The sequence below is a fragment of the Vibrio sp. qd031 genome, assembly GCF_002100145.1.
Lineage (GTDB): Bacteria > Pseudomonadota > Gammaproteobacteria > Enterobacterales > Vibrionaceae > Vibrio.
Map to the genome: position 1 here is coordinate 57,672 of NZ_JXQD01000030.1, position 115,343 is coordinate 173,014.

103 protein-coding genes and 5 pseudogenes (2 of these 108 cut by a window edge) are annotated in these 115,343 nt (G+C 45.3%); 32 read left to right on the forward strand and 76 right to left on the reverse strand.

The features are described from left to right. The 5 genes from ST37_RS16760 to ST37_RS16780 all read left to right on the forward strand — a co-directional run. Window positions 1-1,268, forward strand: partial view of a DASS family sodium-coupled anion symporter gene (locus tag ST37_RS16760; protein ID WP_084888522.1) — the 3' portion only. Its footprint begins 121 nt before the window's first position; the window shows 1,268 of its 1,389 coding nt (coding positions 122-1,389); its start codon lies beyond the left edge, outside the window; it ends in the stop codon at window positions 1,266-1,268. Window positions 1,269-1,402: 134 nt separating this feature from the next. Continuing rightward, on the forward strand, window positions 1,403-2,170 hold the full coding sequence (locus ST37_RS16765; protein WP_084888524.1) for a hypothetical protein: 768 nt from the start codon (window positions 1,403-1,405) through the stop codon (window positions 2,168-2,170). A gap of 169 nt (window positions 2,171-2,339) precedes the next feature. After that, window positions 2,340-3,986, forward strand: coding sequence for a VRR-NUC domain-containing protein (locus ST37_RS16770; RefSeq protein ID WP_084888526.1), 1,647 nt, complete (start codon window positions 2,340-2,342; stop codon window positions 3,984-3,986). Between the two features lie 114 nt (window positions 3,987-4,100). Then, complete coding sequence (locus ST37_RS16775) at window positions 4,101-4,589, forward strand: hypothetical protein (RefSeq protein WP_084888528.1); 489 nt, start codon at window positions 4,101-4,103, stop codon at window positions 4,587-4,589. After that, window positions 4,586-5,140, forward strand: a complete 555-nt coding sequence (locus ST37_RS16780) for a VTT domain-containing protein (RefSeq protein ID WP_084888530.1) — start codon at window positions 4,586-4,588, stop codon at window positions 5,138-5,140. Before ST37_RS16775 ends, ST37_RS16780 begins: the two co-directional genes overlap by 4 nt. 70 nt (window positions 5,141-5,210) lie before the next feature. On the opposite strand, the gene ST37_RS20365 is transcribed toward ST37_RS16780, so the two are convergent. The 10 genes from ST37_RS20365 to malE all read right to left on the reverse strand — a co-directional run bounded on the left by ST37_RS20365 (window position 5,211) and on the right by malE (window position 18,538). Continuing rightward, window positions 5,211-5,345 carry a hypothetical protein gene (locus ST37_RS20365; protein ID WP_277922160.1) on the reverse strand — a complete coding sequence of 45 codons (135 nt, stop codon included), beginning with the start codon at window positions 5,343-5,345 and terminating at the stop codon, window positions 5,211-5,213. 311 nt (window positions 5,346-5,656) lie between these two features. After that, window positions 5,657-6,007 (reverse strand): hypothetical protein, encoded by a 351-nt coding sequence (locus tag ST37_RS16785; protein WP_084888532.1) that lies wholly within the window; start codon window positions 6,005-6,007, stop codon window positions 5,657-5,659. Between the two features lie 11 nt (window positions 6,008-6,018). Beyond that, a complete protein-coding gene (locus tag ST37_RS16790) occupies window positions 6,019-7,344 on the reverse strand; it encodes a peptidoglycan DD-metalloendopeptidase family protein (protein ID WP_242426343.1) in 1,326 nt (441 codons plus the stop codon). A gap of 116 nt (window positions 7,345-7,460) precedes the next feature. Next, the gene (locus ST37_RS16795) at window positions 7,461-7,937 is read right to left on the reverse strand and encodes a hypothetical protein (RefSeq protein ID WP_143698238.1); all 477 of its coding nucleotides are present in this window, start codon (window positions 7,935-7,937) and stop codon (window positions 7,461-7,463) included. A gap of 171 nt (window positions 7,938-8,108) precedes the next feature. After that, window positions 8,109-11,804: an AAA family ATPase gene (locus ST37_RS16800; RefSeq protein ID WP_084888536.1), complete on the reverse strand. Its 3,696-nt coding sequence runs from the start codon at window positions 11,802-11,804 to the stop codon at window positions 8,109-8,111. Further along, a complete protein-coding gene (gene sbcD / locus ST37_RS16805) occupies window positions 11,801-13,075 on the reverse strand; it encodes an exonuclease subunit SbcD (RefSeq protein WP_084888538.1) in 1,275 nt (424 codons plus the stop codon). The genes ST37_RS16800 and sbcD overlap by 4 nt, the downstream gene beginning before the upstream one ends. A gap of 153 nt (window positions 13,076-13,228) precedes the next feature. After that, complete coding sequence (locus ST37_RS16810; protein ID WP_084888540.1) at window positions 13,229-14,422, reverse strand: sugar efflux transporter; 1,194 nt, start codon at window positions 14,420-14,422, stop codon at window positions 13,229-13,231. Window positions 14,423-14,809: 387 nt separating this feature from the next. Further along, the gene (malG, locus tag ST37_RS16815) at window positions 14,810-15,700 is read right to left on the reverse strand and encodes a maltose ABC transporter permease MalG (RefSeq protein ID WP_084888542.1); all 891 of its coding nucleotides are present in this window, start codon (window positions 15,698-15,700) and stop codon (window positions 14,810-14,812) included. A 12-nt stretch (window positions 15,701-15,712) separates the two neighbouring features. Beyond that, complete coding sequence (gene malF / locus ST37_RS16820) at window positions 15,713-17,260, reverse strand: maltose ABC transporter permease MalF (RefSeq protein ID WP_242426349.1); 1,548 nt, start codon at window positions 17,258-17,260, stop codon at window positions 15,713-15,715. A 96-nt stretch (window positions 17,261-17,356) separates the two neighbouring features. After that, window positions 17,357-18,538 (reverse strand): maltose/maltodextrin ABC transporter substrate-binding protein MalE, encoded by a 1,182-nt coding sequence (malE, locus tag ST37_RS16825; RefSeq protein ID WP_084888546.1) that lies wholly within the window; start codon window positions 18,536-18,538, stop codon window positions 17,357-17,359. 618 nt (window positions 18,539-19,156) lie between these two features. On the opposite strand from malE, the gene malK reads away from it, so the two are divergent. Further along, the gene (malK, locus tag ST37_RS16830; protein ID WP_084888548.1) at window positions 19,157-20,266 is read left to right on the forward strand and encodes a maltose/maltodextrin ABC transporter ATP-binding protein MalK; all 1,110 of its coding nucleotides are present in this window, start codon (window positions 19,157-19,159) and stop codon (window positions 20,264-20,266) included. A gap of 132 nt (window positions 20,267-20,398) precedes the next feature. Here the strand turns inward: malK and ST37_RS16835 are convergent, their stop codons facing one another. Together ST37_RS16835 and ST37_RS16840 are read right to left on the reverse strand one after the other, a co-directional pair. Continuing rightward, the gene (locus ST37_RS16835; protein ID WP_206780101.1) at window positions 20,399-21,094 is read right to left on the reverse strand and encodes a LuxR C-terminal-related transcriptional regulator; all 696 of its coding nucleotides are present in this window, start codon (window positions 21,092-21,094) and stop codon (window positions 20,399-20,401) included. 197 nt (window positions 21,095-21,291) lie between these two features. Further along, complete coding sequence (locus tag ST37_RS16840; protein ID WP_084888550.1) at window positions 21,292-21,492, reverse strand: restriction endonuclease subunit S; 201 nt, start codon at window positions 21,490-21,492, stop codon at window positions 21,292-21,294. Between the two features lie 204 nt (window positions 21,493-21,696). Between ST37_RS16840 and ST37_RS16845 the strand changes: the two genes are divergently transcribed. Beyond that, window positions 21,697-22,224: a DUF4381 domain-containing protein gene (locus ST37_RS16845; protein WP_084888552.1), complete on the forward strand. Its 528-nt coding sequence runs from the start codon at window positions 21,697-21,699 to the stop codon at window positions 22,222-22,224. 73 nt (window positions 22,225-22,297) lie between these two features. Here ST37_RS16845 and pstB read toward each other — a convergent pair whose 3' ends face one another. The 7 genes from pstB to ST37_RS16880 form a co-directional block, all read right to left on the reverse strand. After that, a complete protein-coding gene (gene pstB / locus ST37_RS16850; protein ID WP_084888554.1) occupies window positions 22,298-23,047 on the reverse strand; it encodes a phosphate ABC transporter ATP-binding protein PstB in 750 nt (249 codons plus the stop codon). Between the two features lie 98 nt (window positions 23,048-23,145). Beyond that, the gene (gene pstA / locus ST37_RS16855) at window positions 23,146-24,018 is read right to left on the reverse strand and encodes a phosphate ABC transporter permease PstA (RefSeq protein ID WP_084888556.1); all 873 of its coding nucleotides are present in this window, start codon (window positions 24,016-24,018) and stop codon (window positions 23,146-23,148) included. Between the two features lie 3 nt (window positions 24,019-24,021). Next, window positions 24,022-24,939 (reverse strand): phosphate ABC transporter permease subunit PstC, encoded by a 918-nt coding sequence (gene pstC, locus ST37_RS16860; protein ID WP_084888755.1) that lies wholly within the window; start codon window positions 24,937-24,939, stop codon window positions 24,022-24,024. Between the two features lie 125 nt (window positions 24,940-25,064). Continuing rightward, window positions 25,065-25,886 (reverse strand): phosphate ABC transporter substrate-binding protein, encoded by an 822-nt coding sequence (locus tag ST37_RS16865; protein WP_084888558.1) that lies wholly within the window; start codon window positions 25,884-25,886, stop codon window positions 25,065-25,067. Between the two features lie 588 nt (window positions 25,887-26,474). Further along, on the reverse strand, window positions 26,475-27,671 hold the full coding sequence (locus tag ST37_RS16870; protein ID WP_084888560.1) for a carbohydrate porin: 1,197 nt from the start codon (window positions 27,669-27,671) through the stop codon (window positions 26,475-26,477). A 359-nt stretch (window positions 27,672-28,030) separates the two neighbouring features. Then, window positions 28,031-29,266: a carbohydrate porin gene (locus ST37_RS16875; RefSeq protein ID WP_084888562.1), complete on the reverse strand. Its 1,236-nt coding sequence runs from the start codon at window positions 29,264-29,266 to the stop codon at window positions 28,031-28,033. Window positions 29,267-29,761: 495 nt separating this feature from the next. Next, a complete protein-coding gene (locus tag ST37_RS16880) occupies window positions 29,762-31,096 on the reverse strand; it encodes a DEAD/DEAH box helicase (RefSeq protein ID WP_084888564.1) in 1,335 nt (444 codons plus the stop codon). 315 nt (window positions 31,097-31,411) lie between these two features. Between ST37_RS16880 and ST37_RS16885 the strand changes: the two genes are divergently transcribed. Then, the gene (locus ST37_RS16885; protein ID WP_084888566.1) at window positions 31,412-31,687 is read left to right on the forward strand and encodes an Lpp/OprI family alanine-zipper lipoprotein; all 276 of its coding nucleotides are present in this window, start codon (window positions 31,412-31,414) and stop codon (window positions 31,685-31,687) included. Window positions 31,688-31,735: 48 nt separating this feature from the next. Here ST37_RS16885 and ST37_RS16890 read toward each other — a convergent pair whose 3' ends face one another. From ST37_RS16890 to ST37_RS16910, 5 genes are all read right to left on the reverse strand, one after another. Then, window positions 31,736-32,617 (reverse strand): L,D-transpeptidase family protein, encoded by an 882-nt coding sequence (locus tag ST37_RS16890; RefSeq protein WP_084888568.1) that lies wholly within the window; start codon window positions 32,615-32,617, stop codon window positions 31,736-31,738. Between the two features lie 76 nt (window positions 32,618-32,693). After that, entirely contained in the window at window positions 32,694-33,647 is a 954-nt protein-coding gene (locus tag ST37_RS16895) for a 2-thiouracil desulfurase family protein (protein WP_084888570.1), read from the reverse strand. Between the two features lie 533 nt (window positions 33,648-34,180). Continuing rightward, window positions 34,181-36,361: a 1,4-alpha-glucan branching protein GlgB gene (gene glgB, locus ST37_RS16900; protein WP_242426344.1), complete on the reverse strand. Its 2,181-nt coding sequence runs from the start codon at window positions 36,359-36,361 to the stop codon at window positions 34,181-34,183. A 198-nt stretch (window positions 36,362-36,559) separates the two neighbouring features. Beyond that, the gene (malQ, locus tag ST37_RS16905) at window positions 36,560-38,743 is read right to left on the reverse strand and encodes a 4-alpha-glucanotransferase (RefSeq protein WP_084888572.1); all 2,184 of its coding nucleotides are present in this window, start codon (window positions 38,741-38,743) and stop codon (window positions 36,560-36,562) included. A gap of 171 nt (window positions 38,744-38,914) precedes the next feature. After that, window positions 38,915-41,368, reverse strand: a complete 2,454-nt coding sequence (locus tag ST37_RS16910) for a glycogen/starch/alpha-glucan phosphorylase (protein WP_084888574.1) — start codon at window positions 41,366-41,368, stop codon at window positions 38,915-38,917. A 526-nt stretch (window positions 41,369-41,894) separates the two neighbouring features. On the opposite strand from ST37_RS16910, the gene malT reads away from it, so the two are divergent. The 4 genes from malT (at window position 41,895) to ST37_RS16930 (ending at window position 47,831) form a co-directional block, all read left to right on the forward strand. Beyond that, window positions 41,895-44,603, forward strand: a complete 2,709-nt coding sequence (malT, locus tag ST37_RS16915) for an HTH-type transcriptional regulator MalT (protein WP_084888576.1) — start codon at window positions 41,895-41,897, stop codon at window positions 44,601-44,603. Window positions 44,604-44,901: 298 nt separating this feature from the next. After that, a complete protein-coding gene (locus ST37_RS16920) occupies window positions 44,902-45,552 on the forward strand; it encodes a 2OG-Fe dioxygenase family protein (protein ID WP_084888578.1) in 651 nt (216 codons plus the stop codon). Then, window positions 45,536-46,783 carry a cysteine desulfurase-like protein gene (locus ST37_RS16925; protein WP_084888580.1) on the forward strand — a complete coding sequence of 416 codons (1,248 nt, stop codon included), beginning with the start codon at window positions 45,536-45,538 and terminating at the stop codon, window positions 46,781-46,783. The genes ST37_RS16920 and ST37_RS16925 overlap by 17 nt, the downstream gene beginning before the upstream one ends. Window positions 46,784-46,973: 190 nt before the next feature. Then, on the forward strand, window positions 46,974-47,831 hold the full coding sequence (locus tag ST37_RS16930; protein ID WP_084888582.1) for a pirin family protein: 858 nt from the start codon (window positions 46,974-46,976) through the stop codon (window positions 47,829-47,831). Between the two features lie 59 nt (window positions 47,832-47,890). Here the strand turns inward: ST37_RS16930 and ST37_RS16935 are convergent, their stop codons facing one another. Beyond that, a complete protein-coding gene (locus ST37_RS16935; protein WP_084888584.1) occupies window positions 47,891-48,391 on the reverse strand; it encodes a hypothetical protein in 501 nt (166 codons plus the stop codon). Window positions 48,392-48,551: 160 nt separating this feature from the next. Continuing rightward, complete coding sequence (locus tag ST37_RS16940) at window positions 48,552-52,256, reverse strand: alpha-amylase family glycosyl hydrolase (protein ID WP_197687478.1); 3,705 nt, start codon at window positions 52,254-52,256, stop codon at window positions 48,552-48,554. A gap of 564 nt (window positions 52,257-52,820) precedes the next feature. Between ST37_RS16940 and ST37_RS16945 the strand changes: the two genes are divergently transcribed. The 7 genes and pseudogenes from ST37_RS16945 to mobB form a co-directional block, all read left to right on the forward strand. After that, a complete protein-coding gene (locus ST37_RS16945; protein WP_084888588.1) occupies window positions 52,821-55,439 on the forward strand; it encodes an ExeM/NucH family extracellular endonuclease in 2,619 nt (872 codons plus the stop codon). Window positions 55,440-55,632: 193 nt separating this feature from the next. Continuing rightward, complete coding sequence (locus tag ST37_RS16950) at window positions 55,633-56,385, forward strand: hypothetical protein (protein WP_084888590.1); 753 nt, start codon at window positions 55,633-55,635, stop codon at window positions 56,383-56,385. 117 nt (window positions 56,386-56,502) lie between these two features. After that, a complete protein-coding gene (locus tag ST37_RS16955) occupies window positions 56,503-58,203 on the forward strand; it encodes a pseudouridine synthase (RefSeq protein WP_084888592.1) in 1,701 nt (566 codons plus the stop codon). A 150-nt stretch (window positions 58,204-58,353) separates the two neighbouring features. Continuing rightward, entirely contained in the window at window positions 58,354-58,779 is a 426-nt protein-coding gene (locus tag ST37_RS16960; RefSeq protein WP_084888594.1) for a MerR family transcriptional regulator, read from the forward strand. Then, window positions 58,776-61,529, forward strand: a complete 2,754-nt coding sequence (locus tag ST37_RS16965; protein ID WP_084888596.1) for a heavy metal translocating P-type ATPase — start codon at window positions 58,776-58,778, stop codon at window positions 61,527-61,529. The genes ST37_RS16960 and ST37_RS16965 overlap by 4 nt, the downstream gene beginning before the upstream one ends. 110 nt (window positions 61,530-61,639) lie before the next feature. Next, complete coding sequence (mobA, locus tag ST37_RS16970) at window positions 61,640-62,224, forward strand: molybdenum cofactor guanylyltransferase MobA (RefSeq protein ID WP_084888598.1); 585 nt, start codon at window positions 61,640-61,642, stop codon at window positions 62,222-62,224. Then, window positions 62,221-62,730, forward strand: a pseudogene (mobB, locus tag ST37_RS16975) (molybdopterin-guanine dinucleotide biosynthesis protein B); the annotation flags it as partial. The gene mobA and the pseudogene mobB, both read left to right, overlap by 4 nt. 40 nt (window positions 62,731-62,770) lie before the next feature. Here mobB and ST37_RS16980 read toward each other — a convergent pair. The 4 genes and pseudogenes from ST37_RS16980 to ST37_RS16995 form a co-directional block, all read right to left on the reverse strand. Further along, complete coding sequence (locus ST37_RS16980; protein ID WP_143698241.1) at window positions 62,771-63,337, reverse strand: hypothetical protein; 567 nt, start codon at window positions 63,335-63,337, stop codon at window positions 62,771-62,773. A gap of 34 nt (window positions 63,338-63,371) precedes the next feature. Next, the gene (locus ST37_RS16985) at window positions 63,372-64,391 is read right to left on the reverse strand and encodes a metallophosphoesterase (protein WP_084888605.1); all 1,020 of its coding nucleotides are present in this window, start codon (window positions 64,389-64,391) and stop codon (window positions 63,372-63,374) included. 261 nt (window positions 64,392-64,652) lie between these two features. Continuing rightward, window positions 64,653-64,854, reverse strand: a pseudogene (locus ST37_RS16990) (polyphosphate kinase 2); the annotation flags it as partial. Between the two features lie 455 nt (window positions 64,855-65,309). Then, window positions 65,310-65,753, reverse strand: coding sequence for a MarR family transcriptional regulator (locus ST37_RS16995; protein WP_084888607.1), 444 nt, complete (start codon window positions 65,751-65,753; stop codon window positions 65,310-65,312). Window positions 65,754-66,327: 574 nt separating this feature from the next. On the opposite strand from ST37_RS16995, the gene ST37_RS17000 reads away from it, so the two are divergent. Beyond that, the gene (locus ST37_RS17000) at window positions 66,328-67,251 is read left to right on the forward strand and encodes a porin (RefSeq protein ID WP_084888609.1); all 924 of its coding nucleotides are present in this window, start codon (window positions 66,328-66,330) and stop codon (window positions 67,249-67,251) included. Window positions 67,252-68,023: 772 nt separating this feature from the next. On the opposite strand, the gene ppk2 is transcribed toward ST37_RS17000, so the two are convergent. Next, window positions 68,024-68,803, reverse strand: a complete 780-nt coding sequence (gene ppk2, locus ST37_RS17005) for a polyphosphate kinase 2 (RefSeq protein WP_084888611.1) — start codon at window positions 68,801-68,803, stop codon at window positions 68,024-68,026. A 172-nt stretch (window positions 68,804-68,975) separates the two neighbouring features. Here ppk2 and ST37_RS17010 point away from each other — a divergent pair, with 172 nt between their 5' ends. The 3 genes from ST37_RS17010 (at window position 68,976) to ST37_RS17020 (ending at window position 73,622) form a co-directional block, all read left to right on the forward strand. Continuing rightward, window positions 68,976-69,959, forward strand: a complete 984-nt coding sequence (locus tag ST37_RS17010; protein WP_084888614.1) for a GTP-binding protein — start codon at window positions 68,976-68,978, stop codon at window positions 69,957-69,959. Between the two features lie 101 nt (window positions 69,960-70,060). Then, window positions 70,061-71,527, forward strand: coding sequence for a protein adenylyltransferase SelO (locus tag ST37_RS17015; RefSeq protein WP_084888759.1), 1,467 nt, complete (start codon window positions 70,061-70,063; stop codon window positions 71,525-71,527). 358 nt (window positions 71,528-71,885) lie between these two features. Next, window positions 71,886-73,622, forward strand: coding sequence for an ABC-F family ATP-binding cassette domain-containing protein (locus ST37_RS17020; protein WP_084888616.1), 1,737 nt, complete (start codon window positions 71,886-71,888; stop codon window positions 73,620-73,622). 71 nt (window positions 73,623-73,693) lie between these two features. Here the strand turns inward: ST37_RS17020 and ST37_RS17025 are convergent, their stop codons facing one another. Then, window positions 73,694-74,350 (reverse strand): nitroreductase family protein, encoded by a 657-nt coding sequence (locus ST37_RS17025; protein WP_084888618.1) that lies wholly within the window; start codon window positions 74,348-74,350, stop codon window positions 73,694-73,696. 243 nt (window positions 74,351-74,593) lie between these two features. Between ST37_RS17025 and ST37_RS17030 the strand changes: the two genes are divergently transcribed. Beyond that, window positions 74,594-76,054: an AGE family epimerase/isomerase gene (locus tag ST37_RS17030; protein WP_084888620.1), complete on the forward strand. Its 1,461-nt coding sequence runs from the start codon at window positions 74,594-74,596 to the stop codon at window positions 76,052-76,054. A 66-nt stretch (window positions 76,055-76,120) separates the two neighbouring features. Here ST37_RS17030 and ST37_RS17035 read toward each other — a convergent pair whose 3' ends face one another. The 6 genes from ST37_RS17035 to ST37_RS17060 form a co-directional block, all read right to left on the reverse strand. Then, window positions 76,121-76,642 (reverse strand): cytochrome b, encoded by a 522-nt coding sequence (locus ST37_RS17035; RefSeq protein WP_084888622.1) that lies wholly within the window; start codon window positions 76,640-76,642, stop codon window positions 76,121-76,123. Window positions 76,643-76,959: 317 nt separating this feature from the next. Continuing rightward, complete coding sequence (locus ST37_RS17040; RefSeq protein ID WP_084888624.1) at window positions 76,960-77,268, reverse strand: hypothetical protein; 309 nt, start codon at window positions 77,266-77,268, stop codon at window positions 76,960-76,962. Between the two features lie 277 nt (window positions 77,269-77,545). Next, entirely contained in the window at window positions 77,546-79,306 is a 1,761-nt protein-coding gene (locus ST37_RS17045; RefSeq protein ID WP_084888626.1) for a transporter, read from the reverse strand. A gap of 845 nt (window positions 79,307-80,151) precedes the next feature. Further along, complete coding sequence (locus ST37_RS17050) at window positions 80,152-80,775, reverse strand: bifunctional 4-hydroxy-2-oxoglutarate aldolase/2-dehydro-3-deoxy-phosphogluconate aldolase (protein ID WP_084888629.1); 624 nt, start codon at window positions 80,773-80,775, stop codon at window positions 80,152-80,154. 65 nt (window positions 80,776-80,840) lie between these two features. Then, window positions 80,841-81,776, reverse strand: a complete 936-nt coding sequence (locus tag ST37_RS17055) for a sugar kinase (RefSeq protein ID WP_242426347.1) — start codon at window positions 81,774-81,776, stop codon at window positions 80,841-80,843. 27 nt (window positions 81,777-81,803) lie between these two features. Then, window positions 81,804-82,136, reverse strand: coding sequence for a cupin domain-containing protein (locus tag ST37_RS17060; protein WP_084888631.1), 333 nt, complete (start codon window positions 82,134-82,136; stop codon window positions 81,804-81,806). 315 nt (window positions 82,137-82,451) lie between these two features. Between ST37_RS17060 and ST37_RS17065 the strand changes: the two genes are divergently transcribed. From ST37_RS17065 to ST37_RS17080, 4 genes are all read left to right on the forward strand, one after another. Beyond that, the gene (locus ST37_RS17065) at window positions 82,452-84,608 is read left to right on the forward strand and encodes a heparinase II/III family protein (protein WP_084888633.1); all 2,157 of its coding nucleotides are present in this window, start codon (window positions 82,452-82,454) and stop codon (window positions 84,606-84,608) included. Window positions 84,609-84,610: 2 nt separating this feature from the next. Then, entirely contained in the window at window positions 84,611-86,761 is a 2,151-nt protein-coding gene (locus tag ST37_RS17070) for a heparinase II/III family protein (RefSeq protein WP_084888635.1), read from the forward strand. 355 nt (window positions 86,762-87,116) lie between these two features. Further along, a complete protein-coding gene (locus ST37_RS17075; protein WP_084888637.1) occupies window positions 87,117-87,923 on the forward strand; it encodes a fumarylacetoacetate hydrolase family protein in 807 nt (268 codons plus the stop codon). A gap of 156 nt (window positions 87,924-88,079) precedes the next feature. Continuing rightward, window positions 88,080-89,279: an HD-GYP domain-containing protein gene (locus ST37_RS17080; protein ID WP_084888639.1), complete on the forward strand. Its 1,200-nt coding sequence runs from the start codon at window positions 88,080-88,082 to the stop codon at window positions 89,277-89,279. 94 nt (window positions 89,280-89,373) lie between these two features. On the opposite strand, the gene ST37_RS17085 is transcribed toward ST37_RS17080, so the two are convergent. The 23 genes and pseudogenes from ST37_RS17085 to ST37_RS17190 form a co-directional block, all read right to left on the reverse strand. After that, window positions 89,374-89,940, reverse strand: a complete 567-nt coding sequence (locus tag ST37_RS17085; protein ID WP_084888641.1) for a class I SAM-dependent methyltransferase — start codon at window positions 89,938-89,940, stop codon at window positions 89,374-89,376. 37 nt (window positions 89,941-89,977) lie between these two features. Continuing rightward, window positions 89,978-90,277, reverse strand: a complete 300-nt coding sequence (locus tag ST37_RS17090; RefSeq protein WP_084888643.1) for an antibiotic biosynthesis monooxygenase — start codon at window positions 90,275-90,277, stop codon at window positions 89,978-89,980. 2 nt (window positions 90,278-90,279) lie between these two features. Then, window positions 90,280-90,690 (reverse strand): GFA family protein, encoded by a 411-nt coding sequence (locus ST37_RS17095; RefSeq protein WP_084888645.1) that lies wholly within the window; start codon window positions 90,688-90,690, stop codon window positions 90,280-90,282. 21 nt (window positions 90,691-90,711) lie between these two features. Next, window positions 90,712-90,858 carry a hypothetical protein gene (locus ST37_RS20040; RefSeq protein ID WP_172401023.1) on the reverse strand — a complete coding sequence of 49 codons (147 nt, stop codon included), beginning with the start codon at window positions 90,856-90,858 and terminating at the stop codon, window positions 90,712-90,714. Window positions 90,859-90,957: 99 nt separating this feature from the next. Continuing rightward, window positions 90,958-91,275: a DUF6693 family protein gene (locus tag ST37_RS17100; protein WP_084888647.1), complete on the reverse strand. Its 318-nt coding sequence runs from the start codon at window positions 91,273-91,275 to the stop codon at window positions 90,958-90,960. Between the two features lie 79 nt (window positions 91,276-91,354). Continuing rightward, window positions 91,355-91,984, reverse strand: a complete 630-nt coding sequence (locus ST37_RS17105; RefSeq protein WP_084888649.1) for a class I SAM-dependent methyltransferase — start codon at window positions 91,982-91,984, stop codon at window positions 91,355-91,357. Between the two features lie 71 nt (window positions 91,985-92,055). Then, entirely contained in the window at window positions 92,056-92,667 is a 612-nt protein-coding gene (locus ST37_RS17110) for a fumarylacetoacetate hydrolase family protein (RefSeq protein WP_084888651.1), read from the reverse strand. A gap of 44 nt (window positions 92,668-92,711) precedes the next feature. Then, window positions 92,712-92,930: a VF530 family protein gene (locus tag ST37_RS17115; protein WP_084888653.1), complete on the reverse strand. Its 219-nt coding sequence runs from the start codon at window positions 92,928-92,930 to the stop codon at window positions 92,712-92,714. Between the two features lie 79 nt (window positions 92,931-93,009). Further along, on the reverse strand, window positions 93,010-93,780 hold the full coding sequence (locus tag ST37_RS20130; RefSeq protein ID WP_197687479.1) for a GNAT family N-acetyltransferase: 771 nt from the start codon (window positions 93,778-93,780) through the stop codon (window positions 93,010-93,012). Between the two features lie 144 nt (window positions 93,781-93,924). Next, a pseudogene (locus tag ST37_RS17125) lies at window positions 93,925-94,378 on the reverse strand (ASCH domain-containing protein). A 9-nt stretch (window positions 94,379-94,387) separates the two neighbouring features. Next, window positions 94,388-94,837, reverse strand: a complete 450-nt coding sequence (locus ST37_RS17130; protein WP_084888655.1) for a MarR family winged helix-turn-helix transcriptional regulator — start codon at window positions 94,835-94,837, stop codon at window positions 94,388-94,390. A 232-nt stretch (window positions 94,838-95,069) separates the two neighbouring features. Continuing rightward, a complete protein-coding gene (locus ST37_RS17135) occupies window positions 95,070-95,609 on the reverse strand; it encodes a hydrolase (protein WP_084888657.1) in 540 nt (179 codons plus the stop codon). 70 nt (window positions 95,610-95,679) lie between these two features. After that, window positions 95,680-96,186 (reverse strand): GNAT family N-acetyltransferase, encoded by a 507-nt coding sequence (locus tag ST37_RS17140; protein ID WP_084888659.1) that lies wholly within the window; start codon window positions 96,184-96,186, stop codon window positions 95,680-95,682. Between the two features lie 7 nt (window positions 96,187-96,193). Continuing rightward, window positions 96,194-96,769, reverse strand: a complete 576-nt coding sequence (locus tag ST37_RS17145) for a DJ-1/PfpI family protein (RefSeq protein ID WP_084888660.1) — start codon at window positions 96,767-96,769, stop codon at window positions 96,194-96,196. A gap of 27 nt (window positions 96,770-96,796) precedes the next feature. Further along, window positions 96,797-97,114: a GNAT family N-acetyltransferase gene (locus ST37_RS17150; protein ID WP_084888662.1), complete on the reverse strand. Its 318-nt coding sequence runs from the start codon at window positions 97,112-97,114 to the stop codon at window positions 96,797-96,799. Window positions 97,115-97,292: 178 nt separating this feature from the next. Beyond that, the gene (locus tag ST37_RS17155) at window positions 97,293-97,829 is read right to left on the reverse strand and encodes a ClbS/DfsB family four-helix bundle protein (RefSeq protein WP_084888665.1); all 537 of its coding nucleotides are present in this window, start codon (window positions 97,827-97,829) and stop codon (window positions 97,293-97,295) included. A 106-nt stretch (window positions 97,830-97,935) separates the two neighbouring features. Next, window positions 97,936-98,208 (reverse strand): hypothetical protein, encoded by a 273-nt coding sequence (locus tag ST37_RS17160; protein ID WP_084888666.1) that lies wholly within the window; start codon window positions 98,206-98,208, stop codon window positions 97,936-97,938. Between the two features lie 23 nt (window positions 98,209-98,231). Then, window positions 98,232-98,693 (reverse strand): AAC(3)-I family aminoglycoside N-acetyltransferase, encoded by a 462-nt coding sequence (locus ST37_RS17165; protein ID WP_084888669.1) that lies wholly within the window; start codon window positions 98,691-98,693, stop codon window positions 98,232-98,234. Window positions 98,694-98,706: 13 nt separating this feature from the next. Next, window positions 98,707-99,312: a class I SAM-dependent methyltransferase gene (locus ST37_RS17170; RefSeq protein WP_084888671.1), complete on the reverse strand. Its 606-nt coding sequence runs from the start codon at window positions 99,310-99,312 to the stop codon at window positions 98,707-98,709. 55 nt (window positions 99,313-99,367) lie between these two features. Beyond that, the gene (locus ST37_RS17175; protein WP_084888673.1) at window positions 99,368-99,886 is read right to left on the reverse strand and encodes a phosphoribosyltransferase family protein; all 519 of its coding nucleotides are present in this window, start codon (window positions 99,884-99,886) and stop codon (window positions 99,368-99,370) included. A 296-nt stretch (window positions 99,887-100,182) separates the two neighbouring features. Then, window positions 100,183-100,585: pseudogene (locus ST37_RS17180) on the reverse strand (VOC family protein). A 52-nt stretch (window positions 100,586-100,637) separates the two neighbouring features. Then, entirely contained in the window at window positions 100,638-100,886 is a 249-nt protein-coding gene (locus ST37_RS17185; protein ID WP_084888675.1) for a DUF3297 family protein, read from the reverse strand. 299 nt (window positions 100,887-101,185) lie between these two features. Beyond that, window positions 101,186-101,686, reverse strand: coding sequence for a GNAT family N-acetyltransferase (locus ST37_RS17190; RefSeq protein ID WP_084888677.1), 501 nt, complete (start codon window positions 101,684-101,686; stop codon window positions 101,186-101,188). Window positions 101,687-101,900: 214 nt separating this feature from the next. Between ST37_RS17190 and ST37_RS17195 the strand changes: the two genes are divergently transcribed. Together ST37_RS17195 and ST37_RS17200 are read left to right on the forward strand one after the other, a co-directional pair. Next, complete coding sequence (locus tag ST37_RS17195) at window positions 101,901-102,293, forward strand: hypothetical protein (RefSeq protein ID WP_084888679.1); 393 nt, start codon at window positions 101,901-101,903, stop codon at window positions 102,291-102,293. A gap of 101 nt (window positions 102,294-102,394) precedes the next feature. Next, window positions 102,395-102,796 carry a YkgJ family cysteine cluster protein gene (locus ST37_RS17200; RefSeq protein ID WP_084888681.1) on the forward strand — a complete coding sequence of 134 codons (402 nt, stop codon included), beginning with the start codon at window positions 102,395-102,397 and terminating at the stop codon, window positions 102,794-102,796. Window positions 102,797-103,056: 260 nt separating this feature from the next. On the opposite strand, the gene ST37_RS17210 is transcribed toward ST37_RS17200, so the two are convergent. The 12 genes from ST37_RS17210 to ST37_RS17265 form a co-directional block, all read right to left on the reverse strand. Further along, the gene (locus tag ST37_RS17210; RefSeq protein ID WP_084888684.1) at window positions 103,057-103,539 is read right to left on the reverse strand and encodes a DUF1456 family protein; all 483 of its coding nucleotides are present in this window, start codon (window positions 103,537-103,539) and stop codon (window positions 103,057-103,059) included. Between the two features lie 122 nt (window positions 103,540-103,661). Beyond that, window positions 103,662-104,318: a Qnr family pentapeptide repeat protein gene (locus ST37_RS17215; RefSeq protein WP_084888686.1), complete on the reverse strand. Its 657-nt coding sequence runs from the start codon at window positions 104,316-104,318 to the stop codon at window positions 103,662-103,664. Window positions 104,319-104,787: 469 nt separating this feature from the next. After that, entirely contained in the window at window positions 104,788-105,000 is a 213-nt protein-coding gene (locus ST37_RS17220; protein ID WP_084888689.1) for a DUF1289 domain-containing protein, read from the reverse strand. A gap of 95 nt (window positions 105,001-105,095) precedes the next feature. Continuing rightward, complete coding sequence (locus ST37_RS17225) at window positions 105,096-105,512, reverse strand: SRPBCC family protein (RefSeq protein ID WP_084888691.1); 417 nt, start codon at window positions 105,510-105,512, stop codon at window positions 105,096-105,098. A 122-nt stretch (window positions 105,513-105,634) separates the two neighbouring features. Then, entirely contained in the window at window positions 105,635-106,231 is a 597-nt protein-coding gene (locus tag ST37_RS17230) for a glutathione S-transferase family protein (RefSeq protein WP_084888693.1), read from the reverse strand. A gap of 158 nt (window positions 106,232-106,389) precedes the next feature. Beyond that, on the reverse strand, window positions 106,390-106,728 hold the full coding sequence (locus ST37_RS17235; protein ID WP_084888695.1) for a hypothetical protein: 339 nt from the start codon (window positions 106,726-106,728) through the stop codon (window positions 106,390-106,392). A 101-nt stretch (window positions 106,729-106,829) separates the two neighbouring features. Beyond that, on the reverse strand, window positions 106,830-107,333 hold the full coding sequence (locus ST37_RS17240; protein WP_084888697.1) for a GNAT family N-acetyltransferase: 504 nt from the start codon (window positions 107,331-107,333) through the stop codon (window positions 106,830-106,832). A gap of 140 nt (window positions 107,334-107,473) precedes the next feature. Further along, window positions 107,474-109,333 carry an amidohydrolase gene (locus ST37_RS17245; protein WP_084888699.1) on the reverse strand — a complete coding sequence of 620 codons (1,860 nt, stop codon included), beginning with the start codon at window positions 109,331-109,333 and terminating at the stop codon, window positions 107,474-107,476. Between the two features lie 319 nt (window positions 109,334-109,652). Beyond that, window positions 109,653-110,129, reverse strand: coding sequence for a GNAT family N-acetyltransferase (locus ST37_RS17250; protein WP_084888702.1), 477 nt, complete (start codon window positions 110,127-110,129; stop codon window positions 109,653-109,655). A gap of 176 nt (window positions 110,130-110,305) precedes the next feature. Next, window positions 110,306-110,587 carry a hypothetical protein gene (locus ST37_RS17255; RefSeq protein ID WP_084888704.1) on the reverse strand — a complete coding sequence of 94 codons (282 nt, stop codon included), beginning with the start codon at window positions 110,585-110,587 and terminating at the stop codon, window positions 110,306-110,308. A 119-nt stretch (window positions 110,588-110,706) separates the two neighbouring features. Beyond that, window positions 110,707-111,414, reverse strand: coding sequence for a polysaccharide deacetylase family protein (locus ST37_RS17260; RefSeq protein ID WP_084888706.1), 708 nt, complete (start codon window positions 111,412-111,414; stop codon window positions 110,707-110,709). 118 nt (window positions 111,415-111,532) lie between these two features. Beyond that, the gene (locus tag ST37_RS17265) at window positions 111,533-111,823 is read right to left on the reverse strand and encodes a hypothetical protein (protein ID WP_084888708.1); all 291 of its coding nucleotides are present in this window, start codon (window positions 111,821-111,823) and stop codon (window positions 111,533-111,535) included. A 289-nt stretch (window positions 111,824-112,112) separates the two neighbouring features. Between ST37_RS17265 and ST37_RS17270 the strand changes: the two genes are divergently transcribed. Continuing rightward, complete coding sequence (locus ST37_RS17270; RefSeq protein ID WP_084888710.1) at window positions 112,113-112,454, forward strand: thiamine-binding protein; 342 nt, start codon at window positions 112,113-112,115, stop codon at window positions 112,452-112,454. 138 nt (window positions 112,455-112,592) lie between these two features. Here ST37_RS17270 and ST37_RS17275 read toward each other — a convergent pair whose 3' ends face one another. From ST37_RS17275 to ST37_RS17285, 3 genes are all read right to left on the reverse strand, one after another. After that, window positions 112,593-113,360, reverse strand: coding sequence for a ribonuclease H family protein (locus ST37_RS17275; protein WP_084888712.1), 768 nt, complete (start codon window positions 113,358-113,360; stop codon window positions 112,593-112,595). 173 nt (window positions 113,361-113,533) lie between these two features. After that, entirely contained in the window at window positions 113,534-113,827 is a 294-nt protein-coding gene (locus ST37_RS17280) for a YkgJ family cysteine cluster protein (RefSeq protein WP_084888714.1), read from the reverse strand. Between the two features lie 310 nt (window positions 113,828-114,137). Continuing rightward, window positions 114,138-114,824 carry a DUF2726 domain-containing protein gene (locus ST37_RS17285; RefSeq protein ID WP_084888716.1) on the reverse strand — a complete coding sequence of 229 codons (687 nt, stop codon included), beginning with the start codon at window positions 114,822-114,824 and terminating at the stop codon, window positions 114,138-114,140. 120 nt (window positions 114,825-114,944) lie between these two features. On the opposite strand from ST37_RS17285, the pseudogene ST37_RS20300 reads away from it, so the two are divergent. Next, window positions 114,945-115,343 (forward strand): annotated as a pseudogene (locus ST37_RS20300) (transposase); its annotated part runs 67 nt beyond the window's last position; the annotation flags it as partial.

The following is a 115,343-nucleotide window of genomic DNA, read 5'->3' on the forward strand; positions in this document are numbered from 1 at the left end:
CATTAGAGCATGACGTCACTGTAGGTCTGGCAATACTGGTGTTTATCGCCATTTTGTGGCTCACCGAAGCATTACACGTTACAGTCACTGCATTGTTGGTGCCAATACTCGCGGTAGTATTCGGCGTATTTGATCTCCAAAATGCCTTACACAGCTTTTCCAATTCGATAATATTTCTCTTCTTAGGAGGCTTCGCGTTAGCGGCGGCATTACACCGTCAGGGGCTGGATAAAATTATCGCAGACCAGGTTCTGGTGCTGGCACGCGGTAAACTGCTAAGCGCAGTTCTGTTACTGTTTGGGACGACCGCATTGTTATCGATGTGGATCAGTAACACCGCGACCACGGCTATGATGCTGCCGCTCGTGTTAGGTATTTTGACCAAGCTTGATCCTAACAAGCAACACAGCGGCTATGTGTTTGTTTTATTAGGCATTGCCTACAGCGCAAGCATTGGTGGTATCGCGACCATTATTGGCAGCCCTCCTAATGCTATCGCCGCCTCAGAAATGGGCCTAACCTTTACCCAATGGATGTCTTTTGGCGTTCCAGCCGTGATCGTTTTGCTGCCAATCGCTATCGCTATACTCTATATGGTCTTGAAACCCGATCTTAGTGGTGAATTTAACTTTGCCACTACAAACATCAAGTTAACTAAGAATCAAAAATTGGTCTTGGGGATCTTTGCGCTAACCGTAGGTGCGTGGATATTTAGCAAACCTCTTAGTGCGCTATTTGGCGGAATAGCCAAGTTTGATACCTTGGTAGCAATCACAGCAATCGTTGCACTTGGACTGGCAAAAGTCGTTCATTGGAATGATATTGAAAGAACCGCAGATTGGGGGGTGTTGTTGCTGTTTGGCGGCGGTATTTGCTTAAGTAACATCCTTAAAGCCACCGGAGCCAGTCTTTATTTGGCGACCACACTCAGCCTATTGATCCAAGATTGGCACACAATATTGATCATCGGCATGCTGGCCATGTTCGTGGTGTTTTTGACCGAATTTGCTAGCAATACCGCCAGTGCAGCATTATTGATTCCAGTGTTTGCCGGCGTTGCTGAAGCGTTTGGGCTGTCGCCCATGATTGTGTCAGTGCTTATTGCAATGTCCGCTTCATGCGCGTTTATGTTGCCCGTCGCAACGCCACCAAACGCTATTGTCTTTGGGTCTGGTCACATACAGCAAAAAGAGATGATGCGTATAGGTCTGGTGCTGAACCTATCCTGCATTGTCATTTTGACTGTTCTTGTGAGTATCTGGTTGTAGCAATTGACTCTAGCGTTGCGGGTAACTAATTTACTTCCGCTTGTAAATACCCTTTTTCGAATAAACGATATTACATGTATTTTTCGGGGGCTCGAATAAAATGGCGTTCCTGTTCCCGATCAGTTCCTCATTCCATGAAAAAATCACTATTACTCCTATTTCCGTTTGCTTTACCTGCATTGGCGGAAACCGACAATAAGCAAGAACTTCAAGACATGTCTGATCCACTAGCGGTTTATACGCAAGCGGGTGCTGGCTATACCGTTAAAGGTGTGAACATGAAAGTAGGCCAGACATTTGATACCGGTAGCGACACCACCGTAGGCATGAATGTATTTGAAATTAAAGGCTTTGCTGGTGAAGCACTAGGCTGGGCCGATACTGCTGATAACAGTATCGATTCACTAAGATATCGTAAATTTGGCGTAGACCTAACTAACGGCCGCGGCTCTCAGGTCGATCTTAATTTGGCATTTACCGATGGTACTGGCGCGCAAGGCAGTGCTTCTTACAGCTTCATTCAGGCATTGCCTAAGATGGGACCAGTAATGCTGTACCCTCTTGCGGGTGCCGGTGTTGCATTTGGTGAGACGTTTGACACTACGCGTGATGATGCACAAGCCCTCGATCGCTGGGATCTGCACGGCACGTTTTACGTGGTTGGTATGTACAGCAAGATTGATGTCACTGACACAATTTGGCTGAACTATAACCCAATGTTCATGGATAGCATTTCAGGGTCAGATATCCATAAGGATATTATCGACGGTGAGCTTCTCCATGAAGTGTCTGCGAGTTACCAAATCAATGGCCGCACCAACATTCGTTATTTCGCTAACTGGAATCAAGACTCAAACTTTGCCGATGGTGACCATCGAGTCGAAGTTAACTACCAGTTTTAAGAACGCCTATCTCAACGCAAAACAGGAGCCAAAGTGCTCCTGTTTCTTAAACTCTAATTTTTTCCCCTGCACTCTTATACTACTTAAGCTCAAAGCGAATGGATAATGAAGTCGACTAAATTCTATTTACTCCATAAAATTAACTTGTTAACTGTAAGGAATAGTAGACATGGCGTCAGAAAAAATTGAATTACCCGTCGGGTACTATTTAGAAAATTTTCGACGCTTGGTGGATCATGCTCAAAATAATTATTCCTCGCTAATAACGAAGCAAGAAACTCGTTGGCTCGCGACGTTTGCCTCTTTGTCCATACAAGGTCAACGATTGACCGTCAGACTGCTGACTCGTAAGGGGGTATGGTTTCGAAGTGATAAGCTGATTTACCGGGAAATCCCCAATACAGAAGAAACGCTCAAAGAGTTGGACAATGCAGAGATAGTACATCTCAATCCTCCCCTGAGTGCTGTCGAGTTGGGCACACAACTATTAACTAAGAACGAAATCATTCAACGGTTTCCAGTCTCGAATAAGCAGTTAAAGAAGCCGCAACTCATCGAAGAGTTATGTGATACCGCGCAGGTACATCACTGTTCATTTACCATCGTTCAATTGATAGACAACGAGATACTAGACACTCTGCTGCTGCTGTTTTTCGCCAACTATCATCAAGATCAGAGCCAGTTTATTCTCGAAGATCTTGGGGTACACAAGTTTGAAAACTATACACTGGACGAGCGCAACCGCTTTTACCAGCATCGGCAGCAACTAGAAAGTCTTCGATTATTCTCTCAACTGACCGATGATTACTACAATCGATATCGCTCGTTACCCAAGGATGATAAGATCGGTGCGTTAGAGCACTGGTACTCGCTCATAGACAACGACCGTAAACAGTACGCGGATCCGTCTGCACATTCATACACCCATACAAAAAGGCAAAGTCTGGTTAACCTCATTGCTCGGGACTTCGAGCGATTAGGTATGCACGATAAAGCATTAGAACTGTTCAATAGTACCGAGCTTCCACCATCACGTGAGCGCCGTGCGCGTATATTACTTCAGCAAGAACATGTTGATGAGGCCTCAATGATCATTAATGAAATGCTCGAACACCCTCTAAGTATCGAGGAACAAGAAGTGGCGCAGCGTTTACTGACTAAACAGTTGAGAGCTCAAGGCGAAAAAGTGCCGCGCACGTCTAAGCCTAAGGTTGCTGAAGATTTTATCCAGTTAGACCTCTCGACACAAAGAGTAGAGCTCGCTGCTGCAGACTACTATCGAGCACAAGGCTTTAAGGTGTACTACGTTGAGAATGCATTCTTATGTGGATTATTTGGTTTGCTGTACTGGGACGCTATATTTGCTGCTGTAGACGGTGCGTTCATCAATGCGTACCAAGCGCAACCTAAAAACCTTTACTCTTCAAAGTTTGCTCTGCTAAGGCAAGTAGAGCTAAATCGCTGTAGAGAACAGTTTGAACAACAGGGTTATGCGTTCTTATCGAACACGCTGCAAAAAAAGCAGGATATATTAAACCCTTTTGTGTACTGGTCTTTGTTTGATCAAGAGTTGCTGTCGCAGGCAGAGCAATGCATACCACCCGATACCCTCCTTCAACTCACCGACATCATTTTGAGTGACCGAAAGGCTTACCGAGCAGGTATGCCCGATTTAGTTGCCTTTAGAGACGGTCAAACCTTCTGGATCGAAGTGAAGGGTCCGGGAGATAAACTGCAAGATAATCAGTGGCGATGGATAAAGCATTTTCAATCATTACAGTTACCGATCAGAGTCTGTTATGTAAATCATCAATAGTATGAGTCTAGCCAAAGATGTTCATGATAAAAGTAAAACCATATTGTAACTAAACGCCCTATCTATCATACTGATTAAGCACGGATTTTGATACGCTACACAAAGAGATGGAACATGAAATCAACCACCCAGCTCCCCAGCAATAAAGCATTGCGTTGGGCAAAAGTATTGCTAAAGGCATTGATTGGACTCGCAATTTCTGTGGGGTTAACCGTTGTAGCGGTCGCGTTTATCCCTAGTGCGTTCAAGTTTGGGTTAAACCTAACCCTAGATTTGCTGTCAGAAAAAAAATTCACCATCTACGATGTCAGCAACCGAGAGCAATTGGTTGAGCATTTCGAATTGTCCAATCCAAATAACGACGATCATCTTTTGTTCAATCAATTATCCGAAAAGTTTGCGGATACGCGACAGCGCGATACTTTTTTTGCGCGGATGTTTGTCGCGCTTGATCACCCAGATATGTGCCAATACACCTTCATAGGAAAGCACCGCTTATACAATATTGCTTGGGTGGTACAAGCGAATGAATGCCGAAAGAAACACATCTGTAAGGATAAAAGTAAGCAAGAGTGTCAACTTATTCTGGAGAAAAGAAGTTGACAAATAAACTGATCAAGTTTGTTTGGTTGGTCATTGCAATCAGCGCTATTACCACCACACAAAACATCGTCTCCAATTATTCACTCGACGAAATGCAAGCATTGGTCGACGAAAATTTCTATCCGCTTATCGCAGCCTATGCACTACTTATTAGCGTTAGAGGGCTGTTGTTCATTCCCACACTCCCAATCATCATAGTCATGGCGAGTTCACTGCCACCACTTATGATGTTTGGGGTAACTTTGTTGGCCTCATGTTGCTCTTGCTACTTAGTGTGTTTGGCTGTGGATCATTTTGACATGAACAAACGGATCGAGAAACTGCCTCAAAAGTCCGTCAAAAAAGCACAACGTTGGATCCAGCGATTAGGTGTACCAGCCATTGCTGGTTGGGCATTCTTCCCTTTTGTGTTTACCGAGCTCATAGTGTATTTATCCCGGATCTCGGGAATGAAACGCAAGCACATTGTTTTTGCCGCTGGGTTGGGCGAAGGTTTGCTTATCGCAGGCATTATTTATGTCACCGACTGGTTTGTCACCTTCACCTTGTAAGCCTAATCAACCATGCCAAAACGCAAAAAGCCAACCCGGAGGTTGGCTTTTTAGTATTCTTTTTTTTCTTTTACTTACTGATGCGCTTTTTAAGCTTTTTCAGTAGAGATGGCTTGCGTGCTGGCTTCTTATAGTTCATGTAATCTTCTTGAACGCGCGCTGCTACAGCTTGACCTAATAGTGTTACACCAAATTCATAACTCATAATGCTTCTCCTAATCTTCTTTTCATCTTGCTCATCGGCTATGTTGTAAATTTACATAACATCGAAACAAAAATCAAGATATGTATCACATTTATTTTTCATTTCGCTCAAATTAGTGTGATATAGGACCGCGATCACGTAATAATAAGTCAAATATGTAATTAAATTACAGTAGAATCTTCAATATAATAGACAACGTCTGTGTTTTTACGGTCAACTAGCACGTTAGATTTGCCTAAGTGAACACTATCTAGGACGCATAAAAAAAGAGCACGACGTGCTCTTAGTTAATAATAGGAATGCGGTGATTATCAGCTACGTTTAGGCTGGCGATAGGTTTTTCCAGCAATCTGATAGATCTCTTTCGCACTATACTCGAATTGAGATTCAAAAAACCACGCAACAAATTGGATTACATCATCACCTTCGTTCATGACATGCTCAAGAAATTGCTCGCTATTGCCTTCGTCATCTGTCTGCTCGGTCACATGGTAAATGCGCAGCTGTCCATCCAATTCGGCAGCACTAAACTGGCCTTTTAGAGATTGGGCGGCATCGCTGATTTCTTTATGCTCACTCTGCGTGAAAAACTCAAGCGCTGGTGCTAATCCTTTGGTTTGAGTGGCTTGCTTTATAATCGCTTCAAATTCGGCGTGTTGCACATCTATTTCCTCTAACTCGATGGTGAGGCGAGATTGTCCTCTTTTCCTTCGCTTTGAGCAAGTGTCGGCAACTGTTTAAGCATAATATCCAACTCATTGCGCTTAGCAATAAATTGTTTGATTTGGTCGCCATCAATACCATCCGCCATCGGGATGTTTGCTCGCATTGCATTAACGGGTCGATTGTTGACCAACAACTCAAAGTGCAAATGTGGCCCCGTCACACGACCGGTTTGGCCACTTAGCCCGATTCGTTGTCCTCGCGACACCTTTTGACCCGTCCTAACTAGGATTCGGCTAAGGTGTAAATAACGGGTTTTGTAGTTGGACCCATGGTCAATCACAATGTATTTGCCCGCATAGGGATGGTCGCGCACCATGACAACGGTACCATCGCCTGTCGAGTTTATTGGCGTACCATTTGGCGTTCCAAAGTCGGTACCATTATGAGGGGTCACTTTGCCCGTCACTGGGTGCTTACGATTAGGGTTGAAGCCCGAGGTAATTCGATAACCGTTGACTGGATTACGAATAAACGCGCGCTGTAAACTTTCGCCGTTGGCATCGTAATATTGACCATCGTCATGCAAATACGCACTGATTTTGTTTCGACGGCTGTTTATTACAATGGCTTCAATTTCTTTGTTTCCAGTGAGTTTTCCATCAATGAACTGAACTCGCTGGATCACGCCAAACTCATCACCTGCTTGTAAATCTCGAGCAAAATTAATCTTATCGCCAAGCAAGTCTGCGATTTGGGCGATTTGATAACTGCCTAATCCTGCATTGTTAGCCGATAAAGAAAAGCTGCCATGCACCTCTCCCTTAATGACTTGCTGCTTCCAGTCACCGTTGAGCTGAATATCCTGATAGCCAAATCCATTGTCACCATCTCGCTCATATCTCACTTTATGCGCCAGTGAAAACTCAATTTCCATCTGATTGAGTAAACCGTTGCCTTCATCAATCCAGAAACGAAGTGTATCGCCAGGCTTTAAGGTATCTAGTGCCAATACATTGAGATCCGCTTCCATAACCGAAAGCAATTGAGAGTGGCCGATGTTAAATTTGTCGAAAATGGTGCTTAGGGTATCCCCTTTTTGAATGGTGGTTTCAAAGCTTGGAGGGGAGAAGGGTAATGTGTCTGATTGCTCAGTCAACTGAGACACCTCAGCTTGTGGCTCTGCGTTCAGACGAGTGAAGCGAGAAGTGATCTGGTCTTCAAGATCCAGCTCTACCTGTTTTCTGTTATTTGCGTCACTAGCCCAAACAAGTGCGGAAGTAATCAGACCAAAAGTCGCGGTCATTACCAATGTATTTTTTAACAAACGAGCCAAAATAAGTCGAACCTAAAACGAAGCTGCGGAATCTAATGAGGCGAAAATATACATAAAAAAGCATTAATTTTCATTACCTATTTATTGTAACTTTTTGTTCGATCAAAGTTGGCGATTCAATTATTTGAGCTAGGCTGCAATTGTGTTTTTGCAATCTCTTGAGAGTTAAGGGAAAAGACTTTTTCTTTGGGCAACGTTACGGGCTCCGAGAATGACTGCTCTTCACCACGATCAAGGAGCAAAACAGTCGCAGTAAAGCCAAGTAATGGAGATTCTTGCAAGGTAATTTGGTTTATTTCGATACGATCGCCCAACCATTGCCCCTCTAGCGGCAGTTGTTGGACTGTTCCCAGTGCCAAATAATGAAAAACGCCACTGCCTTGAGTCGTGACCATAAAAGGAAAGACTGCAACAGGTTGGTTTGAATCCTTGTAGAGCATCACACAGTTTTTAGAATGGACAGTTACATTGCCCCTAACCCACTCATCTTGGTAAGGGAAGTGAGTCATTCCAGGCTTAAACTCTATCGCCAGCACGACATCGGTCTCAGGAACCAACAAGTCGACCTGCATTGCGTCCAAACTGCACGACATACTTGCTCTGTCGGTCTGATTGACCCACGTGACGGTCGGTGAAACAGGCGGGTTTTCAGCAATTACAATGCTCGCGCGGAAAGTCAAAAAAAACGCGAGGGCCAACATTGTTATTCTTCTAAAAGCTGTCATCGTTGCACTCGTCCAAAGCCACTTCGTCACCCCTCAAGTTTAGCTGGCAACACGATATGGATCTGCCAGCACACTGACCCCTAAGCCGCTTTTTTTACTCACCACTAATTGTGTTGGGATCCTCTCTTTCAAAGCATCAATATGGCTGATCACACCAATCATTTTGCCACTGGTTTGCAAGTTGTCTAAGGCATCAAGCGCAATATCCAAGGTTTCGCTATCTAATGTGCCAAAGCCCTCATCTAAGAACAGTGAGTCGATAGAGGTTTTATGACTCACGAGATCCGAAAGGGCTAATGCCAATGCAAGACTGACTAAAAAACTCTCCCCGCCAGATAGCGTTTTGGTATCTCGCTCCACATCGGCTTGCCAGCTATCAATAACATTAAACTGTAGATCCGTGTTCTGATTGCGCTTGAGACGATACCGTCCATGCAATTGCGCTAAACGCTTATTGGCCAAATAAACCAAATTGTCCAAGGTGAGACTCTGAGCAAACTTTCTAAACTTATCGCCGCTACTAGAGCCGATAAGTCCATGTAAGTAAGCAATATCGTCGTAATAGATATCAAATGCCTTCATCTCTTCAACAAGCTCTGCGGCTTTGGACTGATTCTGGTGATCGATATCGATACGGCTGTTAATTTCGCCATTCTGTTGTTGGATTTGTTGGATCGCTTCTTCGGTTGTCGAGACGGCCCGTTTACAGCTTTCCTCATCGGGGAGCTCGCTAGGTTTCTTGTTTAGAATCTCTTGCTGCTGTTTATCTATGGCGCTCCATTCTCCGAGCGCATGCTGCAACGCCTGCTCGGCTAAAGCAATCTGCTTCTTCCATATTGGGGCATTAGCATGTAATTGGAGCGTTTGTTTGAAGGCTTCTTCATTATCAAATGAAGACTCTTCGACAGTATTTAACCATTGTTGGTTTGCTTGCTGCTGTAAAAGGGTCAGTTTTTGGAGATGTGCTTTGACCGAGTTTAGTTCGGTCTTAAGCTGGGTAATGCTGGTTTCACATTCGCGCAGTTTCGCACTCGCAGCCTGTTGCCCACGTTCATTGATAACTAATTTTTGTTTGAATTCTGCTCGTGTGTCGTCAATGGTTTTACGACCAAGGATTGAGAATCGCTTTTCTTGCAACTCGTTTAATTGCTGCTGTTTAGTCGTAAGTTCGCTTTGCATCTCATTGAGATCCGTCGTCCACTGCTCATTAATCGTGTTTTTCTGCGCAAGTGCTTGAGAGATTTCTATACGTGCGTTCTTTGCATTTAGCAGCTCAGACTCATGTTTTTTCCATGCTGCTAATCGCTCACGCAACGCCGTTAGTCCGTCCACGAGCTCTGAAGCATCAACCACAGAATCGATCTCTACGAAGCGATGAATTGACGCTTTTAGGTCTTCTAAAGCCCCCTGCCAAGACTGCTTAGTCTTCGACAACTGCTCACGAGTGTGCTGCTCTCGCTCTTGGCTGGATTTAAGCTCCGACTCAATCGCCCGAATATCGTTATCAAGTCCTTGAATAGCCGTGTTAGCTTGCTGAATAAACGCTTCCATGCGACTGGACTCATGGGTTAACGACTGAATCAACAATGCCAATGCATTGGTTTGCTCAAACTGCGCACGGCAGTGCTCTGCGGCGCTCTGAGAAGTCTGGATCTGTTCGAAGTCCACAACTAAGTTGAACCCAGTCTCTACAAGAGCATTGAGTTGTGTATTCCATTTTTCGCGTGCGACATCGTATTCGGGCTGCAGACTTGAGATAAGGTGCTGCTGATGTTCTATTTTCTGCTTAAGTACCGCTTGTTGCTCTCTTTGCGCCTGACCTTGCTCTGTGATGGCTTTTAGCTGCGCCGCTTTTTGCTGAAGTTGTTGCTTTTCATCAGACAACTCTGTCAATGTGTCATCAATGGCTTGATGCTCGCGAGATCCACACACAACACAAGGCTGATCGTCTTTCAACTCAGTTCTAAGCATCGCAATAGTATCAGCTTGACTGACCAACTTTTCCAACCACTTCACTTGAGTATCGCATTCTCTATAGTCTGCTTTAAGCGTGGCAATACTCTTTAGGCACTGTGCCTCCAGTTCACGGTCTTCGCCAACGCTTCGCGCAGATTGTGCCAATTGACCTTTTAAGTCTAAAGCTGTGTTATGAGTACGCAGCAGCTCGTCTGCCATCTGTTGTTGAATCCGTGCTTTCTCAGTCGCGGCATGTAGCTCTTTTATGTCTCCCTTAAAAGAGGCTAATCCATCTTCTATTTGACGCTTTAGGTCAGTCAGTTTTTTTTGCGAAGGTTCAAGTTCGACAGATTGCGCCTCCCTCGTAGAGACGAGTGAAGCTCGACGTTGTATGCTCTGTTCAATCAGCTTACCGTCTGCGGCTAAGGCAACTTCATGATCTCTAACCTTGGATTGTTCTTGCTGCAATTGCGCCATTTTGTGTTGCCACAAAGGCAAATTTTGCTCGAGCTGATCATCCAAGCTGTACCTTTTTTGGTAAGCCAGCACGCGTTCAATATCCTGCTCAAAACCCAGTTGCTTCTCTATGAGTAGCTTAATCTCTTGCTGCAAGGGAATGTGCTGCTCACTAAGCGTGTCGTGTTTAGCTCTAAGTCGCTGTAATTGTTGGCTTTCTATATCGATCTGTTTATCTAGCGGAGCGATTTGACTCACAATGTGCGCCTCAAAATGCTCCAGCTGCTGACGATCATCTTCCACAGCTTGTGTTGCCGCGGCCACGTCCTTTTCAAATTTCGGCAGCAACTGCTCACTCGCCGTTAAGGACGACAACACTGTACGCTCGTTTAGCGCAGCTTGCTCACGCTCGTTGCTTAATCGCTGATACTCCTCATAAAGAGGTTCCATTCCTTTAGCGAGCTCAACATCCATCAATTGCTGTTTTACTGCATCACACGCGTCTAACTCGCTTTGCGCCTGTAGCTTAGCGCTTGCTGTGAGAGCTAACCGCTCTGCGGTGGCGTTATAATTTTGCCACCAATTCAAATTTGACGAATGGGTAACGAGTTCTTTTTTAAGGTCGCGAATACGGACTTCATTTTCACTCAACGATTGCGCAAAGGCACTTTTTTCATCATCCGACAACAATTCAATACCCTGCGAGCGAGCGCTCAACAGTTCTTTCTTTTGCTTTGCTTCGGTAAAGTGCTGATGAACTTGCTGCGATATCAGACCGTAAATTTCTGTGCCGGTAAGTTCTTCTAAAAGCTCAGCCCGTTCGCCCTCTTCTGCATTTAGAAATGCCGCAAAGTCTCCCTGAGACAGCAACATCGATTTGGTAAAGCGCTCAAAATCTAAGCCTGTTACCGATTCAATGGCGTCCAATTTGGGCTTGATTTGTGACGCGATAATCTTGCCACTTTGGCGTTCAGCTAGACTGACTAACGCGCTTTGCAGCTTTCCATCCGCTTTTCCTCGCGCTCGCTTCATCGACCAACTTGCGATGTACTCGACAGACTTTACCGAGAACACCACTTCTGCACTGCATTCACCCGTCCCGTGGGTCATTAACTCATTAGTGCTGCTGGACACCACCTTGATACGCGGCGTTTTGTGGTAGAGCGCCAAACAGATAGCATCTAATATGGTGGTTTTACCGGCGCCCGTCGGTCCAGTGATTGCAAACAGTGCGTTTTCGCTAAAAGGCGGTTTAGTGAAGTCTATTTTCCACTCACCTTTAAGCGAATTAATGTTGCTAAATTGAACGCTTAATATTTTCACTTATTCGTTCCTTGCTTTGATGCATCTGCAGCGATATTTGACGAGGGATCATCTTGTTGAGAGGTTTCAACCTGATTGAGAATGTCATTAAACTGCTTGGTAACACGTTCGATTCGTTGCATGTACACATCGGTCATGTCGTCAGGTAGTTGTTGATTTAATTTACGCTCAAAAACATCTATAGGCAGCAGCTCGTCAAGAGAGTGTTCAATCACTTCGCTATCCGTTTTAGAGGAACTTGCCTGCCGTTGAATTCTTAAAACATCGGCATTTAAAGGCTCTAACATAGCGTAAATCTTTGCTTGCAGATCCGAGTATTGTTCAACCGAACTCACGCTGATACTTAACCAAGTTGTTAACGAGCTGTCTTCTAGCGAATTAATACTTGATTCAATCTCTGCTAGGTCACCAGATAAAGAAATCAATGGCCGAAATTTGGGTATGTTATGCAAGGTTGCCTGGCACTGTTGATTGCAATCTACTATCACCACCGACTTTTGTGTTGTCGCTTCATCAAAACTGAGCGGGATCGGCGATCCTGAGTAGCGGAAGTTACTGTTTTTGGAGACTCGCTGAGGGCGATGTATATGGCCAAGTGCTAAATAATCGAACGGAGGAAACTCGGTCGACGCAAACCCTTCTAACGTGCCAATATATATGTCTCGAACCGATTCAGACTGTGACATGCCAAGAGTGGTTAGATGCCCTGTCCCAATGATTGGCGCGCTAGGGTTTTGTTTGTCTCGACGTTCTGCAGCATACTGATAAAGAGATAGGTAATGCGCTGAAATCGCCTGAGATAGGTCTAATTGACGCTGCTGGGCGCTGATGCCTTGATTTTGCGATATCACATCTCTTGGGCGTAAAAAAGGGACTGCGCAAACCATGGCTCCAAGCTCACCGTTGCTATCGCGAAGCTCTACCAATTGCTGGTCATAGTCATCACTGGCGTTAGTGATCACCGAAGTATTAAGATACGCCAGTAGTTGCTGACTCTCTTGCAATACTGCTACCGAATCATGATTCCCCGCGAGTATTACTACTTGGCAATCAAGCTTGTGCATACGCACCACAAATTGATTGTACAGTTCGCGGGCGTAACTTGGCGGAGAACCAGTATCAAACACATCACCAGCCACAATAATTGCGTCAACGCGCTGGTTAACGACTGTGTCGCACAACCAATCGATGAACAGCTGATGCTCTTTAAGACGCGATTGTGTGAAGAAGTGCTGACCAAGGTGCCAGTCGGATGTGTGCAATAGTCGCATAACGATCTAATAACCTATGAATTTTTCTTGGTGGTACGTTACCAAAAAAAGACTCAAGGCGATACGTCAAGCTAAAGCAATTCAGCACACTTAAGCACAATGGCGACTATTGTAATGATGGGCTATCAGATAGGCACTTGTACGGTGCTAATACTACCCCTCACCTTCCACTGATTTTGCTTGGATCGCTTCGTAGATAATAAGGCCAATGAACGCCAGTACAATGCTAACCACACTCCCCAACAGAGCAAACTTAAAATCGACCCATTGCGCAAGCAATCCGGCGATACTACCACCAGCCATAGAGGCGATAGTCATTGAGTTACTGTAAAACGCGGAGGCGACTCCAGGTCTATCTGGTAGCGCGTCTTGGAATAGACTGATCGATAACCCAGCAAATACCCCAAAGAATATCCCATTAAAAATAGTCAGCATAAAAATGCTTGGTACGCTTTCGACCCATTGGAGACTTGCGTAGAAAATGAAACCAGAAACAAAGCTCCAACGGAGCAATCTTGACACACCCAATCGAGCACAATAGCGGGCTGCTAAAAGCATAAATGGAATTTCTAAACCTGCGGTAAGACCGAGCAACAACCCGGAAACGCTCACTTCTGCCCCCATCTCCTGAACCAAGTAGAGAGGGATGGCAGTGAAATAAATCGAGTGCGCAGCAAACGCAAAGAAGGTGATAGCACCCAGAAGCCAAAACAGCATTGGGATGGGTTCTGAATCTTCTCGCTGCTGCTTAGTTTTCTTGTTGGAAGTGGTCTCTGGCAAATTGTAGTGCGCAACCAGCATCACCACTACTGCCAGAACAGCAGCGGCTAGAAAGCTGGCTCGAAAACCAAACGCACCTGCAAGTCCAAAGGCAATCGGAGGACCAATGATCCAAACGCCAGATATTGACGAACGCATCTGCGCATTCAATGTGGTGGTGTTGAGTTTGCTGCGCTCCGCATACTTTCGGATCATCGTCATCGACTGACTCATCGACGTTCTCGCAATACTTAATAGCACGACGCCGGCAATAAGTAGCTGCCAAAAGCCATCTAATACCATCAGCGACACTGCGAACAACAACGAGCCAAGCATGGAGATTTGGTATAGGAGTTTGTCGTTTACCCCATTGTCAGAAAGTCGACCCACTAACTGGCTATAAAGCACGCCCGATATGGCTGTCGCAACCATAAACAGGCCAATGTACATTGGCTCCACACCTAACTCCTCCACCATAAAAGTAGGGATCAGGGGCGAGAAAAAGCAAAATACCATTGCACCAAAGGCATTGATGAAAAAGAAACGACCAGTTTGGCCGGACAATGCTGATAACGAAAATCGACTCACAAGACAATCCCAAGAAAGGAGGATAAAACAGAGACCAAGAACGGTCGAGGTGGCGACTATACCGAAGTGACGGATTTTTGTCCTGACTTTACGCAAGAAAAAGTCTGTTTTAATTGTGCCTCCTGGACCACGCTAATACCAACTAAGACCATTAACTGCTTATTTTTCCTTGTTGAAATCACAGGTGGCGAGTGAAATATTTCACTTTAAAAAACAACTTCCTACGGCAATCCCTTTCTTGTTACAAACTATTTTCCAGCGTATTTTTTCTGACCCGTTGATGATTTCGATTGGTATAAGCTGATTATCCGATATCACTGTGCTAAAAACAAAAAAAGACCGAAGGGCTAGCCCTTCGGTCTTAGTCTAAACAAGTATTAGTGCTGGTTACCCTTTCACACCACCGGCAGTCAGGCCACCCACCAACCAGCGCTGAGCCAGTAGGAATACAATGGTTATAGGAAGGGCCGAGAGTACCGCCGCTGCCGCAAAGTCACCCCATAGGTAGTTTTGCGGGTTCAAGTACTGCTGCATGCCTACTGCCAATGTGTAATTGTTCACATCAGTCAAAAGTAGTGAAGCTACAGGCACTTCTGTGACCACACCGATGAATGACAGGATAAATACTACCGCTAGAATTGGCACAGACAATGGCAACAATACTAAGCGGAAGGCTTGCCAAGGTGATGCCCCATCGAGAGCTGCGGCTTCTTCAAGCGAGTTATCAATCGACTCGAAGTACCCTTTTATCGTCCATACATGCAGTGCGATACCGCCTAAGTAGGAGAATATCAAGCCGCCGTGAGTATTTAGCCCTAAGAATGGGATGTATTGACCCAACTTATCAAACAGTGCGTAGAGAGCAACCAGTGCCAGTACCGCTGGGAACATCTGGAAAATCATCATGCCTTTTAGAATCGTTTCTTTGCCTCTAAAGCGCATACGGGCGAACGCATAAGCAGAAGTGGTCGACAGAGCAACGATAAGGACAGAAGTGATCCCTGCAATTTTCACTGAGTTCCATAGCCAAGTTAATACTGGGAATGGAGGTGGCGTAATACTGCCGTCTGAGTTAGTCACTGAAAATCCAAGTGCTAGTTTCCAGTGATCCAGTGTCGGGTTCTTCGGAATGATATCACCCACCGCAAAGTTACCCGTACGGAATGAAATCGCGACGATCATCAATAGTGGGAAGATGATCAGTGCTAGGAAACTCCACATCGCGATGTGAGTTGCCCAAACACGGTATTTTAAGTTTTTACCTTGTACCATTGGCATGGGAATGTCTCCTTAGTCTTGCGTAAGCTTGGTGAAGCGTAGGTTAAGTAGTGCTAGACCACCAACCAATAGGAAAATAAGCGTTGCGATTGCACTGGCTAGACCGAAGTCTTGTGTACCACTACCTTCAAACGCGATGCGATAGGTGTAGCTCACTAGTAGATCGGTATAACCGGCTGGCTCAGACACGCCAATCATGTTCGGTCCACCTTCTGTTAACAGGTAAATCATAACGAAGTTGTTGAAGTTAAAGGCGAAACTTGCGATTAACAGTGGAGTCATTGGCTTCATGATCAGCGGCAATGTGATGTTCTTAAAGTTCTGAAGGAAGTTTGCACCATCTATAGCTGACGCTTCGTACAGATCTTCTGGAATCGCCTTAAGCAAGCCCATTGCAAGAATCATCATATAAGGGAAGCCTAACCAGATATTCACAATGATGACCATGAGTCGAGCCAAAGTTGGATCGGTAAACCATGTTGGCTTGATGCCGAAAATAGCGTCCAAAATCATGTTTATCTCACCAAAGCTGTTATTAAACAGACCTTTGAACACTAAGATAGAGATGAATGATGGAACCGCGTAAGGAAGAATCAACAGAACACGATAGACCGCACGGCCTCGCAATGCTTCCCACTGAACAATACACGCGAGTACTAAGCCGATAATCAGGGTTAGAACAACCGTTGAAACTGCGAAGAAGATTGTCCAAATAAAGATTTCTAAAAATGGTTCTTGGATGCCCTCGTCCTGATAGATACGCTCAAAGTTTGCAATGCCGTTGGCGACAATAAAGCCAGGGGCAAGACCTTCTTCGCTCACAAATTGCTGGGTAGATTCGTCGTATTGTTGGTAGAAGCCGGTCTCGAAGTTGGCTTTAACGATCTCACCCGTACGGTTATTTTTAAGTAGCTCACCGTCTTCATCAAGCTTGGTATATAGTGGTCCAACAGCACCAAAGTTACGAAGGCCACTCATGCGCACTTCTTCTTGGTTTGGTAGCATCAGTTCGATCTGACCAAGTTGGTTTTTCTTAGCGATAATATCTTTTATTTTTAGTGCTTCGCCTTGAGCAGTACCTGGTGTCAAATCTAAGTTAATAACCGAGTCGTTATCCAGTGCAATCACTGGAGTCACTAATTGCTCGCCATCAACTGTAAGAGAAAGCTGGTAGCCGTTATCGGCTTCATGAAGCTTAAATGGGTAGTTATCGCCACTTCTGTAGGTGCGGTCCAAAAAGACGCCTTGAGCACGTTCAAAGGTGAGCTGGTTCTTACCGCTGTAGTTGGTAAACGCAAGGTTGACCGTGTAAAAAAGCGGAAAGAGTACGAATATAATCATGCCCGCAATACCTGGGAAGATATAACGGTGCGCATAGGTCTTTTGGCTTCCGAAGAAGTACAGACCGAGGGAAGTCACAATGACGGTTAGCATAGCGAACGGGAATTCGCCGTTCATATACATAAGGGTAGCTGCGTACCCATTTACAAGACCAATCAAACCCAACACAAACCATTTTAGAAGCTGTTTGTAATTGAGATTCATGCCGTTATTTGGCATTTTTGCGCCGCTAACTGACTGCATAACTTAACCTTAACTTACCTAACTTAAAACAAATAGGGGCCAAATTAGCCCCTATCAAAGACTTACGTATTATTAGCGAATCATTGCTTTATCAGCGTCAGCAAGTGCTGCGTCTACTGTTTGACGACCAGAAGCAATGTTTTCTAGTGCTTTAGTCGCTGCGTCCCAGAACTTAGGCATTTCAGGGATGTTAGGCATAGCCTCACCGTTCAATGCGCTGTTCATCGTTGCTGCAATGCGTGCATCGCCTTCTAGCTCAGCTTGATATTCTTTGTGTGCTACCGCGCCTAGTGGTACGTCAGCGTTCACTTTACCAAGACCTTCAGAAGTTAATAGGTAGCTCTCAAGGAATTCTACCGCTAGATCTTTGTTTGGTGATGCAGTGCTGATTTGCGCCGCTAGTACACCAACCATAGGCTTAGCATCTTGACCGTTGATCTTAGGAATGTACGTTACGCCGTAATCGATGCCCGCTTTGTCTGCGTTACCCCAGCCCCAAGGACCGTTGATGATCATTGCAGTTTCGCCTTTAGCGAACGTAGCATCCATAACACCGTAGTTCATGTCTGGAGAAATAACACCTTTGTCCATTAGATCGCGCATGAACGTTAGAGTGCTGTTTACGCCTTTCTCATCGATACCAGCGTCTTTAAGGTCGTAACCCGCTGCGCCACGCTTGTAGATGTAACCGCCGTCAGCAGCCATCATAGGCCAAGTGAAGTAAGCGTTTTTGAAATCCCACATGATGGCTTTTTTGCCTTCAGCAGAAAGTTTCTTATCGAGTGCTTCGATCTCTTCCCACGTTTTTGGTGGGTTAGGAACAAGAGCTTTGTTGTAGATTAGCGAGATAGCTTCTACAGAGATTGGGTAGCCGTAGTATTTACCTTTAACATCTACCGCATCCCAAGTGAAATCGAACATTGCGTCTTTTACATCAGAAGAAGGGTTAACTTCTGCTAGTAGACCAGATTGAACGTAAGCGCCGATACGATCGTGTGGACCAATGAAAATGTCTGGGCCGTCACCTGTTGCAGCAACTTGAGCAAACTTGTTTTGAATGTCATCTGGGTATTGAACACTTACTTTAATACCCGTGTCTTCTTCAAATTGTTTACCTACTTCTGCTAGGCCGTTGTAACCTTTATCAGGGAAAATCCAAACGGTAAGTTGACCTTCCTCGATCGCAGCGTTTGCGCCAAATGAACCTAGAGCAACCAGTGTACCTAGTGCCACAGAACTTAGGGCTTTTTTCATGTTCATAATCCTTTGTTATTTTGATGTAGGGCTTTCTATACAGATAGCCAGAAGTCAGGGTCTATCATCAGAGATTTTGAAGCATATATCATCCTCCTACCCTCTACGCCCCTGAGGGGTTAACACGATTTCGTGATCTTAGTCCGATCGCGCTCGAGATCTCGCTCACAGATTTTTCAGTAGAGTGACTTTGCTCCCAACTTTTTGGCGGGCAAAGTTGAGCAAGATCAGATTTTGCGGCTCAATAGGCTCTAATACTCCTCCTCCTCTACTCCCCCCCCAACTTTTTTTAACCGGGAGGATGTCATGGGTAGCAAAATCATCAAAACTAAGCTCATCCTAGAGTGGATAGTAAGAACCTTAGCGGTCGTTAGCTCACCGGTTACGATCGCTTTACATTGCGCAGTGCTTGATTTTGATTGATAGACAGTTTCGTTTTGGGGATGTGTATCAAACGGGGGAAGTCAAGTCACCATTGCTGATGGCGGGTGGTGTGATACATTATGCACCACCCTAATTTTCTTGCTAGCTCTAACACAGTTTCTAGTAGTTATCGCACACAACTTCATACAAGTATAAGTGGTCGATAAATTTAAATTAAACTCGAGGACAAGCTTAATGGCGAGTGTCACGTTAAAAAATGTATGTAAAGCCTATGGTGACGTTCTGATCTCAAAGAACGTTGACCTAGAGATCCAAGAAGGTGAATTTGTAGTATTTGTTGGGCCGTCAGGTTGTGGTAAATCTACACTATTGCGTTGTATTGCAGGCCTAGAAGACATCACATCAGGTGATCTTTACATTGGTGAAGAACGCATGAACGATACCGAACCTTCTAAACGTGGCGTAGGTATGGTGTTCCAATCATACGCTCTATACCCTCACCTAAACCTTTACGACAACATGTCTTTTGGTATGAAGCTAGCAAAAGCTGAAAAAGGTGAAATCGATAAGCGTGTTACTCATGCTGCGGACATCCTACAGCTTACTCACCTATTGGATCGTCAACCTAAAGCATTATCTGGCGGTCAACGTCAGCGTGTTGCCATTGGTCGTACTTTAGTATCTCAACCAAACGTATTCCTTCTGGATGAGCCTCTTTCTAACCTGGATGCAGCACTGCGTGTACAAATGCGCAGCGAAATCACTAAGCTACAACGCAAATTGGGTTGTACCATGATTTATGTAACGCACGATCAGGTAGAAGCCATGACTATGGCTGATAAAATCGTGGTACTTGATGCAGGCTTTGTCTCTCAAGTTGGTAAGCCACTTGAGCTTTACCACTACCCACAAAACCGTTTCGTAGCGGGCTTCATTGGCTCACCAAAAATGAACTTCATGAGCGTGCACATATTAGAAGCTGAGCCAGAGCGAGTTAAAGTAGAACTAGCCAATGGCGCGTCTTTCTGGATCCCTGTAGAAGGCAGCACAGTGAATGTTGGCGACCGCATGTCTTTGGGTATTCGTCCTGAGCATTTACGCACCGCAGACGATGGTGATGCATCTATCCAAGGCGAAGTAATGATTGTTGAAAAACTGGGCCAAGAAACTCAAGTTTATCTTAACCTAGACGGTGCAGATGCAGACGTTATCTTCCGTCAACCAGATACTCTTGACGTAGAGCCAGGCGATCACTACTCAATTGGCATCAATGCAGACCGATGTCACCTGTTCCATGCCGACGGCCAAGCTTGTCGTCGTCTATTTAAAGAAAAGGGCGTATAACCCTTTCTTATACCTCAAAAAAAACCTCCTAACACGGAGGTTTTTTTATAGGCATGTTTGCCACTTACACAGTAACACCAAGGACGTACAGTGGAGATTCACTACTTAAACATTACTGCGTCATTTAACAGCTTAAGGTGCCATACCTTGCAAGGGTTCGTCTTCAAGAAGCATGTGCTCGCGAGCCCAGATTAATGCTTGCAAACGGTTCTTCGCATGGATTTTCTTAAACACGTTGTGTAAATGCGTTTTTACCGTGTTTTCACTGACGAATAACTTTTCTGCGATCTCTACATTCGATGCACCACTGCCCAGCAACTTAATGATTTCCTGTTCACGCTTCGTTAAGTTAGCGTCGACACTGTGCGCTTTTGGACGGTGCATGCTTCGGAAATACATAATGTATTCCTGAGCTAATTTTCGGCTAAGCCACATCTCACCCTCAGTGATGCGCTGAATACCTTGAGCAAGCATCGAAATATCATCAGAAAGATAGAACACACCAACCAAATTGGTCCATCCGAGCAAGTCTCCGTAATGAAGGTCTTTATTGCAGTTGATCAAAATTTCATTGGCGTGCGGAAAATCCACAGCTTTGCAATTCACGTAGTACTCTACATAACGCTCTTCAAAGGCAGACATATCAATCATTAGATAATCATCGACATCGATGCTTTGTTCAATCAGTGCATTGAGTGGATAAACCTTTAAGCGAATACCTAAGTTGTGCTCCAAGGACTCTTTCAGCAGCGTGGTTTGCATGCTGGGTTCTGTCAGCAGTACAATCTCTTTTTGATAGAGTACTCCCTGCTGCGGGTCTGTATTCATTGTTCTAGCCTCCTACTGTACGATAGTTAACTTTTAGTCAAAATCTTAGACCAATTCAACCATAGCAAGTGAGACGGGCGAGCGAAAAAAGGAAAATTGAGGAAATCGGTTGCTATTTGTTAGCAATATGGTGTTACATTCTCATTTGTAAGACGGTGTAGAAGTGGCAGGCTTTACGCTCCTACCACTTAAGACTCTTAGTGCACAGGCTTGTCATTCTGAGCGTAATAGTGACCAAAGAACTGCTCTAAAACTTCAGGAGTGAGCTCGCCCTTTTCTTCTAATTCTTTCAGCTTAGCTGCGATCTCTTTTTGCTCTTCCATGCTCGGTAACTTAACCTCTGGTTCATCTGCTACCTGCTTGCTCATCGCCTCTAACTCTTTTTCAAAATCACTCATAAAATACTCGTTGTCTCATTACCAATGGGAAAGGATGCCTATAGGACAGTGTGAAACACATTATTCTACACTTAACTCAAAATTGGATCTTGTATCACATTGATACAAAAGCAAATTCACAGGACACCACAAACCGTATAATATACTATTTATATAAGCCACTCCCGTGGCCCATAGATTATAACAAAAAAGAGTACCTTTGAGATGTTCGATTCACTTTGGGCTGCACTAGAGCGTAAAATCGTCCAGGTTCAGTCCTTTCCTCCTTTTAGCACAATTGATGGTGACTTGGCAGCTCATCCAGTGTCACTGGCGGTTCTCGGGTTAATAACAACCCTATCGTTAGCAGCCACCGCCAAAAGAAGAAGCCATAAGTACAGCCGACCAAAACAAACAGCACTGCGAGTGATAGCACTGGAAAAACAGACCATCTCCCCGTCTGCGGCTATGGAGGTATTACGTCAAGCCGTTCGCTACTACTACCCGCAATCTTACATTGACTCACTGAGTGGTGACGCTTGGTTTGTATTTCTAGACTCTCAAGCAGAAAAGCCCCTGTTTAAAGAACACTCTGCTGAGTGGCAACAAGCGATGCATCCACAATATCAACTGCGTCGTCAACAAATAGATAAGGCTACTCTTGTAGAGCAATGCGAAGCTTTTATTCACCAAGCACTTCCTCCTACGCGTCAACAGAAAGCGGCTGCCAGGATAGCGTCTAAAGCGCAATAGCGGCCACAAAAAAGCCCCTCATATGAGGGGCAAAAGTTCCATCGCTTATTGTTGTAGTTTATACATTTATCAATTAACCAAAGTCACCGTTCACGTAGCCACGTGTACGATCATCTTTAGGGTTTGAGAAAATCACTTTAGTATCATCGTGTTCAACCAGCTCTCCCATGAGGAAAAATGCTGTTCTATCTGAAATACGGCGTGCCTGCTGCATTGAGTGAGTCACGATTACAATGGTGTAGTTCTGCTTGAGGCTCTCCATCAAATCTTCAATTTTTGAGGTCGCTATTGGGTCCAAAGCCGAGGTTGGCTCATCCATTAAGATGACGTCAGGCTCCATAGATATAGTACGCGCAATACATAGACGTTGCTGCTGACCACCGGATAATCCAAACGCATGAGATTTAAGGCGATCTTTCACCTCATCCCAAAGTGCTGCACCGCGCAATGAACGCTCTACCACCGCATCGATATGCTTCTTGTCTTTAATACCTTGAGCTCGTAAGCCATAAGCTACGTTCTCATAAATGCTCATTGGAAATGGGTTTGGCTTCTGGAAAACCATACCGACACGAATACGCAAATCAGCAACGTCGATGTTACCGTAAATGTCTTGATCATCCATCTGTACAAGACCGGTGATCTTAACGCCAGCAATAAGGTCATTCATGCGATTCAAACAGCGTAGCAATGTCGATTTACCACAGCCTGAAGGGCCGATAAGTGCGGTAACTTGCTTTTTAGGCACTGGAAGATTAATGCCTTTAAGTGCTTGGTTTTCACCGTAAAAAAGGTCTAAGTTTTCGATGTTAAATTTGTTCATTGTTCTTTCTCTTCAATTCTTTTTCGTTCGCAGTCGCGGTGAAGACTGAGCCTATTTCGCTATCGCTTAAGGCAGTCTGTCTCGAGTTTTTGCTTAAATTAGTAAGTAGCTTTGCTAATGCGACTTGCGAGTAATTTGGTAAACATATTGATCAGCAGTACAACTACAATCAGTACAGTTGCGGTGCCGTACGCTTGGTTCCATTCATCTATCGTGAATAGCTCCGTAGTCAGTTTATACAGGTGAACGGTTAGGGTACGTCCAGAGTCCAATAAAGAATCAGGAATACGCGCTACCATACCCGCGGTCAAGAATACCGGTGCCGATTCACCGATCACACGACCAATACTGAGGATAACCGAAGTCAAAATGCCAGGGGTTGCACTTGGTAGAATCAAACGCCAAATGGTGTAGATTTTTGAAGAGCCTAATGCGTAAGAACCTTCTCTATAGGTCGATGGCACAGCCATCAGCGCTTCTTCAGTGGTACGGATAATGACTGGAAGTATCAAGATACTCAGCGTTAATGCACCAGAAAGAATAGAGAAACCAAGGCCAAGAATGGCAACGAAGAACGTCATACCAAACAGACCAAAGATAATAGACGGAATACCAGCCAATGATTCAGTACAGAAACGAATCACTTTCACTAAGCGGCTACCCACTTTCGCGTATTCAGTCAAATAGATTGCCGTCATAATACCCAATGGCGCTGCAACCGCTATGGACGCAAATACCATGTAGATGGTTGACACAATCATAGGGAAAATACCAGCTTCATCGCCTGTACGTGTGTAGTCATCGGTCACAAACTTCCAATCGACGAACTGCAGTCCGTTCGACAAGATGTACCAGATGATCCAAAACAAGAACCCTACGGTCAGTGATGCAGCAAACCAGATCATCGCGTTTAAAAAACGGTCTTTATTGACGCGAGCCTGTTTAAGTTTTGATTGAACTTGAATAGACATGTTTTATCTCGCTTTTTCGCGGTTGAGGTAAAGTAAGCTGGCGTTGAGCAGCATAATGAACACTAGAAGCACAACACCCGTTGCGTACAGTGCACTTGCGTGTGTACCACTTGCGTAGGACATCTCAATCGCGATATTAGCTGTTAACGTACGTGCAGAGTCTAAAATGCCTCCAGGCATCGCAGGGGCGTTCCCCATCACCATGATGATTGCCATGGTTTCACCCAATGCACGACCGATACCCAAAATAACCGCTGTCATAATGCCAGAGCGAGCTGCTGGCAACAGTATTTTAAAAATGGTGTATATCTTTGATGCGCCTAGTGCGTACGAGCCTTCTTTGTAAGACGACGGCACGGCGCGAATCGATGTTTCTGAAACAGTAATAACTGTTGGCAGAATCATCACACCAAGCACAATAATTCCCGCCAGAATAGTGTTACCAGCAGGAACATTAAAAATGTCTTGGATGAGTGGAACAATAATCACCAAGCCAAAGAATCCGTAAACCACTGATGGTATACCGGCAAGAAGCTCTACCGCAGGACGGATGATATTAGCGAGGGATTTAGGCGCTACTTCTGCAATAAAAATAGCGGTAAGAACCCCGATTGGAACACCGACAATTACCGCACCTAAGGTTGAAGCAACCGAGGCGACGATCATTGTAGCAACACCATACAGTGCCGGTGGAAGCCAGTTTTGCCCCAAAACGATGCCGGAAACTCCGGCCTCTTGGAATGCAGGGATACTTTCTTTAACAATAAAGTACGCGATGATAGCCAGTGAAACGATACCGATAATGGCACTGGTTAAAAACAGCCCGTGGAAAATTCGTTCTTTCCAGTCGATTCGTTTATTTTGGCGTAGCGCTTTTTTGTCTTGAGGTAAGTTGCTTTGGTTCTCGGCAACGTCACTCATTAGAGACTTAGTATTAGCCATAGAATTTTCACTACTGATTGCGATGGTCATAAAACACTCAAAAAATCATTGAGATAAATAGAAAAGGCTCAGCCCTCACGGGCTGAGCAAGTTAGTCATTAAAATTAGTTAACTGAGATGTAGCCTTTGCCGTCTACCAGTTTCTGAGCTTCGTCAGCAACCATCCAGTCTAGGAACTTTTGAGTTTCAGCTGTTGGTGCGCCTTCTTTGTAAAGCACTAGGAAAGGACGAGCTACTTTGTAAGAACCGTTCTTAACGTTGTCTACTGATGCTGGAATACCGTCGATTTCTAGCGCTGTAACAGAGCCGTCAACAGTACCTAGTGAGATGTAACCGATAGCGTAAGGGTTAGAAGCAACCATAGTTTTTAGAGCGCCGTTACCGTTAGCAACTTGAGCACGTTGAGAAATTGCAGACACTGTTACGTCGTTGATCTTCATTTTCAGGCTCATGATGTCTTCAAATGCGCCACGTGTGCCAGATGCAGTATCACGAGTTACAACAACGATTGGCTTGTCCATACCGCCAACGTCTTTCCAGTTTGTTACTTCACCTTTATAGATTGCAGATACTTGCTCTGCAGTCAGACCTTCAAGGCTGTTTTTAGGGTTTACAACAACTGCGATACCGTCACGAGCAACAACCAACTCTTTTAGAGTAGGCTCTTTTTCAGAATCTTTAAGGTCACGTGAAGACATACCTAGGTCTGCAGAACCGTTTTTCGCCGCTTTTACGCCAGCAGAAGAACCAGGGCCTTGAACTTCGATGAATACGTTTGAGTTAGACTTCATGTAAGTTTCAGAGAAAACTTCCATCAGAGGAGTCACACTGCTCGAACCCACAGCAGAGATAGTTTCTTTTGCTACTACTGGGTTGATCGCTAGAGCGCCTAGAAGTGCCACTGCGCCGATAACTGTCTTTTTCATTACTTTTTCCTTAAGTGGTATTCAAACCGTTTATGTTTTGTGAACGGTGCTCAATGTATCCTTGTTATATGACAGTTATGTTTCACCTGATTGAAAGGTTTATGACAACGCAATATTTATTCTCATACCGTACAGCACCCTAAGTGCTATCTAGCATGCAGCGAGTTTCTTAGCGTTTACAACATTTGACTCGCATTGTTTGCATGCACAAATAGCGCTCTGTGTGACACATTGCTGCAGCCGAATATGACAATGTCTATTGCCGCTGTTCGGGCATTTCACCTACTATTATCTGATCTGTGATAAACACTGGAAGCGCTAAAGTAGTTAGAGTGGTAGAAGCTCTGAGGAACCACAGAGCTAAAAGAAGCCTCGCGTGATATTGGGCATGGTCGAATCTTATACACCCACCATTTGACCGTCTCTGATCAAAAGGCACTACCATTATGGATGAGGTTTTTAAGTTTCTATGGAGATATCAGAAGAGAACAAACACAAAATGCAGGACAAAAAAAAAGCGTGACCTGTGATTTGCTGGCCACGCTTTTAATCGACTAATACCTGTTTAGTAATTGTTTAGCAAAATGTTTACCACCAGGCTTCCCACATTGCACCCAGCGCAAAGGTATCCTCAGCAACATAATCATCGGCAGCTACGTCATTAGAACTATCACCGAACGTCGCGTAAAAGCGTAACATTGGACGATCGCCCCCCTTCGCATTACCGTAACTAATGTTTTGCGACAAAGTGATTTTCCAAGCACTGTTTTCGCCATCGTCTTTATAATCAACAATCGAATAACCAGCCTCAACCCAAGTAGAGTGTATGTCAGTCCAGCTATACATTGGACGAACTATTACGCTGTAGTTATCTCTTGACGCATCAACATCTGTTGTCGGTGAGTCATTGTCTAGAGTGTGGTACGCAGCAATGTAGCCAAACTCAAATTGGTCCGTAAAGTCATACTGGCCCTGCCAATGCGCCAAAATGGTGGTTAGATCGTCATCACGAGTAAACACCGAATTGTCCGCGCCATCACCAAAACGTAAGAAAATTTGATCGTACCCTCGCTCACGCGTGAAATCGTAGACACCCGCAATATGGTAAGAGCTTGCTTTGTTTAACTCTCCTGTAGGGTCACCATCATCGTCGAGTACAGCCCATCCTTTTTCAGACGCAAAGCCATAGTTCACTAGGAATGAGAACCCACCAATACCATGCAGTTTAGAAGTAAATGCGTAGTTGCCATTGTCGGCAACCCCAGTACCCGCGACCTGCGCCACGATAGAGGCATCAAACACTACACCGCCAAGTTGCAAGTCGGTGAAACCACCCCCTTGGCCATCATGGGACATCAAGAAGTAATCGTTAAGTCCTGCTTGTGGTCGTTGATGAAAATCTCGACCTGCCCAGACCGTCATTCCTGGCTGAGACTCAAAGACATTCGTCACTTTCGCGTAGAACTTTTTAAGATTGAGATCATCACTGTAGTGATCGACCATCAAAGCGATGTCCCACTTAGTGCCATTATCAGAAGTTAACCGTTGGCCAATCTGAAACTCGCCGCCGTTCGCTTCGTTACCCAAACGACCAACGTTATGTCCTATGGTTTCCCCCAGAGGTGCAACGTATTCATTGACGCTGTCGCTATAATGCAAACCGTACCGTGCGTATCCAGAAAAATAAAAGCCATCGTCGGCGATAGCAATGCCACTGCTGAGTAGACCACCACCGAACGTTGAAAGACCCATTGCGGTCATGGTAAATAATGTTATGTTTTTCATATAATTACCCTGGACGTGTTACAACATTGGCTGCAACATTCTTCTTTCGCAATTGAAAGTCTAAAAATTATAGTTGGCAATCCGAATTACTAAGGATGAACTTATGGTGTATTTATAGGTGAAACTTGTTTAATTTTAGCTACATGCGAACGATTCTCGTCATGTTGTGCAGGAAAATGAAAGAGAACGATTTTTATAGGTAGATGCCGTTAGGCTTTGCCGCTAATAATCCTCGCACCAAAAGTAAAGTGACGAGTACAGAAAAACCCCAACATTCCAAATAGAACATTGAGGTTTTTAAACTAACCAGCTTTAATTAACGAAAATCGTTAGTTGTGAAAGCTGCTCAACTCATTGACTTACCACCAAGCTTCAAACATTGCACCTACAGACACTGTGTCTAGCTCAGTTTTGTCACCTGTCTCTGTAACTTCGTTGGTTGCATCACCCACTGTTGCGTAAAAACGCAGCATTGGACGGTCGCCACTCTTCGCTTCACCAAAGCTGATGTTTTGAGAAAGCGTTGCTTTCCAAGCACTGTTTGTACCATCGTCTTTGTAGTCAACTACAGAGTAACCTGCTTCTAACCATGTAGAGTGGATGTTATTCCAGCTGTACATCGGACGTACGATTGCGTTGTAGTTGGTACGTGAAGCGTCTGTATCTTTGTAACGGTTATGCACTTTCTCATCGTTAGTTAGGTTCTGGTACGCAGCGACATAACCAAGTTCAAATTTGTCAGTGAAGTCGTGACCACCTTCCCAGTGAACCATAGTGGTAGAGATGTCATCGTTACGCATAAACACTGAGTCTTGTGCGCCATCGGTGTAACGCAGGATAACTTGGTTCCAACCACCTGTGTGATTAAAGTCCATGACAGCGGCAAGCTGGTAAGAAGTCATTCCGTCAAATTCGTCGGTATTACCCACGACGTTTCCATCTGCATCTTCAATATCTCTGCCATTAGCAGCGTCAGAAGCAAAACCGTAGTTAAATAGGAACGATAGAGAACCTACATCACCAAGGCCAATACCGTGTAACTTAGAAGTAAACGCGTAGTTACCGTTATCACCCGTACCGCCGCCGTCTACTTGACCAACAACCGATGCGTCAAATGCGATGCCTCCAATTTGAAGATCAGTGAAACCACCACCTTGACCATCGTGTGTCATCCAGAAGTAGTCGTTCAGACCTGTTTGCGGACGTTGATGGAAGTCACGACCAGCCCAAACCGTCATACCTGGTTGAGATTCGAAAACATTGTCTGCTTTCGCATAGAATTTTTTAAGACCAACTGAATCGCCCCAATGCTCTAGCATCACTGCTAGGTCCCAGTTTGTTCCGTTGTCAGACGTCATTTTGTTGCCGAACTGGAATTCACCGCCGTTGCTTTCGTTACCTAGGCGACCTGCTGATGCACCATTTAATGCGCCATCTGGTGCAACGTATGCTTCGTCACCAGCTGCGTAGTGAGCGCCGTAACGAGCGTAACCTGAGAAATAGAACCCTTCATCTGAGTCGTTCGCAATGGCGATGCCAGAGCCTAGTGTTGCTAAAACCGCAGCGCTAATTGGAAGTAATTTAAGTGCTTTCATTGATTTACCTATGCTGTTTGTACGATCTAATGTGATGTCGTAACTTTTTATATTTTTGACTTACTTATTGTTATTGCCAGTAGCGAGCGCAAATGAAAGTCCAATTCATTTTTGCTACAACAATTGACCGAGCCAATTTAGTGCAATAAGGGATATACAGTTTGAGCACCTGATCACCGTTTATTTTTTATAGAGTTTACATTTAGAATAAAAAAAACTAAATGACACATAAAACAAACAAAAACAAAGACTTATTAAGTGAAATAAATGTATTATTTTATTCTATTGCAATAGCAACTTCTCCAAATGCTGCATTGATCACAACATAATTATTGAAAATCATATGAGTACCGAGTGAAACAGAAAACGGTAAAGATATTACTTGGCGAAAATTAACAAAACTTACCGCTATAATTTAACAACTTAAGCTGCAAACATAAAAAAACCGCTTAAAAAAGCGGCTTTGAATTTCTAATAATCAGGGAGTGTAAAGACTCAATCTGTAGAATCCTCATTCTGAGGACGTTTTTTAGGAACAAATACGTTATCTCCCACCGCCACATGCTGATAAAAACTTTTATCCCGTTTTACAGGTTTGCGTGCCGCTTTCTTAGGTTGTGCCTTGTGCGCCGTCTTGCCTTTGCTTGGTTTGCCTGCAAACTTAGGTTTACGAGGTTTAATGCCTTTAAACTTCCCTATTAAGCCTTCAAGAGTCTCGAATCGAATGTCTTGTTGAAGATAGGTTTCGATACGCTTAAAACTTGCCCAATCCTTGGGACCAACCAACGACAGCGCCTCACCACGATTGCCGGCTCGACCTGTACGGCCTACGCGGTGCACATACTCTTCAGTGTGTTTTGGCATATCAAAGTTAATCACATGAGAAACATTTGGAATGTCGATGCCGCGAGAGGCAATATCGGTGGTCACGAGTATTTTGTGCACGGCACGTTCAAACTGACTCATGATCGCATTACGTTGTGATTGAGAAAGCTCGCCACTTAATGCCACAGCTTTCAACTTGCGTTGATTAAGCAGTTCTGTAAGTCGTTCTGTATCGCTTCGGGTAGCGGTAAAAATCATCACCTGACGATAGTTTGCGTCGTCAAGAATACGATCCAACAAAGCCTGTTTATGATCCAGGTGGTCACACAAGTAAAAGCGTTGGTCGATGTCGGTATGTTGCTGATTGGCCGCACCCACCGCAATACGTTTTGGGTCTTCCAACATCTGCATTGCGATGTCATTCACTTCGGCATGGTCCAACGTAGCCGAAAACATCAAGGTTTGACGACGGCGATGGTTTGCAGCTTTGTGAATACTATGAAGCTCTTTCACAAAACCGAGATCCAACATACGATCGGCTTCATCCAGTACCAGGGTATCCAAACCGTCGAGATAGAGAGAACGATGCTCTAAATGATCGGCAAGTCGACCCGGGGTCGCGACAATAAAGCGAGGGTATTTCCTTAGCGCTTTTACTTGATCATTAAAGTTTTCACCGCCCACTATTAACGTCGCCGTATAAGATAGACCACCTAACATGCCGCGCAGTTCACCGTAGACTTGCTTCGCCAATTCACGCGTCGGTGCTAAGATAACACCTCGCGGGTCTCTAGCAGAGAATGCCTTACTTTTTAACGCCTTATGTAGCATTGGTAATACAAACGCCAATGTTTTACCCGAGCCAGTTTTAGACGAAGCCAGCAGGTCTTTATTTGCCAAAGCAACAGGTATGGCCTGGCGCTGTATATCCGTCGCTTTCTTAAACGCGAAATGATCTAAGTTTTTTAGTAAACGGTTATCAAGACCTAACTCTTTAAATTGCAATGTATTCTCCGAATATAACTGGATGGGTGAAGTGCGTTGTCGACTTCAATTCAAAATCTTATTGACGCCTATAATAGCTCGTTTTGACCAATAATTGATACAAGTCACAAAAAAAAATTAGATTTAACTGGAAATTAACGAAAACCCTTTGTTATTCACATAAAAGGTTTCTACACTGTGTAAGGGAATAAGGGACTAACTGCTCATAATACAGGCAGATGGAACCGCTTCGCGCAATTCTCCAACGGCAATCACACGTTATGTGGCCGTTGTACTACACGTGTAACTAAATAATTTAAAAGGAATGGAGTTATAATGAATTACAAACTTCTTATTGCAGTGGCGGGCACCGTTGCTCTTGCGGGCTGTGCATCAGGACCAGACGAAGCAACTACTGAGCAACTAACTTCAATGAGCTCTCAAATCGAAGCTCTAGAATCAAAAATTGACTCTTTAGAATCTGAACACGCAACTCTAAAATCAGACGCTATGGCAGCTTCAGAAGCGAAGCAAATGGCAATGTCTGCTGAAGACGAAGCAGCTCGTGCAAATGAGCGTCTAGACAATCTAGCTCAGTCTTACACAAAATAATCCATAGCTTCGCTATAGGATTTGCTAATTACCGGTATTTCTCAACATCTATAGTAACTGAGGAATACCGGTTTGCGTTGCAAGCATTCCACTCACCAACGCCGAATCTTTAGGATTCTGCTCAAGCCACATTTCAAGCTCCATTGTTGTTTCCGGGCGCATCTTAATCCCTTCATCGTTCGTCAATGGCTCATGAACTTCCACAAATAAAGAATCGTCACTGTAAGCGACTTTAACCGGATCGTTGACTATCGACACCGGTGTTTTGTATTTGACCTGATTAAACAACCATTCAATATGCGGAGGCTGCATGCGTATGCAACCTGAACTAACGCGCAGCCCAATACCAAACTCTTTGTTTGTTCCATGGATTAAATATTGTCCTGCACCATAAGCAAGTCGCAGCGCGTGGTTGCCCAGCGGATTTTCAGGGCCCGGTGGAACGGTAACAGGAAGGTCGATGCCCTGTGCTGCATACCGTTTCCTGATGGATACGGTTGGTGTCCATGAAGGTCCGTCTATGATCTCGTTGACGTAAGTTGTCATGGTAGGTGTTTCTCGCCCAATGGCGCCGATGCCTACCGGAAAAACATGTACTTCTTTCCCGTTTGGATCGTAGTAATAAAGCCTTAGCTCAGCCAAGTTAACCACAATCCCTTTGCGAGGTGCATTGGGCAATATCATTTTAGTCGGCAAATCTAAGATGACCCCTTCACCAGGTAAGTATGGATCCACACCAGGGTTTGCCGCCAAAAGGGCCAAAAAACCCACATGATGCTTGTCCGCTATTTCGGCAAATGTTTCTTTTGCCTCCACAATGTGAACTTGGTTCTTCCCAATGACATTGGATCCATCTTCTGGCAACGCAAAAGTGGCGGCATGAGACACAAAAGGCAACAGCACTAGCAAACTAAAAACACGGCAAAGCATACAGTTCTCCAACTTCTATGTATGCACTTTAAACAGCTCCCTTAAGAAGTGCAAGTCTCCCACATTGTACCTATGCCTATAATGCATATCGTAGACGCAGCTCATGTGGGTGAGGGTTCAAAAAAGCTTGGCTCGACAAATACTCATTTGGGTAGAGTGTTAAATAATGATTCACCATAGTGATTGCGCTAAGCAAGGGCAAGGTTCCCACGCGGTATTCATCTATCACTTTTCTAAACTGCTGTCTCTCCACTGAGCTCAACAACTTTTTAAAATACCCTTGAGCATGCATAAGTACATTGGCGTTGTTTTTGCGTGATGCTCTTTCTGTCAATGCCGTCATTAATAGGCTTCTATACTCTACATAAAACTCTTCAGCAGGATACTGTTTTACGTTTGCCACCAGCTGTCCAAGTGTTTTATAGGCATCTTGACTGTGGGCCATCAAGGTCAACTTGTAGCGAGAATGGAATGCCACCACTTTGCCCGGTGTAGGCGCTCCTGCCATCGATTCGTAGAAGTCAGAGAGAGCAAATACCCGTGAAATGAAGTTTTCTTTCAAAATAGGATCGTTGAGTCTGCCATCCTCTTCGATAGGTAACCAAGGCATTGTTTTCATCAACTGCTGAGTAAAAAGTCCGACGCCCTCTTTTGAGGCACTATTTTTGCTGTACACTTTGACGCGTTCCATCCCGCAAGTTGGAGACTTTGCGCAGACGATGTAACCACACAAGTCTTGTTTAGCTAGGTGCTCCGATTTTGCCTTCGAATAGTCGACCATTTTTTGCGTGTAATCGATCGTGTCATCTTTGGAATCTACCAACAAGACTCGTTCATCATTACTCACTAATCGGATAGTGGGTCGTGGCACCGGCATACCGATCCCTACTTCTGGACACACCTTCACAAATTCGAAATGTGGTGACAATTCGTTTTCCACAAATCGGCTGGCTTTGTGGCCTCCATCAAAACGAACTTTTTCACCCATAACGCATGCGCTAATGCCAACTTTAATACCTTGTCTTTCCATAGCAGAACTCCTTGTTTAATCTTTCATACGTAGAAGCCACATAAACGGTCCAATTATTTTAAAAATTATTAAAAACATAGTCTTAATTAAAAATACCAGTCTATGCTAAACAGACAAGCGCTGCGATCACTTTGCCCTAGCGGTTCATACTGCCTTTTCTAAGTCTGCTTTTTTTCCACAATACTATTCGCCTCTGAATGTCACATCACCGAGCAAGAAAAAGACTGGCAGATCAAGAATCCTACTCTAAAAGTAGCCTATTCTCGTGCGCACTATCCATTTATCTACTTAGATGCAGTAAAGCTGTCTCTAACGATTGTTGAACAGCTAAAACACACCCACTTTGGTATCGCAATGAGTAATATAGAACTGGCTATCACTACGATGGTGCGACGCAGCGGCTGAACGCACTGTTAAAAGAGGTCCGACAGCGACTCAAGTCATAAAATAGTGGACCCAGACATAAAAAAGAGCTATCGACTGTCATTGTCGGTAGCTCTTATCAGTAGTATTTGTAGGCGTTTACACAGACTTTAGCCGATGTACTTGTAATACAAAGTCGCGAGAGGTGGAATGTCCAGTTGCAGAGATTGCGGTAAACTCTGCGATTCTTTTTCTCGAGTCATAATGTCTGACTTAGTATCGAAATTACTTCCGTTGTACACACTAGCATCGGTGTTTAAGATCAGTTCATAACGACCTGCGTTCGGCACACCAAGATCAAAGCCGGTGTAGGGAACAGGCGTAAAGTTGGTCACAACTAACACACGTTCACCACTGTCTCCGATGCGTTCATGAGCCAAAATGCTGTGGTCAGCATCATCTTGAAGACGCCATTCATACCCTTTAGGCTCACAATCCAAACTGTGCAATGCATCCTCTGACTTATACAGATGATTAAGATCGCGCGTTAGATTTTTTAGCCCTTGGTGACGTTCGTAATCAAGTAAGAACCATTGCAATTGATCGTCGTGGTTCCATTCACCCGTTTGACCAAATTCGGCACCCATAAAATTGAGCTTTTTACCCGGTTGCGCATACATGTAACCGTAGTACGCACGCAAATTAGCCGTTTTCTGCCATTCGTCCCCTGGCATTTTATCGTGCAGTGCACCTTTGCCATACACAACTTCATCGTGTGATAGAGACAAGACATAGTTTTCACTATGGGCATACACCAATGGGAATGTGATGGTATTGTGATGATACTTACGATGAATAGGGTCTTCTTGGATATAGCTGAGGCTATCGTGCATCCAGCCCATATTCCACTTAAACCCAAAGCCAAGACCGCCTAAAAATGTCGGAGCGGAGACGCCAGGGAAAGCGGTAGATTCTTCAGCTATGGTCATCGCATTCGGGAAGTGTCTATACACTTCTTCGTTCATCCACTTTAATGTTGCGATAGCGTCGTAGTTTTCTCGACCACCATCAACATTTGGGATCCATTGGTCGTGACTGCGCGAGTAATCCAGATACAGCATCGAGGCAACAGCGTCGACTCGAATACCATCAATGTGGAACATCTCAAACCAGTACAGGGCGTTGGATACTAAAAATCGACGAACGTGCTCGCGACCTAAGTCATAGATGAATGAACTCCAATCTTGGTGCCATCCGCGACGTGGGTCAGGATCGTGATAAAGCGGAGTGCCATCAAAGTTTGCCAAGCCGTGATCATCGGATGGGAAATGCGCTGGCACCCAATCGAGCACCACACCTAATCCCGCTTGGTGACACTGGTCAACAAAATACTTAAAATCGTCTGGTGTACCAAAACGGCTGGTTGGTGCAAACAAACCAATCGGCTGATATCCCCATGAACCATAGAAAGGGTGTTCGGAGACAGGCATGAGTTCAACATGGGTGTAACCAAGCTCAACTAGATAAGGAATCAGTTGCTCGGCCAGTTGACGATAGTTAAGGAAGTCACCTTTGTCATCACGACGCCAAGAGCCTACGTGCAATTCATAGAACGACAAGGCTTGCTTACGTTTATCGCTAAATGGGCGGCCTTGCCACGCATCATCTTGCCACTCGTAGTTTTCGTGGTTATAGGTGACAGACGCAAACGATGGGTGCTGCTCGGACTGGAATCCCCAAGGATCCGCTTTATGAGGTAAGCCCTCACCTTGCGGTCCCTTCATTTCAAACTTATATTGCGCGCCTTCTTCCAAGTGCGGAATGAACAGCCCCCAGATACCATAATCTAGACGTTGCATAGGATTTCGGCGGCCATCCCACGCATTAAAGCTGCCTACAAGGCTAACTGCTTGCGCATGAGGTGCATACACCAAAAATCGTGTACCTGAAATTAGCTCACCTTCACGCTCCATCTCGACAAATTGTGCCCCCATGTGACGGTACATCTCTTTTGGGGTGTGCAAGTGCTCAAACTCTTCATAAAGAGCGTGATATTGATAAGGGTCATCAATGATTTGCTCATTGTCTCCCCACTGAACGGCCAACTGATAGTGGGTGAAACTTAAATCACGAGGTTCCAATAAAACAAATGCACTGTCCTTATCTCGAGTCAGCGCGAGTCGCTCGTCGCCAATAATCACAGAAACAGCGTCTGCTCCGGGCATCCATACCCGCAATCCTATCTCTTCTTTATGGCATACAAAGGGCCCAAGAAGTGAAAATGGATCAGAATAAGCGGCTTGTTCCAGTAATGGATAATAATCATGTGCAGCTTTGATCTGTTGATTCACGCGGTCTCTCCTGATTTTTTAGAATTAATCGTTTTTAATTTACTCAATACTAGAGCCTTTGGCTCAATGTTGTAATAGGAAAAAGCCCCGTTACAAAAAAAGCCCGCAGATAAGTGCGGGCTTTCATAGTAGCAAAGAAAAAATCAGCATTTGTTGACCAATGCGCCATTTCCCCCTTTGCTACAAGGGCTTTGATGATTATTTAGACGCTTTAGCGCGAACTTCCGTCAGTTTAGCCGCAATACTATTAACTTCTTCTTTCGCAAACACTTCATCAAGGTTAATCGACAGTTTACGACGCCAGTTTGGGTATTCGTCGACAGTACCAGGAATGTTGACTGGTTTATCCATTTCTAACCAATCTTCAAGCTGAGTACTCAACAACGTTGACGAACCTGCTGCTACATGAAGTTGAATCGCTTCGGCAAGGAAACGGTCCATTGGAACGAATTGAGCGTCATATCCAATTCCTTCTGAAAGCCAGTTCTGTGTATGACCACGCATGCTGTCCAAAATACCTTGTTTGCACTCTAGACGGTCTGCAAACAACGTTTCAAGTTGCTCTTGGTTTGGATACAAACCAAGCTCTTTACCCATCTTAAGGTCATCACAATGCCAAAATCCGCGAAGTGTAGGCATATCGTGCGTACAAATAGCCGACATAGATTGAGGTTCGTAATGCCCAGGTGAAATAAAGCCACCGTCTTCCGCAGTTTCGAATGGGAAAACTTTATACGAGTGAATACCCGCTTCTTTTAGAATACCGACAACTTCATCTGGCACAGTTCCTAGATCTTCACCAATAACTGAACACTGGTAGCGATGAGATTCTAGCGCAAGGATAGATATCATATCTTCCACAGGGTAGTACATGTACGCCCCTTGGGTCGCATTTTCACCTTTAGGTATCCACCATAGGCGAAGTAGGCCCAATACGTGGTCGATTCGCAATGCGCCACAATGCTTCATGTTGGCACGAAGAAGCTTAATGTATGCATCGTACGCGGTATCGTGCAGTACTTGTGGGTTCAATGGTGGCAGACCCCAGTTTTGGCCAAGAGGACCAAGAATATCAGGTGGCGCACCAATGCTGGCATCTAAAATCAGGTTGCCTTCATCGGCCCAAGTCTCCGAACCACAGTCCGCAACACCAACCGCTAGATCGCGATACAAACCAACGGTCATACCTTTGTCTTCAGCAAGCGCTTGAACTTCATTGACCTGAGAGTCTGCAAGCCATTGCATGTACATGTATAGCTGTACTTTCTCCTGGTTATCTTTGATGAACTTCTGTGTTGCCGGAGCGTCGAAGCGGCGGTATTTCTCAGGGAATACAGGCCAGCCCCATACGTTCGAATCTTCGTCATGCAACACCTGATGCAGCGCATCAAATGCAGCTTGATGCAATAGACTGTCACTGCCTTGCTCGACGAAATCGAGGAATGCACGACCACGCTCTGTCACTTTAGTTAGGTGACGAGTTTTGAATTCTTCAAACAGAATCGGTAGCACACTCATTTTCAGTGCGGACACTTCACTGTAATTTACCCAGTGTGAATCACGAGCGGCTTGCAATCGTTTTTGGAAATCTGAGCTGCCGACTTTTTGCTGTGCTTCCGCACTCAAAGAAAATTCAGGTACTGAGCTGACATCAATGTACATAATATTCAGCCACTGACGAGAAGATGGGCTGTAAGGGCTGGCGCCTTCTGGATTTGCTGGGAATAGCGAGTGAATTGGGTTTAAGCCCACGAAGTCACCACCACGCTCTGCAATCTCTGCAACCAACTGTTTTAGATCGCCAAAATCACCCAAACCCCAGTTGTGTTGGGTACGCAATGTGTAAAGCTGTACACTTGGTCCCCAAATTTTCTTACCGTCGATAATAGGCTGTTGCTTGTAACACGCGGTCGGTGCAACGATTAGAGTCATCTCGTACGGTGTTTTGCGACGCTTACGAGACACTTCCAATGTGTGGTAGCCCAAATCAATATCCGCTGGAAGAGCAAACACTAAAGCGCCACCTTGTTCACGGTCATCGCGAACAATTTGAGACTGTAGGTAACCTTCTAGGATTTGCCCTTGCTCGGTATTGATTTTCCAAGAAAACTCGCTTTCACGCGCACTGGTGCCAAGGTTTAGCTCAATCTCAATAGATTGGCCTTTCTTAACCACCTTAACCGCTTCTAGCACTGGCTTTTTATGTTTCTTTTCTGCTGATGCGAGTAACGCTTCATCTGAAGAAACGTCGTAACCCATTGAACCTAAAAGGCGACGAATCGTATCGTCGCTCACATATGCTTCATCGCCCCACGCACTGATATAGTTGTCAGCGATGTGTGCTTGTTCCGCAACTTGTTTTAGTACAGATTGATCTTTCATTGCTCTCTCCGAAGGACGAGTCCTTCATCTAATATGTGCTTAAACTTTTGTTTCCATTCCAGGAGTGGCTTTTCTATTGGGCAATAGCCACTTTTGGAATGTTTATTATTAATTAGGTTTTTAGGGGAACAACTTAGGCGCCCAAAAGCTGGGCGCCTAAATTAGTCACTATTAACGGTGAACCGCTTCTAGTTTCCAGATATTGTCCACGTAATCTCGAATCGAACGGTCAGAGGTAAACTTACCCACTAGCGCTGTGTTAAGAATCGCTTTCTTAGCCCAACCCGCTTGGTCTTTGTACTGCTCGCCCATCTCTTCGTGCGCTTTCACGTACGATGCGAAATCAGCAAGACATAGGTAAGGGTCACCGCCGTCAAGTAGGCTATCGAACGTAGCACGCAGTAGACCAGGTTGGCCTGGAGTGAACTCGTCACCCAGTAGAAGGTCCATTGACGCTTTCAGTAGGTGGTCAGCGTTGTAGTAATCAAATGGGTTGTAACCTGCAGCTTTAACACGCTTAACGCCGTCAACATCGAGACCGAAGATGTAGATGTTTTCATCGCCTACTTCTTCACGGATCTCAACGTTTGCACCGTCCATCGTACCGATAGTCAATGCACCGTTAAGGGCCATCTTCATGTTACCAGTACCTGATGCTTCTTTACCCGCTAGCGAAATTTGCTGAGAAACGTCGGCCGCAGGGATGATGATTTCAGCCATGCTTACGCGGTAGTCAGGAATGAAAACTACTTTCAACTTGTCACCAACGCGTGGGTCGTTGTTGATCTTGTCTGCAATCTTGTTCACCGCGAAAATGATTTCTTTCGCTAGGTGGTAGCCTGGTGCCGCTTTCGCTGCAAAGAAACATACGCGTGGCGCACATTCAAAGTTAGGCTCGTTCAGGATGCGATGGTATAGAGAAAGAATGTGCAGCAAATCTAGGTGCTGACGCTTGTACTCGTGCAGACGTTTGATTTGAACATCGAAGATCGCGTTGGTATCCAGCTCGATACCCATGTTGTCTTTAACCCAATCCGCTAGACGCTGTTTGTTTTCTTTCTTAACATCCATAAATTCTTTTTGGAATTTCGCATCAGTTGCGTACTGCGCAATGCCTTCAAGCTGCTCAAGTTTTGCTGGCCACTCATCACCAATCTTATCGGTAATTAGGTTAGAAAGGCCTGGGTTACAGAACTTCAACCAGCGACGAGGAGTAATACCGTTAGTCACGTTGTGTAGACGCGTTGGGTACATCTCGTGGAACTCAGGGAACAGGTCTTTTTTAACCAATTCTGAGTGCAGTGCTGCTACGCCGTTTACTGCGTAAGAACCGATAACGCTTAGGTTCGCCATGCGCACCATGCGGTTGAAACCTTCTTGGATGATAGACAATTTAGCTTGTTTCTCACCGTCACCAGGCCACATCGCACGTACTTCTTGTAGGAAGCGGTGGTTGATTTCAAAGATGATTTCCATATGACGTGGAAGTAGACGCTGCATAAGCGACTCAGGCCAAGATTCTAGTGCTTCTGGCAACAATGTGTGATTGGTGTAAGCAAATGTTTTAGAACTGATTGCCCATGCCGCACTCCACTCAAGACCTTTTTCGTCAACGAGAATGCGCATCAACTCAGGGATCGCGATTGCTGGGTGCGTATCGTTAAGCTGAATGGTTTCTTGCTCTGAAAGTTGTTCCAGAGTGAAACCTGCTGCTTCGTGGCGACGTAGAATATCGCGAACAGACGCTGCTGAGTGGAAGTACTGCTGCATTAGACGCAGAGTTTTACCTTTCTCGTGGTTGTCGTTCGGGTATAGAACTTTAGTGATGTTGCCCGCATCGATAAGTGAGTGCTGAGCTTCAAAGTAATCACCGTTGTTAAAGCTTGCTAGTGAGAATGGTGCAATCGCCTGACATTCCCAAAGACGCAATGGGTAAACAGTGTTTGATTCGTAACCAACAATTGGTAGATCCCATGGCATTGCTTTTACCGTCATGCCCGGAACCCACTTACGTACTTCTTTACCGTCTACGTAAGACACTTCTACGCTACCGTAGAAACCAATTTCTTGTGCGATATCTGGGCGAGCAACTTCCCAAGGGTAGCCTTCAACGCCGCGCCATGCATCAGGTGCTTCTTGTTGGCGACCGTCTTCAAATGATTGCTTAAATAAACCGTATTCGTAGTGTAGACCGTAGCCCACTGTTGGGAACTCTTGAGCTGCACATGAATCCATGAAACATGCGGCAAGACGACCTAGACCACCGTTACCTAGTGAAGGGTCACGTTCTTCTTCTAGAAGGTCAGTTAGGTTGTGACCAAGGCCTTCCATAGCGTCGGTTACTGCTTCGTACAGACCCATGCTAATTAGGTTGTTACCTGTTAGACGACCGATGAGGAATTCAAGCGATAAGTAGTTTACGCTACGTGCGTTTTTGATTTTGTCATCTGACTCCGTAGCCAGAAGATCGAAAGTAGTGATGTCAGCAAGTGCGCGGCCCATTGCTAGGTACCATTGACGTTCAGTAGCGTTCTCTACTGTTGTCGCATAAGTTGCTGAAAGGTGATTTTTAACGCTTTCTTGAAAAGCTTTTTTATCAAATTGCTTCTGTTGAGTAGGTTTCATCTCGAAATCTCACATTTGGGTTAACTTCATCTTGTAGACATCATGGGCCGTTACAGTTTTAAGAGCATCCTCCCGTATCAGGGAGGAGGAGGAGGAGGAATTAGGGCGTAGAGTCGTAGAGATGGTATCTGTGTTGATCTAACTCTCATAGGAGCGAACTACTGCCAAATTTCTCGTGACCACGATCACCAAAAACAGCTCTTTACACAAAAATCGAACCAACTTCACAAAATACCCAGCTCGGTGTATTAACGCGCATTTTGAGAGCTGGATCACGCAATCATTCGATCTTTGACTCGCCAAATACCGCTCTAATTCTCCCTGCGCACCCTTTCAATCACCCACCAATTGAGATAGTCATCACATTAACGGGGCGTAGACAAGCAGTTGTGGACCAAAAATAGCCAAATAGGACTTTGATCAATCTGATGGCTCAATAAATTGACGTACACTAATGGCCGGTGCGCAAGTGGGCACTCAACGAAATCAAAATTGTCATTAAGAACTCTTAGGATCACTTATCACTATGTGGATACCCTCTAAACTTACTCGTCCTGGCCGTTTGCACAACGCAATACTGCGACCAAGAGTGTTGGATCTAGTCAATCAAGCTTCTCACTATAAGCTAGTGCTATTTCGCTCTCCCGCTGGTTACGGTAAAACCACCATGGCAGCACAATGGCTTGCAGACTGCCCTAACCTTGGCTGGTTAAGTTTAGATGACAGTGATAATGACACTGTAAGATTCATGAATTATTTTATTCAAGCGTTAAATAGAGCCACGCACGGCGCTTGTCCAACAGCACAGTCATTGGCAGAAAAACGTCAATTCTCTTCAGTTTTAAGTTTAATGGGCGAGATATTTGGTGAGTTAGGCCAATACCACGAAGAGGCCTTTGTGGTATTGGATGATTACCACATCATTAATAACGAAGAGATACACGAAGGGTTGCGCTTCTTTCTAAAGCACATGCCCGACAACATTACCGTCGTGGTGACCAGTCGTGCCAACCCGCCACTTGGTATCGCCAATTTACGTGTTCGCGATCTAATGATCGAAATAAACGACCAGCTTTTAGCTTTTGACACTGAAGAAACCACTCGATTCTTGAGTTCCCGCACTGGTAACGACATCGACAGCGACACAGCTAACAATTTGCGCGGTTACGTTGAAGGTTGGCCATCGGCACTGCAACTGATTGCAATCCAAGCTCAACAGCAAAACATCAGTTTGGCTCAATCTGCCGAATCGATGGCCGACTTTAATCATGCTCATCTTTGGGAATACTTGGTTGAAGAGGTGTTTGACTTCCTAGATGACAAAACGCAACTTTTCCTTTTGCAGTGCTCTGTACTAGAAACCTTTAATGACGCCCTGGTCTCCCAAGTCACCAATCGTGACGACGCACTGTCGGCATTAGAAAACCTCAATCGATTTGGACTGTTTGTCACCATGATTGAGGGCGAACAAAACTGGTATCGATTCCATCGCCTGTTCAATGATTTCTTGGGTCATGTGCGACTTGCCCGCATTCCACAGCAAGAACAAATGCTGCATCAACGCGCGGCAGAAGCGTGGCTCAATCTCAATAGCCCAAGTCAAGCACTCTATCATGCACAAAAAGCCAAAGATTCGGAGTTGTGCGTCACCATTTTGGTAAAACATGGTTGGACTATGTTCAATATGGCTGAGTTTGCGGTCATGGAGCAGGCTATCCAAGAGCTGAATGACGACGAACTGTATTCAAATCCAAAAATTCCATTGCTAAGAGCCTGGGTTGCTCAGACACAACATCGCTATAATGTGGTCGAAGAACTGCTCACGGAAGCCGCTAGGCAACTCAAAGAGCGCAATATTCCTATATCAGAAAGCGAAATGGGTCAAGTTAATGCACTGCTTGCTCAAGTCGCCATTAACTTTGGCAAGCCAGAAAAAGCCCTGCAACTTGCCGAGCTTGCCCTAAGCCAAATCGACAACAATGATTCACGCAGCCGTATATTTGCCACGTCGGTGATTGGAGAGGTCAACCACGTATTGGGCCGACTCAATCGTGCCCTACCAATGATGCAGCAAACAGAGAAACTTGCGCGCCAATACCGAGTCTTTAATCAGGCTTTGTGGGCGCTTCTTCAACAGAGCGAGATTTTGATTGCCCAAGGCTACGTGCAAGCCGCTTATGAAGTACAAGACAGTGCCTTTAAACTGATTGAAGAGCAACAACTGCATCAACTTCCGCTTCATGAATTCTTATTGCGGATCCGCTCACAAGTACTGTGGTGCTGGAATCGCTTTGATGAAGCCGAAGAGTATGCCTATCGCGGAATTGATGTGTTGGGAGAAAAAGCCGCCAGCAAGCACCTGCACTGTTACTCGATGTTAGCTCGAATTGCCATTGGCCGCGGAGAGTTGGATCGCGCCGGTCGATTTGTTGAGCACATTCAGCAGTTACTGAACGAATCAACCTATCATATTGATTGGAGTGCTAACGCATCGCTTACCCTCATTTTGTTCTGGCAAGCCAAAGAGCAGCACGACGACATGCAAAAGTGGTTAGACAATGCAGAACGACCAGAGATTGCTCCAAATCACTTTATGCAATTGCAGTGGCGTAATATTGCACGCGCACAGATCTATTTAGGCCAACTTGAAGCCGCTAAACAATCAGTAGCGTTTTTGGTAGAGCAGGCCGACTCACACGAGCTACTGACCGATCGCAATCGAAACCTCATTGTGCAAGCGCTGTTAGCCGATGCCCTAGGGCAAGAAGAAGGCGCAATGAACCTGATGCTGCAAGCCATTAAACTGACCAATCAAACTGGCATGGTGGCCAACTTCCTTATTGAAGGTGCTATTGCTGGTCGCTTACTCGAAAAACTGATCCAACGCGGCGACCTTGGCGATCTAGAGAAGCATCGTGCGCAATCACTGATCAAAGAGATATCCAGTAAGCAGCGCAGCCGCTTTGTCCATTTTGATGAAGAGTTTGTTGAACGTTTAGTCAATCATCCGAGCATTCCTGAATTAGTGAGAACCAGTCCGCTTACTCAGCGCGAGTGGCAAGTCCTTGGATTGATCTACTCCGGCTACAGTAATGAACAGATCGCTCATGAGCTTGATGTAGCAGGAACAACCATCAAAACCCACATTCGAAACCTGTATCAAAAGCTCAATATCGCCAACCGTAAAGAGGCTATAGAAACCGCTGAGCGACTGATGAGCCTTATGGGTATGTAAGTCTAATTATCAGTTACACCAAAAATTAAGCCCTGCCTATGCAGGGCTTTTTAATTACTTGTTTTATCTAGAGTTAGTTCGCTTAGCAGTAAAATTATCTAGTTTTCGATGTTGCAAGGCAAAAAAAACAGCGGTAACCACCAACAATAAATTAACAAACAGATATAAATACTATAATTGATAATTTTGGACGAATTTAACTCGATATAAATTGATTTAGATAGAATATTAATAAAGAATAAATGTAAATCAAATGTAAACAATAATTATAAACATGTGTGTTTCTGAGGAGACCGTAATGTTACATGCACATACCCTACACATCACCCAGCTCAGCGAAAAAGCACTTTCTCAGCTTTCGCCTAGCTTTACTCAACTTCCACGCACTCAACATGCCGATGGCCAATATCGTTTAAGACGATATTCAGTGATTCGTGTCGAGCAAGGTAAAGTGGTCAGCACGGGTAAAACCGAGTTTATGCAAACCGATGACATTAATCGTTTTCAAGGCAACGTGGTGCGCGAGTTCGAACCCATCGAAGAGAGCACATTATCCAGTGAAGGCATGAGTGAGATGTGTCAAAAATTCATGGAGACCAATAATCTACCTGATGGCCAAGAAATAGAGATCCATCAAATGCGCATCACTGCCATTTATGACGAAACGCAAGTAGCCCCTGAGGGTGTACACCAAGATGGATTCGACCACATTGCCCTCATTGGAATTGGTCGTCACAACATCGTAGGCGGTGAAATCATGCTCTATGAAGATCAACATCAAGCCCCGTTTTTCCGCAAAGTACTCGAGAACGGTGAAATTGCCATTTTGGCCGATGATGTTCTGTGGCACAACGCTCAGCCAATTCGTTCTATACAGCAAGGTAAAGAAGGCCATATGGACGTGTTTGTATTGACCGCAAAAGAGGCATCCCATGCTCTTCACTCCTGAGAAAGCTCGTGCTCAGTTTTCGGCATTAAGCCAAACGTATCAAGGCGAACCCATCATCTTTGCCGATGGTCCCGGTGGCTCTCAAGTACCTCAGTCGGTGCTGGACGCTATGGTGCAATATCTCGGTCACTTTAACTCCAACCTTGGTGGGCACTACTTTTCCAGCCGGATCACCACCGATCTGGTTACTACGGCTCGCGAACACGCCCAAACCCTGCTGAATGCTGAATCTGCGGGTAATATTGTGTTTGGGGCAAATATGACCAGTCTCACTTTCTCGTTGAGCCGTGCGATTTCTCGCCAGTGGCAAACGGGCGATGAAGTGATCGTAACTGCGCTTGATCATTACTCCAATGTCTCTAGCTGGCAACAAGCCGCGGAAGATAAAGGGGCCACTTTGCATCAGGCTCGCGTCAATACTGAGACCGGCTCGTTAGACGTCGATCACCTGATTAGCTTGTTAAGCCCTAATACAAAACTGGTGGCTCTGACCTACGCGTCGAATACCACAGGCAGTATTGTTGATGTACAACGAGTGATTGAAGCCGCGCACAACGTGGGTGCTCTGGTGTACGTCGATGCTGTCCACTACGCCCCTCACCATCTCATTGACGTGCAACAATTAGGTTGCGATTTTCTTGCCTGCTCTGCGTACAAATTTTTTGGACCACACCTTGGCATTGTCTATGTTGCAGACCATTGGCTTCATAGCTTGTCACCCTACAAAGTGGAACCTGCAACCAACATAGGGCCTGGCCGATTTGAAACAGGCACACAAAATTTTGAAGCATTAGCAGGATTCATTGCAACCGTCGATTATCTGGCTCAATGGGGCAACCCTACCAAGCCTTTGCGTGAGCGACTGCAACAAAGCTTTGAACAAATTAACGCTCATGAGCAGACCTTGAGCGAACGTTTCATAAGCAGAATCACACAGTACTCAGCCATTACGCTGCATGGGTCATCGCAAAGTGCGAGCGCAATACGAACACCAACGTTCGCTCTCACCTTTGATCGTGTATCGCCAAAGCAGGTGGCTACAGCATTAGGTAAACACAATATCTGTGTCTGGAATGGTCATTTTTATGCACTTGGATTGATCAAACAACTCGGACTCGATGAAAACGGCGTGCTTCGTGTTGGTTTTATGCATTACAACACACTGCAAGAAGTCGATGCACTTTGCGATAACCTTTTTGCTCTGCTGCCAGAAACAGAAATCATCTTATAACCCTTTTTGTCATTTTTATCTGTTGTTTAACAGCGCCACCATTCCCTGTGTGGCGTTTTTTTTCTTTTCACCTAGCAACAATGGCCCTTTGTTCAAAACTACATCAAATTTTTTGACCATCTTGATAAATCTTACCGACTACCGACTCATTACCACTCATTTTATACTCACTGCAACTAAGGAGATACACATGACTCTATTTAGAACGGTAAAACAGCTGATTGCAGCCCACCCGACCAGCGATGGTGACGGTGTTAAGATTTCGCGCGTGGCAGGATTTCAAAACAGCCTGTTCTCACCCTTTTTAATGCTAGACGAACTTAAATCCGATCAGTCAAAAGATTATGTCGGTGGATTTCCTCCGCACCCACATCGCGGTATTGAAACGCTCACCTACATGAAGCACGGCCACTTCCAGCATCGCGACCATATGGGCAACGTAGGTGAGCTGCGAGGTGGTGGCGCACAGTGGATGGCGGCGGGACGAGGGGTAATACACAGTGAAATGCCCATTATGACCGATGGTAAACTGCACGGATTCCAGTTATGGATCAATCAGCCTGCTAGCCACAAAATGACGCCGGCAAAGTATAAAGACTTTCAGCCTGAATCCATTGTAGAAGTGCCGCTCCATGAGCAGCAAAATAGTCCGTTACGATTACTTGCAGGCGAAATTAGCGTGGAGGGTAAAACCCACCAAGCTGCATTAACCGATACAGCCGCCGAAGCTACCGTTGCCGATTGGGCACCTCAAACCGAGCAATCGTTACAGTTTGAGGTGCCACAGAGCCACAATACGCTGCTTTTTGTCTACAAAGGCGAGATGAATATGGACAACCACACAATCAAACAAGGTCAGCTGGCGGTGCTATCAGCTGGCGATACAGTGGCTTTGCAATCTGCAGATGCTCCATCAGGGGTATTGATATTAAGTGGCGAGCCCATCAACGAGCCCGTCGTTCATTATGGCCCGTTTGTCATGAACACGATGCAAGAAATCGAACAAACGATTCAGGACTACAACAGTGGCGTATTCGAAACTTACTGAATAGCAACGCACTGATTAGCAACGTCGTAGGAGGCTAAGTGATTTGAGATCACCATTGATTAAATGCGCGTTGAGTCATACGCCCAGTGCAGTAAGGCTTGACGCTGTTTTTTACGACAGTTGTGGTCGAAGGGCTCGCAATTCTTGACCACCGCACTCCAATGACGTCGAAAGCTCTTCCATCGTTTGATTTGTCTTGCATCATCCTCAGTTCTGCGCCCCATATAGTACCGGCAATACCACTGAAACCATCCTCGAGGATCTTGTGGGTGTATCCACCCTTTTCGTTGCCACTCAGCCAACGGTTGGGATGCATCCACACCAAAATAGTTAAGGGAGGTATCTTTAATGTCTGGACTTATGCGCGCCTGCTCAAACCAATCTTTAGGGAACTCATTTTGGCAATCGGTCAAATACTTCCCGCCAAACACGCCCAGAGCTAACATCTGTTTAGGGGTAAGGTGAGGGTCAAAATCTGGTGCAAAATGTTGACCTTTAGGCTCGGTTAAGCAGTATTGATAATCGGTTTGCATTTTGTCTTCAACGACCACTGTAATCATGGTTTTTTCCTAAAATGAATCAGTCACCATGTATACGAAACGCGCCCCTAGTACGATCATCAATGTCGCTGAGAAATCATCACTTTACGAGCGAAAAAAAGCCGCTCATTATCAATGAACGGCCTTATTTGAAGTAACCAACAAAGGTTGAGGGTAGAATTTACGGCGCAGGATCGGCGTAAATGGTGCCATCACCTTCTAGTATCCACACTTCTAGGTCAGTCTCAGGCACGTGGAACAAGTCATCACTGCTGTTTTTCTCATCCCCTTTATGCACAATGAATCCAACTTGCGCAGTGGGATCATCCAACTCAATCAATGCGTATTGGCCGAATGAGTCAACCCCACTAAACGCTATGGGTTGTGTCCATGTAGGAATGCTAGCAGGATTTACCCCATCTCCCCACACATGGAGTCCCCAGCCATCGTAATCAGCGTTTTGACGTTGATAATGTACGATAAGAGCTTGTAACTCATCGACCTTCAAGCTTGGCGCGGAGGTATCTGTCGCATTGAAGGTAACGCGATAGGCTGTAGTACTTGCCGGTGTTGCTAGTGTTAGATTTCCCCCATTATCAACAAGTTCCTGCTGCTCACCTGGGGTTACAGCAGTGCCACCAAAGTTGATTGATGCCCAATCGGCATCCGCCACCTTAAACTCAATGACCCCATCACCATTACCATCCGATTGCGGCCCTAATACCACATCCAGTTGATAGCGATTTTGACCGATATACTTAAGCTCGTCTTGGGTAGACCAACCGTTTAGCTCGCCACGGACAAACACCGGAACATCAAACGTCGGTAAATCCTCGCCTAAGCTTGCACCTTGCTCAACCAGTAACTCTAAGTTGTCGCCAATAGGCGTAAACGTAAAGTCGTAGTACGCGGCAGCGGGTGCATCAAATTGGTCATTTCCAGACTCAGCGCTGGTCAATAATACCGGCTTATCTAACTCAACCAATTCAGACGGTGCCGACAACTGACGACTCCAATCGCTATTGGCTAACTTAAATTGAGTGTTTCCAGCATCCAGTACAATTTGATGACGATAAAGCCCATCACTCCAATAACTTAATGGAGCGTCTGCCGCCCAGCTATTGTGGTCTCCACGCAAGTACATCGCTTCCCCAAGCGGCCCAAAATCTGGACGTATCAACGGCAATAGATAATCTTGCACACCATCCCCATCTTCATCGGCAACCACCAGCACAAACTCAGTCAGTCCACCAACCTCGAGTGTGCTCACCAAATTGCTCGGGTTTGACGACATCAACAAACCATTTTCTGTCACTGGACCACCAATATTAAGCGGGCTCCAGTTACTGTCCGCAAACTTAAACTCCATGTCACCGGCAGACACATCAATGCTGACACGATAATGTCCTTGACCTAGGTACTCCATAGGATCTGCACCCCACCCATTTAGACCGCCGCGCAAGTTAACATCACTGCCAATTGGGAGATCCACCGCACTCAGTAAATCAATGCTTATCGCATGTTGAGCGCTGGAGTTGTCTTCTTTGGCCAATGCGCCTTCATGGTTAAGGAATAAATTGGCGCTAAGCTCCGCCGAATCATTTTCATCAGACAAGCTCACTACCTGATTGCGAGTAATGATTAAAGGTTTGTCCAACTCGTAGAAAGGTTCCGAGTAATCGCCAAAGACCAGTAGTTGAGTTTGATCTGACTGCAGCCATTCCAACTTAAACTGCCCCTGGTTAAGCTCGATAGGACCTTGCATACGTCCACTTTGGTTGATTGCGTACGCAATGGATCGATCATTGCCATTTTGGTAGGTAACACTTAAATCTGTAGGTACTCGAGAGTCCACCAGCGCGTTCACCCACTGCTGGGCAAAGACACCATCAGCATTACTGGTGCTCACTTCTACTTCTAATTGAGTACCATCAGCAAACTCGCTGACATCCCAAAATAGCTGATAAGGGGGGGTCATATCTGTGGCGATAGGCACCAACTCACCACCATTGGCTCGATAGGCGAAGTTAACTTGGTAGATAGGAAGTGGCGTCGAGGCAAGCGCGTCTAAATCGACCGATAGCGCGATGCTACCGCTGGCAATGTCACCATCACTTAACCCTGTGACTGACAAAGAGGATGTTGGCGAAACTTCAGCAGCGCCTTTTGCTTTTAACACCACAAAATCCAACGCGCCAACCTGAAGTTGCAGCTCTCCACTACGAACTTTGCCGGCACGTTTTCCACCGTAGACCACATCGTATTTTTTAAATTGAGTCTCCAGAGTTAAGCTCTGAGCGTCGCTGGCGTTATTCATTGCCACTAGATAAGTTTCACCAGTTTGAGGATCGACACGGTTAATCACATAGAGGCCAGCACCTTCGGTTTCGGCGTAGCGTTCGATCTGGATCCCGGTTCGTAATACAGGATGCTCGCGATAGATTTTGGCAATCTTGCTAAGGTGTTTATAAATAGGGTGCTGCTGATCATAATTGGCATCAGCGGTCGTCGCAGACGTTCCGATGAGCTGATTGTCGTTGTAAGTATCGACTAATGATGGGTCCATATTCTCTCGAGCATCTTGATCGTTACCATCACCGGTAAAGCCCTGCTCATCGCCGTAGTAAACCACGGGTACGCCGCGTAAAAAGTACATCATTGAGTGAGCTAATTTGGTTTTTTCCAAGTTCTCGGCGGTATCCTCGCCACCCAAGAAAAATCCAAAGCGTCCCATATCGTGGTTACCCACGAAATTCATTAAACGACTCGCGTCGCTGTCCGCATCGTTGTAATAGTCATCTGCGATAAACAAATCACGTAGTGCAACGGGGGACTGCTGATCCGCAACCACCGATCGCATAGCGCCTTGAAATCCGAAATCGAGCACTGAGGGCAGTTGACCAACAGTCGTAAACTTGCTTAAATTTTGTGGATTGGCGTCGTACACTTCGCCAAACATAAAGAATTGTGGAATGCCTTCTTGCTGTGCATGCGCTTCAATCGCGGGCGCAAACTCCTGCCAAAACTCAATGTTTACGTGTTTTACGGTATCGATTCTAAAACCGTCTGGTTTAAATTCAGACACAATGTTTTTAAAAATATCGATCATACCTGCGACCACTTCAGGGTCATCGGTGTTGATATCGTCTAATCCAACAAAGTCGCCATAGACCGAGTTTTCACCCGAGAATGTGCTGTCACCTTGATTATGGTAGTACTTAGGATCGTTCAACCATTCTGGCACTTTGTCGTACTCTTCTCCTGCGGGAATAAACGGCGTGTAGGTATCACCGGCCGCGACTTGCTCAAGCGACTTATATTCACAAGTGGTTAAGCCCTCCTGAAAACGACCATCGACATCGTGACACTCTTCGTATTTGATAACGTCAGCAGTGTGGTTGGTAATGATGTCAAAGAAGACTTTGATGTTTCTGTCGTGAGCGTCATCAATCAGCGCTTGAAGATCATCGTTACTCCCCAAATGTGGGTCTATTTGCGTAAAATCGAGTGTCCAGTATCCGTGATACGCCGAGCTTTCTCCTTGTACCGCTTTGTTCTTAAGAATCGGGGTCATCCATATTGCCGTCACCCCCATGTCTTCTAAGTAGTCAAGCTTAGCTCGCAGTCCTTGCATATCCCCACCGTGGTACCAAGCTTTATGCGTAGGGTCAAAGCCGTGGTCCTCGCGACCACCACCAATATAGCCCTGGTCGTTATCGGTATCACCGTTGTGGAATCTATCGGGCATCACAAAGTAAAAAACGTCATCTTTAACGTCTCTATCTAAATAATGATCAAGTTGACTATCTGGCTTACAAGCACTCAAGCCTAGCGCTAGGGTGATCGCTGCTGCTACCCCTGTCCAAGCCGCCTTTGGTTTTGACATTTTGTTGTCCTCCATTGACATTGACGTGTATTTTTCTCACACCTCAATGTAGCAACGAAATTGACGGTTTTTTTGCAAATAAAAGGGTTAAATGCTGATTTGCTAAATAAAAAGCGGTTTCTTAGCATTTCTTTATTAAAAACATGATTTTTATAACGTTTTGTAGGGTCTACAAAATGCGAGGTAGATACCCATTTGTACAATATTGGATTACTCTCAAGCAAAATATGCACTGTACAGAATGTGACCAGCAACTCATTCGCTTTTACCGGCTGTCGCACCAATTATTCGGCTATCACAAAGTAAGCTCTCATATATGAGAATAGTCAACCTGCTTCATAAAAAAGGCGAATTTCAATTAGCCAATTACTCCCCACGTTGGTATTGCGGAAAGGGTTTGTTTTTGAACGGTAGAAACGGATTTTGGTCACATTTTGAACAGCAAAAACTACACCTTTAACATTCCCCAATAAGACTTGGATCACACGTGCTCATACTTCATTAGCACTGTCTAAGTAGCTCACTACTTTCATTCATTGTTCAGATTGGAAAAGGAAATCAATCATGTTCAGAAAGCCCTTATTGACCAGCAGTATCATTGCCGCGATTGCCGCGCTCCCTGCTTACGGTTCGTCACCACACTTTGTGTTTATTTCAGAGTACATAGAAGGTGGCAGTTTTAATAAATCAATTGAACTCGCAAACCCAACCGAAAGTGACATTACTCTCGACAACTATTCTTTAGCTAAGTCCGTCAATGGCGGTGGCACGTGGGATAACGTGCTAAGCCTCAATGGCTATTCCATTGCGGCGGGCGATGTTTTGGTTATTTCACACACCGATGCGAACGCGGCCATACAATCAGAAACCGACTTAACCGATACCAGCGTCATTAGTTTTAACGGCGATGATCCTGTTGCATTGCTCGACAGCAATGGCGACGTGGTCGATGTTGTCGGCGTTATGGGCGACATTAACTTTGGTAAAGACGTAACCTTAGTAAGATTGTCAGAGTACTTCACTCCATCAAGCACCTATGATGCAAGTCAATGGCTCCAATTAGGTAAGGACATCAGTAATGATTTGGGCAAGTTAGGCGCAGCCACTGCACCGACGGCCTTTAATTGCCTGGACAATGATTTAGAGCCTGTATTTACCGATATCCAAACATTGCAAGGGGATGGTTTCAGTTCTCCCTACGTCGATGGCTACCCCTACGAGTCGTCACAAGAGTTTTACGTTAAAGGTGTCGTATCGGCAGTTACCAGTGGGCTCACTAAAGGGTTTTATTTACACGCCTTAGTCGACGACAATGATCCAAATACCTCAGAAGGTCTGTTTGTCTCAACCCAAGCGAATGTCAGCGAACTGAGCCCCGGTGACGTTGTGTGCGCCTATGGCAAAGTACAGGAATACTACGACCTTACGCAGCTAAAAATTGATGACGACAAATGGGTCACATTAGACCGCCAAGAAGCGCCGCAAGCTATTGCGATCTCAGTGCTCGATACCGATCAAAGCTTTGAGCAAACCTTAGAACGCTATGAAGGTATGTTGGTCGAACTCGATCAAACTTTGGACATGCGTGTCTCTCGCACCTTTGGCTTCGATTACGCCGCCTATCGCAACAACATGGTCGTGGCCCACGAGCGCGTCAATATGCAGCCTAATCAGCTACACCCTGCTGGATCGCTAGAAGCAAACCTAGTACAAGCTGAAAATGATGATCGCCGATTGTTTATTGAGTCTGACACCAAAGCACCCAACGGCGTGATCCCTTATTATCCCGATTTCGGCCTGTACGATGATGATGGGGATGGTTCTGCCGATGATTATATTCGTATAGACGACACCCTCACTGGAGCTCAAGGCGTGATCACCTACAGTTACAACGATTACCGTCTAATTGTCACCAATACACTGTCGAAGGATAATTTTGTTCATAATCAGCCTCGCTTAGATGAGCCAGATGTGGCCGCAGGTGATTTGCGTATTGCGACCTTTAATGTCCTAAACTATTTCAACTCTCCATTTGGTGGAAATGACAATCAGTTTGGCAGTAATCGAGGTGCTTACAGTGATGACGAGTTTGCACTGCAACAGCATAAAATCGTTCAAGCTCTAAAAGGCCTAGATGGCGACATTGTTGGTCTAATGGAGATTGAAAATAACGGCTTTGGAGAAGGTTCGGCTATCGAGCAACTCGTGACCGAACTCAATGCCATTATTGACGACGAAGATAATCATTATGAGTACGTAGCCGTCGACTCGAACCTTAATGATGAATTCGATGCGCTTGACTCGGTGGGAACCGATGCGATTGCAGTCGGCGTTATTTACAAACCAAGTGCGGTAAAACTGCTTGAAACTGACGTGATCGTCATGCCACGCCAAGATGCCCCAGCGGTGATCATTGACGGCGAAGAGGTGGAAAGTGGCAAAAATTACCAACGTGATGCACTCGCGCCCACCTTCCAAGTATTGGGTGGTAAAAAACGTATTACTGTCGCGGTCAATCACTTTAAATCGAAAGGCTCTTCGTGTTGGGAAGACGTTGCGCCCGTAGAGGAAGGTGGTCAAGCTTCACAAGATCCTGATAAACAAGGCTCGTGTGAAGCATTTCGCGTTGCAGCGGCTGTTGCCTTAGGCGAAGCTCTAAAAGGCGGCGGCTCGTATAAAGTGATACTGGGCGATCTCAACTCTTACGCAAAAGAAGACCCAATGCTTATCTTAACCGATTACACCATGGGTCAATATGGCAAAGAGATTCGAGCTGCAAGAAACACCTACATTGGCGATGAGCCTCAGTTTGGTGACGAGGGGGCAGTGATTGACCACCATTACGGTTACATCAATGCGGTTGAAATGATGCAACCCGAAAGTTGGAGCTACTCGTACAACGACGAAGTGGGTGCTTTGGACCATATTTTGGTCAGCAAATCTCTTAAAAATCGAGTCGTTGATGCCGCTGAATGGCACATCAATGGTGCGGAATCGAGTCTGTTTGCATACAGCGGTCAATACACTGGAGACTTACCTAAATACTCAGATATTTACCGCTCTTCGGACCACGATCCTGCCGTTGTCGAGCTGCAAATTTATAAACGTGGCGCATCAATGGGATGGGGAGTGATCTTTGGTCTTATCGCGTTGATAGGATTGCGAAGACGTAACCTCGCTTAACCAATAGCGCTGCAGCCCAAAAGTCAATAAGGTCCCTAAACGCTAGGGACCTTTTTACTTTCTAATCCATTTATTTTCTAATCCATTATGGTAATACCGTCTTCCTTTAACAGATCCTCACTTAAGCAAGTTGACAGTATCAATTAATTTTTGTGACAATGATCGAGTTTTAGTCCACTACGCAGCAAATATAATGAAAAAAACACTGACTCTATTGGCGATGATACCGCTATCCAGCCTAGCGCAAGCGGCAGAAGCCAAGGAAGACAATCAAAAGTTGGCGGATGACCCAACCCGTGTTACGACACAAATGGGTGTATCATACTCAGATAACTACCAAGGCAATAACGACAAATGGACGTTTTCTGGTTCATTGGCGTTTGATCCAGTACGAAAAATCAATGTCTCACTTAACGAAGATGCCTCACAGTGGCGTGTCGGTGGCTCTTGGTTATTCGACGTAGGGATAGTCAATTTTAATTTTGGAAAGAATGAATTTGCCGACGGCACAACACAGACCAATTATAGCGTTGGGACATTTATGCCGTTGTCTTACTTTGGATTTGCCCCTGGTGGCTTCCAAATATTCCCTATGGCCGGTTATACCTACAACGACGCAAAAGTTGTGTGTGATAGCTCTGACACCAGCGGCGAATGTTTTAACTCTAGCACCTCGCAAGACAATCCAATCGTAATGATCCCACAAACCAGTCACTCCGGATACCTTGGTGCGGTTGCGCTTAGACCTTTAACCACGAATTTGACCTTCACCATGTTTGGTGCGGGTACACTAGGTAGTAATGATTACAGTGGTTACTGGCTTGGTGGTGGGTTTGGTTACCAAGTTACCGACCAACATAGCCTCACCGCGTATACCTTTATTCAAGATAACTCTTACGGTCAAGAAGAGCGCTTTAGCTTAGGCTACAAATACCAGTTTAAATAAGATTGTCTGCCCACATCCAAAGGTGTGGGCGCATCACCTTCAGCTCTAGTCGCAATCGTCTAGCCGATTCGGTATCCTAGGCGCAGACTCCCACTGCATTCTGCGCGATGTACTCTCATGCCGACCCCCACTCTCGATACACTGTTTTTCCCTCTGCGCTCTGACTCTATTGAGCTGCCAAAGCGATTTACTTTCCCTTTTTATTATCAGCCACATGATATCGCGGTCTTAGCCTCTCAACACTTGCAGCAAAGACTAATAGCGAACAAAAAGTGGAACACTCTATTTGCGCTTTCTGAGAGCGGCGATTTAAGTGATACGCAACTAAGTTCGCGCGGAAAAATGTTTGGGGTGCTAATAGTAAAAAACGCACAAGGTGAAGTGGGTTATTTGTCGGGCTTTTCTGGCAAGATTGATAACAGTAATCACCACTTAGGGTTCGTACCTCCTGTTTACGACATGCTGGATGAAACGAGCTTTTTTGCAGAGGAGATGAACACGCTTAACGCATTGCACGCCAAGCTAAACAAGCTGGAAGCCGACCCTACACTGCCAGATCTGCTTTCTAAGCTATCCACTATCGAGCAGCAAGCCAAAAGCGAGATTTCTACTTTACAAGCAAACATGGTGATCAGTCGCGCGGAGCGTAAGCAGCAGCGTCGCCTCGCTGAAACGTCTCAACAGCCGCAAGCCATTGAGGAACTTAATCAGCAGTTGGCGCAGCAAAGCATTGTAGAAAAAAGAGCGCTGGCGACACTAAAAGCGGATTGGAAGCAAAAGACAGAGCACATTCAGTCTCAAGTGAATGAGTGTCAGCAAAACTTGGAACACGCTCGGCAAGCTAGAGCCGAGCAGTCACATCGACTGCAGCATAAACTCTTTGCTCAATATTCGTTTCTTAATGCGCAGGGTGAATGCAAAGATTTAAACCAAATCTTTGCCAATACCGCCTATAAAGTGCCGCCCGCAGGAGCTGGCGAGTGCGCTGCACCTAAACTCCTACAATACGCTTATGCGCAGGGCTTAACGCCAATTGCCATGGCCGAATTTTGGTGGGGACACTCGCCTAAATCTGAAATTCGCCACCACAAGCAAGTGTACCCGTCATGCATGAGTAAGTGTCATCCAATTCTGGGGCACATGTTACTAGGCCTAGAGGTTGACCCAGATCCATTGGAAGAAAATCCAGCGCAGCATAAATCCATCGAAGTGATCCATCAGGATGAGCATTTTATCGTGATCCATAAACCCGATGGGTTGCTATCGGTACCGGGGAGAAAAATCACCGACAGCGCCAAAACACGCGTTGAAGCATTGTGTCCAAATGCCGATACAGTGTTTGTGCTGCATAGACTCGACATGGCAACGTCGGGACTGCTGGTATTTGCACTTTCGCAACGCGCTAACAAACACCTGCAGAAACAGTTCATTACCCGAGAAGTCAAAAAGCGGTATGTCGCGTTATTGCAAGGTGAGCTAGCAGAACAAAATGGTCAAATCGACTTGCCGCTGTGTGCTGATCCTTATGATTTGCCACGCCAAATGGTCAGTAGCCAAGACGGCAAGCCAGCATTGACTCATTTTTCAGTGCTGGAGCACGTCGATACCTATGTCAAAGTCGCGCTCGAACCTCACACAGGACGTACTCATCAGTTACGTGTTCATTGCGCCCACAAAGAGGGATTGAATGCTCCGATCGTTGGCGATGCACTGTATGGACAAAAAAGTGATCGCCTATATTTGCACGCAGAGCAGCTGGCGTTTACCCATCCCATCACTCAGGAGTGGATGAACTTTTGTCGAGAAGCGGACTTTTAAACTAACCCATTGGGCCAAGATTCTTAATCGTAAAGAAGTGAGCGTTATTGTAGTGCCGACAGCATAGAAAGTTTTTAGTGCAATTCACTTGACCTGGGAGCTACTCCAAGGTTTTATGCTTAGGTCATGATGTAACAGTGGATTGCCATTATGCTCACTTCTCAACTCGCCAAAAAAGCGTCCGTACCAACGGACACCGTACGTTACTACACCAAACGTGGTTTACTGACGGCAACGAAAAACCCGCACAACGGATACAAAGAATACGACTTAGCGGCGTTGCAGCGACTCAAGTTTATTCACCAAGCGCGTGAAATTGGTTTCAGCTTAAATCAAATAGAGCAAATCATCGACGCAGCGAATGAGGGGCAATCTCCCTGTCCAACCGTCCGTCAGTTATTGCTGCAGCACATAGAACAAACCAAAGCTCAAATAGAGCAGATGAAAACACATTTGGCCATGCTGCAAGAGACCAAAGCACAGTGGGCGCAAGAGCCTGACTCAACGCCAAATGGTGAATCAATTTGCTGTTTAATCGAATCTTGGGCGGACACCAGCAAGGAGACCAACTTATGAACCAGTATCAATTGAATGTCAGTGGTTGGTCGTGCATGGGCTGCGTGAACAAGACTCACAAAGCGCTCCTTGAGCACGATCCCCAATTAGAATTAGCAGCCGCTGAGGATAAACAATCTGCAGTATTGACCACTCACCTAGCACCACAACAAACCATCGCCATTATTGAAGAGGTGGGTTACCGCGCAAGCTTATGTCATCAGGATAATCAGCAGCATCAATTCGACACTCAAAATGTTAATTGTGGTGGCTGCGCGAAAAAACTCACTAATGCCATTTTAGAAGACGATGCGAGTGCAGAGGTTACGGTAAATGTCGCGGACAAAACGGTGACGATTGAGTCGTCGCTTAGCCGAGCACAACTGTCTGAGCGTCTTAATGACTTAAATTACCTTGCGACTTCCAGCGCAGTTGAAACGGTTAAAAAAATCGTACCTAATCAAGACCAAACCAACTCTCTTCCAGACAGTGACTCTCAAGCAGAAAAATCAGAGCAACCAAACACTCAATCCTACTTGCGATACAACTTGTCGGGTGTCACCTGCGCAAGTTGCGTGAGAACTATCGAGAATGCATTAAACAAAGTCGAAGGGGTTGAAGACGTTGCCATCAACTTTGGTAATCGGACCGCCACTGTCTATACCGAGCTTGATTCTACTCGTATCAAGCAGGTTATCGAAAAGGCCGGATATGACGCATCGCCGATTGTCGATGAAGCAAAATCTGCAGAGCTACGAGAGCAAGCAATACAGGATGAATACAAGCATAAACTGCGCAACGCCGCACTAGGGACAGGCTTGGGGCTGATCCTCATGGCCAGCATGTTCGTCGATGGTAGTATGGTTCTTGTTACCACCAGTTCGCGCATTCTTTGGTTCTTTGTGGGACTTGTCACCCTTGCCATCATGTGGGTTGCAGGGAAGCATTTCTTTACTGGCGCGATCAGTGCACTGCAAAATCGAACCAGTAACATGGATACCTTGATTGCCCTTGGCACCTCATCGGCGTGGCTGTATTCCATGTTCGTGGTGTTATTTCCAGAACTCGTGCCCGCCAACTCTCGTCATCTCTATTTTGAAGCAAGCGCGATGATCATAGGTCTCATTAACTTGGGACAAGCTCTTGAGGTAAAAGCGCGCGGTCGAACATCTAAAGCGATCAATCGCCTACTCGACTTGCAAGCCAAAACCGCGATGGTCCTCGATGCCAATGGCGAGCCTCAACTCACTCCCATAGACGATGTGCAGGTGAGTGACCAGATTCTGATCCGTAATGGCGAGCGCATTCCCGTAGACGGCATTGTACTTAATGGGGACACCAATATTGATGAGTCCATGTTAACGGGTGAGCCAATTGCGGTCAGCAAATCGACAGGAGATAACGTATCGGCTGGCACTGTTAATGGCGATCACTCCATCACCATCGAGGCCACTAAAATTGGCCGTGACACGTTGCTAGCGCATATTGTCGACATGGTGTCCAAAGCGCAAAATTCAAAACCACCCATTAGTCAGTTGGCAGATAAAGTGTCGGCGATATTTGTCCCTATAGTGATTGCCATCGCGATTATCACCGCTGTCGCTTGGGCTCTGTTTGGACCGCAGCCTGTACTGGTCAATACTTTGGTCGCCGCTACATCGGTATTAATCATCGCTTGCCCTTGTGCTCTGGGATTAGCCACGCCCATTTCGACGATGATTGGTATCGGCAAAGCTGCCGAAGTCGGTGGGCTGATCCGTAATGGGGATGCATTGCAAAAAGCCAGTGAGATAGATGTGGTGATCATGGACAAAACCGGCACGATCACCCAGGGTAAACCTAGCGTGACACACCATTATTTACACGCCAGTGAGCTCGCCACGCCAAAACAGATTTTGACATTGGTGTATCAAATGGAGATAGGGTCGTCGCACCCTCTTGCCGATTGCCTCAAGTCTTTTAGTTATAGTGCGCATGAAGCCACCACCAACCTTACTCTTTCAAACATTCAAGCGGTTGCTGGGTTGGGCTTAACAGCCCATTGGAATGAGCACCGCATTTCGCTAGGCAATCAGACTCTAATGGCACAAGTTGGTGTCGACAGCACCAAAGGTCACTGTTTTGCTAATCATCCTAGCGATACCCATGTCTATTTGGCGATAGATAACCAACTTGTGGCTGAGTTTGCAATTAGCGACCCCATCAAATCCGATTCCAAACAAGCCATTGCTCAATTGCAGGCGCTCGGTGTCAAAGTCGTCATGCTTACCGGAGACACGCCAGAAGTGGCGAAGGCAGTGGCAACGCAAGTCAATATTGATGAATACCATGCCAGTTTAATGCCCTCAGATAAGCTCGACTGGGTTAAGCGCTTGCAGCAACAGGGATTAGTGGTCGGAATGGTTGGAGATGGGATCAATGATGCCCCTGCTCTTGCGCAATCGGACGTAGGATTTGCCATCGGCCAAGGAACCGATGTCGCCATCGAAAGTGCCGACATCACGCTTATGCGAGGCTCACTCAATGGCATTTCGCACACAATAGCCATCAGTAAAGCGACACTCAGCAACATTAAACAGAATCTGTGGGGGGCGTTTATCTATAACAGCTTAGGCATTCCTATCGCTGCGGGGTTGCTGTACCCAATTACGGGTATGTTGCTTAACCCAATTGTCGCTGGCATCGCAATGTCTTTGTCGTCAATTACGGTAGTCAGCAATGCCAATAGGCTCAGGCTTGTTAACCCCGAGTCACGTTCTGGTGCAAATTAATTCATTAGACACAATAGGCGGCGAATCGGTCGCCTAACTGGCTTGTCGAGGTTGCTTGCTGCGATTACACTGTGCCAAATACTAACGCTGTCAGACGGTTGAGAACTTTAATGCCAAATCCACACCCTGTAAGTTGGGTTATTTTAGCCGGAGGCCAAGCCACGCGTATGGGAGGCGAAGATAAAGGCCTTATTGAGCTGGCAGGCATCCCTATGATACATCATGTGTTCAATCGTTTATCGCTCCAAACCGATCGCATTAGCATCAATGCCAATCGTAACCTCGATGAGTATCGCCAGTTAGCCCCGGTTTTCACCGATGAGCTATCGGGATATCCGGGGCCGCTAGGCGGCATCCATGCAGGACTCACCCAATCAAGCACTCATTGGGTTGGCTTTGTGCCCTGTGATAGCCCTTACCTTAGCGATCATTACGTTGAGCGCTTCATGCGCGAAATTTCTGATGATGTCGACGTCTTAGTCGCTCATGACGGCAAACATCAGCAGCCGGTTTTTTGCATGTATCATCAAAATGCTCTTCCTAAGCTCAACCAATTTCTTGAAAGAGGAGAGCGTAAAGTTCGCTTGCTCTATCAAGAGTGTAAGGTCGGTTACGTCGACTTTAGCGATGCTACGCATTGTTTTATCAACCTTAATACGCCGCAGCAACTTTCTGAATATGGACAAAAAAAATGATAACCAATGACCACACACTGCCCATACTAGGCTTTGCTGCGTATTCAGGAACCGGAAAAACCACCCTTCTTGAGCAACTGCTGCCTAAGTTAACTTCTGCAGGCCTAAGAATTGGCATGCTTAAACACGCTCACCACGACTTTGACATCGACCAGCCTGGTAAAGACAGCTATCGGCTGCGTAAAGCAGGAGCCGCTCAAATGCTAATAGCGTCTGCAAATAGATACGCAATGATGGTTGAAACACCTCAGCAAGAGCCCAGCTTTGAAGAGTTACTTTCTCGCTTTGATGTCACACAGTTGGATCTGATTCTTGTCGAGGGCTATAAGCATCTATCCTTTCCCAAAATAGAGCTTCATAGAACGGAACTGGAAAAGCCGTGGCTGCACGTAAGCGATCCAACGATTATCGCCATTGCTGCCGACGAGCCTGTGCAACGCACAGACCTGCCGCAGTTAGCGATTGATGATATCGATTCTATTGCACAATTTGTGGTGGATTACGTATCGCAACACTCAGCGTTAAAGCGCAAATAACACCGCTGCACTAGAAACGGTATCGACCGGCGACGCCCACAAGAAGCTGCTTATCGTCGAACTCAAGATCGCGCATATGGATAGAGACAGTACCTCGTATATCAATATGGCGGCTGAGCGTGTGGATCACATCAAAATTGGTGTAGGTCGTTAGCCCATCACGCCAACCCAATGGCTCAACACTGAACGCTCCACGCCAATCAGAACTCAGCTGATATCCAGTGTAGAGATTGCCAGTCACTCCAAGACTTTGATAGTGTGAAAATCCGTAGTCTTCGGTGCCCCTGACTGGACCTGCATTAAACCCAAATGACCAACGCTCACCGTCATACTGATAGCCCATAAGCAGCGTGAATTTACTAAACGAATAGTCAATCTGCTCTAACGAGGTCGCTTCGTATTGATATTTGGGCAATAGATACAGGCCATTCCAATTCGCACTTTTTAAAGCCATGTCCATGCGAACAGGGTGCTGACTAGACATTTTTGATTCATTGGCCACCAACAGCCCAAGATCCGCATACTCTAGATAGCGATTCACCTCAGCCTGAGTGATCACAGGGGTTATGCTAGCCATTGCCGCCAGACACATTATGCTAATAGACTTCATGTTACCCCTGGTAGTACGCGTAATCTGGATAGGTTTGGTCAAACTCGATGATCGGTATGTAACGCACACCCTCACTAGAAATCTGCATCGCAATTGCTCCGTATTGAGGAGCGGAAAAAATGCTGCCATCGCCAACTCCTGATTTGCGTAAAGAGCCACCACCACCGCCACTCACCATATAGGTTGTGCCGTCAAAGCTTTCTATCAGCTGCAAGTGATGATCATGCCCAGCCGCGCAAAGGGTCACGTTATACTGCTTCGCTAATGCACCAATGGTGTCGATCAGATATTGATTGTCTTCATATTGTCCATACACACGTATTGGGTGGTGGGTGACAATGATTTTGTGGTCGGCTGTAGATTCACGCAACTCTTTGTCCAGCCAAGCGATTTGGTCCAGACAATAGCGGTTTTTAATAAACGGATACGAATCCAAGACATAGATATCGACGCTTAAATTACTGTCACTGATTTGAGTTTGAGTGACTTTAAAAAAACGCGAAGGCATCGCCAGTACTTCACTATGTCGGTTCGCGAAATTGATGAGTGCTTGTGGGTTCCCATAATGATCGTGATTGCCTAGTGATCCAATCATAGGAATGTAGCTGCCATCAGATTTTGTCAGCGCTGGGTTGGCGTAGATATGTTCGAACTTCGTGTACGCTTGGGGATCTTGGGCATCCAAAATTCCGTCTGGATAAATAATGTCGCCCGTATGGATCATAGCGTCCACTGGATACAGTGCGTGATAATCAGCGATGTTATCCGCCACTCTCTGCTGCTCAGCATTACCCATACCTGAGTCCCCCAAAATGACCAAATTTATGGTGTCATTGGGGAGCGGCAATAATTCACTGAGTGGATTAAAATAGCGGTCTAAACCGAAGTTGCCTTCACCGGGTTCTAGATAGTAATGTGCTGTGTTTTTTGCCTCATCACGTATATATTTACACCCAATAACAAGAGGGCTGAGAATAACAGGAAGCGTTGACATACCCTTAAGAAAGTCGCGTCGTTTCAAAGCGAAAATGACTCCAATTGATAAATCATCGGGCGGCTTAAGTCACCAATCTGGATAGCACGCACGACAAATCACGACCACTGCATATTTACAGTGACCGTGGGTTAATTTTGGGGTGCGATAGTAGCAACTTTAGAGAGGTAGCGCTGTACTGAAACTAGGCAAAACAGTAACCAATAATAACAAAAAGACCCAAGGTAACTCATTGAAATAATTAATTAATGTTTTTTACACACAAAAGCTTGCTCTTCAATTAGAGTGCGCGTGTTGCAGCGTATGTTCAAACTCAGGGCATGAGCGCACACACTCATCGTATTGCTTCAGCGTGCAGAACTCCATTACCTTTTCTACACCGGCCCGATTGCATCAACTTCGGTCGAATAACACCGTCTCACCCGCCAACGGGAAATGCGCGACATAGCACTGAAAAATACCACTGGGTTTTCTCTTTTTCAGTCGGTGAACCAACTATAATCGCCATTGCCGCCGACGAGCCTGCGCATCACACAGATCTGCCGCAATTATCCATAAATGGCGTCGGTTCTATTACACAATTTGCGCTTGATTGCGTGTGGCAACACACGTCAAGAACGCGACAGTAAAACATCTATTTTTTATCTACATAGAAACTAAGGCTTGCTATTGCACAGCGGAACGGTGCGTTTAAATTTTATTTATCCAGCGTTTGCTCGTCTAATATACCGAGAAATAAAGGCTATTTTTTAACCCTAAGATAGGCCGTCAATATGTTCATAGTTAACTCTGGCCTATAATTAAGCGGTGGACCATGGCGCTAGATAATAACCTTCCTTAATAGAGATGAATACCCGCCTTAACTAACATCAAATCCTAAATAAAACAACATCACAACTACTCACGTCAAAACAAAGAGCACCTATTTTTAGACAATGAATATAACTAATTACCATTTCTATGGTCACTAATCTTCCTATACATGTAATCTAAGAATCTTTTGAATACTAAATAATCTGTGTGTTTGTTGCTTTCTGGCACATTAGGATAACCAATGGCAAAGTTTCCTTGGTCTGTTACATAATCAATGATTTCTCGACCTTTAGCTGTCGCAACCACTATTTTTTTAAGTCGCATCGTAGATTCATCATGAGTAATAAACACATACCCTTCTTTTTCCAGCTTTTTAATCACTGGATTTACTCTCGCAGGTAAGACATGCATCACCTTCGCAATTTCGTACTGAGTGCAACCCGCTTTCTGGGTACTTTCAATGTGATGAAGTACAAAATGCTCAAAGAGCGAAAATTTTGTATCGTACGATTTTGACACTATGTCCTTATATTCCTGCACTACACGATACATTTGAAAAGCTGGACTTGACTGCACAACCCTCTCCTTTTAGATACCACTGCAGCAAGTTTACCACTATGGGGAAAGAAAATGCGAGTGCCAATAGTCGTCACCACAATGCACTAAAAACCTTACCCTTTCCCTAAACAGTTAAACCTCGATCAAGATATTAAAACCAATCCCTACATACCAACTTACATACCAACTCACATACCTATAAAATTAATACTTAAAAAATATAATCATAGTAAAATTTACCCATAATTTAGTTTGAAGTAAGTCACATACCCGCGCTCAAAATCAATTTTTGTTTATTTTTTTAATAGCATTAAACTACTGATAAATAAAAACTTTGTGATTTTATAACGCCTTATATTTTTGATTTGTCGTGTTTATTTATTTTTAGATCTCACTGTGAAGGCAGTCACAGACTGGCGCTAAAATCATCCCCCAGCCCAAATAAACCACTTTCAGGCTCTTTTTGACAAAATAACGTGTGATCAGCAAGGTAACTCTATCGACAACGGGTTGGCCGATGTATTCATTGGTGCAATTCACACAATATGAAAATCAAAAACCCTATTTAACATACAAAAAGGTATTCCTTATCATGAAAAAGGCACTGATCGCTATCGCTGTTATGACAGCAACAACCTCTGCTAGCGCAATTGAGCTATACAACCAAAACGATGTTTCTGTAAATCTAGGTGGTAGCATCGAAGTTTTCTACGGCAATGACTTTGACGACTCAACGCTAGTACAACAACTTGGCGATGCCGATTTTAGCTTTGATACTCGTTTTGCTGTAAACGAAGAATTTTCAATCGGTGGCTTCTGGGAATTTGACGGCACTGGTGGCGACGCTGCTCTAGGCGATGCGTTCATTGGTTTGTACTCTAAAACTTACGGTACGTTGCTTGCTGGTAAGACAGCAACTATTTTAGACGACATCGGCATTGGTGCTGATTATCAGTACGGTTTGACATCAGCAGTAAGTGACATTGACTTTGGCGGTACTCAAGTACTGCGCTATGAGTTGGATTCTGGCACTATCTATGGTGGTGTTGCTCTAATGCAAAACCATGGTCTGGATAACGCGCCTGGAAATGAAGACGGTACACTAATTGACGCTAAAATTGGTGTGCGTGTAGCTGACTTTGACTTCGTCGCGTTCGCGGGTCAAGAAGACATGACCGACAAAGACAACAAAGCGTCTATCTTTGCTCTAGAAGGTCGCTACGCTCTAGATAACCTAAATGTTGAGCTAGGTTACTACAACGTAAGTGATTCAGACAATACTCGTGGTGGAGACACTGTTGCATTCGGTGCAGATTACTCACTAGACGCATGGCTTTTCGCAGCAGGTGTAGCTAACGTTAGCCCTGAAGGTGAATCTTCATTCGCAGAAGGCTTTATCAACGCAGGCTACGGCATCGCTCCAAATACAACGGTTTACACTGAAGTTGGGTTTAACAACGATGACGCTAAGAGCGAATCAGTTGCGTTCGCAATCGGTATTTCGGCTGAATTCTAATTACTCTGTTTAATGCTTAATTAGAATTACCCTTTATATTTAATGCTTCATCGCTTAACGTTGCTTAACTCTCTAGTTTAGCAATGTTAGATGAAGCATTTTATTTTTTATGTGGTGTACATTTCCTATGAGGAATGAGTAAAGGATTAATTTAGTCTATCTTTTCTTACTGCGCTAAATTCACTTCTACTGATCCCTTATTAAATTTTAATCTTGGTTTTGACTTGCAGAACCAATATTCACCTGCGAACCTATGTCTCTAACCTATGGATAGGTTATTTGTCCAACACTTTTTTTGCTCAATATTATTTTTGGGCTACGTGCCATGGATGGCACAGTTTTTTGCTTATTGCATTACTCGATAAAGTACCATTTCCACCGCTTCCTAAATAACAATAAATACCAATCGCAATAATATCGGCCATTATCATGACACTTTAGGCGAATACACAATCCTAATATAGAAACTCAAGAACCTATTGCATACCACGCCAAATTAAGTTTAATAAAAGGTTGAAACCCTAAGTTTCACAGTACGTTGGTTTTGAGAAAAGAGGTAGCCCCACACACGAACATGCCTCCAGTGGATGACTCCTCGAGTTACATAAAAACACCAAACTGACGAACACTCATGACATGCCTTAGTTGCTGCTAGCTACAGTGAGCACGAATTCGTCAGGAGATAATAAAGCAACCTTTTTATGGGCTTAGTACTGCATAAGAGCTATCTCAATAAGGACCATTCACGTGTATCCTGATTTGAAATTATGCATCAATACTTCTGAGGCACAAACGCTTGTTCTTCAATAGGGGCTCGAATGTAACCTTCCTTATTCAGCTCAGGCAAATCGATGGTGTCGTATTCAATATCTTTATAGTCAATCTGCGACAGCAGATGACTTATGCAGTTAAGTCGAGCACGCTTTTTATCATCCGACGGGACCACCCACCAAGGAGAGTGTTTGGTATCGGTATAAGCAAACATTTTATCCTTTGCTTCGGAATACTCGGCCCAGCGATTACGAGATTCCAGATCCATCGGACTAAATTTCCATCGTTTCACCGGTGTTTTTATACGCTCCAAAAAACGTTTTTCTTGCTCTTCATCGGAGACCGAGAACCAATACTTAATCAAGATAATGCCAGAGCGTTGCAACATACGTTCAAACTCAGGGCATGAGCGCAAAAACTCATCGTATTGCTCCTGCGTACAAAACTCCATCACCTTTTCAACACCGGCTCGGTTGTACCAACTGCGGTCGAATAACACGATCTCACCCGCGGACGGTAAATGCGCGACGTAGCGCTGAAAATACCACTGGGTTTTCTCTTTTTCTGTCGGTGCAGGAAGCGCGGCAATTCGGCATATACGCGGGTTGAGCTTTTCGGTGATCCGTTTGATCACTCCCCCTTTACCCGCAGCGTCTCTCCCTTCAAACAAGACCACGACCTTAAGACCTTCTTGCTGCACCCACTGTTGCAGCTTCACCAGCTCGACATGAAGCTTGGCCAATTCCTTCTCATACAACTTTTTGTCTAACTTATTTCCCATACGCCTTTCCTCCTTGGCTTTTCAATATGTTAGCAGTTAGAACTGTGTTTAGCCTGTTGCAGCAATCAATTTTGTGCGCACCTTATCTCATCGAAAATAGGCTCAGCAGAACACTTTAAACCCCAGTAACAAACAGGTACAGTGCCTTATCTTCCCCTTAAACACGATTGCTATGACTATCTCTACTACCATCATTACTGGCTTTTTAGGCAGCGGTAAAACCACCACTATTTTAAACTTACTCAATACCAAGCCCTCGAACGAAAAATGGGCGGTGTTAGTTAATGAGTTTGGTGAAGTAGGCATAGATGGAGCATTGCTATCGGACTCTGGGGCGTTAATCAAAGAAGTGCCTGGGGGCTGCATGTGCTGCGCCGCAGGAGTGCCCACGTCGGTCGCACTTACTGCACTGCTGCGCCAACAACCCGACCGGCTGATTATCGAGCCAACCGGATTGGGACACCCAAAAGAGATTATTGCGCTATTAGAATCGCCACAATTTGCGCCCTACCTCACGCTCAATGCGACCATTGCCTTGGTTGAAGCTAAACATTTAAGCATTCCGCGCTATGTAGAAAATGACAACTTTAACCAGCAACTGTCGGTTGCAGATATCGTCATCGCCAATAAAGCCGATCAAGCGACCGAGCAAGATCGTCAACGCTTTGAACAATGGGCCAAGGCGCAAACGCCACCTAAGCAACACTACCAGTTCTGTGAGTATGGCAATTTGCCCCTTTCCTTACTAGAGATGACGAGAAACCACGAAGACGCGGCGCATTCACAGGATCCGCACAATCATCACCATCATGAGCACGCGCAGCAACAGCCGCAGTTTGAGTTAACTCCGCAACAGCGATATATCCGCAAGCAAAATCAAGCTCAAGGCTACTACAGCTGTGGTTGGGTATTTGGGGCGGAGTTGGTGTTTCCGTATCAATCCCTGTTTGATGCTCTATCAGCTCTTCAATGCGAGCGGATTAAAGGCGTTATAAACACCGATGAGGGCTGCTTCTCTTACAACAATGCCAAAGGTATGATCACCATTACGCCAATAACGCTCGAAGGCTTTGAAACACGTCTTGAGCTTATCCACCCTGCAGTACTCAATTGGGAAGAGATTGAACAAACGTTATGTCAGTTAGTCTCGCTGTAGCTGCGATTTTACGTAAACACAAAAAGACTCAAGCAGAGGCATAGGCGAATCGCAACAATATCGTTACAATGAATTTACTTTCACTCGACGATATTGCGCTTATGTCTGCTTTGGATCGCTTCCAACACCGCTTCGCTAATTTACCTAATGGGTTTTACACCCGCGTCACTCCACAACCGCTGGAGGGATGTCAGTGGCTGATTTGGAACGGCGAACTTGCCTCTCAATTAGGTCTGCCAAGCACAGAGCCCACTGGTGAGTTGCAGCAGTTTTTGCTGGGAGAACTCAATACCGCTGAGCACCCCATTGTGGCCATGAAGTATGCCGGTCACCAGTTTGGCAGTTACAACCCAGATCTTGGTGACGGCCGAGGTATGCTATTAGGGGAATTGCCCGATCAGCATGGAACTTGTTTTGACATACACCTCAAAGGCGCAGGACTGACGCCATACTCAAGGATGGGAGATGGCCGCGCGGTACTTCGTTCGACCATTCGTGAGTACTTAGGCAGTGAAGCCTTGGCCGGCCTCGGCGTTCCTACGACTCGCGCGCTTGGGATGTTTAGTAGTCACACTCCGGTCTATCGCGAACAACAAGAAACCGGAGCCATGTTACTTAGGGCAACGGAAAGTCATATTCGCTTTGGCCATTTTGAGCACTTTTTTTATACTCAGCAAAATGACCATTTACATCTACTCGCCGACACAGTGATCCAGTGGTACTGGCCCGAATGTGCTCACCAAGAAAAACCCCATCTGGCGATGTTCGAGCGTATCATTGATGCCACAGCGTTGATGATTGCCCACTGGCAAACCAAAGGCTTTACCCACGGGGTAATGAATACCGACAATATGTCGATATTGGGCCAAACTTTCGATTTTGGGCCTTACGCCTTTATGGACGGCTTCTTCCCCGAGTTCGTTCCCAATCATTCCGATTATCAAGGTCGCTATTCATTCTATCGACAACCCAGTATCGCTCTATGGAATCTAAGTGCACTGGGCTATGCATTAACGCCTTTACTCGACAAACAGGATATTGAGCAATCCCTAGAGCAATTCTCTACGCTGTATCATGGTTACTTTGATCAGCAAATGTCATTAAAGCTTGGATTGGTCGATTGGCAACAAGACGATCGTGACAGAGTTCGCTCGTTACTGGATATCCTCACAAAAGAGCGCACCGACTATACTCGATTTATGCGCGAGCTTAGTCATATCGACCAGCATGGGTTAACTCCAGTTACCGACCTATTTATCGATAAAGACGCTATCTCTCAATGGTTGACAGAGTACCTAGCACGCTGTGAACACAACGTTGATGAGCCAGGGAAAAACCTTGATGCCGCTGCGCGTTGTCAATCTATGCGTGCACACAACCCCAAGTATGTACTTAGAAACTACTTAGCTCAGCAAGCCATTAGTCTCGCCGAAGCGGGGGATTTTAGTGAAGTTCATCGATTAGCAGAGCTGCTAAAACGCCCCTATGACGAACAACCCCACAACCAACATTATGCGAATTTACCCCCTGGCTGGGCAGCCGATATAGAGATTAGCTGCTCATCTTAAGTCACTTGATGCAGCCATAAGCGCTGAAACTCGTTGCGCGACCTCACACACGGCAACTCGCAGATTTACATTGTAAATAGGTACTATGCTTGCCTTTTTATGACGACAAACGATAGACTTCTTGTCACGGACATGAATAACAAGAAAAGGAGGTCTATTATGTCGCTGTGGTGTTCCATCAACCCACGCCTGTTTGGTATAGACACTCGCTCAAGAGTTTTTGATATCGCACTGCGATAATCTCAGCTTGAGCGAACGATATATTTGGGCAAATCCCACCTAGAGGTCTCACCTCAAGCTCGTGAATTATTGTCAGCATAGACAACGGTGCCTCGCACCCTAAACTCTTGAGTTTATTATGAATACATTATTATCAGCACAATCCTTAGCACTGTCTCATTCTAGCGCACCGCTATTTGAAGATGTCAGTTTCACCTTATCGACAGGCGACAAAATTGGGCTTATTGGCCACAACGGATGCGGCAAAAGTTCTCTACTTAAACTGCTCGCAAGCCAAAGTGACCCCACTTTAGGCCATCTTTCCGTCGCAAAACATTGCATCGTCAGTTACGTAGAGCAGCACTTACCCGACACATTACGTGGCCAAAGTGTCTTACAAGCTCTGTGCGACAAAACGGACCCTATGCAAGAATGGCAAGCAGAGCGCTTGCTCAATGAACTTGGCTTTGATCCTCGTGAGCAAGCTATGTCAGTTGACAGTTGCAGCGGTGGTCAGCAAATGAGGTTGCTACTTGCAAGAGCAATCATTAATCAACCTGACTTGTTACTGCTTGATGAGCCAAGTAACCACTTAGACCTTCCTTCACTGCTCTGGCTTGAAGGCTTTCTTGGTAGTTGGAAAGGCGCATTTGTACTGGTTTCCCACGATCAAAGAGTATTAGACAACACCACCAACACTAGCTGGATCATGCGAGATGCAACGCTCTATCACTTTGACTTGCCTTGCTCTGAGGCCAAACTCGCGCTCGAAGAGCGAGATCGTACTGACGAATTAAGGCATGCCAGTGAACAAAAAGAGATCGACCGCATTGAGAAAAGCGCCAAACGCCTCGCACAATGGGGAAAGGTGTATGACAACGAAGATTTAGCCCGAAAAGCAAAAACCATGATGGCTCGAAAAGTAAGACTGCAATCCCAACAGACGCAGTTAACTCAGGGTGCGCCATGGACACTCAGATTGCTTGGCGATGCGCTGCCCGCCAACAGACTGCTCGAGCTCAATCGCTATTTAGTCACCCCACCAGAGAGTGATTTTGAACTGTTTCAAACCGACCTACAACAGCTCAAAAGCGGCGATCGCATCGCGATTATGGGCGAAAATGGCAGCGGAAAATCATCTTTGCTAGAGCAGCTTTATTCTCAGTACTGTACGCAAGTAAACTCGGTTCCAGACGATCCAGTACGTTTTCACCCATCGATTAAGCTAGGCTATTACGATCAATCGCTTAGACAGTTACGTGACCATCACTCGCTAAGCGATGCGTTGATTCAGTTTGCGTCCATTAACGATGATGACCGAAAACATGCACTCATCAGCGCCGGATTTGAATATGCAAGGCACGGGCAAACTGTCTCCTCATTAAGCGGTGGAGAGCGTGCGCGACTACTGTTTATTGGTTTATCGTTGGCTCGCTATCAACTGGTCTTTCTGGATGAGCCCACTAACCACCTCGATATGCATGGGAAACAGGAGCTAAGTGCAACACTCAACGACTATCAGGGCGGAGCAATGATTGTCAGTCACGATAGAGAGTTAATCGAATCTAGCTGCAATCGATTTTGGGTGATTCACAACAAGCAGCTCCATGAAGTACCTGATGCCGATCACGCCTATGAGTTGATGAGTGAAGGAGGGTTCGATCAAAAACAGAAACATTACGCTCATGATGAAGCTCAGCTTAAGAATCAAAGCGCTGTTGAGGGTCAGCTATCTGAAGAGCAGAAGCTAGAGCGGCTTATCGAACTTGAAGCGTTGCTTGAAGCGGACAGTGTTCGTAAGCCAAAGCATCAAAAACCAGCGATGCAAAAAATATGGCAGCAAGAGATAGACGAGCTGTCAGCCCAACTTGAATAAAGTACTCGCAAAAAAAAGCCCAAATGTTCTATCTCATTTGGGCTTTTCTTAATGATTAAGCTTGGTTAAAACTAGACTGTGGCCACAACATCTTCAAGTGCAAGACGCGCTTTAGGAAGGCCGTAGTTGTAGTCTTCACCGTCTTTGTGGTAACCCATAGAGAGCGCTACAGTACAGATGTGTCCGTCCAATTCTTTTTCAAACGCTTGACCGATGAGTTCGCTGTCTACTCCTTCCATCGGCGTAGAGGCGATGCCTAAGCGAGCCAAAACATGCAATAGGTTTCCAAGCGCGAGGTAAGACTGCGCTTTTGTCCACTCACCATTGTGTCCATGTTCATCGGTGTTTGCATCAGCAAACGCGTACGCACCCATAAATTGGTCGTACATCTCTGCTGGCAAATGGCCAGATGCGACTTCTGCATCAACACGTTTAGCAAATTTCTCTTTAGTAAACTTAGGATCGTAAGCAAACAAAATGGTGTGTGACGCTTCTTTAGCGTGAGGCTGGTTAAACTGGTGCATGCGAGCAAAAGTATTGTGAAAGCGCTGCTTGGCTTCGTCACTTTCTACCACAACAAACTTCCAAGGTTGAGAGTTAATTGACGAGGCAGACAAGCGCAACGCTTCTTTGATCACCGCCATATCATCGGCAGAAATGCGTTTTTCAGCATCGTATTTTTTAGCAGTATAACGAGTATTTAAATCTTTGATGATTGGGTGAGTCATAGTTGAATCCTCTAGTAAATTACGCCCTAACGCACGCCTTTGTCTGCTGTGCCTAGTTGATGAAGGACATAGTACGCTTTTTGATTGCGACCACAATATGTCACCCAAATGAATCACTTTCAATATTTCGTTGATAATCAGATCACCACCAATTGAGTAAACGTGAGCTCGTTTACAGTATGCGCAATCAACACTTTCTATAGTGGATGCCGCTTCCTACCGTCACCCTAAATAGAGCTTATTATGCGACTCTTGGTTAAATTGTGTTTTGCACTTACTTTTTCAGTCTCTGCAGGTGCGAACGAATACCCTCTTCCAACAGGCGAAGAATGGCTCACGCACGCTCAGCAAGGACTGGCCCCGTATTGGATGATGCCTGAGGCGCAAGGTGAACCGGTAGGCAACTTTCCTACCTTTCGATGTGACGATGGATCGTTGATGAAGCTACAACAACTATGTTCTGAGCTAAAGCAAGGGTGGATGGAGCCTCACTACGCACGTGAGTACACTCGGATGAAATCGCGGCAAACATACGCGTACGGCGTTTTATTCCATCTCACCGGCGATCCACAAGCACTTAAACTTGCAAAAGCGGGGGTCGATTACTTATTAAATGAGTTACGTGATATAGAAAATGGTGGCTTTTATAGCTTTACCATCAACGGGAATCCTGGCTTAGAATGGACACAGCGCACCTCTCAAGATCTGTCTTACGCCCTGGTCGGTTTGGCTATGTACTACTACCTTACTCGCGACAAAGAGGTGGAAAAGGTTCTAATAGACACTCAAGCTTTTATATTTGAACATTATAAAGACATTGAGCTTAACGAGCTCAAATGGGTCATTAAAAACGGCGATGGGCAAAGCAACCATCAACGAGAGCTCGTCGCCCAGTTGGATCAGATTAACGCTTACATGCTGTTAGTGACACCTCTGCTACCAGAGCCTTTCCAAACCCAATGGCGCAGCGATTTGGATTGGTTAATCGAGAGTATGATCGACAACTACTACAGCGCCGAGGACAATCGATTTTACGGCGCAATTCACGATGAGTTCGCTAAGCAGCAGAGCGCTCGCCATAATGATTATGGACACACTGTTAAAGCGTTTTGGATGACGTATTTGTCGGGAAGGATGCTAGATAATGAAGGATTTGAAGAACTCGGGTGGCAAGGACTCAAGTACATTACCGATGCGGCGGCCAGTACCGCGCTGATCTATCAGGTGGACCGCTACTTCTCGGACGAGCTTAAACAGCAATGGAAAGGGCTGCGACAGATTCCAATTTGGATTAGTGGCCCCTACGACTACAGTGTATCTTCTTGGCAATGGGCGGAGCTCGCGCAAGCCAGTATGACACTACATATGCTTGAGGGTAGCCAAACCAAGCACCTTCACTACACACACAACCTGTATTTTGACGCTTGGGTGGACCATGAATTTGGTGGTGTGGGCATGATGCCAAAATCGGTCAAAGCGTTTCATTGGGGTAATGGCTATCACCAGTTCGAACATGCATTAATCGGCTACTTATCTGCTCAGCAGCACTACAATCAACCTGCAACACTCTATTATGCATTGCCTGTAACCAATGAATTATCGGTATCACCCTATTTCTATCAGGCTAAGACCCAAGCTAAAACACAAATAGGCACCCAGCAGGCACCTATTTTAAAAGTCGAATTTATCGACGTCACACCATAGTTGCTACGCACTGCCAAGGACTGCGTTACGGTAGGCGGTGACTTGGCCGTCGAAATTGGGGTTGAGTTAGCGGCCTAGCATTCGGCTGATCGTGCCATCTTTATCGATAAACTGATGCTTAATCGCGCCTGCGAGGTGGGCCAATAGCAGCAAAATGATCACGTTTACTGCACTATGGTGCACAGTACTTCCTACACTCTGTAGCCACTCAATTTTATCGCCTTCTGCAATTAGCTCGAGCCCAAAGACTTCAAGCGCTCTACCGCCACCGCTATTCATCATGATGCCCGAGATAGGCATGGCCAATGTGGCCAAAAGCAGCAAGTGGTGGGTCGATTTGGCAGCGATTTCTTGCCATCGAGGAGACTGTGACAAAGGAGGCAGTGCCCCTTCTTTAATGCGCCAAGCAATACGAGCAATGGCTATCACCAACACAATAACCCCAAAGGATTTATGATTAGCAAGTAACTCAAACTTTTCTGCGCCTCTTGGCATATTTTCAACAATTTTACCGACAACTAGAGTACCGATAAATAATACTGCAGTGAGCCAATGAAATAGAATGGTTGGTTTAGAAAGTCTTTTCACGGTTGCTTGTCCCAATGCTAGTTAATCTGTGCATAGCGACTGCTACCAACGCTAATTGGCGTTAGCAACAGTCTACTTCTGCGTAAAATGCAATTTGCAAGTAACTAATTTAACTAAGATGTAGAGTTAAAACCAGTAAAAATAAAGACTTAAACAGAAACCAAGCATTAGCCATGACCGATTAAGTCCTTATAGACACATTCTGCCAGGTAACTGTGAAGTTAATTCATCGAGAGTTAGACATACTTTAGCTGGATAATTACACGGACCTTTTATGCTTTGCTAAGCGCATGGCTTAGAGTCTCAGTCGAATAGGTTTAAGCTTTAACTAATTTTGCTCGGGCAACCACACAAAGGCTTCCAAAAACCGATGGCAGTGCAGACAACACAATCAACATCATCGTGCTGTCTATTTTTAACAGTTGATCGGCAATACACGCGGCGATAAGTGGGCAATTCACCCCTATTGCCCATTTAGCATTGATGCCTATCTTCACTTGCTGACTGCACTGAGGACAGTAACGGTGGCCCATATCTGCTCGCTGCTTTACCCCGTACTTGTGAGTTTTACTCAATCGACTTACAGTGAGTCTAAATCCACACTTAGGGCACAGCTTTTCGAACATTCTTGTTCCACCTCTAGATTCAGCATCCTTAGCGCACCAACTCGACTGCCGGCTACGACGGTCTGAGAATAGTGTACACATACACCCAAGACAATCTCAAAATTGAGAACTAAACCGAAGGCCCTATTTGGGTTGATGTATCCATCACCTTTTTCGCTAAAATATTTTGGCTTCAAACGTAACACGCTTAAATCAATTGTCATTAATATACAAAAAAGCCAGAAGGAGAAACCTTCTGGCTGTTTACTATTAAATCGATTATCGAATCATATACAGGTTATTGCTGCGCAAGCTGTGGCTTACCACCACTTCGAGATGCGTTGATAAGCAATATACCGACAGTCAATACAATCGAACCACACAACAAGAACAGTAGACGTCCAGTTGGCTCATTTGGAATCAATGCCATTGCAAGGATACCAAAGCCAGCCGCGCTGATAAGCTTACCAAGCATGCCACGTTGTTTCGTGTCTAGGTTAGCTTGCTCTTCGCTATCTGCAACTAAAGGTGTATTCCAGTTCTCGAACAGTTTATCGACTTCTTTCTCGCGCTCAGGTGATAGACCTTTGTAGAAGCGCGTTGTCATTAGGAAGTAACCACCCGTAATCACTACGTGCGCTGCCAAGCTTAGACCCACTTTCAAGTCAGACCATTCGCGACGAGTTAGTTCGTGCTCAAGACCAAATAGGCTTTCGATTTGACCCGCTGTTAGCGCAATACCAAATACATAAGAGACAATACCACCGACAATTAGAGTGGTCCAACCGGCCCAATCTGGTGTCTTTCGTATCCACATACCAAGTAGTACTGGGATAAGCATTGGGAAACCGATGAGTGCACCGACATTAAGTACGATGTCAAACAAGCTTAGGTGGCGCAGTGAGTTTATAAATAGACCAATACCAATGATGATAATACCCATCATGATCGTGGTGAACTTACTCACGATAACCAATTCTTTTTGAGTCGCTTGTGGGCGAAGAATAGGTGTGTAGAAGTTAACAACGAAAATACCCGCATTACGGTTTAGACCCGAGTCCATAGAAGACATGGTCGCGGCAAACATTGCTGACATAAGTAGTCCAACCATACCCGCTGGCATTACGTTTTGGACAAACGCAAGGTAAGCAGCATCGCCGGCTTTATCACCCATTGAAGCGTATTGGTCAGCAAATTCTGGCATGAATGCACTCACGTACCAAGGAGGTAGGAACCAAATCAGTGGACCGACAATCATGAGCACACAAGCAAGACCAGCAGCTTTACGCGCATTGTCGCTGTCTTTCGCACATAGGTAGCGGTATGCGTTGATGCTGTTGTTCATTACACCGAACTGCTTAACGAAGATGAACACAACCCAAAGAATAAAGATGCTCACATAGTTTAAGTTGTTACCGACTAGGAAGTCACCATCAAAATTCGCAACAATATTGCCAATGCCACCACCGTGGAAGTAAGCCGCTACCGCACAGGTAATGGTTACAGCCATGATCACAAGCATCTGCATAAAGTCTGATGCGATAACCGCCCAAGAACCACCTGTAACCGCCATAAGCATAAGCACTAGGCCAGTTACCACAATTGTGGCTTCCATAGGAATGTTAAATACTGCAGCTACAAAGATTGCTAGACCGTTTAGCCATACACCGGCTGAAATTAAGCTGTCTGGCATGCCCGCCCAAGTGTAAAACTGTTCAGACGTTTTACCGAAGCGCTGACGGATAGCTTCAATTGCCGTAACAACACGAAGTTGGCGGAACTTTGGCGCAAAATAGATGTAGTTCATGAAGTAGCCAAACGCGTTGGCCAAGAATAGGATAACTACAACGAAACCATCGCTGAAGGCGCGTCCTGCGGCTCCCGTAAACGTCCATGCTGAAAATTGAGTCATGAAGGCGGTAGCACCTACCATCCACCATAACATCTTACCGCCTCCTCGGAAGTAGTCACTGGTCGATGTCGTGAACTTACGGAACATCCAACCAATAGCGACTAAGAAGAAGAAGTAGACAAGCACAACTAAAGTATCAATAGTCATCTTTCAGCCCTTAATAATTAACATTTTGATGAAGCGTAGCTTACCTGCGACTCCACTCCATTTGTACTACAATATGCCTTTTATGTGATCTAGAACAAGGGTTTATTACCGGCCACAATCACGACGAAGGCACGAAATACCTAGATCCACGGCATAACACCTTGTTTCAAAACACAATATAAGAAAATCCAAAAATTACTTTTGTATTACAAATGAATTTTAATATGCAAATTGACAATTAGCTGACATCCGCATGAAAAACATTGACCACTAACCTTTTAAATCATTTAAATACAAACAGTTAAAAGTATATCTCACTCTAAAATCCGATACCAATCCACTCACTAAACTGCAGTATCACCTGTTAGATTAACAGACAACACTCACCATACAATGCGACAAAACTCTCCAAAAACTCCCTATAACAACAATTTATTGGGCCAAAACCCTCATTTGTACTATTTTAACGCCAAATCAAAGGAGATTACCGAATGCTATTTTGTAGTACAAATATGAAGCATGCCGTTTATTAGATTGAGCCAAATTAATAATTCGCTACGCCATGAGTGTTGTAGAGCGTCGCTTACACAGAGAAATATATGCATTAAGTTTAGTAGTATATCGCCATTGAGAAACACCTTAAGTGGTGTGCCGCGAACAAAAGGGTTTACTCATTAATGGCATAGTGCGCCGCTTAAGCCCCATGGGACTCTCTAGCAGGCAAACGAAGCAAAACCGTTATTTATTACCGTTTCGCTGATGAGGCGGGTATGGACGCTATTTGGGAAAAATCAAAAAAAGCGAGCACAGAGGCTCGCCAAAAATTGACAGAAATAAAATTATAATTAGTTTACTTTTGCAACTGCGTCTTTAACTAGTGCACCTAGTTCGTCCCACTTGCCTTCATCAATAAGGTTAGTAGGAACCATCCAAGTACCACCGCATGCCAATACAGAAGGGATCGATAGGTAGTCGTCTACATTTTTCAAGCTCACGCCACCAGTAGGCATAAATTTAACTGGGTAAACAGCTGTTAGCGCTTTAAGCATACCAACACCGCCTGATGGCTCTGCAGGGAAGAACTTAAGTGTGCGAAGACCCATTTCCATTGCTTGCTCAACAAGGCTAGGGTTGTTAACACCAGGTACGATAGGCATATCTTTATCAAGACAGTATTGAACCGTGCGTGGGTTGAAACCAGGGCTTACGATAAAATCAACACCGGCTTCAATCGCTTCGTCAACTTGAGCGTTAGTTAGAATTGTACCTGCGCCAATCAGCATTTCTGGGAACTCTTTACGCATGATAGAGATCGCTTCAGCCGCACACTCGGTACGGAATGTGATTTCAGCACAAGGCATACCGTTTTCAACCAAAGCACGGCCAAGAGGGATCGCGTCTTCTGCTTTGTTGATAGCAATTACAGGGATAACTTTCAGGCTCGCCAGTTTGTCATTTAAAGTGGTCATATTGGGTTTCCAAATTTTAAATGGCCAGGCTAACTGGCCGTTCAACTTACATATAAATTAAAGAGTTACAGCTCAATAGTTGGCATAACTGCGCGATCGATTACCGCACCTTTGTGCTGAATCACTGTACCAGCCATCACATGGCCCGCTTTGGCAGCTTGCGTTGCTGTGCCACCAGTAAATCGCTTCGCTAGGAATCCAGCACTAAAAGAGTCGCCTGCTGCGGTTGTATCCACAACATTCTTAACCAGTGTTGGTGCTACGTATTCAGATTTCTCTTCAGTAACAACAAGACAATCTTTGCTGCCGCGCTTGATGATTAACTCACCAACACCCATACCAAGACTGCGCTCAATACACTGCTCTACATCAGAGTCACCGTAGAGGTCTTGCTCGTCATCAAAGGTTAGCAACGCAATATCGGTACAAGACAATACGTGTGCATAGGCTTGTTGTGCTTGCTCAGCATTTTCCCAAAGTTTTGGACGGTAGTTGTTATCAAACAATACCTTGCCACCTTTCTCTGAAAACGCTTTAAGAAAGTTAAACAGAACCTCGCGACCAGCCTCTGTCAATATAGCTAGAGTGATCCCGCTTAGGTAAACCGCGTCAAAGGTCATTAGCTTATCAACAAGTGCTGCGCTGTCTGCTTGTTCAAACAAGTATTTTGCTGCGCTGTCGTTACGCCAGTAAAAGAATGTACGCTCACCTGTATCATCGGTTTCGATGTAATAAATGCCAGGTTGCTTGTCTTCAACAGTCAAAATAAGGCTTGTATCGATACCTTCAGCATCCCAAGATGCTTTCATATCACGACTGAATGCGTCTTTACCTAGCGCTGTTACATAGCTAGTAGAAATATCTTTCTCACCCGTCAAACGTGCTAGATACGTAGCAGTGTTTAAGGTATCACCACCAAATGCTTGTTCAAGCCGACCATCCTTATCTTGAAGCTCAATCATGCACTCGCCAATAACGGCAATGTTCATTGCTGCAGTCATCTGCTTACCTCTTAAGTTGGAGTGGTCTTATAAAAAGTCTTGACGAACTGGGTTGAAGATATCAACTAGCACGCTGTCTTGCTCTAGTGCAACTGCACCGTGCATGACATTTTTAGCGGCAAAGTAAGCATCGCCTTTCTTAAGTACTTTTTTAACACCGTCTATTTCGGCTTCGAAGCTACCTTCAGCAACGTAACCAATTTGGTCGTGGATTTCATGGCTGTGAGGAGCACCGATAGCGCCTTTGTCAAACTTAACAAGGACTGCCATAAGGTCGTCAGTGTATGCTACGATTTTGCGGTGAAGGCCTTCGCCTAGATCAATCCACTCTACGTCGTCTGCAATAAAAAATGGGTTCATTGTTATCTCCTAAACCAAAACTGAATTTGTTTGTTGCCTAATACAATAAGGTATTTCACCCAATTGTCATACAATATATCCAATAAATTGTGATTTTAATCAATATATTTTGTCGATGCAATGATCTAACTCTATTTGCATCAAATCAGCACAGCCACTAGAAATTACAATTTAACCCTTTAAATACATAGAGATAGCAAGGACGCCGTGATGTTGATCATTATTTTTTGCGGCAACACTACCTAAATAGCTATTATTGTATTACTTTATATAGCAAAATTGACATCACAAATCCGCATAGGGTGGCCAGCAATCATGACAACACAACCAATTTTGTTAAATGCAGACGAAATCGAGGCACTTCGCAAAGAAGTCGGGACATCAACCCTAATGGGCAAAACCATCGCTTCGCACATCAAAGACGTTGAAGCATTTATGGCACTGCCACTCGATGTTCCCGGTCACGGTGAGGCTGGCGGCTACGAACACAACCGCCACAAACAAAATTACACCTATATGAACTTGGCAGGTCGATTGTTCTTGGTTACCCAAGATGACAAATTCGCAAAGTTTGTTCGTGAGCTACTGGCACTTTACGCAGAAAAGTACCTAACGTTTGATTTTCACGTTCAGAAGAACACCAATCCAACAGGTCGATTATTCCATCAAATTCTAAACGAGCATTGCTGGCTAATGTTTACAAGCCTAGCCTATTCTTGCGTGGCGTCCACCATGAGCGAGCAAGAACGTCAAACTGTGATCGATCGCGTGTTCGATCCAATGCTCGATATGTTTACGGTTAAATATGGACACGATTTTGACCGCATTCACAATCACGGCATTTGGGCTGTTGCTGCTGTCGGCATCTGTGGTCTAGCAGTAGGCAAACCAGAATACCTAGAAATGTCTGTGTATGGATTGGAGCGTAACGAAACTGGCGGTTTCTTAGCTCAAATCTCTAAACTGTTTGCACCTTCTGGTTACTATATTGAAGGCCCTTACTATCACCGCTACGCGATCCGTCCTTTGTGCGTGCTTGCAGAAGTGGTTCATCGCCACATGCCAGAGCTCGATATTTACAACTACAAAGATCAGGTGATCGGCAATACTGTACAAGCTCTGCTGTCTACCGCTTACCCAAATGGCGAATTTCCAGCGTTAAATGACGCGTCTCGCACTATGGGCATTACCGACATGGGTGTGCAAGTGGCTGTGAGTGTGTACAGCAAGCATTACGGAATGAACGACAACATCCTCGGGATGGCAAAAATCCAGGACAAAGTGTGGATGCACCCTTGTGGTCTAGAGTTATCGAATGCTTACGAAGCTGCTGTTGCACAGCGCAAAATTGGCCTACCGTTCTTCCCAAGTGTCGAATTGAACGAAGGTCCAAATGGCGATCGCGGCGCACAAGGCTTTCTCCGTATGCAGGATAAGACCGGTGACGTTTCTCAGCTCGTCATGAACTATGGCCAACACGGCATGGGCCACGGCAACTTCGACACCCTTGGCATTAGTTTCTTTAACCGTGGTCAAGAAGTGCTTCGCGAGTACGGCTTTGGTCGCTGGGTGAACATTGAGCCCAAATTTGGTGGTCGCTACTTAGACGAGAACAAGTCGTACGCCCGCCAAACCATTGCTCATAATGCCGTTACGGTCGATCAAACCTGTCAAAATAACTTCGACGTAGCCAAAGCAGATTCAGTGCATGGCCTTCCTCATTTCTTTAAAGTAGACGATGAGCGTATTAATGGCATGAGTGCGTTTGCCAATGAACACTACGACGGTCTTGGTATGCAGCGCTCAGTATTCATGCTCAACCTTGACGAATTAGAAGCACCGTTACTGCTCGACCTCTATCGCCTCAGTGGCGAAGGTGAACATCAATACGATTACTCCCATCAATATCAAGGCCAAGTGATCCGCACCAACTTCGATTACCAAGCAAATCAAGAGCTGCACACACTGGGAAATGATTTTGGTTACCAACACCTTTGGAACGTAGCATCTGGCCAAGTTGATGGTCCTGCGCTAGTAAGCTGGTTGCAGAACAATCAGTACTACACCTGGTTGGGTACAAGCACCCAACAACAAGGCGAAGTGATCTTTACCCGCACCGGTGCCAATGACCCAAGCTTTAACTTGCGCAGCGAGCCTGCGTTCCTATTGCGAGCAAATGGCAAGTCGACTCTGTTTGCCTCTGTTCTCGAGACTCACGGTTACTTTAACGAAGAGTTTGAGCAGTCAGTCAATGCTCGCGGCAAAGTTGACAACATTGCTGTCATTGGCAGCAACGAAATTGCATCGGTTGTAGAAATTGCGACCAAATCGTCTACGGTTACTGTCATGGTAAGCAACAACGCTTCGGCAACAGATGCTACAGAACACACTGTCGAATTTAACGGCAATACTTTCAGCTGGACTGGTTTCTACTCCCTTGAAATCGCCAACCAATCTTCTCAGGAGAAATAATAATGAGCTATCAACCTCTTCTACTTAACTTTGAAGAAGCAGCGGAACTACGCACAGCACTTGGCACGGATAGCCTATTAGGAAAAGCCCTTGCAAGGGACATTGAAAAAACAGACGCATACATGACAGAAGTAGGAATTGAAGTTCCTGGCCATGGTGAAGGTGGCGGCTACGAGCACAACCGCCACAAGCAAAATTACATTCACATTGATTTAGCAGGCCGTCTATTCTTGATCACTGAAGATCAAAAATACCGTGACTACATTGTCGATATGCTTACTGCATACGCCAACGTCTACCCAACACTGGAAAGCAACACCAGCCGTGATACCAATCCTCCTGGTAAGATTTTCCACCAAACACTTAACGAAAACATGTGGATGCTCTATGCATCGTGCGCATACAGCTGCATTTACCACACGCTTTCAGACGCGCAAAAGTCACACATCGAAACCGACCTGTTTAAGCAGATGATCGACCTGTTCGTTGTGACTTATGGCCACGACTTTGACATCGTTCACAACCACGGTCTGTGGGCTGTTGCCGCTGTAGGTATTTGTGGTTACGCCATTAACGATCAAGAGTCTGTCGACAAAGCACTGTATGGCCTAAAACTGGATAAAGTGAGCGGCGGCTTCCTAGCACAACTAGACCAACTGTTCTCGCCAGACGGCTACTACATGGAAGGTCCGTACTACCACCGCTTCTCATTGCGTCCTATCTACTTGTTCGCAGAAGCGATTGAACGCCGTCAACCTGAACTAAAAATCTATGAGTTTAACGACTCAGTGATCCAAACAACCTCTTACGCTGTGTTTAAGACTGCGTTCCCTGACGGAACTCTACCTGCGCTCAACGATTCATCGAAGACGATTTCAATTAATGATGAAGGCGTTATCATGGCAACGTCAGTGTGTTATCACCGTTACGAGCAAAGTGAAACACTGCTCGGCATGGCGAATCACCAGCAAGATGTATGGGTGCACATTGCTGGTAAAACCTTGTCTGATGACGTTGCTAAAGCCGACAACATCAAACCGTTTACTTGGGGCAGCTTGTACGTAACCGACGGTCCTAAAGGCGAGAAAGGCGGTGTCAGCATCTTGCGTCATCGTGACCAAAATGACGACGATACCATGGCACTCATCTGGTTTGGCCAACACGGCTCAGACCATCAGTACCACTCAGCACTGGATCACGGACACTACGACGGCCTGCACCTAAGTGTGTTTAACCGTGGTCACGAAGTGCTACACGACTATGGCTTTGGTCGCTGGGTTAACGTAGAGCCTAAGTTTGGCGGTCGTTACATTCCCGAGAACAAGTCTTACTGTAAGCAAACTGTTGCGCACAATACTGTTGTTGTTGACCAGAAGACGCAAAACAACTTCAACACTGCGCTAGCAGAAAGCAAGTTTGGTTCTAAGCACTTCTTCAATGTACAAGACGAAAAATTCCAAGGCATGAGTGGCCGTATTTCAGGCTACTACGAAGGCATCGACATGCAACGTAGCGTGATTTTGGCAGATATTGAAGAGTTTGAAAAACCACTCGTTATCGATGTTTACCGCATCCTCGCTGACGCTGAGCATCAGTATGACTTACCAATGCACTACACCGGTCAAATCATCCGCACCGACTTTGATTACCAAGTAGAGAGCACGCTTAAGCCACTGGGTGAAGATAACGGCTATCAACATTTATGGAACGTAGGTTCTGGTAAAGTCGAAGGTAGTTCACTGGTTAGCTGGCTGCATGACAACAGCTACTACAGCTTGATCACCACCGCAAACAGCGACTCTGAAGTCATTTTTGCTCGCACTGGTGCTAACGATCGCGACTTCAACCTTCGCAGCGAACCAGCGTTTATCTTCCGTCAATCAGGCACGAACCATGTGTTTGCCTCTGTTCTAGAAACGCACGGTTACTTCAACGAGTCTATTGAAGCCTCTGTGGGTGCTCGTGGTTTAGTCGAGTCTGTGACAGTTGTAGGCACAAATGATGTCGCGACAGTGGTTGAAGTGAAAACAACCACCGGTAACAACTATAACTTTGCGATTTGTAATCTTGATGAAACACAGCAAGATGCAGCGCACAGCGTTGAATTTGACGGCCGCACCTTCACGTGGAACGGCGCATTTGCACAAGTGTAATACTCGATAGTAGATGTCCAAAAATTAAGTGAATAAGCCGAGCAACGCTCGGCTTTTTATTGCCTAATACACTCATTGCCTGCTTAGACAGCACAATTTTTGTTTATAGGAATCGTGACTATAAACAACCTATTTGATCTATCAGGTAAAGTGGTCATTGTTACCGGATGTTACACCGCGGTATGACAACAAGATGAGTCCCACAATAAGCAAGTTACCACCTGAACGTCTAAACCTAGGTATCATTGTGTGGAGCGGAACTGTATTTTACAGTGGGCGTTTCTATTTCTATCAACAAATTGTGATCTAACTAAGTGGCTTAGGGCTATAACTTGCTCTTAAAAAGCAGATTACAATGAAATGGATACTACTCTTTGGCACAGCTTGCCTGTGGTTTACGCAATTGAGTCATGCTGCAACCTACGTGCGTTATCAAGCCGGTGGCGACGTTCAATACGGTGAACGTCGGGGCGAAGCCCTCTACCCCATTTCGGGCGATATTTTCAGTTCCTTCGAAGTAAGCACAAACAGCGTCCCAATCGATGACGTCGAATTGCTATTACCCACTCAACCTGAAAAGGTGTTTGCAGTAGGAATGAACTTTGCCAGTCATTTGGCTTCTCGCTCTAGCGCGCCCCCTCCCATTTTTCTCAAACTGCCATCATCATTAGCTTTATCCGGTCAAAGCCTTGCGATGCCTTCGGACGCCACCAATGTCCACTTCGAGGGGGAGTTAGTTTTGGTCATTGGTAAAACAGTATCTAAAGCAAATGAATCTGAAGCGAGTGCCGCCATCTTTGGCGTCACCGCGGGCAACGATTTGACCGAGCGAAACTGGCAAGGCAGCGACCTACAATGGGTACGAGCCAAAGCGTCAGATGGGTTTGGACCTATCAGCCCCGAGATCATTACTGGCATTGACCACACAGACGTGGTCATAACCACGAAACTCAATGGAACAACCGTACAACAAGAAAGCACCAGAAATATGATTCACAGTGCATCGAAAGTGGTTAGCTATTTAAGTCAGTACTACACGCTTAAGCCAGGAGACCTCATATTTATGGGAACACCAGGGCGAACAAAGGCTCTATCTAATGGTGACGTTGTAGACGTTAGTATTGGCGACTACACGCAAGTGAGTAATCAGATATCTTTTTAGCGCCATCGACATATGCATTGGGTGCAGAAAATGATAGATACGTCTCGAAGCCGTTATTTTGTGCTAATCATTAAGCACCCTTAGTGTAACAATTCATTTCTATTGGAATCATAACGCGGTATTATACGGGCAAATATTCTGTAAACGTTTTAAGTCATGCCACAACAAGATTCCAATTTGGTCATGGTAGAAGTAGACCGACTAATACCCGGTATGTTTGTCTCTGCCATTGAGCAAGGTAAACGCATCGATCTAGCGTCTCCGGGCCGAGTATCTTCCGACAAAGCTATCCAAAAACTGCGTGCAAGCAAGGTGCAGTTTGTGTGGGTAGATGCGAGTCGTTCCGCCAAAGGCGTAAACGTTGTAGGGTATGTTGCTCCCTTAAAACCTGCTCCAGTTGAAGAGCCCAGTAAAGCCCCAAAAAAGAAAGTCAGTCGAGAAATCAGCCAAAAGCGGGCTAAGAGCTTAATTGTAGAAGCGAAAGGTCTTGTTAATAAACTGCTTATCCAAACCAAAGCCAATAAAGAGATGGATATTGGGTTGGTTGCCGACCTCTCTGACGAAATGATAGATTCTGTTCTTTACGCGCCTGATGCCATTAAATGTATGGCCGCACTGCGTCGAAAAGACAGCTATTTATTAGAGCACTCTATCAATGTTGCACTGCTTTTAGTCACCTTTGGGCGCAGCTTAGGATTTGAGCGTGAAGAGCTTAAGGCCCTGTCCATTGGTGGGCTCATCCACGACATTGGCAAAACCCAAATTAGAGACGACGTGCTGCTTAAACCCGGCAAATTAACCCCAGAAGAGTTTGAACACATCAAACTGCATCAGGTGTACGCGCAGCAGCAACTTAAAACCATGGATACCTTAGACGAGATTAGCCGCAACGTGTGTCTAATGCACCACGAAAAGCTTGATGGCAGCGGCTATCCATTGGGGTTAACAGCCGATCAAATACCACTCTATGGCCGTATGAGCAGTATCGTCGATATCTATGATGCGCTGACTGCAGATCGAGTTTATAAGCAAGGCATGTCGTCTTCAGAGGCCTTTAAGATATTGCTAAAACTAACCCCAAATCACTTAGATGCTGATTTGGTGTATAAATTTATCAACTGCATTGGTATCTACCCGGTAGGCTCGCTGGTCGAGCTCAGTGATGGGCGTGTGGGGATTGTATGGACAGGAAACGACAACCAACCGCTTAAGCCTGAGATAAAATGCATTTACTCGAATAAGTACAAACGTTTTATCGACGTGTCGCTTATTAACCTTAAAAATAGCTCTGTAACTATCAGCAAAGCGATTTCGCCCAATATGCTCAACTTCGATGTAGCGCCTTTTTACGATTAATGGATCCTACTGCTACAGAGTCTTACCATTCCCCGTCTTAACATCTAAGCGTTTCAAAAAAATAATGGCCACCTTTTGGTGGCCATTATTTTGTCTAAGGCATTAACTGAGCAATCACCACTAAAGAATCTTTCTTGGCAAATTCACCATACGATTCGATATTAACCACCCTAAAGTCCCGCTCAAACAGTTGCTGTAATTGCGCCGTTTTGTAGTACTGAAAGTGCAACTCATGGAAGACTTCAAACCCCTCGCCCGCCCAAAAAGTGTGTACTAACCAACCATTAGGGTGCAGCTTTTTTTGTTGTTGTTCTAACGAGCGCTTTAACTTTTCAGTATCTAAATGATGCAGTACTTTATTACTGTAAATCACATCAAATTTGGGGTCTGCAGGCAGAGAGGTTGCGTCTAAATGAACAAAGTCATGGCTAGGATAGTGATTACGTAAGTGCTGCAAAAATGGCTCCGCACAATCAGAGCCGGTGTAATCAAAGTATTTGTTAAGAAAGGAAATGTCATTGCCTGGACCGGCTCCAAGCTCAAGCAGTTTTCCTTGCATTGGAATTGAATGTTGAATAATCTTCTGCAACGATTCGCCATCGTACTCGGCGCACGAAGCGATGTAATCGTGCACATTTTTAGCGTCTTGATAAAACGACATGTTGGATCCTCGTTAAATAACTAATCAACACTACCTATTATTGGTCCACATCAAATTGATAGTGACGTTTAAGCTCAAACACTTCCACACGATACGAAAGATACCACTTATCCTTACCCAATTGCTGCGCCAGCTGGTGCTGTCCATCCTTACGCCACGCGACTATGTCTTGCTCACTTTGCCAATAAGAAATCGCTATTTCTTCACCCTTGTGGGTAGTGGTTATAAAGTCGAGACATCCATATTTATCGAACGCCAAAGCCCGTAAACACTGCACCATGTCATCATAGTGACTATCTTGAGCGCCAGCTTTCGCCCTAAAAATTACCGTAAACATTGTCACTCCGATTCTTGTAGGGGTGGGTCGTAAGGATATTGCGGCACCCCATCTGCAATCTGTTCCCACTGCGCCTTTGATGCCACGTGAATATGCCGCTCTAAGCGGATATCTGGATCACCGTTGACACACCCCAAGGTAACGCCATGCACGACCCCATTGCCTATCCCAGTGAGCGTGGAGCCACACTTACTGCAAAATTGCAGGCCGTAACCATGTTGACCGACATACGATGTTAAGAGGTGCTCGCCTGATGTCCAAGTAAATTGCTCGGGCTTAACCAGTGCATAGGCCGACGCCTGTGCGCTAAATGCTTTACGACACCGTGAACAGTGGCAAGAACGCGCATCAAACAACTCGCCAGAAATACGATAGCGGATGTCCCCACAAAAGCATTCTCCTGTTATATCCATATTTATGCCCTTACACATCCATTAGCGAACCACTTCAAAGTCGACACCTTGTTGTTGGGATAAATCGACTTCAACACTTTTGCCACCGCTCGATTGAGTCGCTGTGACAAACACCACCTGCGCATAGTCCAAGCTTGGCTTGGCGTCAGCAGATGCAAAGACATTCATCGGCAGCATCATTACAGCGCCAAGTGACACAAAACCAAATAGAGATAGTCTTTTAGCAACTCTCTCCTTGTGTGTCCTTTTGTCAGCTTGCAATCGAAGTTATAGATCAATGCTGGTGTTGTTTAACGCGTAGTTCCACACTCGATAGAAGTAGAATATGTAACCTATTCCCAAAGTTACAATAGAAATCAGCATCCAGATGATCACATGTCCCAAATCACTAAATAGGTCGATATTACAGCGCATTTTTCTTTCAATACCGCTGTCATCAACCAGGGAAGTTCTGTTAATGATGAACTTGGAGAAAGAATAGGGGAAAAACATCATCGCAATTCCAAATGTAATAATACTCAATATCAGCCATAGCACTATATGACCGATAATATCCATAATCGCGACATCTGCTTTGAGGTTCATTGAAGGCTCCTTGCCAAATAAATAGTCGTCATGGAGATACTACCTGCCATTCCAGTTCGGCTGCATTGTCATTCTGAATTTAATCCGGTTTAGTTGCAATTATGAACACGCCTAACCCGTTTTTTCCGTGGTGCCACTGAGTTTCTACCACCAAGCCTGCCTGCTCCAACTCAGCAACCAACTGCTGCTGAGTAAACACAAACACGTCAGGCATCAAACCCAGCGCTTTGCCTAAGGGCGCCACCCATTTAATCAGAGCAAGCGGTGTTCCACCAAGGCAAGCACTGCTGCTCACAAAAGATCCACCTGGTTCTAGTAGTTCCACTACGTGTTTGATGACGTCTTGCCTATTGGGCAGCAAGTGTAAAATATTAAGACCTAGCACCATGTCAAAACGGTGCTGTGTTGCATCTAGATCCTCCAATGTTTTACGTTTGAAGGTAACATTGGTGATGCTCTCTTTGTCTGCCTTTTGGCGAGCGATCTGCACCATATTTTCTGAGATGTCGATAGCCAAAATGTGCTCAACAAAGGGTGCGTGAATAAGCGCGGTGCTACCGGTTCCACAGCCAAATTCCAGTATGTTCATATCGGGGGTAAATTTGGCTTGGGTTTGTTGCAGTTTTTTCTGGTAGGCTTGCTCGTCCGCAATGGGAGACTTAGCGTATTTTTTTGCCGCTTTGTCCCAAAATTTCTGAGATGTGTTCAAAACAGGACCTCTTTATATCCGTATCGAGAGTAATCAGTGTAGACCAGAAGCGTATTGAAAAGAGAATCAATTTACTGAGCTAGCCACTGCTGCTCGATGATAAGCGTGTCGTCTACCCAAACCTTAGCACTAAACCGATCTCCAGCCTTCACTTCACCCACGCCTTTTGGCGTCCCTGTCATCACAATATCGCCATCTTGCAAAGTCGAGAATTGGCTGATTTCTTCGGCGATTTGTATGGGACTGTGGATCATAAGGTTTGAATCACCGCGTTGGATAACGCTATTGTTTATCTTCACCTCAAAGCGAAAATGATGATCCAAACTATCGATGTCGACAAATTCACTAAAGACAGCAGAGCCATCAAACGCTTTTGCTCTCTCCCACGGCAACCCTTTTGCTTTTAACTGAGACTGCAATCCACGTTTAGTAAGGTCAAATCCAAAGCCGACAGCGCTCAAAACACCGTCTTTTGCAATGAAACACAGCTCTCCTTCATAGTGAAGCGGCTCTTGATCAAAGGAGTGCAGTTGGTCACTGATCGATGAGTTAAATTTTGCAAACAGCACCATCGAGTCGGGGATGTCGTTATTGAGTTCTTCAATATGGGCGTAGTAATTGCGCCCAACACAGAGAATTTTACTGGGTGAAACGTGAGAATGATTGACGACGACGTGGTTCATTTGGCCTCCTTGCCCTAGTGGTTAGCGGTAAACTTTTACAGCAATTAGCAAAACGTTTGGATGTACAGCGCTTCGACTTTATCTCTTGCCCAAGGTGTTTTTCTAAGAAACTTTAGCGATGATTTTATCGAAGGGTCGTTACTAAAACAGTTGACTCGAACCTCTCGATACAGTCCTTCCCACCCATAATGTTCGACCAATTGTGTGACGATTTTTTGCAACGATAATCCATGCAGTGGGTTGTTTGGCTGTTGTTGGGTCATTATCTACTCCTAATGTTACGAGGTGCGGTCACTCGTGAATGCCTACACGGTAATCACATTATTTTAGGAGTACAACCGATTAATAGCTTTTTTCGTAAATCACCCCTTCACGCTGCTCATCGACTTTTATAAAGCCACATTTTTGCTCGTAAAATCGATGATTTCGCGTAGACCAATTTGGCGTATCTAATCGCCAGGTTAACGTTGGAAAGTGTTGCTCAATGTACGCCCATGCTTGTGTGCCAATACCCTTTCCTTGGTAGGCAGGATCGACAAAGATATTGCCCAACACGCTGGTACCATTTGGGTTCCACCACACTATAAACGCACCGACTGGCTGACCATCTGCAACCAGTTTGAACGCCTTTGAGTCACCGTTGTTAATCGCATATTCAGTCAAGAAACTGCCATCGTCGTAGCCTGGAGGCCCCATTTTTTGTTGCCCTAAATGCACAAACGCATCATCGTCAAACGCAAAAGTCATTGGCTGTATCAATGACGATATGTCCTCAGCTAGCAGCGGCGATATGTCGAGCTGAGAGACTTTCCCTACCCGCATAAATCGACGAAAGGTGATTTCACCATGAGCTTTTAGATAAGCTTGGTTGCCTAGCAAATCTTGCCCATAATTGTCCCAGCGGCGAGCGAACCGTTTAAATTTGAAGCATGGGTAAGACGAACATTGATGGCAAAACTGCAACTGTTTTTTGGTGACACAGCATTGGTAAATCCCTTTGCATTGGTGACAACCGTATTCAGCGCCTAAGCAGTCGTGACAATTTACATAGCGAGGACACCCCCCACAAAAAATTCCACATGGAGGAATTGTCCCTTGATAGGTTTGGTTCATACCACCTCCACGACAACACACTGATTTATCGAGTGTAGTAAGTGGAAATTTGTGCGCAATAATGGGCATTTCAAACAGTGAACCAGACGCTCTAAAAGGTCCTTTAGTACTAGCTAAATTTTCTCCTAACCTAATAGTTGTAGCTCAGCGATAGACGACTTTAAATCGATCTAAAAGCAGTAACATTGTTTCGGCTGGCTTAATGTTTAGCTCCCTGCACTCATCGCTAAAAAATTGCCAATGCGCATCACGCCACCACGCGAGTGATTTATCCCCTTCTCCTTCTGCCGCAGCAAACGCTTCGTCCACATTGCAGAATCGGCTTTCAGACACAGACATCGTTTCAATAATACACACCGGCTCGCCATCCCATCGTGTCACTACCTGTAAATGGCCAACGGCAAGCCTCAATTCGCCCTTTTGGCTGTACCAATATTCAAGACTGCATGTCACCTTGCACCACAAGATCAGCACACACATTCGCGTTGTGCTCATCGGCACAAAAATAGTCCGCACTGAACGACGTATACTGGTTGGCGACATCCAAAGGCAAAAAAGATAAATAACGCTCCAAATACGCTTGGATTCTAGAGTCCATAGCCTTTCCCTAACATTTAATTTTGTTAAGCAGCGTCATCAACTGCGTGATCTCGTGCTCTTCAAACAAGGAGAACGCTTGATTACAACTGTATTCGAATGACACCAATGCATTGGTATACAGTTCATGTCCGGTGGCCGTTAATCCGACTAGGCTTTGCCTCGCATCTCTAGGGTTTGCCGTTTTTTCGACAATATTGTTTTTATCCATAGGCGCCAGCAATCGGGTGACGCCCGATGCTGTAAGGCCCACCGCTTCGGCAAGCGCAATTCGGCTCATCACCCCACCAGGAGAGTGATGCAGTTTATGCATGATAATAAATTCACTGTAACTCACCCCATGAACGCTCAAACCGCCCTCGACTCTTTTACTGAGTAAAGCGCTAATATAGGTCTGCTCTAACATGAGCGTGGAAATGCTTGGTGATGTTGGGGTGGGAGATGACTGACTTGAAGACATAATAATAACCTTGAAATATACTTGATTAATCAAGTATATTTCAATTACTAAGCAAGTCAAACCGTATTAGAAGCTATTAGGTAAATTGGAACCCACCAGGGTAAGAGTGGCGGCCATCAAAATCGCCTTTATTTAGGACGCCATGTGCTCCTGCAATCGCGTACAGCATCTAAATATGAAACGTGGCAAGCTTCACAATAACCAATGCTGGAGAGGAAAAGCAAAGCCTCGGCTATTTGACCAATGAAAGAATCGACTTAAAAGCAGGAGAGCGGCAGTCTTGAACAAGCTCATATAAGCACATTTCTAACCCAGTAATGGATACGCCTATCGAGCTGAGCTTATTGATAGCCAAGCGTTTATTCTCTTCCCTTCGAGACGAAACACAGTCACTGACAATATGCACATCGTACTCGTTATCCCTCAGTCCAAGAGCGGTCTGGTACACGCAAATATGCGCCTCGATGCCACAAATAAGCCATGATGTTTTATGGCTCAGTTCAATCTGTTTAATAAACTGGGGCTCTTCACACGCATTAAAACCGAACTTTGTAATCGGCTGTGAATCCGACAAGCGCTGGTGCAACTCTTCTACCGTTTGGCCAAGTTTATCGGGATTCTGCTCTAGCCACACTACAGGTAATCCTAGTAGTCTAGCACCGTCGATCAATGCTGCGCAGCGTGCGATTAACTCGTCGCTGTTATCAACCAGTCGCGCAAGCTTGCCTTGAACGTCTACGACAATCAGTCCTGTGTTATCTGGGTCTAGCATGGTCACTCCTTTGACGCTTAACAATTAACCTTGGTGCGCCATCCACGAACAAGGCTGCAAACTCAACTCACTAAATCGAGCGGTGAATGACGAATCCAACGGACTGCTGCCTATCGTGCGGCATTGCAACAAAGCCCAACTTCTCCAGCAGTTTTATCGATGCCACATTACTTTGATCTACCCCACCAATCAAAGCGTGCCACTGCCCTAGCTGAGAAGAGTGCGCCATAAACGCTCGCAGTAATTCGCTGGCCAAGCCCTTGCCCCAGTGCGACTCGGCAAGTAAATAACCAATATGCGCACCGTCATCGCAAGGGGACACAAACAAAAAACCAACCACCTCTTCACTGTCTCGCGACTCAACCATAAGCAGTACACTCTCTGCGAGCACAGTCTCTAACCACTTACGCGCATCTTTCGCACTAGCAATATTGTGAAAATAGGGCGGCAGATTTTCCACAACTTTTGCGGTTAATAGAGTTGGGATCCGCACACACAGAGAGTCCATAAACGGCTTTTGCAGATCGGCGCGACTGAGCTCTGTGATCATAAGCCGCTCGGTAGAGAACTTAATCATCTGGGCACTACCTTTGTTGCCATTGGTAATCCATTTGACGAGCCACCGATTGAGCAAATAGATAGTTAGTTAAACGCGAAACCATATGCAAACTCATATCGATGCCTGCAGAAATTCCGCCGCTGGTTACGTACTTTCCGGTATCGACCCAACGCCTACCCTCAACGACCTCTAATTGAGGAAAGCTGTCTCGCAAATCGCCAATATCTTCCCAATGGGTTGTCACAGCTTTACCATCAATAACCCCAGCTTTAGCCAACAAAAAGGCTCCGGTACAAACGGAAATGACATGAGTAGCCTGCTTGTCGACTCGTGCAATCCAATCGATCACTGCTGGCTTCTCAAGCTCGGCGGTATGAACGCCACCAACCACAACCAGTAGATCAATCTTAGGATGGTTCGACATACTATAGTGAGGGAGCACTTGATAACCACCTCTGGCGATAACGGGCTTGTTGTGCTCAGCCACTAAAAAGACATTCCAGTGATTAGAGGCTAGACGCTTTGCGGTGCTAAATACTTCAAATGGACCCGAAAAGTCGAGCACCTCAGCATCATCGTAGATATATATCCCTATGTTCATCGCGTCTCCTTACGCTTGGCTGTTCAGTTATTCGCTGGTTTGATAATCACCACAATGGAATGTCATCGACACACAATCAATGCCTTGGCCATATCCATTTTCAACAATGTCTGCTACCTCAAAACCACGCTTGGCGTAAAAGCCTTGCGTAAGTTGTGACGTTTCAATCTTAATCCTGTCTATGCTGGAAATACGTTTGATCTGCGCCATGCGAAAATCGGTTATCTCAGCGCCAAATCCTCGCCTATGGTAGAGGCGATGTACCATTCCCCAAGCCAGCGAGCCTGTGTTTTGATTGGCGAAATACCCACCACAGGCAACAACGGTTCCTTGCTGCTCAAACACAAAGTAGTGTTGCGCTGCATTTGCATCTTCTAGATAAGCGACAAAATCGTTACGCTCTGATTGGTCAAAATAGACCCCACATTACTGTCAAATATCGCCAAACATTGAGACTGGCACTCTGTGGTATATGGCTTAACGTTCAAAGTAAAAGGCTCTTCACAAATGATTCATTGCAACGTTAGGATACCTGTTTAATGTGCGCACGCAATTTCTTCGTTGCCCAATCATAATGGCTCGGTAATGCAGAGACACAGTAACTGCCTAGGGTTGTAGTGCCTGTCCAGTCATAAAACTGTTTGGTGAAGAGTTCGTCATTGGTAAACGTAGTAACAAGATCTAGGGCCTCTGCATGACTTTGTCTAAGCATCTTTTTAGCTTGTTGCAATTGAGTCGACTGATGCTTATCCCAAAATTGAATATTCAACTCTCCATAGGTTTTCCAATTGTATGGAGGGGGTAAGAAAGGGGTGTGTTTTCCGCACAAATTACCATTGACCCAGTTGAGCAGAAGTTGATGCCACTCGTAGAGATGGATAAGTACATCGCGAAGGTTTTTGTCTCTTTGCCAGTGGGCTTCTTTCTTTTTGGGGTCAGAGTCAAAATCGAACTCTGTCTCTAGCGCACGCGTTGACATACTGTCGATAACTTGCCAAAGCTTATCGAAGTTAACCTGAGATTGTTCTATCAGTTCTTGCTTGGTCTTTGGCCTGGCCATAGTGATACTCCTCATCATCGTGCGCACAGACAGCTGAGAAAAGTGTCCGCCGGTTCATCGCACCGCCACCCTACGACTGCCAGAGTAGTACAAAAAACGACCAAGCTTACTGATTTAGGGCAACCAAACACTGTTTATCGGCAACGATGCTTCGGGGGTTCAAATACTGCATCAACTCAACAGGGGCACCATCAACTTCAAAGGCAACGTGCGGCACGGATTTAACCAGTTCAGGATAGGGCGCATCATCCCAATATCGCTGCCACTGGATCCCATAAGGGTTACTTTGATGAACCGATACGGTCATTTTTAGGTGTGGCAGATCGATTTCACCCTCAAAACGCTCGGTGGTAGGGATCCCTAAATGGTTAAATTTCATCAATCAGAGTTTCCGAATTCTTGTTATGGCTTCCATTGAATAGGGATGTCAAAATGCAGTACCTCTTCTTTCCCACCCAAAGAGTCATAAAGCTTTATAGCAGGTTCATCGACATAATCAGCTTGCACAAAAATCACCCAAGCGCCCATGTTCTTTGCGATAGGCTTCAATGCGTTAATCAGTCCGGTTGCGATCCCTTGTCTTCGAAAGCGTTCATACACGCCCAGGTCGTATATGTACACTTCACTGCGAGCCTGCTCAAACTTTTTTAGCTCATAGGCCACCAGCCCAGCCACTACTTGATCTCCCTCCAACGCCACCAGTGCGATAAATGACGGATCATCCAATCGCTCTGTTAAATAAGCGTCCGTGGGTCGTTTGTGGCCGTAAGTCTCTGGTTCTTCAAAAACGGTTCCAAAGCAATCCATAAGCTGCTTCATCCACACGAGGTGATCTGCAGTAAGACGAACATATTTAATGCTCATAATGCCTCCATCTTCACAACCCAACTTTTTGAACAATCATATAAGCATGGAGCTCTGGATACTGGTCAAACTCCATGTGTTTTACCTGGCAGTTCAACTCAATGAACAGCGATAGAAAGCCGTTTGTCCCCAAAGTGGAGTAATACACTTCTGGCCCCATAAAGTCATCAACGTGATCGCCTGCTTCATCTACGCCACCAAAAGAGAAAATAAACACACCATTAGGATTTAGGCTATCCACAATCTTTGTCAGCACCGCTTTTTGCTCACTTAACGGAATATGCCAAATGCTGTCCCATGCACTAATAAAATCGTACTTTTCTTGCATGGCATAAGTGCAGATATCCGCTTCAATAAATGAGATTTCTGGCATCCGATGTCGAGCAATATCCAGCATTTTCGTCGATACATCGAGACCGCTTGGCGTAAAACCTTGTTGCTTCAACAGCTGTATAAATCGTCCCGTTAATCCACAACCAATATCCAACGCCAACCCACGTGATTGGGTAAACTCAATCGCTTTGACATGCGCATCTATACCATTGTTTAGATTAAATTCTGGCTTCTCCCACAAACCAGTAATGTGATCGTAAGCTTGGCCAATCTGTTTTGGGTTCATGTTGCACATCCTTGCGAATCAAAATTGTGTGTCACTGGTTTAGTGCTCTGTCGGGCTATTTAATCAACTTGGAAATATACGGCACATTCCTAAACTCATCTTGCCAAGGTAGACCATAACCAACTAATAAATCATCGCTGTCCAACTCGTATGCAAAGTATTGAGTTGCTGGAATCGCGACTCGACTCGGCTTTACCAACAAGGTCGCCACCGAAAGGGACTTTACCGCATAATTATCAGCAATATGCTGCACTAACCGTTTCATGGTACCGCCAGACTCAATGGCATCATCGATAATAATCACGTTATTCCCTGCCAGTTCAATCGTCTGCTGATACACAATGGCAGACTGGTTGTTTGACTCGCCGGGCGTATGTGGGCAAGAAATGCAGTCCATTTTCACTCTAAAATTAAGCTTTCGGACTAAATCGGCAGTAAATAGAATTCCACCGGGTACAACGGTTATAACGACCGCGTCGTTAAATTGCGCATTAAGGGCTTGAGCAACCAGCTTTACACCTTGTTGGATTTGTCTTTCACTTAGTACTGTGGTTCCAATATGTTTGTTGGCCATTGCCCGACACCTTCTGCATAAATAAGCTAGCCCTAAAAATGGCCGCCCATTTGTTGACCTAACACTGTTTGCGCATTATGCGCTATGGCTCTTCAGCTGCGCTGTGATGTAGCTCTAGAGTTTTTTCAAACCTTTGGTTTCATTATCAGAAATCCGCTACTCACTGGCTAAATAAACCGAACTAAAAAAACATAGGCATTAAATATGGACGGCGCTGTCTAAGTGGCAGCAAAAGACTTATTCGCGGCGTCAAAGCACCGAATAACTTGAACAAACGAACGGGAGAGAGTTAGCGGTTATTTAGAGGCTGATTTGAGTTGTAGCAGATCCAATTTGCTTCCATAGAGATCCTGAAAAACCACACCGGCTCCGTAAGGCTCAACCCTTGGTTCTTCATTAAACACCACACCAACGACTTTGACGATAATCTCGCCAAAGTCGTTGGTGTGCAAAAACAAAAATACACGACCACCGGTTTGGTTTCCTACCGCATTAGACTATTCAGCATTACTCGCTTTAGCCAGCAACAAGTGTGTCATTTGAGTTTGGTGGGGACACTAATACCCAACGCTTTCCGTTGCCTAGATCGGTGTCTTCTAACAAGGTAAATGCGAGTTTACGAGTATAGAACTTAATAGCATCATCATAGTCTTCGACTACCAGCGCGGCGGTGGCGACAAAGGTGTGTCGTAAAAGTATTGGAGACAGAGCGAAGCGCGCTCTATCTCGTCTCACTTTGTTGGTGAGTTGCTTACTTGTAATAAGCCTCAACAGCACCTTTTAGTTTGATCAACATTGGTTGACCCCAACGGTCTTTCGCTTTTGGTGAAGGGATCTTCACCCAACCTTCACTGATGCAGTACTCTTCCACGTCTGTACGCTCTTTACCATCAAGACGAATACCGATTGGATGTTCAAAGCATTCTGCCACGTGGTGAGGGCTGCGTGGGTTACCTGATAGGTGATCTGGAAGTGCTGGCTTAGTGTTAGAGTCGCTCATTATTTTGACCTAAATTTGGAGAATGAGCCCGCATTCTAGACAAGTCCAGTGACCGACTCAACCCACTTCACCGCATGAACCAAGATTCGGACGCTATAAAGCATGAGCCATTTTGTATAAACGGCTAGGTAGTAGCTTGTTGAACCACTCTATGTGCGTGATTTTTGAAAGTCATGTATTGCGACAAGCTGAGCAAAGGTTTTGGCCGAACGAGAAAGGTCTTTGTACTTCATTGCGTCTATCCTTAGTGGCATTTTGCTCGATGCGATATGACTTAATGCGGCTATGCTTAACGCCCTTTAAATCTTTACCCGCAATACAGAGGTATTGCGTGAACCTGACGTTCGCTTGTTTGGGTCATAAAAGGTTTCGACCAATTCAAAGCCTGCTTTTCTCATCATGCCCGCTGAGGCTAGGTTTTCTTCATGGCGCTCAATATACACCTCGGTACATTGCTTGCTATTGGCGAGCTTCACCGCTTCAAGCAACATTTTACTTCCTAACCCCTTACCACTTTGGCTTGAAGCCACAACCACATCGTTGATGTAGGCCACATCCGTTAATTCAGCATACTCGCGCAATTTAACTGGACAGGCATCTTTGAGCGCAAGTATGGCAAAGCCAACAATCTGCTCTTCTTCGGCTAGGATCGCAAATGCTTTGCCCTGGCGAATAAGTTGAAACTGATGCGCGATGCTTTCGTCTGTAATGTAGTTCCATTCATTCGGACCTTCTTTTAACAGCAGTTCGCGCATAGAGAGGAGATCCGATTCGCTTAATGGACGAGTATGGATTTTCATAAATTAACCTTTAGTGTTCGTTATTCACGTAATGATTTTTGATGACTCACTCGGGTTTCGGCAACAGGTAAGTAACCTCGCGCTACATAATACTTACTCGCGCTCGCAGCGTCAGTAAACGCTTCACATCCACTCTAAGCGCTTGTGATGTCACTCCCCAACAGGCACAATTGCTAACCAAGACATCAACAGCCCGTGGCTAGGCAATCGAAATATGCTATTTGATAATGACATTGAAGAAATGATGGTCTATTTGGAGCGTTACTGCAAACAGCCCCATATAACAGCCCTTGATGACGTCTCAGATGAACAAATCAACTTGTTGCTCGATTTTTTATCACTCGCGCATAAGCTCAAAAGCGATATCTATGCCACGTCAAACAAAAGCAGCTCGCACTTTCTGGCCATCGGGGTGTTTGCACTAGAGCAAGAAAGAGCGCCACAAGGAAATCTGTTTCTCAAACTCGAAGCAAATCAGCTCTATTTATCGTTTGAACTAGATAGCTGTGATGAAGACACGTTGCTCACACCGATTCGGGTGATAGACGCTCTGAACTACTTATCTGATCTGCACGGCCATGCTTATTTACCTGAGCATTATAAGTAGCGCCTGCTAAGCTGCCTTTACTCTCATTGTAATTATGATGAAACGGATCCGGGTGTTCGGTGATACACTCGCCTCACTCTCCCTAACCCTGATTGAGCGCCATGAATGAGTGTAACCAGTGCGGTAAATGCTGCATTAAATATGGCGACGGCGATCTCGCGGCCACGCAGGAAGAAATTGACCTTTGGGAGCTATTTAACCCCGATATTTTTGACTATGTCCACAATGGAAAAATTTGGCACGACCCTAGCACTAAAGAGCCTCTGCGCCGCTGCCCATTCTTAGAGCTTGCTGCTAAAGCTCGGCCAAACGAAAAAGACAAATACACCTGCAGCATTTACCTCGACAGGCCAGAAGATTGTCGCCACTACCCAAGTTTGATTGACGAAATGGTGCGTGATGAGTGTGAAATGATTGAGGTTGTAGACCTAAATAACCCAACAAAAGCTCAAAAGACATTAGACAAATTAATGAGCAACAGCCGCCCTACTAGCCACTCATAGCGCTATTTATACCAATCGAAGTAATTAACTGGTCAGAAAATTGCGCCGGAAAAATCGCTTAGAGCAAAGCAAAGATTGCCGTAGATAGTTGTTCTACCTACAAAACCTTTAACGCCGCTATTAGCTATTTTAACAAGCAAGAATAACCAGTTAATTGCTTTGGTTGGTATTACTAAGCCGAACCAACGTAAACGAAAACGCCCAAAGCACACTGCTTTGGGCGTTTTATTCACCATTTGGTATTTACTGCATAATCAGATTTATTCTGAATCCATCTCAGCAGAGTTGGGACGCAGCTGGCGCTGAACACCCAATAAAAAATTACGCAAGATTTGATCTTTGCATTCGCGGTAATGCTTATTACCAGGCTTGCGGAAAAATGCGCTCAGCTCGTGTTTACTCAAACGAAAATCAACCAAATCTAAGATCTCTAGAATATCTTCGGCCTTTAAGTTAAGGGCAATACGCAGCTTTTGGAACACCATATTGTTATTTAACTTATCTTCCGGGGTTGGTTGTTCACCATCGCGCTTTCCGCGCTTAAGATTAATCAATCCATTTAAAAATGTGGCTAATTCTGTATCGGTCAGCGTGATAAAGGCATCATCTTCATCTTTCTTAAGCCAGCCAGTCACTTGTTCGGCAGTAACGCTCACATCGGCCAGAGCGAAGATTTCGATGACTTCATTATCTTTAAAATCAAAGGTGTAACGTACACGACGCAAAATATCATTATTGGTCAAAATAGATCCTAGTCTTAGGTAAACCCAGCATAATCAGAACGATCACTGGAGAGACGTTGATTTTAGCAGAATTACGCCTCAACCCCTATTAATACTATGCAGCCACCCGCCCAACACACCAATCAATCAGGTACAACAATAAGCCCTAACGGCTCCAACAACTGCTCTTGTTGCCAAGCACAAATCTTCACCCCGGTAAGATCGACCCTTCTTGGATCTAAGCCATAAAGCTCTGAGTGACTAAGATCGCAACCGCGTACATTAAACTGCGACCAACACTCTTCAGAAAAGACGCCGCGGCTCAGATCGGACTCTTTAAACGATGCACCACTTAAATTGGCTCCAATCCATCTGTTTTCGAATAGCTCACACTTTTCAATCACCTGCTTTTCGAAGTTTGCGTACGACAAATTGCAGCCGGAAATGTACGCCGAACAAAAGTACATCTTGTTGGACACCTGATTCAAAAAACTGGTTTGTATAAAGCTAGCCCCTTTAAGATCGCACTCTCTCATCTCAATACCAAAGCAGTTGGCACCATTAAATGTGGCCATTGAAAGTCGACATCGCTTGAAGGATGCATCGCGTAGGTCAGCATAAGAGAAGTTACAGCCGTCTAGATCGCCTTGTTCGAGAAAGGTACAATCTACAAACTGAACGTCTCTTAAATTTGCACGGCTAAAGTTACAGCGGACAAAGGTGCATTTTAAAAATACGCTGCCACTTAAATCCTGCCTAGAAAAGTCCATTTGCTCATACGACTGTTCTGTTTTTTCCATTGCGAGTTCCTCATCATTTTATTGCGCTGAAGACTACCACGTAGTGTTAACTTCACAAGAAAAACAAAACCATTAAAAACAACAAGTTAAAATCGCTCGAAATGGGCTATATAAGGCGCCAAACTGGCTCTGTGAGGTGTTTGAAGCGGCCCATCGGAGGGTGGCAACCAGAAAAAAGTTTAGCCGCCTGTATGACGTAATTAGAAAAGAGGATGTATTAGCCATTCGTTGCGACTCACTCAATATCAACCTGCAGCAAAAAACCATCACAAAAAAGCACTTAAAGAGTCAATGACTGTAACCTGTCATTGTGCATTGTCTGCCACCCAACTCGACACTAGCTTACCCTCCTCAAAGCTCAGTGACGCAGTGTGGCTGTAGCAAAGCTGATAGCCAAATGCAGATTAGGGATGTTTACTTAGAACATCAAAAGTGTAACGTGATAGCCGAGTAAGCACTGTCTCAACGATTACGAAGGCTTATTCTCACGAGCTTGTTTTCGAACTTGTTTTCGTGCATGGCAATGATGCAGGACGGTTATCTTTTCTTGGTCTGATGCACCCGACCAAGCGACAATTTCGTCAATGCTACGAAAACAGCCCACACAAATATCGTGCTCATCTAAACAGCAATTTCGCACGCAAGGCGACTCGACGCTGCAACATTCAATCTCACTGTCCATGTTGGAATTCTAGCCTGTGATTATTTTAGTAAGTGTATCTTAACGTTACCTTTAACTGCCTACAAAGCCAACACCGTCGTAATTATACAGCCGGCCTACACAACTGCGAGCGACTCCGCATGCTTTTTGAAGTTATTCAATATGCTTAGCCAGCCTTGGCGTTGTTCTTCACCTGTGTGTATGTTCTCTGCATCAAAGGTTTCAATCACTTGAGTACCCGTTGCTGATTCAATAAACCTCACCGTGACTGTTCTGCCGTCTTCTAGAATAAAGTCTATCGCTGAGCTCGGTTCGATCGCTGTAAACTCACCGCTAAAATCAAACCCCATAGAGCCGTCTTTCGCTTCCATTCTATAGGTGAATGTCCCGCCAACAGTAAGATCAATATCGGCCGATGGGCAGCACCAGTCGTCAGAGGCAAAATTCCAATGGGTGATGTCTGTCGGCGACGTCCACGCGCGCCAAACAGTGCTGGGAGGGGCATTGACCATGACCTCTATAGAAATATTCATCGTAACTCCTTGTACGCTTTAAACTGTCGCAGCCAATCACTTTATTATCCGCAATTGGGCGGTTTCTTTTAACACAGCAAATCCACTCGCAGCGCCTCCCACCAGAGAGTGCTACGTACGACTTAAGACATGCCTACATAGCCGTCCAGTGACGCAATAGACTGAATCCAGCGCGCAATGTTGGGATAGTTATCTAGGTTAAAGCCTCCCTCATCCGCCACATGGGTGTAGGCGTACAGTCCAATATCGGCGATAGTGAGTGTGTCACCCACCAAGAATGTCGATTTGGATAACTGCTGCTCCATGATGCGCAGCGCTTTATGCCCACCAGCCTGCAGCGAGTGATATTCATCGAGACGCTCGGGTGGCATACCTTGGTATTTTTGAATAAAACGCGCCACTGCAATGTATGGTTCATGAGAATACTGTTCAAAGAACAGCCATTCGTACACTTTGGCTTTTTGATAGGTGTCGGTGGGTAAAAAGTCGGTGCCTTCTGCAAAATACCCCAATATGGCGTTGGATTCACAGAGTACACGTTGATCATCGAGAACAACGGTCGGGATCTTGCCGTTAGGGTTAAGGGCTAAGAATTCGTCTGTATGTGTTTCTTTTTCTAAAATATTGATGTGCATCCATTGATGCTCAATATTGAGTAAAGACAGTAGCAATTTCACTTTTAAGCAGTTACCAGACTGCATATCTCCGTATACGATCATTGCACACTCCATGTGTTCATCGTGAAAGGCAAAAACGCCTCAAATAGTTTGTAATTCGCTAACCCACTTTACCTACGCTAGGGTGTTTGTCCGATGCGTACTCATGGTCAGTATCATCAAGATACCTGCCCAATTTAATGAGAGGCTTGCAATACACCTTACCAGTTTATTTCTTTTCCACCTTCAACCACGTGGCAAGATTCGATCAACGATGTCATTACAATAACCTTATCCGGCACGATCCCAAAGTACTCAGTGAGAGCGGTTGCCAAGCCTAACTGGAGCACACTCACCGATTTAGGTGACCACAGATTGGGTATGGTTAAGGTGCAAGTCGCGTCGTACGATTTACCTGCTTGGTCTGCTGCTTGTACAACGGTTATGGTCATTTCTGAGGAGTCGAACCCAGAATATCGAGCCCATTTTTCAATAAGCTGAGTTGAGTCGTTGCTTGGATTAGCAACATCGGGTGATAGCACGCAGTGGGCAATGGGCATAGAGTCCTCCGTGACAAAATGAGATGAGGGGTCGTTAAATAGTCAATCAGCCCCGTGTTCTCAGATCACACCTTGTTCACTAGTTGTGGTTCGGCGACTATTTACTGCTCAGTTTGCAGTATCGAGAATAAGAGCATTTCCTCCCCCTTAAAGGGGTCATGTTGAAGAGTAAACGATGTATCTAACGAGAACCCATTATTGATAAGCACTTTCTTAGAGCCTACATTTTTCGCTAAACAGCCACTTTTAATCCGACTAATACCTTGCTCCACAGCCAGATTTACAGCTCTGCTGAGTGCCGCTGTCGCTATTCCTTTACCCTGAAAATCGGCGCGCACCCAATAGTCGACATCTGTACTTCTTTCAACTTTAGAATAGTTATTGAGAGCCATAATCCCACAAAACTCATTATTGAACTCAATCACATACACTTTCGCTGTTACAGATTCTATTTTAGGGCGAACATGGGCAAACCACGTCTGTGCGCCATCGTCGGGATAGGGCGATGGCACATAACTCAATCGGCTAATTTCAGGATGCGAGGCATGCTTTTGCACATTAGGCAGGTCACTTTCTTTTAGTATTCTAAGCTGAATCAACATCATCTCCTATGTGGAATAGCCAGTAGTAAGCAAGCTCGTGTCCTACGAGGCTATTTACCCACTCATCAACGAACCTGGGCCTAAGAACTCACTTTGGCTCGCAAAACGCAAAGAATACGTAAGGCTTCTCATGCGACTTACCACTATGAGCGATAAACTTGTTTACCATCCATCCATGTCTCTAGCACCTTAATGCTTTTGATTGTTTCTACCGGTACCTTGCGTGGGTCGTTATCTAGAATAACTAGGTCGGCAAATTTACCCGGCTCTAGACTACCAATCTCTTTTTCGGAGAAAAGCTGCCACGCCGCTTCGGATGTAATGGCGCGAATTGCAGATTCAACCGAAATTCTTTCCTGTGGGCCCAGAACGTAATCCGGTTCCTTCCAAGTGCGTCGCGTCACGGCCATTTCCATCATATGCAGCGGCACGGGATCGGTCACCATAAAGTCCGAATGCAGGGTAAAACTGATCCCTGCATTTTCAATCGACCGACAACGGTCAAGCAATTGCGCTTTTTCAGGCCCAAAGACATCATCGCGCATCGCGACTCCCCAGTAATATACGTGCCCAATAAGGAAACTGGCTGAAACACCGAGCTCCTTCATGCGTGTAATCTGGTCGTCGTGGAGTATAGAGCAGTGCTCTATCCTAGGCCGTACCTTGGCCATGTCGATGCCGGCATCACGCAAAGCCTCGCAAGTATCGAGAATGTTGTCGATTGCCGCATCACCATTGCCATGAATTGCGAGATGCCAGCCTTTCTTGGCCCGCTCCATTGCAGCGGCTGTTAACTCTTCTGGGGACATGTAGGCAATACCACGATCGTCACTGCCCAAGTATGGTTCTCGCTGAAGGCCGGTATAGCCCTGATTCGATCCATCCGCCACCAGTTTGTAGCCAGCAATACGCGCCAAGCCATTCCCGTCGCCTTGCTTCACATTAGCCTGATCCCATGTGTCAGCGCCAAGTGTATAAAAAGGGTAAGCTCTGATCCGTGCGTTCAAACGGCCACTCGTTGCTGCGGTGGCCAACACCTGAGCATCGGCAGGCGACTGCGAGAGGGCACCTAGGCTCAGTTCAGATACCGTGGTCAAACCTGTCTCAGACCATTTATCCAACAAGCTCACTAGACCTTCAACTGGATCCACTTCTGCCATAGCGGGATAATTAGACACGACCTTCATAAACGCCACGTTGTTCTTCATGACTCCGGTTAAATTACCAGCCGCATCCCTTACAAACTCACCGCCAGGTGGATTCTCTATATCATTGGGAATATTGGATACCTCGAAGGCTTTCGAGTTAGCGTACGCCAGATGACCAGAGGCATTGATCACGAAGATTGGATGATCCGTAGACAGGGCATCAAGATGCGAGAAAGTCAGGGCATCGGCGCCTTCTTGGACCGCCGGGTCGAAATTTCGGAAAACCAGCCACTCACCTGCTGGCGTCTGTGCCACCTTGGCAGCAATGTGTGCCAAAACCTCATCGACCGTCCCATATTTCGCCATACCAACATAGTCCATAAGGGCATCCACTACAGAGCCGGCAACGACATGGCTGTGCGGATCAATAAACCCAGGAAGTACAACCTTACCTTCGAGATCCACAATGGTTGCATCGCTTCCAGCCGCCTCACGCACCGCAGCATCGGTGCCCACGGCAAGGATGCGATTGCCGTGGATAGCGATCGCCTCTGCCTCAGAGAAGTTGTCATCGACGGTTAATACTTTACCGCCCGTAAAAACAGTCGTCTTATTATTAGTCGCTTCGATGTTTGATCCAGTGCAACCAGGCAACATGAAAGCAAGGCTTGTAGCGGCTGCACTTGTTTTTATGAAGCCGCGTCGGCTCAATGCTGAGAAATCAATCCCCCAGTTACAAGCCCATCCGCTGCCACTGTCCGCCTTAGCCTTCATCGCCTTAAATGCGCTATTTCCCGTAATGAACCCATGAAATCCGCCGCTACAGCAGGCACAACCGTATTTTTCTCTCGTCATAATGTAGATGTCCTTCCTAGCTAGACATAATGACCCCCACAAGGTGCTAGCCTCTAATAACGTGGGTTAGCTTGATGCCACAGCCATAAGTAGTGTGCAAACAACAAAATCTAGAGACCAGTATCACTAACGATAGCATAACTTTCATGAGTTTAGATACGCAGATGCCCTTTATACAAATTGCAGTTCTAAAAGAGATCACGCTGAAAATCCAGCAAGGCCGCCTCGCACTAAAACGTTACTCGATGTCATCACCATGACTCAGCAACGCCGCTATTAAGTCTTCTTCCTCACCTTGAATAGCGACTATAACGTGACGCTACCCAATGATGGTTTTAGCCATATTAAAACCGGTGATCTCGAAACCAACCTCTTGATATAGCTTAAGTGCACGCTGATTGTAATACGCAACTCTTAGCTTAATTTGAGTAATACCTATCTGTTGCAGCTTATCTTCTAAAGCCTCTATCGATTCGGTACCCAGTCCTAACCCGCGATAGGCAGCCGCCACAAAGAAGTCATAGATAAAAGTGGATTTCTCTGTGTGATTTATTGAGTGCCATAAATAACCGACCCGCTTCACTTCGCCAGCGATATTTGCATCAATGCACATGAGTGAGTGCTCCTTGCTTTCTAACCCGTTGGGAAAGCAGCGCTGCAGATCTTTCTTCGCTAGGTCGATGGCAACCTCTATAGAGTGCCCATAGTTTTGCGAGATTTCTTGGCTGTAATCATCAATAAAATACTGACAGTATGCCGGGTATTCCTCTGGACGCATGTCCCTTAGTACGACCATTGTTACCCCTTGTTTTTGATTATCTAGATTGCACTCGCTGTCACTCTCGATTGCTTAGAGGATTGCAATAAGTCGTGCGCTACAGCGTGAATTTGCCTTGAGTACGGGCGCCTAGAATACGGCGCTTTAAGTATTGCGCTTTTTCACTCGTCGCAACTATATGGCCCGTGTATTCATCAACGAACCGCGACACCTTCAACTTCAATCACAGAACTCACGTTCGCTCTCTCAATAATCTTTAGCACGGTGGTTTGAATAAGCTCATTTTCTCGTATCTCGGTCTCACAAGAGAAACGCTCCTCTTGGGCGCTTTCACCCTCGGCGATCTTAAATTGAAGCACCACCTCTGTTGCGCACTCTTTGGTATCGCCATAGTAAGCTAAGGTGATTTGTGGGTAACCATTGAAGCCTTTTTTAACGTGTTTTGCGATTCGCTTTTTTGCTTTATCTAAATTCATGTTGCTTCCTTTTGATTCGGTATCCCATGGGAGAATAAGTCGAGTTAAACAGCAAGTGAATGGTCACTTACTTATGAACTGTTTAAGGCTGGTACGCATTATCTGAGCCTATCATTTTGTTAAGACTTTTTCTCAAGCAGCTCAGACACTGTGACAAATTCAAACCCGTCTTGTTTTAATCCGTCGATAATAGAGGGTAAGGCGTCTCTGGCGTAAGTGTTTTTACTGCCAAGAACATGCAGCAATATAATCGCCCCTGGCTTTGACTGCTCGATGACAAACTCTGCGATGGATTCTGAGCTTTTGTTTATCTCTGAATAGGTCTCGGGTTCAATGCTCCACATTACAGTGACTATGCCTTGCTGAGACAAGTAATGCGGCAATACAAACAGCTTTTTACCGTAAGGCGGCCGAAAGGTAATGTCGCCCTCATACCCAGCCGAACGAATTAACTGATTGGTGGTTTCAATTTCGTAGGCTATTTGTGTGGGAGTTTTAAACACCAACCTGTCGTGTGAGTAGCTGTGATTGCCAATCTCATGCCCATGACCAACGATGCTGCGGGTCGCATTAGGGTTGGACACCATTCCTTTGCCATTCAAATAGAAGGTTGCTTGAACCTGGTGCTGATCGAGGGTGTCTAACACTTGGTCAGTAATATCGGCATTCCACGGGCCATCATCAAATGTCAGCGCAATGACCCTCTCGGACGTCTCTACCTGTGACACGATGTCGCCAAACAGCTGGACACTTCTCGCTTTGCTCAGCTGCCACAAGCCTGCAGCCAGCGCGACGACGAGCAGCAAACTAACCATCACTTTTTTCATTGTGTATTTCTCGATAAATTATGGACGTAAAGCACCGAACAAATCTGCGTTAGCTTAGACAACGGGCAAACCGATGCGCGTTCCCATCATACATGCTTAGACTCGTAGAAACGGACGCTTAGCGCTTGAGCCAACGTTGGTTAATTGCCTTAGCGATTTGTAGAAACGCATTAACCGCTGTACTTACTGCGTGAGAGTTATTCATCTCTTCTGTCAGGTGAGTAAAGTGGGAGGCGTACTTCTCGATGGCTTCGCGATCGGTGGACGCAAAAATGACGTCACCGTCAACCTCAAGCCCAGAGTTCAATAGCTGAGCCTTTTCTTCTAGAAAGGTCTCGCTCCCCATGACAAGAAACGTGAAATTTTGTCGCTCTTTTCCTGGCTGGCAGAAGAACTGATACTTGGCCATTACTCATTCCTTTTACGCAATATCCAATACACTGTGTATGCTAACTTAAAAGTGTTGGGAGGCTTAGTAATCAATTGATAATCAATGATATACATCCCAAACATTAGCGAGACCGTGATGACAAATATATCTCGTATCCAACACTTTGCAGGCTGATTTTCACACTAAGACAAGTCAAAAAGCAAACCATAACGATCGATAGCTTATGGGGAGGATTGGCAATCGACTTCACCACAACAGCAAAAATGGTAACATGCTGCATCTGTAAAAATCATGAGATAAAACAACCATGTCCAATCAAAACCCAGTCATCAAAGACGTATACGTCGCATTCCAAGTTATCCCCAGACTAAAACAAGGGAACAACTTTGAAGTTGTTGATAAAGCGATTGAAGTGGTAAAAGCGGCGGATGTGCCCTTTCAGGTAGGCGCGATGGAAACAACAATGCGAGGAGAGCTAAACCATCTGCTCGAGATTGTAAAAGACGCCCAACAAGCCTGTTATGACGCGGGCGCCCTTGAAGTGATCACCAACATCAAAATTCACAGTAAAACTGAAGCCGCAACCGATACATTCTGCACCTACGATCGCGGTGTGACTAAAGCCAATCACATGTTTGTAGACCAGTAGTTTTTTAGCCACCGCGATTACATCATCGTGGTGGCTTACCGACTTTAAGGAGAAACTGGCGCGTAACCTAGTTAAGCAAAAGTGAGTTCACTAGCGTTCATAAAGCCGACTCAAATGACCTTGATAGGCGTATCAATATTAACCCGTACGCAGCGCTAATATGGCTGGAATATCATCAATCTCTCGGTAACGTGATAAATTCTCGTCCTTGGCCTCAATAGCAACAATAGACATCCTGTCGGCCAACTCATTCCCCTCAATGCCCACGTGCCCGTTGACATGATGGATAGCGATGTTAGAAGCAATTTCCTGATACAGCGCATACGCAGGTTGAATAATGTCTAGGTTTTTAATCTCACCACCCGCTTTCGTCCAACCTTTCTTCTCCCAGCCAGCGGCCCATTTTGTAATGCAGTCGATTGAGTATTTAGAGTCACAAAAAATACCCACCGATTGGCCAGAGCTTAGCTTCTCTTTGGCGATGATTAGCGCTTGGTTTAGGCCATTTAGCTCAGCGGTATTATTTGTGCCCATCGATTGGTAAAGGCCATACCAAAGCTCACTCAATACATTATCGTTATACACCGCCAGACCTGTCCCCGCTTCACCTGGGTTTGGATCGCAGGCGCCATCGGTAAAGATTTTAACTTGATACTCCATAGCATCAATTTGCTGCTGAGTAAGCGGTGCTGCTTTTGCTTTTTTAGGCTTGCTAGCGCCCTTTACGGCTTTGCTCGCAGCGGTATTGGTTGAGCTACCACCAAACGCAGACTCGGCTTCTTCTAAAGTTGGGAACGACTTATACCGAGCACCCGCAAAACCATCGACCAGTGACTTGCACTTAGGCCAAGTAGTGAAAATGCCCGTTTCACGGCCTTTCCAAACAACATAATATTTTTTAGCCACATAGCCTCCGCGACCGAAATTATAAAATAGAACTATCAATGCCCAATTTAGAGGCGAAAAACGCAACCTCATGGGTTGAACAAACCACCGTGATCACCACAGCCAAAACCCAAACCAGTGGCGCCACACTGTGACTGCCCGCTAGAGTTGACTGTTAAAGGGTTAGTTCACCATTATAAATTGTGTTCGGCTCGTTCATCCTTGCATTCGTATGAGCCCATTTCAAACTCTCTACAAATTAAAGGGCGATTTTCATAAATAGTGCAGGTGTAGAGCTCACGATCTAACGCAGAGCACCAACCATCGGATAACCTGAGCATAGTTTCACCGCCCCATCTATCACGCTTTACATGCTCTTCCGGCACGCCAGTATCGGTGAGGATCATGACCTCTAAGCGGCAACAACACGCTTTGCAATTTGAGCAGGATACGTCGGGGGTTGATAGAGTTTTGGTGGGAATATTCATATAGCTTAGTCTGGTGGTCAATTGGGTAGTATACCTGAATAAGCCTGAGCGATGCATTGGTAGATGGCGCTAAAAAAATTAACAGCCAATTAAGTCGTGAGCAACGCGACCACCAACCTAACCCGTTGTGCCACAATCACTGAAACAAAAGACAAACTGAAAACGCCGAGTGCAGCAAATCGTATTGATGCATTTTTTCAAGGTACAGCACCCTGAAACGACAATCGCACAATTTGCTTATAGAGACACAACGGGCTTGTTTAACAATCGGGATTTAACGCTGGCTGGCGCGGCACTTAATCCACATTTGTTATGCATTAATTGGTTCACTATGCCGACACTTGGGAAATGCACTACACGCCCAAAACTCACTGCCAACAGACTTTCCCTTTTTAGCCACTTTTACACACATTTCAGAAGAACACTTAGGGCAAATTTTCAGTTCCCTTTCTGGTTCCAATGTCAGTGAAGGCTCTGCCAATGATACAGATGTATCTTGAAGTTCAGCAAAACAAATACTCAATGATTGTCGAATATCGTCAACACTATATGCGGTTTTAGCGGGAAATCTAATTAATGGGAAACCTGCTGATTTACATGCACTTTCTAAGAAAGCATCTCTCGCTTTTTGTTTTTCACTATTGTGAGATTTATCATCCAGTTCAATACTACAAATAAAGGATAAATCGCCTTTATTACAAAGAACAAAGTCAAAGTGTTTCGCTGATATTTTATTAAAGGCGGATTGCCAAGCTCCTTTTACCCCACCTTTCTTAGGTGTGATTACATCGGCAACTCGCACTTTACCAAAAGCAACAACATCGTTATTAATCGCTTGATTTAGTACACCAAAAAAAGACCGTTCGGCAGGTGTAAAAAGCACATTTAATCTCTCATAAGAGTGCTCAAACTCGTCACTTTTTTGTTGAGGCTTTACCTTCAATTTGAAAACAAACAACAGGATAAAAGCGATTACTACTAAAATAATTAAATTCACAGCGGCTCCTTATTGATACATAACGAATGACATGAACACCCCCTTGCGAGGATCTGCCACACGAATGGGGTGCCTAATGACACCGGAGGCACCATGTCTGATTATTTTTAATTCTGGGGTATTAACCTCGTTGGTCTTCAAACCGTCGACCAAAAGCGTGAGGTCATACTTCATAAGTTAGTATCGCGCTCTAACCTACTGACTACAATACCAAATATACCACTTATACGTATAGGCGTTGCAGCGTGTTTTGCGCACATTATTAGGCAAGAACACTCCATAAACTTGGGCATTCCCCCCAAATTATGGCGGCTAAATACGGAGTGCCTTCTCACACTAAAGAGAAGAATGACCTTAGTGATGCCGTTTATATCTGCGACATTGTTCCGCGCCCATCAACTCGATTTGCACCTGTAAAATATTCCGAGCACCTCGCCCTCAATCCACTACCGCGACTCTCGCGTCACTTGCTGATGGTACTCGGTTTGATAAAACCCGTGATTTCTCTGCTTGGCTAAG

Coding starts and splice junctions, on each gene's coding strand:
- ST37_RS17185 (WP_084888675.1), bottom strand. CDS start 100,886: ATGAGCGACTCTAACACTAAGCCAGCACTTCCAGATCACCTATCAGGT.
- ST37_RS16965 (WP_084888596.1), top strand. CDS start 58,776: ATGAACCAGTATCAATTGAATGTCAGTGGTTGGTCGTGCATGGGCTGC.
- ST37_RS16895 (WP_084888570.1), bottom strand. CDS start 33,647: ATGGAAAGACAAGGTATTAAAGTTGGCATTAGCGCATGCGTTATGGGT.
- ST37_RS16980 (WP_143698241.1), bottom strand. CDS start 63,337: ATGGCTAGCATAACCCCTGTGATCACTCAGGCTGAGGTGAATCGCTAT.
- ST37_RS17165 (WP_084888669.1), bottom strand. CDS start 98,693: ATGAGCATTAAATATGTTCGTCTTACTGCAGATCACCTCGTGTGGATG.
- pstB (WP_084888554.1), bottom strand. CDS start 23,047: ATGAACAAATTTAACATCGAAAACTTAGACCTTTTTTACGGTGAAAAC.
- ST37_RS16835 (WP_206780101.1), bottom strand. CDS start 21,094: ATGAATACAGACCCGCAGCAGGGAGTACTCTATCAAAAAGAGATTGTA.
- ST37_RS17250 (WP_084888702.1), bottom strand. CDS start 110,129: ATGGTCGTACTAAGGGACATGCGTCCAGAGGAATACCCGGCATACTGT.
- ST37_RS17115 (WP_084888653.1), bottom strand. CDS start 92,930: ATGACCCAACAACAGCCAAACAACCCACTGCATGGATTATCGTTGCAA.
- ST37_RS17195 (WP_084888679.1), top strand. CDS start 101,901: ATGCTATTTGATAATGACATTGAAGAAATGATGGTCTATTTGGAGCGT.
- ST37_RS17085 (WP_084888641.1), bottom strand. CDS start 89,940: ATGTCGTTTTATCAAGACGCTAAAAATGTGCACGATTACATCGCTTCG.
- ST37_RS16910 (WP_084888574.1), bottom strand. CDS start 41,368: ATGAAACCTACTCAACAGAAGCAATTTGATAAAAAAGCTTTTCAAGAA.
- ST37_RS17045 (WP_084888626.1), bottom strand. CDS start 79,306: ATGACTATTGATACTTTAGTTGTGCTTGTCTACTTCTTCTTCTTAGTC.
- ST37_RS16870 (WP_084888560.1), bottom strand. CDS start 27,671: ATGAAAAACATAACATTATTTACCATGACCGCAATGGGTCTTTCAACG.
- malG (WP_084888542.1), bottom strand. CDS start 15,700: ATGCCAATGGTACAAGGTAAAAACTTAAAATACCGTGTTTGGGCAACT.
- ST37_RS16770 (WP_084888526.1), top strand. CDS start 2,340: ATGGCGTCAGAAAAAATTGAATTACCCGTCGGGTACTATTTAGAAAAT.
- ST37_RS17270 (WP_084888710.1), top strand. CDS start 112,113: ATGTCCAATCAAAACCCAGTCATCAAAGACGTATACGTCGCATTCCAA.
- ST37_RS16950 (WP_084888590.1), top strand. CDS start 55,633: ATGAAAAAAACACTGACTCTATTGGCGATGATACCGCTATCCAGCCTA.
- ST37_RS17060 (WP_084888631.1), bottom strand. CDS start 82,136: ATGAACCCATTTTTTATTGCAGACGACGTAGAGTGGATTGATCTAGGC.
- ST37_RS16795 (WP_143698238.1), bottom strand. CDS start 7,937: ATGTCGTGCAGTTTGGACGCAATGCAGGTCGACTTGTTGGTTCCTGAG.
- ST37_RS16865 (WP_084888558.1), bottom strand. CDS start 25,886: ATGAAAAAGACAGTTATCGGCGCAGTGGCACTTCTAGGCGCTCTAGCG.
- ST37_RS17050 (WP_084888629.1), bottom strand. CDS start 80,775: ATGACCACTTTAAATGACAAACTGGCGAGCCTGAAAGTTATCCCTGTA.
- ST37_RS16960 (WP_084888594.1), top strand. CDS start 58,354: ATGCTCACTTCTCAACTCGCCAAAAAAGCGTCCGTACCAACGGACACC.
- ST37_RS20365 (WP_277922160.1), bottom strand. CDS start 5,345: ATGAGTTATGAATTTGGTGTAACACTATTAGGTCAAGCTGTAGCAGCG.
- ST37_RS17095 (WP_084888645.1), bottom strand. CDS start 90,690: ATGGATATAACAGGAGAATGCTTTTGTGGGGACATCCGCTATCGTATT.
- ST37_RS16935 (WP_084888584.1), bottom strand. CDS start 48,391: ATGATTACAGTGGTCGTTGAAGACAAAATGCAAACCGATTATCAATAC.
- ST37_RS17145 (WP_084888660.1), bottom strand. CDS start 96,769: ATGAACATAGGGATATATATCTACGATGATGCTGAGGTGCTCGACTTT.
- ST37_RS16920 (WP_084888578.1), top strand. CDS start 44,902: ATGTTACATGCACATACCCTACACATCACCCAGCTCAGCGAAAAAGCA.
- ST37_RS16840 (WP_084888550.1), bottom strand. CDS start 21,492: ATGAGTGATTTTGAAAAAGAGTTAGAGGCGATGAGCAAGCAGGTAGCA.
- ST37_RS17075 (WP_084888637.1), top strand. CDS start 87,117: ATGAAATGGATACTACTCTTTGGCACAGCTTGCCTGTGGTTTACGCAA.
- ST37_RS17090 (WP_084888643.1), bottom strand. CDS start 90,277: ATGTTTACGGTAATTTTTAGGGCGAAAGCTGGCGCTCAAGATAGTCAC.
- ST37_RS17245 (WP_084888699.1), bottom strand. CDS start 109,333: ATGACGAGAGAAAAATACGGTTGTGCCTGCTGTAGCGGCGGATTTCAT.
- ST37_RS17240 (WP_084888697.1), bottom strand. CDS start 107,333: ATGATGTTGATTCAGCTTAGAATACTAAAAGAAAGTGACCTGCCTAAT.
- ST37_RS17100 (WP_084888647.1), bottom strand. CDS start 91,275: ATGAACCTCAAAGCAGATGTCGCGATTATGGATATTATCGGTCATATA.
- ST37_RS16885 (WP_084888566.1), top strand. CDS start 31,412: ATGAATTACAAACTTCTTATTGCAGTGGCGGGCACCGTTGCTCTTGCG.
- ST37_RS17130 (WP_084888655.1), bottom strand. CDS start 94,837: ATGTCTTCAAGTCAGTCATCTCCCACCCCAACATCACCAAGCATTTCC.
- ST37_RS17255 (WP_084888704.1), bottom strand. CDS start 110,587: ATGAATTTAGATAAAGCAAAAAAGCGAATCGCAAAACACGTTAAAAAA.
- ST37_RS17070 (WP_084888635.1), top strand. CDS start 84,611: ATGAGCTATCAACCTCTTCTACTTAACTTTGAAGAAGCAGCGGAACTA.
- pstA (WP_084888556.1), bottom strand. CDS start 24,018: ATGTCTATTCAAGTTCAATCAAAACTTAAACAGGCTCGCGTCAATAAA.
- ST37_RS17020 (WP_084888616.1), top strand. CDS start 71,886: ATGAATACATTATTATCAGCACAATCCTTAGCACTGTCTCATTCTAGC.
- ST37_RS17010 (WP_084888614.1), top strand. CDS start 68,976: ATGACTATCTCTACTACCATCATTACTGGCTTTTTAGGCAGCGGTAAA.
- ST37_RS17235 (WP_084888695.1), bottom strand. CDS start 106,728: ATGCCCATTGCCCACTGCGTGCTATCACCCGATGTTGCTAATCCAAGC.
- ST37_RS17025 (WP_084888618.1), bottom strand. CDS start 74,350: ATGACTCACCCAATCATCAAAGATTTAAATACTCGTTATACTGCTAAA.
- malQ (WP_084888572.1), bottom strand. CDS start 38,743: ATGAAAGATCAATCTGTACTAAAACAAGTTGCGGAACAAGCACACATC.
- mobA (WP_084888598.1), top strand. CDS start 61,640: ATGCCAAATCCACACCCTGTAAGTTGGGTTATTTTAGCCGGAGGCCAA.
- ST37_RS17220 (WP_084888689.1), bottom strand. CDS start 105,000: ATGGACAGTGAGATTGAATGTTGCAGCGTCGAGTCGCCTTGCGTGCGA.
- malK (WP_084888548.1), top strand. CDS start 19,157: ATGGCGAGTGTCACGTTAAAAAATGTATGTAAAGCCTATGGTGACGTT.
- ST37_RS17265 (WP_084888708.1), bottom strand. CDS start 111,823: ATGGCCAAGTATCAGTTCTTCTGCCAGCCAGGAAAAGAGCGACAAAAT.
- malT (WP_084888576.1), top strand. CDS start 41,895: ATGTGGATACCCTCTAAACTTACTCGTCCTGGCCGTTTGCACAACGCA.
- ST37_RS16925 (WP_084888580.1), top strand. CDS start 45,536: ATGCTCTTCACTCCTGAGAAAGCTCGTGCTCAGTTTTCGGCATTAAGC.
- ST37_RS16845 (WP_084888552.1), top strand. CDS start 21,697: ATGTTCGATTCACTTTGGGCTGCACTAGAGCGTAAAATCGTCCAGGTT.
- ST37_RS17170 (WP_084888671.1), bottom strand. CDS start 99,312: ATGAACCCAAAACAGATTGGCCAAGCTTACGATCACATTACTGGTTTG.
- ppk2 (WP_084888611.1), bottom strand. CDS start 68,803: ATGGGAAATAAGTTAGACAAAAAGTTGTATGAGAAGGAATTGGCCAAG.
- ST37_RS17260 (WP_084888706.1), bottom strand. CDS start 111,414: ATGAAAAAAGTGATGGTTAGTTTGCTGCTCGTCGTCGCGCTGGCTGCA.
- ST37_RS17190 (WP_084888677.1), bottom strand. CDS start 101,686: ATGAAAATCCATACTCGTCCATTAAGCGAATCGGATCTCCTCTCTATG.
- ST37_RS16775 (WP_084888528.1), top strand. CDS start 4,101: ATGAAATCAACCACCCAGCTCCCCAGCAATAAAGCATTGCGTTGGGCA.
- ST37_RS17000 (WP_084888609.1), top strand. CDS start 66,328: ATGAAAAAGGCACTGATCGCTATCGCTGTTATGACAGCAACAACCTCT.
- ST37_RS17215 (WP_084888686.1), bottom strand. CDS start 104,318: ATGGAAAAAACAGAACAGTCGTATGAGCAAATGGACTTTTCTAGGCAG.
- ST37_RS17065 (WP_084888633.1), top strand. CDS start 82,452: ATGACAACACAACCAATTTTGTTAAATGCAGACGAAATCGAGGCACTT.
- ST37_RS16765 (WP_084888524.1), top strand. CDS start 1,403: ATGAAAAAATCACTATTACTCCTATTTCCGTTTGCTTTACCTGCATTG.
- ST37_RS16945 (WP_084888588.1), top strand. CDS start 52,821: ATGTTCAGAAAGCCCTTATTGACCAGCAGTATCATTGCCGCGATTGCC.
- ST37_RS17040 (WP_084888624.1), bottom strand. CDS start 77,268: ATGTTCGAAAAGCTGTGCCCTAAGTGTGGATTTAGACTCACTGTAAGT.
- ST37_RS17230 (WP_084888693.1), bottom strand. CDS start 106,231: ATGATCGTATACGGAGATATGCAGTCTGGTAACTGCTTAAAAGTGAAA.
- ST37_RS16930 (WP_084888582.1), top strand. CDS start 46,974: ATGACTCTATTTAGAACGGTAAAACAGCTGATTGCAGCCCACCCGACC.
- ST37_RS20040 (WP_172401023.1), bottom strand. CDS start 90,858: ATGAATGTCTTTGCATCTGCTGACGCCAAGCCAAGCTTGGACTATGCG.
- ST37_RS17280 (WP_084888714.1), bottom strand. CDS start 113,827: ATGAATATTCCCACCAAAACTCTATCAACCCCCGACGTATCCTGCTCA.
- ST37_RS17030 (WP_084888620.1), top strand. CDS start 74,594: ATGCGACTCTTGGTTAAATTGTGTTTTGCACTTACTTTTTCAGTCTCT.
- ST37_RS17175 (WP_084888673.1), bottom strand. CDS start 99,886: ATGGCCAACAAACATATTGGAACCACAGTACTAAGTGAAAGACAAATC.
- ST37_RS16940 (WP_197687478.1), bottom strand. CDS start 52,256: ATGTCAAAACCAAAGGCGGCTTGGACAGGGGTAGCAGCAGCGATCACC.
- sbcD (WP_084888538.1), bottom strand. CDS start 13,075: ATGCGACTATTGCACACATCCGACTGGCACCTTGGTCAGCACTTCTTC.
- ST37_RS16875 (WP_084888562.1), bottom strand. CDS start 29,266: ATGAAAGCACTTAAATTACTTCCAATTAGCGCTGCGGTTTTAGCAACA.
- ST37_RS17080 (WP_084888639.1), top strand. CDS start 88,080: ATGCCACAACAAGATTCCAATTTGGTCATGGTAGAAGTAGACCGACTA.
- ST37_RS17225 (WP_084888691.1), bottom strand. CDS start 105,512: ATGAATATTTCTATAGAGGTCATGGTCAATGCCCCTCCCAGCACTGTT.
- pstC (WP_084888755.1), bottom strand. CDS start 24,939: ATGAGTGACGTTGCCGAGAACCAAAGCAACTTACCTCAAGACAAAAAA.
- ST37_RS17160 (WP_084888666.1), bottom strand. CDS start 98,208: ATGAAATTTAACCATTTAGGGATCCCTACCACCGAGCGTTTTGAGGGT.
- ST37_RS17155 (WP_084888665.1), bottom strand. CDS start 97,829: ATGGCCAGGCCAAAGACCAAGCAAGAACTGATAGAACAATCTCAGGTT.
- malE (WP_084888546.1), bottom strand. CDS start 18,538: ATGAAAAAAGCCCTAAGTTCTGTGGCACTAGGTACACTGGTTGCTCTA.
- ST37_RS17200 (WP_084888681.1), top strand. CDS start 102,395: ATGAATGAGTGTAACCAGTGCGGTAAATGCTGCATTAAATATGGCGAC.
- ST37_RS17110 (WP_084888651.1), bottom strand. CDS start 92,667: ATGAACCACGTCGTCGTCAATCATTCTCACGTTTCACCCAGTAAAATT.
- ST37_RS17135 (WP_084888657.1), bottom strand. CDS start 95,609: ATGCTAGACCCAGATAACACAGGACTGATTGTCGTAGACGTTCAAGGC.
- ST37_RS17140 (WP_084888659.1), bottom strand. CDS start 96,186: ATGATTAAGTTCTCTACCGAGCGGCTTATGATCACAGAGCTCAGTCGC.
- ST37_RS17015 (WP_084888759.1), top strand. CDS start 70,061: ATGTCTGCTTTGGATCGCTTCCAACACCGCTTCGCTAATTTACCTAAT.
- ST37_RS17055 (WP_242426347.1), bottom strand. CDS start 81,776: ATGACTGCAGCAATGAACATTGCCGTTATTGGCGAGTGCATGATTGAG.
- ST37_RS20130 (WP_197687479.1), bottom strand. CDS start 93,780: ATGAACCAAACCTATCAAGGGACAATTCCTCCATGTGGAATTTTTTGT.
- malF (WP_242426349.1), bottom strand. CDS start 17,260: ATGCCAAATAACGGCATGAATCTCAATTACAAACAGCTTCTAAAATGG.
- ST37_RS16890 (WP_084888568.1), bottom strand. CDS start 32,617: ATGCTTTGCCGTGTTTTTAGTTTGCTAGTGCTGTTGCCTTTTGTGTCT.
- ST37_RS16955 (WP_084888592.1), top strand. CDS start 56,503: ATGCCGACCCCCACTCTCGATACACTGTTTTTCCCTCTGCGCTCTGAC.